The organism is Verrucosispora sp. WMMD1129 (genome assembly GCF_029581255.1).
Taxonomy (GTDB): domain Bacteria; phylum Actinomycetota; class Actinomycetes; order Mycobacteriales; family Micromonosporaceae; genus Micromonospora; species Micromonospora sediminimaris.
In genome coordinates, this window is sequence record NZ_CP120741.1 from 2,006,008 (window position 1) to 2,119,649 (window position 113,642).

The following is a 113,642-nucleotide window of genomic DNA, read 5'->3' on the forward strand; positions in this document are numbered from 1 at the left end:
GCGAGGTGGTCCGGTGAGTGAGCGCAGCGAGCGAATCATTCGGCTCAGCGTGTTGAGACCTCATCGGGACGCCGAGCGAAGCGAGGTGGTCCGATGAGCTACGCCCGGGTGCTCTGCGTCGGTCTGGTCGGGGTGACCGGGCAGTTGGTGGAGGTGGAGGTGGATCTCGCCGCCGGCCTGCCGGGGGTGGTGATCTCCGGGCTACCCGACACCGCCCTGCACGAGGCGCGCGACCGGGTTCGGGCCGCTGTGGTCAACTCCGGCCAGCGGTGGCCGAACCGCCGGATCACTCTCAACCTGCTGCCGGCCACCCTGCCCAAATTCGGTTCGGCGTTCGACCTGGCGATCGCGGTGGCGCTGCTCGGTGGCTCCGGCGAGCTTCCCCTGTTGCCGCTGGACGGCGTGGCGGTCCTCGGTGAGTTGGGCTTGGACGGCACGGTGCGGCCGGTCCGGGGCGTACTGCCGATGGTCGCCGCGGCGGCGAAGGCCGGCGTACAACGGGTGATCGTCCCGGCTGGCAACACCGCCGAGGCGGCGGTCGTCCCCGGGCTGCTGGTACGCGGCGTGGACACCCTGCACCGGCTGGTCGCCTTCGTCCGCGACGGCACGCCGCTGATCGAGCCGCCGGTCGACGCTCCGCCGCCGTCCGCACCCGGTCCCGACCTGGCCGAGGTCGCCGGGCAGGGTCTGGGCCGCCGCGCTCTGGAGGTCGCCGCCGCAGGTGGCCACCACCTGGCACTGATCGGGCCTCCGGGAGCGGGCAAGACGATGCTCGCCGAGCGGCTGCCGTCGATCCTGCCGGAACTGGACGACGAGGCCGCGCTGGAGGTCACCGCTGTGCATTCGATCGCCGGTCTGTTGCCGGCAGGTGGCAGGTTGATCCGGCGCCCACCGTTCCAGGCACCTCATCACACCGCGACCGTCCCCTCGATCGTCGGGGGCGGGTCAGGGCTCGCCCGGCCCGGTGCGATCTCGCTCGCCCACCGCGGGGTGCTGCTCATGGACGAGGCGCCCGAGTTCAGCAAGGCGGCGCTGGAGGCGCTACGTCAGCCGTTGGAGCACGGCCGGGTGCTGCTGGCCCGCAGCCGGGGCAGCGCCGAATACCCGGCCCGCGCCCAACTGGTCATCGCGGCCAACCCCTGCCCGTGTGCGAACCCGGCCGGCGACGACCGATGCGAATGTCCCCCGCTGGCCCGCCGTCGTTACCTCGGCCGGCTCTCCGGTCCGCTGCTCGACCGGATCGATCTCCAGGTGCGGCTACCACCGATGCGCGCCGCCGAGCTGATGGAGACGACCAGTCACGAGTCATCAGCGGTGGTCGCCCGGCGGGTGGCTGCGGCACGGGCGGCGGCGGCCGAGCGCTGGGCACCGCTGGGTCGACGGCTCAATGCCGAGATACCCGGTCCGGAGCTGCGTCGAGCGCCGTGGCGACTGCCCGGTCGGGTCACCGTCGAGCTGCGGTCCCGGCTCGACTCCGGGTCGCTCTCCGCCCGCGGCTTCGACCGGGTCGTCCGACTCGCCTGGACGATCGCCGACCTGGACGGGCGGGCACGGCCGGACGCGGGGGACGTCGGTGAGGCCATCGCACTCAGGACGGGAGAGGGCATATGAGCACCCACGAGGAGTTGGCCCTGGCGCGGGTGGCGTTGACCTGGCTGGCCGAGCCGGGTACACGATCGGTGCACGGGCTGGTCGACGAGTTCGGGCCGGTGGGCGCGCTGGATCTGCTGCTGGACGGCGGTGCGCCGCAGCAGGCGCTACGCGAGTCCGTGGCGGCGCGCAGCCGTGCAGGTGATGCCAGGGTGGTCGCCGCCGAGGCGTTGCACCGCGCCGACCGGCTCGGTGTCCGGGTCGTCATCCCCGGCGACGACGAGTGGCCCGGGACGGTGGAGCAGCTGCGCACGCTTTGCCTGACCGACGCCCGTCGCCGGGTGGACGTCGAGACCGCGCCGCCGCTCTGCTTCTGGGTACGCGGCTCGTGGCCGCTGGCCGAGGCGCTGGACCGGTCCGTGGCGGTGGTGGGTTCCCGAGCCGCCACGGCGTACGGCACCCACATCGCCACGGATCTGGGCTACGGCCTGGCCGACCGGGACTGGACCGTCGTTTCCGGCGGCGCGTTCGGCATCGACGCCGCCGCGCACCGTGGGGCGCTGCACGCCGGCGGTCTCACCGTCGCGGTGCTCGCCTGCGGTGTGGACCGCGCCTATCCGATGGGCAACGCAGCGCTGTTCGACCGGATCGCCGATACCGGCCTGCTGGTCAGCGAGTGGCCGCCGGGTGCGGAGCCGCTGCGCCCCCGCTTCCTCATCCGCAACCGGGTGATCGCGGCGGGCACCCGGGGCACCGTGCTGGTCGAGGCGGCGGCCCGCAGTGGCGCGACGCAGACCACCCGGCGGGCCATCGCCCTGGGGCGGCGGGCGATGGTGGTGCCGGGCCTGGTCACCTCGGCGATGTCGGTGGGCGCTCACGAGGTGCTTCGGGAGCATCCGGAGGCACGGCTGGTGACCGGCCTCGCCCACGTGCTGGAGGAGGTGGGTCGGATCGGCGAGCTGGCCCCGGTGCCGCGTGGGCCCGAACGCCCTACCGATCTGCTCGACGACGACGCCCGGTCGATCGTGGAGGCGATGCCACGACGCGGCCGTATCGGTGTGGACGCTCTCGCCGCGCGGGCTGGCCTTGCGGTCCGCACGGTGTTGCGCAAACTGCCGCTGTTGGAGGAGCTGGCCCTGGTGGTGCGCCGGGAAGACGGCTACGCCATGGTCACGCCCAGCCGGCGGTCCACCCGGCCCGGACCGGCCGCGTCACCGGGCGGTCCGATGGGCGGTGACGCCCCACTTCCTGCCTGATCACGTCCGGTCGAGCGCGCCGTCTGTTCGCCGTCGGGGCGTCCCGATCGTAGGGTGGTTCCCGTGGGCAGCATCGGCGGGCAGGGGCGGGCCGCCAGCAGCAGCACCCGGGCGATGCACGACGCGCTGCCGGCACCGCTGCGGGACGCGGTGGACGAGTTCGCTGGGCATCTGGCGTCGGTTCGCAACCGCTCGGCACACACCGTGCGGGCGTACGTCGCCGACCTGGTGTCGCTGTTGGATCATGCTGGGCGGATGGGCTGCACCGAGGTGGCCGAGCTGAGCCTCGACGCGGTACGCAGCTGGCTGGCCCGGCAACGCACGACCGGTGCCGCCCGTACCTCGCTGGCTCGCAGGGCCGCTGCGGCCCGGACCTTCAGCACCTGGGCTCACCGGCAAGGGCTGCTGGCCACCGACGTCGCCGCCACGCTGGCCAGCCCCCGACCGCGCCAGGCGCTGCCCACGGTGCTTCGTCCCGAGCAGGCGGCCCTGCTCGTCGAGAAACCCGCCCGCCAGCCGGCCACACCGCCACCCGGCGGGCCGACATCCGACGGCCCGACACCCGGTGGGCCCGCTCCGGGCACCGGTCCGGCGACCGTCGAAGGCTCACCCGTGACAGGTGCGTCCGACACCACCGGGGCGGCGGTACGACTGCGCGACCGGATGCTGCTCGAACTGCTCTACGGCACCGGGGTACGGGTCAGCGAGGTGTGCGGGATCGACACGGCCGACGTCGACCAGCATCGGCGGGTCGTCCGGGTACACGGTAAGGGCGGCCTGGAGCGGACGGTGCCGTACGGGCTGCCAGCGCAACGCGCCCTCGACGACTGGCTCCGGTACGGGCGGCCGGCGCTGGCGGTCCCCGATTCCCGTGATGCGCTGTTGCTCGGTGCCCGCGGTGGCCGACTGCATCCGACCACGGCCCGCCGGATCGTCGCCGGCTACGCCGAGGCGGCGGGCCTGCCCCGGACCAGCCCGCACGCGCTGCGCCACTCCGCCGCCACCCACCTGCTCGAAGGCGGGGCGGACCTCCGGGCGGTACAGGAACTGCTGGGACATTCCTCGCTGGCCAGTACCCAGATCTACACCCATGTCTCGGTGGAACGACTCCGGGCCGCCTACCGTCAGGCCCACCCGCGCGCCTGACACCCGCCGCGCACGAAGGACCGCCCGAGCGAGGCGACCCACGTGAGGGCACCAGGCGACTATGATCATCGGGTGAGCGTCCCGCCGCCGCCCGAGCCGATCACGGGCGCCCGTCTGCTCTTCTCGCTCGACCCGGCGGTCAGTCATCTCAACCACGGCTCGTTCGGGGCTGTCCCGATCGTGGCGCAGCGGGCCCAGCAACGGCTGCGTGACGAGATGGAGGCCGACCCGCTGCGCTTCTTCACGCAGGGCCTGGTCGACCGGATCGCGCACACTCGCCGGCATCTGGCCGGGTTCCTCGGCGCCGACCCCGACGGCACCGCCCTGACCACGAACGCCACCACCGGTGCCGCCGTGGTGCTTCAGTCCCTCGGCCTGCGGCCTGGTGACGAGGTGCTCACCACCGACCACGGCTACGGTGCCGTCGACCACTCCATCCGCCGGGAGTGCCGTCGCACCGGGGCGACGCACCGGGTCCTGCGGGTGCCGCTGACCGCCACCGACGAAGAGGTGGTGCAGATCGTGCGGGACGGGTTGCGTCCGGGCCGCACCCGCCTGCTTGTGGTCGACCAGCTCACCTCGGCCACGGCCCGGCTGTTCCCGGTCGCCGCGATCGTCGGGGTCGCCGGGGAGCAGGGCGTGCCGGTGCTTGTCGACGCCGCGCACGCTCCGGGCATGCTGCCGGCATCGGTGAGCAGCATCGGCGCCGACTTCTGGGTGGGCAACCTGCACAAGTGGGGGTACGCCCCACGCGGCACCGCCGTACTCGTGGTGGCAGCCCGTTGGCGGGACCGGATCGAACCGCTGGTGGTCTCCTGGGAGCAGGACTCGGGGTTCCCGGCCCGCCTGGAGTGGCAGGCCACCTCGGACTACACGTCCTGGTTGAGCGCACCGGCGGGCCTCTACACGCTGCGCAGTCTCGGCGTCGACCGGGTACGCGCGCACAACGCCGGACTGGCCGCGTACGGGCAACGGGTGGTGGGGGATGCGCTCGGCGTGCCACCGGCCGACCTGCCCGACCCCGGCGGACCGACGGTGGCCATGCGGCTCATTCCGTTGCCGGCGGGCCTCGCCACGACTCTGGACGCTGCCCGGGCGTTGCAGACCCGGATCGCCGAGCGGCTCGCCACCCAGGTCGCGGTCACGACCTGGAACGGCCGCGGCTGGCTGCGGCTGTGCGGCCAGGTCTACAACGCCCCCGAGGAGTACGAGCGACTGGCGGTCGGGTTGCCCGGTCTGCTCGCCCAGCGGTGAGCGGACGCACCCGGGCGACGACGGGGTCACCGACGGGCAGCAGTCGGACTCGACCGAGGCCGAGCAGAGCCAGCGGGTCGAGGTAGTCGTCTCCCTGGCGCAGTCCCCAGTGCAGGCACGCGGCGGCGGGACAACCGGCGTGGCCGGGCAGCAGCGTGCCCAAAGGCGCCCCGGTCGGCACGACCGTGCCCACCGGGACGGCGGGTTGGACCGGTTCGTAGGTGGTCCGTAGACCGTCGGCGTGGCCGACGGTGACCACCGGTCGGTTGACGACCATGCCGGCGAACAGGATCGTGCCGGCACCGGCCGCCCGGATCGTGGCGGCGGCCGGGGCGAGCAGGTCGACTCCCCGATGACCTGCCAGCCACGGCCGCGGCGGCGGGTCGAACCGGCGAACCGGCCGTGGTACGCCGTCGACCGGCCACCGGAACGGCCTGGTGTCGGGGATGCCCGGTGCGGCAGCCGCCCGGGGCACGGCAGGCGAGAACGATCTCTCGCTCGGCACGGCCGCGCCGCCCGCCGATCCGGATGGTGTCAGCAGCAGAAGCGTCGTGAGGCCACCAAGTATCGGCATCCGTGGTCGCATACCGTCGAGCCTGGCGGGGCCCTTCGACCTTCGCCGCCCCGGACGGTCCACTTGTGGATGACCAGACGACCTGTGGACAGTCCACGCACGAGCTGATGATCTGCTATGAGCGGCTGTCGGACACTGACCACCGGTGGGTGCACAGTGGACGGGGGCACGGGACGATCGCGGCGGGTGGGGGTCCGCCGTCACCGCCCCTCAGGGGGTACGCGGGCTCAGCCGCCGAAGCCGGAGTCGGCGGGCAGGGAGATGTCCGGCTTCTCCAACTCCTCGACGTTCACGTCCTTGAACGTCATCACCCGAACATTCTTCACGAATCGCGCAGGGCGGTACATGTCCCAGACCCAGGCGTCGTGCATCTCGACCTCGAAGTAGACCTCGCCGTCGGAGTTGCGGACGTGCAGGTCCACCTGGTTGGCAAGGTAAAACCGGCGCTCCGTCTCCACCACGTAGGAGAACTGACGGACGATGTCGCGGTACTCCCGGTAGAGCTGGAGCTCCATCTCGGTCTCGTACTTCTCGAGATCTTCCGCGCTCATCGCACTCCGCCTTCCATGACCACATCTTCCCCCACCGGCGCCGGACGCCGAGGCTGCTCGCCCAACGCCACGCCGACGGTACCCCCTGCCGCGCCCGAGTGCTCCATCGGCTCTTCCCGGCTTGCGCCCAACGGTCGCCGGGAGCGGGGTGGCCGGTCGCCGAGCCCGGAGACGGCGGCCACGTTCACGTACGAGAAACGGTGCTCCGGGCACGGCCCGCGCTCGCGCAGCGCGGCGGTGTGCTCGGCGGTGATGTACCCCTTGTGCTCGGCGAACCCGTAGCCGGGATGCTCGGCGTCCAGATCGACCATGATCCTGTCCCGGGTGACCTTCGCCAGCACGCTCGCCGCCGCCACGCACGCGGCCACCCGGTCGCCCTTCCACACCGCGAGCCCGGGCACGCCCAAGCCGTCGACGCCGAACCCGTCGGTCAGCACGTACTCCGGCCGGACCGCCAGCGAGGCCAACGACCGGCGCATCGCGGCCAGATTGCACACGTGCAGCCCCCGGGCGTCGACCTCGTCGGCCGGGATGACCACCACCGCGTACGCCAGGGCGCGCTCGACGACCTCGTCATGGATCCGTTCCCGGCTGGCCGGGGTCAGCAGCTTGGAATCGGCCAGCCCGTCGATCTCGCCACGCCGACCCTCCGGCAACACCACGGCGGCGGCGACCAGTGGCCCCGCGCAGGCGCCGCGGCCGGCCTCGTCGGCACCGGCGACGTACCGGAAGCCGCGCCGTTGCAGGGCCCGCTCCAACGCGTAGAGCCCGGCCTCCCGGCGTACCACGGTGCGTGGTGGAGTCAGCATGCTTGTCCCTCGATGCCAGCCGTCGTGCCGGCCAGCGCGCGGCCGAGCACCTCTGCAAGGTCAAGTGGGTAGCAGCGCTCCGCGGTGCAACGCAACTCCTCCGCCGACCACCACCGGTGACCGACGACGCTGCCCCGCTCCACCTCGCTGAACCCCGCCGTGTCGACCTCGTGCGCCGTCACCCGCACCAGGAAGAACTGCTGCTCCTGCCGGTACCAGACGCCACCGAAGGAGAACTCGGTGACGTCGGCGTGCACCGGCTGGCCGACGTCGGTCACGGTCAGCCGCAGCCCGGTCTCCTCGGACAACTCGCGGACCGCGCCCTCGGCGTACGTCTCCCCCGGATCCAGTCCCCCACCGGGGGTGAACCACCACCGGCCGTGTTCCGGGCGGGCGGGATCGAAACCTCGGAACAGCAGCAACCGACCGTCCGCGTCGACAAGCAGGACGCGAGCGGCACACCTCGGGGTGTAGACGGTCACCGCACCAGACTGCCAGACTCCTGCGACGCCGCCCACGCCCCGGCGCAACCGGCGCTGCCCGTCGTCGACGGCGCAGCGGGCCGGCCCTGGTCAGGACTCCGGAATGGCGTCGAACTCGTCCGGCACGGTCAGGATCCGGGCCCGGTCGAACGGCCAGAAGATGGTGAACGCCCGTCCCACCACGTCGTCCTCGGGGATGGTCGCCGACTGGATGTTCTGCCCCGACTGCTGGTAGTGCTCCAGCGAGTCCCCGGAGGCGGACCGGTGGTCGCCCATGACCCAGAGCCGACCGTCGGGCACCTGCACGTCGAACTCCTGGTCCGCCGGCTTGTCCCGCTGACCGTCGACCGAGAAGATGTACGGCTCGTCCAGCGGTGTGCCGTTGATCAGCAGGCGGTCCTGGTCGTCGCAACAGACCACCCGGTCGCCGCCGACGCCGATCACCCGCTTGATGAAGTCCTCTCCCGCCGGATTGCCACTCCATTCCAGCGGCGCCTTGAAGACGATCACCTCGCCGCGATGCGGCGAACGGGTGTGGTAGACGAGCTTGTTGACCAGCACCCGATCGTCGATCTGGAGAGTGTTCTCCATGGACGGCGACGGGATGAAGAAAGTCTGCAGTACGAAGGCGCGTACCAGTACCGCGACCAGGATCGCCACCCCGAGGAGGATGGGCAGTTCCTTCCAGAAGGAGTGGCGCGGCTTGTCGGTCTGCTCGTCAATCACGGAAGGAGCCTACGTTGCCCGATCGAGCGCCACCGTCCGGAACGCGCGAGAACGGATAGTGTGGCCGCAATCGGGAGGAGCAGGACGACACCTCCGTCGGGGTCGGGGCGTACCGGGGCCGCACCACCCGCCGTGGGGGGTGGGGCGACGGTGGCGAAGGTCTCGGGGATCGGCAGCGAATTCCACCGGTCGGACGGCCAGACCACCGCGAACGCCCGTCCGACCACGTTGTCGATCGGTACGGTGCCCTGACACCGGGCGTCCAGCGAGACCTGCCGGTGGTCGCCGAGGACGAACATGTGACCGGGCGGGACGACGATCTCCTCGAACCGCCGGGAGCGGCACTCCTGTGGATTCGGCGGGACATCCAGTGGCGAGTCCCGCAGCACGTACGCCGACTCGTCCAGCGGAGTGCCGTTGACCAGCACCCGCCCCTGGTCGTCACAGCAGCTCACCCGGTCCCCGGGCAGCGCGATCACGCGCTTGATGAAGTCCTTCTCGCCCGGACGGCCGACGCCGATCAGATCACCGATGGTGCGGCCGAGCTTGTCGGCGAAGGTGGTGGGCGGCTGCGCGTCCACCTGCGGAACCCACTGGTCGGTGCCCCGGAAGACCACCACCTCGCCCCGCTGCGGGTTCCGGACGTTGTAGACGACCTTGTTGACCACCACCCGGTCACCGACGAGCAGGGTGTCTTCCATCGACCCGGAGGGGATGAAAAACGCCTGGAGGAGGAAGGTACGGATCAGCACCGCCAGGCAGAAGGCGACGATGAGCAGCAGCGGCAACTCCTGCCAGAGCGGCATCTGCCGTTTACTGCGTCGGGTGCGCCGACGCCACGGATCGGCCGCACCGCTGTCGTCAAGCGCCTGTACCACGCTCACTCCCCGGTCCGCAGAAACAACTACCGCCCGGGAACCTCGTCGAGGCTCCCCGGGCGGTAGTGGAGGTCACCCGCCACACAGGAGGCGGGTCACCGCCGCGCTGCGCCCGTACGACCAGGGTAGTGCGACCTGGGCGGTACAGCATATGCGCAGCTCGGGCGGCGTGGCGTAGCGCGACGTCAGCTCGGCTGCTTCTCGCGCAGCTCCTTGATCTTGGCCTTCTTGCCCCGCAGCTCACGCAGGTAGTAGAGCTTGGCCCGGCGGACGTCACCGCGAACCACGACCTCGATCCGGTCGATCGCCGGGCTGTTGATCGGGTACGTCCGCTCGACGCCGACGCCGAAGCTGAGCTTGCGGACGGTGAAGGTCTCGCGCAGCCCAGCGCCCTGGCGACGGATGACGACGCCCTGGAAGATCTGGACCCGGGACCGGGCTCCCTCAACCACCCGGGCGTGCACCTTGACGGTGTCACCGGCACGGAAGTCGGGCAGGTCGGTGCGCTTCGACTGGGCGTCAAGGGCGTCCAGGATGTTCATCGCTGCGTCCTCGTGAGGCTCACGGCGCACCGTCACTCGGCGCGCGGATGGGTGATACTGATCCCCGGGTGGTGGTCGGTGCGGACCGACCCCGGTCGGAGATCCTCGCAGCCGCCCACGGGCGCAGACGACTGCGGCAACCCCCCTACTTTGCCACATCCGGTCCGGGCACCTGAAATCCGGCCCGGTCCAACGCCGCGACGTCCCGTTTGTCCAGGCTCTGCGGATCCAGCCCGGTGAGCATGTCCGGCCGGCGGCGGCCGGTGCGGGCCAGCGCCTCGTCGCGACGCCAACGGGCGATCCGGCCGTGGTCGCCGGAGCGGAGCACCTCCGGCACCGGCAGTCCGCGCCAGGTCGCCGGCTTCGTGTACATCGGCGCCTCCAGCAGCCCGTGCGCGTGGGACTCCTCGGCCAGCGAACCGGCGTTGCCGAGCACCCCCGGCAGCAGCCGGGTCACCGCCTCCAGGATCACCAGCACCGCCACCTCGCCGCCGAAGAGCACGTAGTCACCGAGGCTCACCTCGGTGACCGGCATCCGCGTCGCCGCGTGGTCGAGGACCCGCTGGTCGATGCCCTCGTACCGGCCGCAGGCGAACAGCAGGTGCGGCTCGTCGGCCAGCTCGTGGGCCATCGCCTGGGTGAAGGGCACGCCGGCCGGCGACGGCACCAACAGCCGCGGCGGGGTCAGCTCCGCTGGTGCCAGGGCGTCCAACGCCTCGCCCCACGGCTCCGGCCGCATCACCATGCCGGGCCCGCCGCCGTACGGGGTGTCGTCGACGGTGCGATGCACGTCGTGGGTCCAACCCCGCAGGTCGTGTACGGCCAGCCGCAGGGTGCCGTTGGCCCGCGCCTTGCCGATCAGCGACAGGTCCAGCGGGGCGAAGTACTCCGGGAAGATCGACACGATGTCGACGCGCATCAGGGGCTCCGCCAGCTAGAGATCGAGCAGGCCGCCGGGTGGGTCCACCACGACCCGGCCACCGGCGAGATCGACCTCGGAGACGATCGCCTTGACGAACGGGATCAACGCCGTGTGCCCCTCGGGCCGCCGCAGCACCAGCAGATCGGAGGCGGGGGCGTGGTCGATCCGGGCCACCTCACCCAGTCGCTCGCCGGTCGGCGTGACCACCGCCAGCCCGACCAACTGATGATCGTGGAACTCCTCCGGATCCTCCGGCGGGGCGACGTCGGCGCTGTCCACCGCGAGCAGGGTGCCCCGCAGCGCCTCGGCGACGTCGCGGTCCAGCACCCCTTCGAAGGCGACCAGCAGCCGCTCCTGATGCCGACGCGCGGACTCGACTGTCAACGTGTCGGGCGTCCGGAACAGCACACCGGGAGCGTCCGGTGCGGGTTGGGCGGCTTTCACCCCCGGCACGGTGCTCAACACCATGCCGGGGGCGAAACGCGTCTCGGGCTCGTCGGTACGCACCTCCACGGTGACCTCACCGCGGATCCCGTGCGGCTTACCGATCCTGCCGACGATGAGCAGCATCAGTACGAGTCGACGATGTCGACGCGTACGCCGCGCCCACCGATGGAGCCGATCACCTGGCGCAGCGCCTTGGCGGTCCGGCCGGACCGCCCGATCACGGTGCCCAGGTCCTCGGGATGCACCCGGACCTCCAGCCGCTTCCCTCGACGGGAATCGACCATCCGGACGCGGACGTCGTCGGGGTGGTCGACGATGCCCTTGACCAGGTGCTCCAACGCCGGCCGCAGCGCCATGTCAGGCCTGCTCGCCGGAGTCCGCGGCGGGCTGCTCCTCGGCCTTCGGGGCCTCCTCGGCCTTCGGCGCCTCGGCGGCCTTGGCGGCCTTCTTCGCGGGCTTGGCGGGGGTGTCGGCCACGCCTGCGGCAGCCTTCGCCTCGGCCTCGTAGGCCGCCTTGCGGTCGGCCCGCTCGGCAGCGACCTTCAGCGGCGGCGGGGCGGGCAGGCCCTTGAACTTCTGCCAGTCACCGGTCAGCTCCAGCAGCCGCTGCACCGCCTCGCTGGGCTGGGCGCCGACGGAGAGCCAGTACTGGACCCGCTCCGACTTGACCTCGATGACCGAAGGGTCTTCCTTCGGCTGGTAGATGCCGACGAACTCGATCGCCCGGCCGTCGCGCTTGGTGCGTGAGTCGGCGATGACGATGCGGTACTGCGGGTTGCGGATCTTGCCCATCCGCAGGAGCCGGATCTTTACGGCCACGGTTGTTTCGCTCCTGTTGCGATCTCACCGACCCGGTACGGGTGGTGTGCACGGGTGAGCGCCAACCGGCACAGTGGGGTTGGGCCGGAGACTGCTCGGGTGGACTGACGACGTGCCCGGGTTAGAGGGCGCCGGACACGCGCCGGATACCAGCCAGCCATTCTGCCAGATCCCCACCGGAACGCTCACACCGCACCTGCCAGGGTCACCCGAGGCGGGGCTCACGTGACGAAGAACACATGAATCTGGTCAGCGCGCCGGCGGGCGATTCCAGCCTTCGGGCAGGCGATCGGGGGCCGTCCAGTGCGCCGGCGGGGTGAAGTCGCACCAGGTGCCGTCGAACGGGAAGACGCCCGCCTCGGCCAGCGCGATCACCCGTTTACCCTCGGCCCGCACCGCCGCCTCGTCGGTCACCCAGTAGTGCTCGGGGAAGGCCAGCCGCTCGACGAACTCGTCCTCGTCCTTCCACTCCCAGCTGCGGTCGGGACGGACCCACACGTCGAGGTCCTGGTCGACGATGTCCACACCGGCCAGCCCGCCGTCGTCCCAACGGACGCCCGATTCCTCCAGGTTGACGTACCAGCCGGCGAAGCGGCCCCGCACGTCGCGAAACCACCAGACGGAGTGGGCCGCACCGGTCGGCAGGAACTTCAACAAGGGTGGACCGTTCCAGCGGCCCTGCGCCAGCCGGTAGGTCGGGGTCAACCACTCCCGGAAGGGCACCGCCCGCATGCCCAGCCCGGCCTCGTTGACCTCGCCGGCCACCGGCGTGCCCTCGGCCACCCAGAGCAGCAGCCCCCGCTCGTCGTCACTGACCACCCGCGCCGGCCGGACCCAGCCGATCCGCCCCCGCCGCACGTTGCGGTGCACGACCAACCGCCCCGGCTCCAACCTCACGCCCCCGACCCTACCTTCGCCCTCCCGCCCCCTCCCCACCCCAAACCGTTGATCATGAGTTTGGCGGCAGCTCGCCAACCTCACGATCAACCGAAGCGGGCCGGAGGCGGGGCGGGGCCGCGGGGGCCGGGGGTGGGGTCAGTAGGCGCGGGCGAGGATGGTGATGAGGTCGGGCTCGTCCTCGGTGTCGGGAACGGTGCCGTCGGCACGGACCAGGCAGCGGACGGTGACGCCCTGGGCGTTGGCCTTCGCCTCGCCGTCGACGCCGACCGCCGACCACGGGACACGGGCCCAACCGGTGGTTGCCGCCTCCAGCGCCTCGTCCAGCGTCGCCACATCGACCGTGCGCGACTCACGGAAGGCGAGCGCCTGGTCGTGCAGCGCCCGCTGGTCGGCGTCGAGTGCGGCGAGCACCGCACCGACCACGTCCGCCACCGGCGTGGGTGCCTTCGAGCCGTCGGTACGGCGGACCACCACAGCGTTGCCGGCGGCCAGGTCGCGGGGACCGACCTCGACGCGTACCGGATAGCCGCGCAGCTCGGCGTCGACGGCCCGGCGGCCGAACGGGGTGTCGGTGCGGTCGTCGAGCGCGACCCGGACACCGGCGTCCCGCAGCGCGTCGCGCAGCTTGGCCGCCGCCTCGGTGACTCCGTCACCGTCCTTGACCACCATGACGTACGCCTGGGTCGGCGCCAGCCGCGGCGGCACCCGCAGCCCGTTGTCGTCGCCGTGGCACATGATCAGGCCGCCGAGCATCCGGGTCGAGGTGCCCCAGGAGGTCGTCCAGGCGTGTTCCCGGCCACCTTCGGCCGAGGAGTAGCTGATGTCGAAGGCCTTGGCGAAGTTCTGACCCAGCTCGTGACTGGTGCCGAGCTGGAGCGCCTTGCCGTCGCCCATCATGCCTTCGCAGGTGTAGGTGGCGGTTGCCCCGGCGAAACGCTCGCGGGCGGTCTTGAGCCCGACCACCACGGGGATGCCGAGCACGCTCACCATCAGGTCCTCGTACGCCTCATGCAGGATCTTGCGGGCGTAGGCGCGCGCGTCCTCCCGGGTGGCGTGCGCGGTGTGCCCCTCCTGCCAGAGGAACTCGCTGGTCCGCAGGAACACCCGGGGACGCAGTTCCCAACGGACCACGTTGGCCCACTGGTTGAGCAGCAGCGGCAGGTCACGGTAGGAGTCGATCCACTTGGCCATGAACTCGCCGATGACCGTCTCGCTGGTGGGTCGTACCACGACCGGTTCGGCGAGCTGCTTGCCACCACCGTGGGTGACCACAGCCAGCTCCGGTGAGAAGCCCTCGACGTGCTCGGCCTCGCGCTTGAGGTAGCTCTCCGGGATGAACAGCGGGAAGTAGGCGTTCTCCGCGCCGGCCGCCTTGATCCGGTCGTCCATCTCGGCCTGCATCCGCTCCCAGATGGCATAGCCGGCCGGTCGGATCACCATGGTCCCTCGCACCGGCCCGTTGTCGGCCAGCTTCGCCTTGGCGATCAGATCCTGGTACCAGCGAGGAAAGTCCTCAGACCGGGGAGTAAGCACGCGCGCCATGACCGCACATCCTATGCGCCCGCCCCCCGCCCCCCGCCACCCACGCCCAACCCACCCCCACCGCCGAGCCCACACCTTCGCGTTGATCAAGAAGTTTGCGTCGGATTCGGCGCTGCGGTCGACGCAAACTTCTTGATCAACGCGGGGTGTGGGCCGGGGAGGCCCGGGGGCGGGTCAGGGGAGGGGGTGGCCGCGGAGGATGAGGCGGGTGGGGGTGTGGAGGGTGGTGAGGTCCTGGCGGGGGTCCCGGGGGTAGATGGCGAGGTCGGCCAGGCCGCCTTCGACGAGGCCGGGAAGTCCGAGCCAGGCGCGGGCCCCCCAGGAGGCGGCGGCGAGCACGTCCAGGGTGGACATTCCGGCCTGCTCGTGCAGCAGGAGCATCTCCTCGACGGCGAGGCCGTGGTCGATGCCGCCACCGGCGTCGGTGCCGACATAGATCGGCACACCCGCCTCGTACGCGGACCGCACCACCTGCGGGAAACGGTCGCGCAGGGCGAGCATGTGCTCGGCGTACCCGGGGAACTTCGCCCGGGCCTGGTCGGCGATGTGGCCGAAGGTACGAATGTTGATCATCGTGGGGATCAGCGCGGTGCCCTGCCGGGCCATCAGGTCGATCAGGTCGAGGCTGAGCCCGGTGCCGTGCTCGACCGAGTCCACCCCGGCCCGCACCATGATCTCCACCGCGGACTCGCTGAAGGTGTGCACGGCGGCGCGTACCCCGGCGGCGTGGGCGGCGGCCACGGCGGCGGTCATCGTGTCGGCGTCCCAGGCCGGCGCCAGGTCGCCGACGCCCCGGTCGATCCAGTCGCCGACCAGCTTCACCCAGCCGTTGCCGGCGGCGGCCTGCTCCGCCACGGTCGCGGCCACCTCGGCGGCACCGACCTCCACGCCGATGTCGCGCAGGTACCGCTTGGGCGGTGCCACGTGCCGGCCGGCCCGGACCAGCCGGGGCAGGTCGGGTTCGTCGTCCAGTTCCGGGTACGGGAAGGGCGATCCCGCGTCCCGGAGGGCGAGGACGCCGGCGTCCCGGTCGATCCGCGCCAGCGCACGCGCCTGGTCCAGCGAGGTGATCGGTGCCCCGCCCCGGGCGATGCCGATGTGGCAGTGCGCGTCCACCAGACCGGGCAGGATGAAGCCGCGGTCGGCGACCGTCTCCGCGCCGGGCACCGGGTCGAAGGTGACCCGGTCGCCGACCAGCCACAGGTCGCGTACCTCGTCGTCGGGCAGGAGCACACCGCGCACATGCAGAGCCATGCGCACAGTCCTACCCGATCACTGCCCGTCGCGCGCCATAAGCCCGGCTCGCCGCACGGTGAGCGCGGGCAGGTCGACCGACACCTTCCAGGGCCGCTCGGTGACGAAGAGATCCTCGGTGTGGGCGGCGACCTCGTAGTCACCGGACGGACTCAGGGTGTATTCCGTAAGCGTCATCTTCTCGTGCAGCGGGTCGACCACCCAGTACGACCGGACCCCCGCGTGGGCGTAGACCTTGGCCTTGTCGTACAGGTCACGGAAGGTAGAGGTGGGCGGGATGACCTCGACGGCGAGCAGCGCGTCCTCGACCGGGACGGGCGATCGGTTGGCGTGCTCCCGGCGGATGGCGACCACGTCGGGTCGGGGTTCGTTGCGCCTGTCGATCCGCATCGACAGGTCGATGCTGACCAGGTAGTCGGGTGGGCAGTTCACTCGTAGGGCGAGCAACAGCTCGACACAGAGGTCCTGATGCAGGGCGGTCGGCGATGGCACGATCAACCTTCCGTTGACCAGTTCGTACGGAAGGTCCTGCGGCAGCTCGCCGAGGTCGTCGACCGTCCACTCCGAGCGCTCGGGTGGGATGGGCAGCATGGGGGCCACGGTCATGACTCCTCCTTCGAGGGGCGGCATCACCCTAAGCGCCGACAACACCACCCGCCGTCACCGACACGCTCAGCGGGGCGGCTTGCCGTCCTTGCCGAACTTGTTGAAGTCGATCTTCGGCAGCTTGAAGCCGGGCGGCAGGCCCTGACCGGCGGCCAGGTCGTCGGGGCTCATTCCCGGCGGCAACTGCGGCATCCCGCCCGGGAAGCCACCCTGTACGCCCCGGGTGCCGGCGCCGCTGCGTGGCCGGTTGCCGCCCTTGGTGCCCTTGCGCTTGTTCTTCGGCGACTTGGTCGCCTTGCGCCGCCCGGCCCCGGGCAGGCCCATCATACCGCCCATCTGCTTCATCATCTTCTGCGCGTCGGTGAAGCGGTTGAGCAGCTGGTTCACGTCCATCACGGTGACGCCGGAGCCGTTGGCGATCCGGGCCCGCCGGGAGCCATTGATGATCTTCGGGTTGGTGCGCTCGGCCGGGGTCATCGACCGGATGATCGCGGTGATCCGGTCGAAGTGCTTGTCGTCCAGCTCGGCGAGCTGGTCCTTGACCTGCCCCATGCCCGGCATCATGGCCAGCACGTTGGCGATCGGCCCCATCCGGCGTACCGCGATGAGCTGGTCGAGGAAGTCCTCCAGGGTGAACTGCTCGCCGCCCATCAGCTTGGCGGTCATCTTCTCTTTCTGATCGGTGTCGAAGGCCGCCTCGGCCTGCTCGATCAGAGTGAGAACGTCGCCCATGCCGAGGATCCGGCTGGCCATCCGGTCGGGGTGGAAGACGTCGAAGTCCTCCAGCTTCTCGCCGGTGGAGGCGAACAGGATGGGTTGCCCGGTCACCTCACGGACCGACAGCGCGGCACCACCACGGGCGTCGCCGTCGAGCTTGGAGAGGACCACGCCGGTGATGCCGACGCCGTCGCGGAACGCCTCGGCCGTCCGCACCGCGTCCTGACCGACCATCGCGTCGATGACGAAGACGACCTCGTCGGGGTTGACCGCGTCGCGAATGTCGGCGGCCTGCTGCATCATCTCCGCGTCGATGCCGAGCCGGCCGGCGGTGTCGACGATGACGACGTCCCGGGCGGCCCGGCGGGCGTGCTCGATGGAGGCCTTGGCCACCTGCACCGGGTCACCGACGCCGTTGCCGGGCTCCGGGGCGTACACCTCGACACCGGCGCGGCCACCGAGCACCTGGAGCTGCCCGACGGCGTTGGGACGTTGCAGGTCGGCGGCGACCAGCAGCGGCTGGTGCCCCTGGGCCTTGAGCCAGCGGGCCAGCTTGCCGGCGAGCGTGGTCTTACCGGAGCCCTGAAGACCGGCGAGCATGATCACGGTGGGCGGCTGCTTGGCGAACTGGAGCCGTCGCCCCTCGCCGCCCAGCACGGCGATCAGTTCCTCGTTGACGATCTTGATGATCTGCTGGGCCGGGTTGAGCGCCTGCGAGACCTCGGCGCTGCGCGCCCGCTCCTTGACGTTCGCGATGAAGCCCTTGACCACCGGCAGCGCGACGTCCGCCTCCAGCAGCGCGAGGCGGATCTCGCGCGCGGTGGCGTCGATGTCGGCGTCGGTGAGACGTCCCTTGCCGCGGAGCTTGGTGAAGATCCCGGAGAGGCGGTCACTCAAGGTGTCAAACACGCGAACATCCCGTTTGTCAGTTTTCCGATGAGCACGAGCGGGGCCGGGTGAGCTGTCCGACCACCGCTAGGGTAGCCCGCCACCCACACCCCCGCTCCCGCCCGCCCAGCCCCCGCGAGCGCCCGGGCGCCACGATCTGTGGCAGTTGCGGTATCCGACACGCCGGTCAGTTGACACCTTTACTGCCACAGATCCGGCGCGGGAGCCAGGCGGGCCGCTACACGGCGGCGAGGACGGCGGCCTCCAGGCGGGCCCGTTCCTCCTCGGAGGGCCAGCCACCGACCAGGTAGAAGGCGTCGACCACGTCGCCGCCGAGGGTGGCGATCCGGGCCGCCCGGACCTGAGCGCCGGCCGCGTCGAGCGCGCTGGTCACCCGGTAGAGCAGGCCAGCGGCGTCGGCGGCACGCAGTTCCAGCAGTACCGCGTCGGTGGCGGCGTCCCGGTGCCAGACCACCCGCGGTTGGGCCCCGGCCCCCCGTGCGGCCAGGGCCCGACCGCGTAGCCGCTGGGTCACCGACACGTCACCGCGCACCGCGCGGCGCAGGTCGGCGCTCAGCGCCACCGGATCCGGGGCCAGTCCGTAGCGTGGCTGCACCCGGCACTGCACCAGGGCCCGTCCGTCCACCGTCGAGGCGTCGGCGGCGAGCACTTCCAGCCGGTGCAGGGCCAGGCAACCGGCCACCGTCGCGAGCAGGCCCCGACGATCGGCCGCGGCCACCGCCACCCGGTCCCCGGTCAGGTGTACGACCGGAAGTGGCCCGGCCACCAGCGCCGGGTCCGGTGCCGGCGGGGCGGGTACGTCGCCCGTGTCGAGGGTGGTGCGGACTCGGGCGACCAGCTCGGCGATCAACCGGCCCTTCCAGTCCGACCAGGCGGCCGGGCCGGTGGCGGCGGCGTCGGCGCGCACCAGCGCGTACAGCAGGTCGAGGGTGGTGACATCGCCCACCGACTCGGCCACCCGGGCGATGGTGACCGGGTCGGACAGGTCCCGCCGGGTGGCCACCTCCGGCAGCACCAGGTGCAGCCGGACCAGCGTGCCGATCAGCGTCGCCTCGGTGGCCGGTAGGCCGATCCGGGTCGCGATCCCCTCGGCGATCGGCGCGCCCACCACGCTGTGGTCACCGGGGAGCCCCTTGCCGACGTCGTGCAGGAGCGCGCCGAGCAGCAGCAGGTCGGGGCGATCCACGTCGCGGGTGTGCCGACCGGCCTCGGCGGCCGTCTGCACCAGGTGCCGGTCCAAGGTGAACCGGTGCACCGGGTTGTGCTGGGGCAGGCTGCGCAGCCGGGTCCACTCCGGCAACCATCCGTCGATCAGCCCGTACCGGTCGCAGGTCTCCCAGGCCGGGATCATGCCGGCGCCGGCACCGAGCAGCGTGGTCAGGGCGGCGCGGGCCTCGGCCGGCCAGGGCGTCGGCAGCGGCGGGCAGTACGCGGCCAGCCACTCACAGGTGGCCCGGGCGATCGGCAGCCCGGTGGTCGCCGCGGCGGCGGCCATTCGCAGCGACAGGCTGGCGTCGGGGCGGGCGCCGATGGCGGTGCGGGCCAGCACCAGTTCGCCGTCGTGCTCGACCACGTCCCGGGCGACCGGGCGGCGCAGCGGCCTGCCGTCGGCGCCCCGACGGCGACCGGAACGCAACCGGTCGGCGGCGCGGAAGGCGTCGTCCAGGGCGTGGCTGATGGTCCGGGCGTCACCGGCGACCCGACGCAGCAGGGTGTCACCGTCGCCCTCCTCGGGACGCGGCGCGGGGCCGGACCGCTGGTCCGGTGACGCGCCGGCCGGCTGCGGCGGCACCCCGCCCGGCGGAACGCCCTCGGCTACGCCGGACGGTGTCCGACGCAGGCCGAGCAGGGCGGCCACCCCGTCGCGCTCCTGGGCGAGCAGCCGGTCGACGCGCCGGCCGACCTGCTGGTGCAACGCGTCCCGGGTGTCCAGCAGCCGCAGGTGCGCGGCGTGCACGGCGGGTCGTAGCGCGTCGGTGATCCCGGCGGTGGCGATGGCCCGCAGGATGCCGACGTCACGCAACCCTCCGGCCGCCTCCTTCAGGTCGCCCTCCAGCAGGTGGGCCAGTTCGCCGTGGGCCTGCCAGCGGGCGGCGGTGCTCTCCCGCAGGGGCGCGAGTTGGCGGACCGCGGTGCGCCGCCAGTGGTCGGTGGCGCTGCGCACCAGCGTGTCGGCGAGGTCCGGATCACCGGCGACGAGCCGGGCGTCGAGCAGCCCGAGGGCCACCTTGACGTCGTCCTGGGCGACCGACAGCGCCTCGGCGACGGTCCGGACCGAGTGGTCCAGCCGCAGCCCGGCGTCCCAGATCGGATACCAGAGCGCGGCAGCCAGTTCGTCGATGCCGGGCACCCCGGCGTGCACCAGCACCAGGTCGAGGTCGCCGTAGGGAGCGCACTGCCGCCGGCCAAGGCCGCCGACCGCGAGCAGCGCGACGCCCGGCCGGTCCGGCAGCAGCCGGGCCAGCCAGGCGTCGTACGCGTCGGCCCGGGCCCGACGCGCCGTCGCGCCGACCCCGGCCGGTACGCCGACGACCTCGTTGACCAGGAGGTCAGCGCTGCCGGGGGGTTCCGAGGCTGTCCTACTGGTCAACGAGGTCATCGATCATCGCCCTACAGTGCGTCCAGGCCGCGCTCGCCGGTGCGGACCCGGACGACCTCCTCGACGGCGGTCACCCAGACCTTGCCGTCACCGATCTTGCCCGTCCGGGCGGCCGACACGACGGCGTCGACGATCTTCTCGACGTCGATCTCGTCGGTGAGCACCTCCACCCGGATCTTGGGCAGGAACTCGACGGTGTACTCGGCGCCCCGGTAGACCTCGGTGTGGCCCTTCTGCCGCCCGTAGCCCTGGACCTCGCTCACCGTCAGACCGGCCACGCCCAGCGTGTGCAGGGCCTCCTTGACGGCGTCCAACTGGTGCGGCTTGATGACCGCGGTCACCAGCTTCATGTCCAACCCCTCCATTCCCGAAACGTTAGCCGGCGACCTTTTCGCTTACCGGTTCGGTGGGCTCGGTCTTCGACGACGCCGCCGAGGTGCCGATGCCCGCGGCGGCGAACGCGCCACCGCCACCACCCGTGGAGCTGAACTCGTACGCGCTCTCCGCGTGCTCGGCGTTGTCGATGCCCTCGACCTCGGCGTCGGCGCTGGCGCGGAAGCCGATGGTCTTGTCGATCACGAAGCCGATGAGGTACGCGACCACGAACGAGTACGCCAGCACGGCCACCGAACCGAGGGCCTGCTTGCCCAGCAGCGTGATGCCACCGCCGTAGAGCAGACCGTCGTTGCCCTCACCGGCCAGCACCTCCATCGCCAGGAAGCCGATGAGCAGCGAACCGATGATGCCGCCGACCATGTGCACGGCGACCACGTCGAGCGAGTCGTCGTACTTGAGGCGGTACTTGAGGCCGACGGCCAGCGCGCAGACGACACCGGCGATGACGCCGAGCGCGATGGCGCCGAGCGGCTCCAGGAAGGCGCAGGCCGGGGTGATGGCGACCAGGCCGGCGATGGCGCCGGACGCCGCACCGAGGGTGGTCGGCTTGCCGTCGCGGAGCTTCTCCACCAGCAGCCAGCCCATCACCGCGGCGGCGGTGGCGACCTGAGTGTTGATGAAGGCGACCGCGGCGGTGCCGTTGGCGGCCAGCGCCGACCCGGCGTTGAAGCCGAACCAGCCGAACCACAGCAGGCCGGCACCGAGCAGCACCATCGGCAGGTTGTGCGGCTTGAAACTGTCCTTCGGCCAGCCCACCCGGCGACCGAGCACCAGCGCCAGGGCGAGCGCCGCGGCACCGGCGTTGATGTGCACCGCGGTGCCACCGGCGAAGTCGAGCACACCCAGCTCGAAGATCCAGCCACCGCCCCACACCCAGTGCGCCACCGGGAAGTAGACCAGGGTGGCCCACAGTCCGGCGAAGAGCAGCCACGGGCCGAACCGGGCCCGGTCGGCGATCGCGCCGCTGATCAGCGCGACGGTGATCACGGCGAACATCAACTGGAAACCGGCGAACAGCAGGTCGGGGATGCCACCCTCGGTCCCGCTCTCCAGCATGCCGCGCAGACCGGCGGCGGAAAGATCACCAGTGATCCCGCCGACGTCCTCACCGAACGCGATGCTGTAGCCGTAGAACACCCACAGCAGGCTGACCAGGCCGATCGCCCCGAAGCTCATCATCATCATGTTGAGCACGGACTTGGACCGGGTCATGCCCCCGTAGAACAGCGCCAGGCCGGGCGTCATGAGCAACACCAGCGCGGCTGAAGTCAAAATCCAGGCGGTGGCACCAGAATCTAGCTCCGGCACGCTGCCTCCTCTCGGGTTGTTTTCTCCCTCCCTCCCGGCACCGCGCAGCATCGCCCGTACGCCGGTTGCGCGGAAGCCTGGTAGTCCGCTGTTTCACCAAGGGTCCCCGGCTGGTTTCCGAACCGTGACGGCTTGTTTCGGACGTGTGAAGAAAGACGCACACCTCAGCGCTTCGACGGGGGTGGATCGGCCATTTGGTGCCGGTCTATCCCCCCGACGGCCCAGAGACCGTCGGGAGACCCCGCAGATCTCAGCGCAGGGCGTGCTCGAGGGCGTGTCGCTCGTAGTCGAGCAACCGCAGATCCCGCATCGGCCGGCGCAGGTGGCCCTTGTGCACAATCCGGACGAAGGCCGGCTCCCCCGCCGCGGCCATCCGACGAATGCCCTCGACGTGGTCGACGATCCGCTTGCGGATGGTCCGGATCAGCCGGTGCCGGTCGCGCGGAATCAGCCCGTACGCGTCGGCGAAGAGCCGCAACCGACGCGGCCGGTCCGGGCGCTTCCAGCCGAGGGTGATGGAGTCCCGGTCGGAGAAGATCGGCACCCAGGTCCACGCGGCGTACGCCACGTCGTAGATCCGGGCACCGGGCGAGGCGAGATCGAAGTCGATCAGCCCGAGGGTGCCGTCCGGCCGCCAGATCACGTTGTGCGGTGCCGCGTCGTGGTGGCAGATGACCTCGGTGTCCGGCGGCGGTGGGCCGAACGAGCGCCACACCGCCTGCGGCGGCGGCACGAAACCGTACTGGGCGTCGTGGAACATCCGCAGCATGGTGGCGACGGTGACCAGCGCCTCGTCGGTGACCCAGTGCGGGGCCAGCGGGTACTCCCCGCACTCCCCCTCCAGGTACGACAGCACCTCCCGGTTGCGCTCGTCCATGCCGAGGGCACGAGGGGCACCGGTGAATCCGACGTACTCCAGGTGACGCAGCAGGGCGTGCACCGACGGGGTCCACGGCCCGGCGTTGCGCCGCACCGTGTCACCGACCCGCACCACGGTGCTCACGTTCCCGCCGTGCAGCGGGATCTCCTGCGAGGTCACGTACGGTCTCCCGAGGCGCTGCGACGGGTGGCTCGGGTCGCGCCAGCCCGCGTACGCGCGATCGTCTCTGGTCACCCGAGGTTACGCGGTCTGACCGGAGGACTCGGTACCCAGCAACGCGTCGACGAACTGCGCCGGGTCGAAGGGCGCCAGGTCGTCCGGGCCCTCGCCGAGGCCGACCAGCTTCACCGGGATGCCGAGCTTGCGCTGCACGGCGATGACGATGCCGCCCTTGGCGGTGCCGTCGAGCTTGGTCAGCACCACCCCGGTGACGTTCACCACCTCGGTGAAGACCCGCGCCTGCTCCAGCCCGTTCTGACCGGTGGTGGCGTCGAGCACCAGCAGTGTCTCGTCGATCGGGCCGTGCTTCTCCACCACCCGCTTGACCTTGCCCAGCTCGTCCATCAGGCCGATCTTGTTCTGCAACCGGCCGGCGGTGTCGACGAGGACCGTGTCCACGCCCGTCTCGATGCCGCGCTTGACGGCGTCGAAGGCGACGCTGGCCGGGTCGGCGCCCTCGGGGCCACGGACGGTCTCGGCCCCGACCCGCCCGGCCCAGGTCTGCAACTGGTCGGCGGCGGCGGCCCGGAAGGTGTCGGCGGCGCCGAGCAGCACGCTGCGACCGTCGGCGATGAGCACCCGGGCGATCTTGCCGCAGGTGGTGGTCTTGCCCGCGCCGTTGACCCCGACCACGAGCAGCACCGCCGGCACGCCCTCCTTCGGAGCGGTGTGCAGCGACCGGTCCAGCCCCGGGTCGAGCGCGTTGACCAGCTCGGCCGCGAGCAGGGACCGCAGCTCGGCCACCGACCGGGTACCCAGCACCCGGGTACGCTCCCGCAGCCGGTCGACGATCTCCCGGGTGGCGTCGACGCCCACGTCGGCGGTGATCAGGCTGTCCTCGATCTCCTCCCAGACGTCCTCGTCGAGCCGGTCCCGGCTGAGCAGGCCGAGCAGACCCTTGCCGAACACGTTCTGCGATCGCGACAGCCGGGAGCGCAGCCGCACCAGCCGGCCGGCGGTCGGCTCGGGCACCTCGACGGTCGGTGCCGGCGCCTCGACCGGCGGCTCGACCAGGACACCCGTGGACAGATCGGCCTCCGGTGCCTGCACCGGCGGGCCGGCGAGGTCCTCCTCCGCCCGGGTGTCGACCTCCGTACGCGGCAACGGCGGCTGCGGCCGTCGACGCAGCCGCGGCACGACCAGCCCGATGCCGCCGAGGATCAGCAGACCGAGCAGGGCGAGAGCGATGAGGAGGTAATCCGTCATGCCGGAATCCTGTCAGATGCCGGCGATCACGTCTCAGCCACCGCTCCCGCCGGGCGCGGCGGTTCCCAGCCGCCCGACCGCTCGCGGCGTCCGCCCAGGAAGCGGCGGTAGTCTCGGCCACAGTTGGCAGTGGTGCGCCGCCGGCCGGGTAGTAAAGGATGAAGTTCTCTCGTCTGGAGGTCCCGTATGCCCGCCGAGCTGCTCATCGGCCCCCTGCTGCGCCGGGTCGTCGGCACTCGGGCCACGGTCTGGGTGGAGACCACGACACCGACTGTGGTCACCGTCCGCACGGCGGGCGGCGCCACCGGCACCGCCCCCACCTTCAGCGCGTACGACCACCACTACGCCCTGGTGGTGGTCGATGGGCTCAACCCGGACAGCACGACCCCGTACGAGGTGCTGATCGACGACGAGGTGGTCTGGCCGCAGCCGGAGAGTCGTTTCCCGCCCAGCGTCATCCGTACCCGGGCCACCGACGACCGGGACCAGCCGGTCCGGCTGCTCTTCGGCTCCTGTCGGGAGACCACCCAGCACGCGACCACCCGCAAGTTGCCACCGGACGCGCTCGACGCGTACGCCCGGCGGGTGATGGCCGACCCGGACCCGGCGGCCCTGCCCGACCTGCTGCTGCTGCTCGGCGACCAGGTCTACGCCGACGAGACCTCGCCGACGGTGAAGCGCCTGCTGCGCCGCCGCCGGCGACGTCCGGAGGGTGCCCCGAAGGACCAGGTGGTCAGCTTCGACGAGTACACCAAGCTCTACCTGGAGTCGTGGCGCGACCCGGAGATCCGCTGGCTCCTCTCCACCCTGCCGACCGTGATGATCTTCGACGACCACGAGATCATCGACGACTGGAACACCTCGGCCTCCTGGCGCGCCGAGATGCGCGAACAGCCGTGGTGGGCCGAGCGGATCACCAGCGGGCTGGCCTCCTACTGGGTGTACCAGCACCTGGGCAACCTCTCCCCGGACGAGATCGCCGCGGACCCGGTCTTCGCCAAGGTGAGCGCGGCGGAGGACGCCACCGGGGTGCTGCGCGAGTTCGGCGCGCGGGTGGACACCGAGGCCGACCTGGCCCACGACACCGAGCGCTGGCGGGCGGTGCAGTACCAGTGGAGCTACGCGCTCGACCTGGGACGCACCCGGCTGGTGATGCTCGACAACCGGTGCAGCCGGGTGCTGCAACCCGGTCGGCGGGCGATGCTGCCGCCCGGGGAGTGGTCGTGGTTTCTCGACCGCGCCCACGGTGGCTACGACCACCTCGTGGTCGGCTCCTCACTGCCCTGGCTGCTGCCGCCCGGCATCCACCACGTCGAGACGTGGAACGAGAAGCTGGCGGACTCGCCCCGGCCATGGGTCGCCGGCCTGGGCGAACGGCTACGCCGCGCGCTGGATCTGGAGCACTGGGCAGCGTTCCGTCGCTCGTTCGACGCGCTGGCGGAGCTGTTCGCCCGGATCGGCGCCGGCGCACCCGGTACACCCGACGACCGCAAGGGCGCCGGGCCGGCGTACCCGCCACCGGCGTCGATAAGCGTGCTCTCCGGCGATGTGCACCACTCGTACGTGGCGAGAGTCAGGTTCGCCGACCCTGGTGTACGCACACCGGTGCATCAGCTCACCTGCTCACCGATCCACAACCAGGTGCCGGCCGGGATGCGCCCGCTGATGCGGCTCGGGTGGGCGCGGGGCCCGGCCGGGGCGGCCCGTGCCCTGGCCCGCACGGCCGGGGTTCGCCGCGCGCTGGTCAAGTGGCGCAAGCTGGCGGGGCCCTACTTCGGCAACGCGGTGGCGACACTCACCCACGCCGGACGCGGGGCCGAGGTGGTCATCGAGGGCACCACCGGTGACGGTCACCTGCGGGAGGTCGCCCGGCACCGGCTCGCCGACGGCCGCTGAAATTTGTCGTCGGTCGTCAGACGTTCGGGCCACAATCCCCGGATGACATGGACAGCACCGGCGGTCGACCGGACCCCTGAGCCCTTCGTCGGCGACGAGCGCACCATGCTGGAGGGCTGGCTGGATTATCACAGGCAAACCCTGCTGCTCAAGTGCGCGGGCCTCACCGCCGAGCAGCTGCGCACCGCCAGCGTCGAGCCGTCCGGCCTCACCCTGCTCGGGCTGGTCCGGCATCTGGCCGAGGTGGAGGCGTGGTGGTTCCGGGAGAACTTCGCCGGTGAGCCGGTGGACTACCCCTACTACACGCCCGACGATCCGGACGCCGATCACGACGTCAGCGCCGCCGACGCCGAGGCGGACTTCGCCACCTTCCACCGGGAGGTGGCGCTGGCCCGCGCCGCCGTCGTCGGTCGGTCGCTCGACGAGACGTTCACCGAGGTGGGCCCGAAACGACGCACGTTCAACCTGCGCTGGGTCTACGTCCACATGATCGAGGAGTACGCCCGACACAACGGGCACGCCGACCTGATCCGGGAACGCATCGACGGCGTCGTCGGCGACTGACGGAGAGCGTGACTGGTCGGCGCCGGCTCAGCCGGCCAGGACGGCGCGCAGGTAGCGCAGGTCGGCCGGCCCGTTCCAGCGGTACGCCGACAGCCCGGCGGCCCGGGCCCCGCTGATCGCCCGGTCCTCGTCGTCGACGAAGAGCACCCGGGCCGGCGGCGTGTCCAGCGCCGCACAGGCGGCCTGGAAGTACTCGGGCGCCGGTTTGTGCACCCCGATGACCGAGGAGTTGACCACCACGTCCAACTCGTCGGTGAGGCCCAACGCAGCCAGGTCGGCGTCGAGCAGATCGGTGGCGTTGGTGCCGAGCCCGACCCGGATGCCAGCGGCCCTCGCCTCGCGGACGAACGTGAGCACCTCCGGGTCGACCTCACCGCGATAGCGCTGCCACTGCGCCACCGCCGCACGCGCCCGCCCGGCGTCACCCACGGACGGCGTGAGCGCGTCGGCCACGCTTGTCATCCAGTCGGCGTGGCTGACCTGGCCGGTGAGCACCGGTTGCAGCCGCCCCCACTGCATGGCGATCTCGCCGAGCACACCGGCGGAGAGGCCGTACTCCCGCTCCACGCCGGCGGCGACCGCCGGATCCCAGCGCCGCAGCACACCGTCGAAATCCACCAGGAGCGCCGTCGCGCGTTCCCGAGCCACTACCCGTTCTCCTCGCCGCGGCCCTGCCGCTCGTCATCCCCGTCGGCCCGGTTGAGCCGTTGACTGATCACCTGGGTCACCCCGCCGCGCATGGTCACACCGTAGAGCGCGTCAGCGATCTCCATCGTCCGCTTCTGGTGCGTGATGACGATCAGCTGGCTCTTCTCCCGCAGTTGCGCCAGCAGGGTGATCAGCCGGCCCAGGTTCACGTCGTCGAGGGCTGCCTCCACCTCGTCCATGATGTAGAACGGGCTCGGCCGGGCGCGGAAGATCGCCACCAGCATCGCCACCGCGGTCAGCGACCGCTCACCGCCGGAGAGCAGCGACAGCCGTTTGATCTTCTTGCCCGGCGGGCGGGCCTCGACCTCGACGCCGGTGGTCAGCAGATCGTCCGGGTCGGTGAGGATCAGCCGGCCCTCACCACCGGGGAACAGCACGGTGAAGACCTGCTCGAACTCTCGGGCGGTGTCGGCGAAGGCGCTGGCGAAGACCTCCAGAATCCGCTCGTCGACATCCTTGACCACGGTGAGCAGGTCCCGCCGGGTCGCCTTGAGATCCTCCAACTGCTCGGAGAGGAATTTGTACCGCTCCTCCAGCGCCGCGAACTCCTCCAGGGCGAGCGGGTTGACCTTGCCCAGCAGGGCGAGTTCCCGTTCGGCCTTGGCGGCCCGCTTCTCCTGCACCGGGCGTTCGTAGCGGACCGGCTCGGGCACCGGCAGACCGTCCCGTTCGGCGGCGGCCACCTCCGCTTCGGTGGGCGGCACCAGCTGACTCGGGCCGTACTCGGCGACCAGGGTTTCGACGGTCAGGCCGAAGTCCTCGGCAGCCTTGGCCTCCAACTGCTCGATGCGCAACCGCTGCTCGGCGCGGGCGACCTCGTCCCGGTGCACCTGACTGGTGAGCCGTTCCAGTTCCGCACCGAACCGTTTCGCGGCGGCCCGCACCTCCTGCAGCTCCGCCTCGCGGGTGGCCCGTTCCCGCGCCACCGCGTCGCGGTGTTCCTCGGCCCGGGCGATGCTGCTGGTCAGCTGGGTCAACGCCGTCCGCGCGCCACCGGCCACCGCGCGGGCGATGGCGGCGCCCCGGGTGCGCGCCGCGCGCCGGGCCGCCGCCCGTTCCCGGGCCGCCCGCTCGGCACCGGCCTGCCGACGCAGCGAGTCGGCCCGCCCGGCGATCGAGGCGACCCGCTCCTCGGCGGTACGCACCGCGAGCCGGACCTCCATCTCGTTCTGCCGGGCCTGCGGCACCATGGCGGCGAACTGGTCGCGTTCCTCGGTGGAGGGTTCCGCGTCGATCGGGGTGGCCTCGGCCAACCGCAGCCGCTCCTCCAGCTCGGCCAGGGTGGTCAGGTCCCGTTCCCGGGCCGCCTCGGCACGGGACCGGGACTCGCCGAGGCGGTCGGTCTCCGCCTTTGCCGACCGAGCGGCGGCACCCAACTCGGCGAGCCGGCGTGCCGCGGCGTTGCGGTGGCTCTCCGCCTCCCGCTTGGCCGCTGCGGCGTGCTGCACCGCCTCCTTGACCTTGGCCACCTCGGCACGCGCCTCGACCAGCTGCTCCCGCAGGTCGGCGCTGGTCCGCTCGGCGGCCAACCGATTGGCCCGGGCTTCCTCGACGGCCGCCTGCACCTCGATGTAACTCGGTGCCTTGGCCGACCCGCCGGCCGCCGCGTACGCGCCCACCACGTCACCCTCCCGGGTGACCGCCCGCAGCTCAGGATGTGCGCTGACCACCTCGGCGGCGGCGGACAGGTCCGCCACCAGCACCACGTCCCGCAGCGCCCGGTACACCGCAGGCCGGATCTGGGCGTCGCAGTCGACCAGGTCGGGTGCCCACTGGGCACCGTCGGGCAGTTTCGGACGCAATGCGTCGGCCGAGCCGGTCATTCCCGGCCCGGCGGGGCTGCCGACGAGCAGTCCGGCCCGCCCGGCGTCCGAGATCTTCAGCAGCCGCATCGCCTCGACGGCCTCGTCCACGCCGGTCACCGCGACCGCGTCGGCCAGCCCGCCGAGCGCCGCGGCGAGCGCCGCCTCGTGGCCCGGAGCCACCGTGAGCAGGCCGGCGAGGCCGCCCAGCAGGCCGGGTACCTGGTCGGCGCGGGCCAGCAGGGCCCCAGCGCCGTCCTTGCGACGCAGGCCCAGAGCGAGCGCCTCCTCCCGGGCCTTCCAGGTGGCGGCGTCCTTCTCCGCCGCCCGTTCCGCGTCCGACAGGGACCGGACCGTGGCCTGTGCCTGTTCCTGGGTGGCGACGGCCTCGGCGTGCCGGGCGTCCAGGTCGGCGTTGTCACGGTCCGCCTCGGTGGACTGCTCGGCGACCGCGTCCAGCTCCGCCTGGGCCCGCTCGGCGCGCGCCATCGCGTCGGTGTGCGCGGCGGCGAGCCGCTCGATCTCCTCCCCGGCGCTTGTGGTCCGCGCCCGGGCGGAGTTCACCTGCCCGGTCAGCCGGGCCAGGCCCTCCCGCCGGTCGGCGATCGCCTTCGCGGCGGCGACCAGTTCCCGCTCGGCGGCGGCGAGCTGACGCTCCAGCTCCTGGCGGTGCTCGACCGCCTCGGCGAGCCGGACCTGGTCGTCGGTGAGCGCCGCGCGCAGTTCCTCCTCCTGTTCGCGGACCCGTTCGGCCTCGGCCTCCAGTTGTTCCGGGTCGCGGCCCGGGCGCTCGTCGTCCGGCGTGGCGGTCAGGTGCCGCAGCCGTTCGACGGCGAGCTGCTCGATCGAGCGGAACCGCTCCTGCAACGCCGAGAGCTTGTACCAGGTGTCCTGAGCGGCGGCCAGCAGCGGGGCATCGGAGGCCAGCGCCTCCTCCAACTCGCCGAGGCGGGACTGCACCTCGGCGTGCTCCGCCTCGACCTGCTCGCGGCGCTGCCGAAGCGCGGTCTCGTCCGCGATCTCCTTGTCCAGGGTGGTCCGCAGGGTGGCGAGGTCGTCCGCGAGCAGCCGCAGTCGGGCGTCGCGCAGGTTGGCCTGGATCACCGCGGCCCGGCGGGCCACCTCGGCCTGCCGTCCGAGGGGTTTGAGCTGTCGGCGCAGCTCGACGGTGAGGTCGGTGAGCCGGTTGAGGTTGGTCTGCATCGCGTCGAGCTTGCGCAGCGCCTTTTCCTTGCGCTTGCGGTGCTTGAGGACGCCGGCCGCCTCCTCGATGAACGCCCGCCGGTCTTCCGGCTTGGCGTGCAGCATCCCGTCGAGCCGCCCCTGCCCGACGATGATGTGCATCTCCCGGCCGATGCCGGAGTCCGACAGCAGTTCCTGAATGTCGAGCAGTCGACACGAGTCGCCGTTGATCTCGTATTCGCTCTCGCCGGAGCGGAACATCCGGCGGGTGATGGAGACCTCGGTGTACTCGATCGGCAGCGCACCGTCGGTGTTGTCGATGGTGAGGGTCACCTCGGCTCGGCCCAGCGGGGCGCGCCCGGCGGTGCCGGCGAAGATGACGTCTTCCATCTTTCCGCCGCGCAACGCCTTGGCGCCCTGCTCGCCGAGCACCCAGGCGATGGCGTCGACGACGTTTGACTTGCCGGAGCCGTTCGGGCCCACCACGCAGGTGATCCCCGGCTCCAGCTTGAGCGTCGTCGCGGAGGCGAAAGACTTGAAGCCCTTCACCGTCAGGCTCTTGAGATGCACCTTCTCGACTCTCGTCCGGTGGCCGCCGTACCGTCGCCCGGCTGCGCGGACCCTGGTAAACCCGCAGACTAACCCGGGACCGGGTGGCGCACCCGACGCGACCCACCTGCCGGCCGCCGGACACCGACCGGACCACACGTCGCACCGAACGGCCGATGCGATCGGCTACGCACAGAGCTGCGCGCCGGCACATCGTGTCGGCGCGCTCGGTGCGGTGGTGCTATTCAGTTGTGGCGACCGGTTGGGTTCAGTCGCTCGTGCGGCGACCGGTGGGTCCAGTCGCTCGTGCGGACCAGGCAGGTCAGGTCAGCGCGGGCTCGGCCAGACGAAGCAGATCGTCTGCCTCCGCCGCAGCCGCCGCGAGCCGATCGTTCTCGGCACGCAGTCGCGTGACCTCGAACTCCAGTGACTGAACCCTGGCACGCAGTCGGGTGACCTCGTCGAGCAGGCGCCGGTCGGGCGCCGCACCTACGTGGCCGTAGAGGGCCTTCGCCATTTTTACTCCTTGATGTGCGCTGCCGGAGAGGCCGGCCAACGCGCGCCCCTGTGAACGCGACTACCATTCCCACAATTTCTGGGCATGGCCGGGCGCGACTGGCGACATCACCATATTGAGCCGACAGCCCCTGCTTCGTCAAGTTCACGCAGGCCGTAGATCATCTCGGCGTCGGCCACACCCGTCTTCGGGGGACTGCCACGAGGCGCGGACACGCTCTGTCCGGACGCCCCGACTCTACGCTCCGGAATCACTGAATACCTCACCCGGACGTACAGGCTCCTCTTAACTCTTCCTTAGCCAGATTGCTGCTGCTCAGACACAACACGTAGCGTCACCCCGGCCCGTAACTGACCCGTGGAGGCGACAGGCGTGCACGGCTGGAATGATCCGATCGACCCGGAGCACACCCCGCGGCGAGCGGAACCACCGACCGACGACCCGGCCTGGTTGACCGACCGGCCGGCGCCACGGTCGTCCTACCTGTTCGGCGACGACCCGGAGGACCCGTCCGACGGGTGGTACCGCGACCAGCCGACCGAGCAGTGGCGGTCCGACGCCACGCAGTCCTACCAGGCGGCGGAGACATACCAGCCGGCGGAGCAGCCGTACCCGGCGACGGGGCAGCACTGGTACGACACCTCGGGCTCGTTCCACCACGACACCTCGGGCTCGTTCCACCCGGAGACCGGCTCGTTCCGCCAGGGGCCCGGGCGGCACCACCGCGACGACGACCGCACCGCCGTCCATGCCGCCGATTGGCCCACGCACCACGCGTCGCCGCAGGACAGCTCGTACGCCTACGATGATCGGCTCGATCGGTACACCGATCAGGCAGTCGGGTACTCCGACCGGAGCAGTGCGTACGCCGAGCCGGTCGTCGTTCCCCACTACGGGCCGCAGACCGGGCACCGGGAGGTGGCCGGGGTCGACGAGCCGGCGCTCGAACCGACCGCCCCGGCCCGTCGGTCCCGCCGGCTGCCGCGCCCCCTGGTGATGGGCGGCGCCGCCGCAGCCGCCACCCTCGTGGTGAGCATCGGCGTCGCGGCCCTCGCGCTGCCCGGTGACGACACCCCCACCAACTCCACGGCCGGCGAGGCACCGGTCGCCAGCGCGCCCGCCGTGCCGGAAGAGGATCAGGAACTGGCGCTGGACCTGCCCGAGAGCCAGAGCCCGAGCGCCACTCCCAGCCCCAGCGTCTCCCCCAGCGCTGCGACGGCGTCGCCGTCACCGAGTCGGACGACCCGGCCCAAGCCCGCGCCCTCGCGCAGCACGGCCCCCTCCCGGCTCAGCGCCGAACGCCAGGGCAGCCCGAGCCGGGCGGCCTCCGCCGCTCCGTCCTCCTCCGGCGACGTCGCCTCGGAGGCGGCCGAGGTGGTCGCGCTTGTCAACGCCGAGCGGGCGAAGGCCGGCTGCGGCGCCCTGAGCATCGACGACAAGCTGATGACCGCGGCCCAGCGGCACAGCCAGGACCAGGCCGACCACAAGAACATGTCGCACACCGGCAGTGACGGTAGCGATCCCGGCGACCGGATCGATCGGGTCGACTACGCCTGGCGCACGTACGGCGAAAACGTCGCCTGGAACCAGCGGACTCCGGCGGCCGTCATGGACGCCTGGATGAACAGCGACGGACACCGTGCCAACATCCTCAACTGCGCCTTCACCGAGATCGGCGTCGGTGTGGCGAGCAGCAACGGCCCGTACTGGACGCAGGTGTTCGCCGCACCACGCTGAGCGCGAGTCCTTGTCGGGTCTGCGCTCGTTTGACCGGGTGGGTACGCCGAGACCCGGCGTACCGGCTCGGGCGGCCCGACGCCGCCCCCGCGACCTGCGGAGCTGGCGATGCGGTACGGCCTGGGCGGGCGACCGGCGCGGTGGATGCACCGCCGGGCGCTGCCGGCCGGTCTGACGTTCACGCTGCTGGTCACGGCTGCCGCCTGCCGGCCTGACCTCACCCCGCCCGGGGCGCCGACAAGTTGGCCGACCAGTTCGGCGCGGCACTGGCAGTGGCAGTGGCAGTGGCAGTTGGGCGGCGTGCTCGATCCGGACGTCGAGGCGGACGTCTTCGTCCTCGACCCGGTCGGCACCACCGCCGCACAGACCGCCGAGCTGCGCTCCCGGGACCGTCGGCTGGTCTGCCAGGTGCACATCGGGTCGGTGCGTCCGACCGACCCCGACGCCAGCCGCTACCCGGCACGGGTACGCGGCGCGACGATCGCGCGCAGCGGGCGCGTCTGGTTGGACGTACGCCGGTGGGACGTCCTGCGGCCGGTGCTGGCTGACCGGTTCCGGCTCTGCCGTGGGAAGGGTTTCGGCGCGGTGGTGTTCGCCGACGCCGACGGCTACGACCACCGGTCCGGCTTCGCGCTGGAATTCGACGACCAGTTGACGTTCAACCGCCGGGTCGCCACGCTGGCCCGTTCGCTCGACCTCTCCCCCGGCCTGCTCGGCGACCTGGCGCAGGTCGCCGCGCTCGCACCGGACTTCGACTTCGCCGTCAACGAGGAGTGCGTACGGCTTGGCCGGTGCGACAAGCTGTTGCCCTTCGTCGACGCCGGCAAGCCGGTGTTCCACGTCGAGTACACCGGCGACACCACCGACTTCTGCGTGACGAGCGTCGGCTACGGCTTCGCCTCGATCCGCAAGAACCGCACCCTGGACGCCTGGCGCCTGCCCTGCCCGTCACCCTGACGCGATCGCGGAGGCATCCGGCCGGGGTGGTGGTGTCAGGGGCGGGGCTTGATTCGGGGGCGCGGCTGGCAGCGAGGGCAGCTGTAGGACGACCGGTTCATGAACGCCTCGCGGCGAATCGGTGCGCCACAGCGACGGCAGGGCTGCCCCTCCCGTCCGTACGCGTTCAACGACCTGTCGAAGTAGCCGCTCTCGCCGTTGACGTTGACGTAGAGGGCGTCGAAGCTCGTGCCACCCGCGGTGATCGCCTCGTCGAGGACGTCCCGTACGTGCGCGAGCAGCCGCTGGGCGGCCGGGCCGGTAAGCGCGTCGGTGGACCGGGTGCCGTGCAGCCCGGCCCGCCACAGCGCCTCGTCGGCGTAGATGTTGCCCACGCCGGAGATCAGGCTCTGGTCGAGCAGCGCCCGCTTCACCTCGGTACGCCGCCGACGCAGCGCGGCCACGAACTCCGCGTCGGAGAACTCCGGGTCCAGCGGGTCGCGGGCGATGTGGGCGATTTCCGCCGGCAGTGTGCCACCGCCCTCGCTGACCGAGAGCCCGCCGAACGTGCGCTGGTCGACGAAGCGCAGCTCGGGCCCGCCGTCGTCGAAGCGGAACCGGACCCGCAGATGCGTCTCGTCCGGCGCGTCCGTCGGTTGCAGCAGCAGTTGCCCGGACATCCCGAGGTGTCCGACGACGGCGTCCCCGCTGTCCAGCGGCAGCCAGAGATACTTTCCGCGTCGTCGGACGTCGAGCACCTTCCGGCCGGCCAGTACGTCCGCGAAGTGCGCTCCGCCGGGCGCATGGCGACGAACCGCCCGGGGGTGGCGCACCTCCACGGCGTGGATCCGGCGGCCGATGACCCAGCGGGACAGGCCCTGCCGGACGGTCTCCACCTCCGGCAGCTCAGGCATGGTGCGCCTGGGCTCCGACCTCGCCCACCACGTTCCGCTGGCCGTCCATCGCCACGTTCACCTGCTCGTTTGCCGACCCGTCGGCGGTCGTACCGGTCCGGCCATCGGCGGTCGCCCCATCCTGGCCGTCGGCGGTCGCCTCCGCCTGCTCGGTGAGGGTCCGCCACGCCGACTCCGCAGCCCGCTGCTCGGCCTCCTTCTTGCTCCGCCCGTCAGCGCCGCCGTACCGGTTGCCGGCGACCACCACCCAGGCGGTGAAGGTTTTCAGGTGGTCGGGCCCGGTGCCCTCGATCCGGTATTCCGGAACGCCGAGGCCGAGCGCGGCGGTCAGTTCCTGAAGGCTGGTCTTCCAGTCGAGCGCGGCGCCCCGGCCGGCGGACTCGGCCATCAGCGGGTCGAACAGCCGGTGGATGACGATGGCGGCGGTGTCCAGGCCGTACTGGAGGTAGATCGCGCCGAGCAGCGCTTCGAGGGTGTCGGCGAGGATGCTGGCCTTGTCCCGACCCCCGGTGGTCTCCTCGCCCTTGCCGAGCAGCAGGTAGGGGCCGAGCCCGTCCGGGCCCAGGCCGCGTGCCACGTCGGCTAGCGCACGCATGTTGACCACGCTGGCCCGCAGCTTCGCCAGCTGGCCCTCGGGCAGGTCGGGGTGGTTCTGGAAGAGCGCGGTGGTGATCACCACACCCAGCACCGAGTCGCCGAGGAACTCCAGCCGCTCGTTGGTGGGCAGCCCGCCGTTCTCGTACGCGTACGAACGGTGGGTGAGCGCGCGTTCCAGCAACTCCGGATCCAGTGAGACGCCGAAGGCGGCCTCCAGGTGGCCGATTGCCGGCCGCCGACGCTTGTCGTTGCTCATGATGTGCGTACCTCGGTGTCGGTCGTGCGATCGGTGCGGTTCTCGGCGAGCAGCGCGGCGACCCGCTCGGTGGCGTCACGCCGCCAGAGACGGGCGGCCAGGGCGATGCCGGAGGCGATGTCATCGGCGCGGGCGGCGCCATGGCAGACGACGACGGTGCCGGCCACGCCGAGCAGCGCGGCCGCCCGGGGCGCGCCGCCACCGGGCGGGGTCCCGCCGGCCATCGCGTACGCGCCTTCGACGGCTTTGAGCAGCACGTTACCGGTGAAACCGTCGGTGACCACCACATCGGCCCGCGTGCCGAGGCAGACGTCGTACCCCTCGACGAGCCCGACGTAGCGGGCCTCGCCGGGCAGTGCCGCCGCGCTGAGCACGGGGTCGGTGAGCCGCCGGGCACGGTCACCCTTGCCGGCTTCGGTGCCCACGGAGAGCAGCCCCACCCGGGGCGCGGCGACGCCGTGGGCGACTGCGGCGTAGGCGGCACCGAGCGCGGCGTGCCGGGCGAGAGTCGCCGGGTTCGGTTCCAGTGAGCCGCCGACGTCGAGCAGGACGACGGTGCCGGAGACGGCGGGCAGCGCGGCAGCGAGGGCCGGGCGCCGCACATCGGGCCAGCGTCCGAGGCCGAGGGCGGCGGCGGTGACGGTTGCGCCGGTGGAGCCGGCGGAGACCACCGCGTCGGCGTACCCGGCACGAACCGCCGCCACGGCCGCTCGGACGGTGGTCTCGGCGCGTGCCGCGCTGGGGTCGTCGGCCATCTCGACGACGGAGTGTGTCGGGCGGACCGTGATCCGGTCCCGTTGTGCCGGGTCCAGGGCGTCGATCAGCGCGCCGGCGGCCCTGGTCGGCCCGACGAGAAGCAGGTGCAGGTCCGGGTCGTCGCACACCGCCCGCAGAGCGCCGTCCACCACGACGGCGGGAGCCTCGTCCCCGCCGAGGAGGTCAACGGCGATCCGTGCGATGCCCGACTCCGTCTCGACGCCGACCGGCCTGGACCGGCCGGCGTCGGCCGGAGTTGCTGGCGATCGCCGGGGGGTGTGCGTCACCCGACCTGTGGTCGGAGACGTCACGCGCCGTCCGGGTCAGACCTCAAGGACCTGGCGGCCGTTGTAGGTGCCGCAGACCGAGCAGGCGGCGTGCGGCAGCTTCGCGGACTTGCACTGCGGGCAGGCGACGGTCGCGACCGCCGCGGCCTTCCAGTTCGCCCGGCGGGACCGGGTGTTGCTGCGCGACATCTTGCGCTTGGGGACGGCCACGGTTCTTACTCCTCTGTACGGGTCAGTTGCGACAGGCCCGCCCAACGCGGGTCGATCTGCTGGTGGCTGTGATCGGCCGGCAGATCGTCCCAGTGCACCCCGCATTCGGGGCACAGACCTGGGCAGTCCTGGCGGCAGAGCGGATTGTTCGGCAGCGCGAGCACCACCGCGTCCCGCAACGCCGGTTCCAGGTCGATCAGGTCTCCCTGCATTCGACCCACTTCGTCCTCTTCGGTGGTGGCGTCCGTGGTGCTGTTCTCGTACGCGTACAGCTCCTGGATCGTCACCGTCACCGAGTCGTTGATCTCGCGCAGGCAGCGACTGCACTCGCCCTGGATCGGACCGCTGACGGTCCCCGAGACGAGCACACCCTCGGACACCGACTCCATCCGCAGATCGAGGTCGAGGCCCGCGCCCTCCGGCACGCCGATCAACTCCACGCCGAGGTCCGACGGTGCCGGGACCACCCGTTCGACGGTACGCAGAGCACCAGGTCGACGCGGCAGCTCCCTCGTGTCGAGGACCAGCGGCGACCTGGGGTCGAGTGAAGTGGGTGAGTTCTTGGGCATAGTCAGACTCCGGCCGGTGAGAGGCCGACAAACGAGGTTACCTGGACGGACGCTCCAGCGTCGAATCGGGGGTGACCGGCCGTCCCGGCACCGGGAGCAGCGGATGATCCCGGCACTGGCGGACAGTCCGGCCGGCAGCGGACGATCCGTTCGACGACCCCGTGTGGTGGTCAGAAGGGCAGCGGACGCTCCGCCTCGTCGCCGGCGAAGGTGCCGATCTCCCGCAGCGCATGCATCTTGTCCCGGCCGCGCTCTATCGAGGCCAGCGCCCGGGTGAGGAACTGCTCGAAGTTGGCCAAGGCGGTGTCGACGTAGTCGTCGACCTCCTCGCGCAGCCGCTGCGCCTCCGCCCGTGCTTCGGCGATGATCCGGGCGCCCTCGTGCTCGGCGGAGACGGTGATCTCGTTCACCGAGACCAGGCGGGCGTGTTCCGCCTCACCCTCGCTGATGATGCGGTCGGCCTCCCGCTTGCCGGCCTCCATGATCTTGTCACGCTCCTCCAGCAGGGCGGCGGCGCGGCGCAGGTCGGCAGGGAGTTCGGCGCGCAGTTCGTCGAGGGCCGCGACCATCTCACCCCGGTCGACCATGCAGTTGTTGCGCGACATCGGCACGGAGCGCGCCTGCTCCACGATGGTGATCAGTTCGTCGATGCGGTCGAGCGGGTCCACCGGTACCTCACTCCTGTCGTTCGTCGGGCCGACCTACATCATGCGGGCTGCGGCCGGTTTCCCGCTTCACCCATGATGTCGTCCCGCACCAACCCCGCACCGCCCTCTCCCCGGGCGTGTCGCCCCACCCCGCCTCGCGATCTTGCACTTTCCGTCCCCGCAAACCACATCGAAAGCGACAGAAGGGCGACCGGAAGGCTCTTCTGCTTGATGTGTGGGTGGTTGGTGGGTCGTTGACGGGCGCACGCCGTTGCTGGGCCTAGGTTCCGAGCTGTCTGAAGGCTTCGGTTCTAGGTGGTGGCAACGGCGTGCGTTCGGTCAGGTTATGGGGTCGGCTGCTGGGCGTCGAGCAGGTGGTGGTCGAGTCGGTGTGTCTTGATGCGGCGGGTGTGGTGGTGGTGTCGGTGCGTCCGTTGCGGCGGGCGCGGGGTCGGTGCGGGGTGTGCCAGCGGCGGTGTCCGGGTTATGACGCGGGTCGTGGGCGTCGGCGGTGGCGGAGCTTGGACGTGGGTGTGTGGCAGGTGTTCCTGGAGGCCGATGCGCCCCGGGTGCGGTGCCCGGTCCACGGGGTGGTGGTGGCGGCGGTGCCGTGGGCGCGGCACGGTGCCGGGCATACTCGCCAGTTCGATGCGCTGGTGGGCTGGTTGGTGCGGCGGATGTCGAAGACCGCGGTGTGTCATCTGGTGCGGGTGGGGTGGCGCACGGTCGGGCAGATCGTGACCCGGGTGGTCGCCGACGCTGACGCCGCGGCCGGGGATCGCCTCGCGGGGGTGAGGCGCATCGGTATCGATGAGGTGTCGTATCGGCGGGGTCACAAGTATCTGACCGTGGTTGTTGACCATGACACCCGGCGGCTGCTGTGGATCGCTGAGGGCCGTGACAGTGCCACCCTGAGCCAGTTCTTCGACCTGCTCGGATCCGACCGGTGCGCCCAGATCAGCCTCGTCACCGCTGACGGCGCCGAATGGATCTTCTCGGCGGTCAGCCGATACTGCCCCCAGGCCCGCATCTGCCTGGACCCGTTCCACGTGGTCATGTGGGCCGGCAAAGCCCTGGACGCGGTCCGCGCCCAGGTCTACACCGCCGCCCGCAAAGCCGGGCAGAAAGCCCTGGCCCAGGGCATCAAAGGCGCCCGCTACGCGTTGTGGAAGAACCCGGCCGACCTGACCGCCTCCCAACAGGCGAAACTCGCGACCATCGAACACACCAACCAGCCGCTGTATCGGGCCTACCTGCTCAACCAGCAACTACGGCAGGTCTTCGCCGCCCCCGGAGGCGCCGACCGCATCACCCTGCTCGACGCCTGGCTCGACTGGGCCACCACCAGCCAACTCACCCCGTTCGTGGAACTGGCCTACCGCATCCGCCGCTACTGGCGCGACGACATCGCCAACACCCTGACCTACCGCCTGTCCAATGGACTCATCGAATCCACCAACACCAAGATCCGACTCCTCACCCGCATCGCCTTCGGCTTCAAGAACCCCCACGCCCTCATCGCCATGGTCAGACTCCACCTCTGCGGCTACGACCTACCCCTGCCCGGCCGAACATGACCCACACACCCGACCGGAGAGCCGACCGGAACTGCAAGATCGCGTATGCGAGGGCGGCTCGTGGTCAGGCTGGTGGGGGGACCAGGCGGGCTTTGAGGGCGTCGCGGACCACGTCCGGGACGTGGGGCGTGACGTCGCCGCCCCACTTGGCCACGTCCTTGACCAGGCTGGACGAGAGGAAGGAGTAGAGCGGGTTGGTCGGCATGAACAGCGTCTCGACCCCGGCCAGGCCGATGTTCATCTGGGCCATCTGCAACTCGTAGTCGAAGTCGCTGACCGCCCGCAGACCCTTGATGAGCACGGTCGCCCGCTGCGCCCGGCAGAAGTCCACCAGCAGGCCCCGGAAGGATTCCACCCGCACATTGCCGTAGGAGGCGGTCACCTCCCGGAGCATGTCGATGCGCTCCTCCACGGTGAACAGGCCACTCTTCGACTGGTTTACCAGTACGCCGACGATCACCTCGTCGAACAGCCGGCTGGCCCGGCCGACGATGTCGAGGTGACCGTTGGTGACCGGGTCGAACGATCCGGGACACACCGCACGTCTCATGATCGGCGACCGTACCAAAGGGTGGTCTCGCCGTACCGGCGACTGCGCTGGCCAGTGATGCCTTCCACCCACTCGACCGGTCCGGCGCGGCTGGACCGCTCCACCACCACCAATGCCTCCGGCGTCAGCCAACCTCCGTCCACCAGAGCGGCGAGCATCGCGCGCACGCCGTCGTCCGGCAGGGCGTACGGCGGATCGGCGAAGACGACGTCGTACGGGTCACCCTCCGCACCGGCGGCCAGCACGGTGGCGACCTTGCCGGTGACCAGTCGGGCCGACGTGCCGACCCGCAGCGCCGCCAGGTTCTCCCGGATCACCCTGGCCGCACGCGGGTCGGACTCGACCAGCAGCGCGTGCGCGGCGCCCCGGGACAGCGCCTCCAGGCCGACGGCGCCCGAGCCGGCGTAGAGGTCGGCGAAGCGGATCCCGTCGAGGTCCACCTCGGCTTCGACCGCACTGAACAACGCCTCGCGTACCCGGTCGGAGGTGGGTCGGGTGCCGGCACCCGACGGGGCGGCGATCCGCCGGCCACCCAGACTGCCCGCGACGATGCGGGTCATCGCTCGCTCCTGCTCACCTTCCTGACGCTACGCGACAGCGGACCAGCCTCGGGTCGACGGAGCCGCATCGCGACGGCGTGCCGGTCCAGACGGGACAGCGGAGCGTGCCGCCCCCGAATGATCACTATGGGTATATCAATAATCTCGAATTGACAACATCTCACTTAAGCTTCCCTGAGGGCTGTTTCGTTTCTCGCGATCTCGCTAGGGTCTGCCCGGTGCCGGCGCATTGCCGCCGGTAATCGGCAAGGGAGGCACCCTCTCAGGCGCGGCACGTGCCGCCAGCGCCGTCCGTCCCGCCCGCGCCGACCCAGACGCATCTTCACCCCGGGAGTACGCGTGATCCGACCCAAGCTGTCGCTGCGGCGGCCGCTGGCTGTCCTGGCAGCCGCCCTCATCGGCCTGACCGGAGCAGCGGCGGTGGCCACCCCCGCCAGCGCTCACCACACCACCATCACCGCCACCGCCGTCTGCGACCAGCTCAGTGGTGAGCGGGTGATCACGTGGAAGGTGGAGAACAGCGAACGTAACAAGGACGCCACGATCACGAAGGTCACGGCCAACCCCAACACCGACGTGACCGTGCAGGTGCGCGCCGACGAGAGCCGGCCGCTGCACAGCGTCGTCATTCCCAAGAACTCCTTCGTGGAGGCTGTCCAGCGGGTGCCGGGCGACACCACCCGCGCCACCCTGCGGGTGGATGCGGTCTGGCAGAAGAACAACGCCCGCGCGAGCAACGAGGGCAGCATCAACCTCGACCGCGACGGGGCGTGCACCCCGGCGCCGAAGTGCGTCGACGCCAGCGAGGCGAAGTACAGCCACACCTTCGACGGCCCGAAGGGCACCGCGACCGTCAAGCTGGCGGGTGACCTGCCGCTGTGCGGTGACGAAAAGCAGTACTTCACCCTGGTGTCGTACTTCGCGCCGCGCCCGCAGTTCGCCACCCCGCAGTACGTCTACGGCGAGCCGGACAGCGACTTCCTCGGTGCCGGCCAGACCGAGATCGAGCTGAACGTCGGTGTCCCGGACTGCCACACCCAGGTCGACCTGATCTGGGGCGGGGTCGACGAGGTCATCGACCCGCTGGTCGAGGACGGCCCGCGCTACGGCTCCAAGAAGCTCGGCGAGAAGGGTGCTCCCGGCAACCGCTCCTCGGGCCCGCAGGGCTGGTACAACGGCGGCAGCAAGAACTGCACCACCCCGGCGTCCACCTTCTCCTCCGCCTGCGACGGCAGCGTCACCGTCTCGCTGAGCAACGACGGTTCGATCTCCAAGTACCCGGTCGAGTTCGAGGTCCGGGCCGAGAACGGCTGGTCCAAGACCGTCACCGTCGCGCCGGGCGAGGCCGACAACGAGACCGTGGTGCCCGCCGAGAACGCCGGCAAGATCGAGGTGCTGGTCGACGGCAAGGTCATCGAGAACGGCACCTACTCCTGGGAGCGTCCCGAGGACTGCCCGCTGCCGACGGTGACCACCGACGCGGACTGCGAGACCTTCGGGCTGACCGCGTCGAACCCGGAGGGTGGCATGCCGGTCAAGGTCGAGTTCACCTACGGCGACAAGACCGAGACCCGTACCGTCGCGCCGGGTTCGTCGGAGAAGGTCACCTTCCCGGCCGGTGACGAGGAGGCGGCGCTGGTCGTCCTGCCGGAGCTGGGCCTGGAGCTTGAGGTCGTCTACGCCCCCGAGGGCTGCGGCGGCGGTGGCGGCGGCGACGAGGAGCCGGGCCTGCCGGTGACCGGCGCTGCGGCCGGCGGCATCGCCGCAGGCGCGATCGCCCTGCTGGCGCTGGGCGCGGTCCTGTTCGTGATGGCACGGCGGCGGCGGATCCACTTCACCGCCTGAGCCGAGCTGAGCGTGCCCGCCCCGGTCACCCCGTTCCACGGGTGACCGGGGCGGTTCGCTGTCCCGGGCAGGTTCGCGGCGGTCGGCGCGCGGGGATCGGCGGGGCCAGCGGCTCGGTCAGCCCTTTTCGAGGTACTCGGCGCGGTCGGCGTCGACAAGCGCGGCCACCGAGGCGGCGAGCGCCGGATGCCGGGTCAGCTCCGGATCCTCCTCGACCAACGCGATGGCCTCCGCCCGCGCGTCCCGGATCAGGTCCGCGTCGCGCAGCAACGACAGCAGGCGCAGGTGCGAACGACGGCCGGACTGGGTGGCACCCAGGACGTCCCCCTCCCGCCGCTGTTCCAGGTCCAGCTCGGCGAGCTTGAAACCGTCCGTGGTGGAGGCGACCGCGTCCAGCCGCTCCCGTGCCCCGCTGCCCTCGGCCGCCTCGCTCACCAGCAGACAGAGCCCGGGCGCGCTGCCCCGGCCCACCCGGCCACGCAACTGGTGCAGTTGCGAGACGCCGAACCGGTCCGCGTCCAGCACCACCATCATCGTCGCGTTGGGTACGTCCACCCCCACCTCGACCACCGTGGTGGCCACCAGCACGTCCAGCTCACCGGCGGCGAAGGACCGCATCACCGCGTCCTTCTCGTCGGCCGGCAGCCGGCCGTGCAGGACCCCGATCCGCAGACCGTGCAACGGCCCGTCGGCCAGCAACGGCGCGACCTCGGTCACCGCCAGCGGTGGCCGCCGTTCCGAGTCGTCGACCGTCGGCGGCTCCTCCTCGGCCCCGGACGTCGAATCTCCGATCCGGGGGCAGACCACGTACGCCTGGTGGCCGGCGGCCACCTCCTCACGCAGCCGACGCCAGGCCCGGTCGAGAAAGGCCGGCTTCTCCGCAGCCGGTACGACGTGCGAGGCGATAGGTGAACGACCGCGCGGCAGTTGGGACAGGGTGGAGATCTCCAGGTCGCCGTAGACCGTCATGGCCACCGTACGAGGGATCGGGGTGGCGGTCATCACCAGTACGTGCGGCGGCTGATCCGCCTTGGCCCGCAACGCGTCCCGCTGCTCGACGCCGAACCGGTGCTGCTCGTCGACCACGACCAGACCGAGATCGGCGAAGTCGACCCCCTCGTAGAGCAGGGCGTGGGTGCCGAGCACGATGCCGGCTGCGCCGCTGGCGACCTCGGCCAGCGCCCGACGCCGGGCCGCCGCGCCCAGCGAGCCGGTGACCAGTTCCACCCGGGTGGCGTGCTCGGCGGCACCCAGCTCGCCGGCCTGGGCGAGCGGGCCGAGCAGGTCGAGCATGCCCCGGTGATGCTGGGCGGCGAGCACCTCGGTCGGGGCCAGCAGCGCGGCCTGCCCGCCCGCGTCGACCACCTGGAGCATCGCCCGCAGCGCCACCACTGTCTTGCCGGAGCCGACCTCGCCCTGCAACAGGCGGTGCATCGGATGACCGGTGGCGAGGTCGGCGGCGATCTCCACGCCGACGTCACGTTGGCCGGCGGTCAGCTCGTACGGCAGCCGGGCGTCGAACGCGTCGAGCAGACCGCCCGACCGCCCGGGCCGGGGACGCGCGGGGGACGCGGCGGCGTCCCGCTTGCGCCGGACCAGGGTCACCTGCACGGCGAACGCCTCGTCCCACTTCAGCCGCCGACGGGCCCGGTACAGCTCCTCCCGGCTGGACGGCCGATGGATCTCCCGGAGGGCGGTGCCCAGACCGACCAGGTTCCGGCTGGCCCGTACCGTCGCCGGCAACGGATCGTCCGGCGGGGCCACCGTGTCCAGCACCACCCGTACGCAGCGGGCGATCACCCAGGTGGGCACCGCCGCAGCGGCCGGGTAGACCGGAATGAGCGCACCGGCGAACTCCTCGATCTGCTCGCTGGCCGCCGCCTCGGTGTCGGTCTGCTCCCCCAGCAGGACGTACTCCGGCCCGTTGAGCTGCCGCCGGCCCCGGAACTCGGTGACCTTTCCGGCGAACAGTCCCCACCGGCCGGGCCGCAGTTCGCGTTCGCGCCACGCCTGGTTGCCGAAGAAGGTGAGGGTGAGGCTGCCGCCGGAGCCGTCGCCGACGGTCACCTCCAGCAGATTGCCCCGCCGCTGCCGCATCGGGCGTACGGCGGTGCGCTGCACCTGGGCCAGCACGGTGACCTGCTCGCCGACGTCCAACGCGCGGATGTCGGTGTGCTCGCCACGCTCGTCGTAGCGGCGGGGGAAGTGGTAGATGAGATCACCCGCGGTGTGCAGGTCGAGGTGGCCGGCCAAGGCCTTGGCGGTCTTCTCCCCGACCAGCTTCTTCAGCGGCGTGTCCAGGTCGGACGGATCGGCGGTCATTCGACACCGACCAGCAGGGGATGGTGTGGTTGCCCGCCCGGATACACCTGCACCTCCACGAACGGCCAGCGCGCCGTGAGGTGCGCGCGCACCGCCTCGACCAGCCCGTCGGGCGCGTCGGCCCCGACGAGCAGGGTGACCAGCTCGCCGCCACCGCCGAGCATCCGGTCGACAAGCGCGACGGAGGTGTCCACCAGGTCGGCGCCGATCAGATTCACCTCGCCCTCGACCAGGGCGAGCACGTCACCGGCGCGGCACGGGCCGGCGACGGTGAGCGCCTCGCGGCCGGCCCGGCACACCTCGGCGTACCGGCAGGCGCCGGCGGCCTCGGCCATCGCGATCACGTCGTCGGCGAAGCGGCGCTGCGGATCGCGCACGGCGAGCGCCGCCAGCGCCTGCACCGGTGACCGGGTCGGCACCACCGCCACCTCCACCCCCAGCCGGTGCGCCTCCTCGGTGACCTGGTTGGCCACCGCCTGCGCGTCCGGGTCGTTGGGCAGCACCACCACCCGGGCCGCGCCGGTGGCGCGTACCGCGTCGAGCAGTTCACCGGTCGAGGGGTTGCCAGGCACCACCACCGCGCCCTCGGCGGCGAGCAGCTCGGCGATCCCGGCGCCGGCGGCCACCACCACGGCGGCCCGCCCGTCGGGCAACCGGGGCGGTACGGGCTCCGGATGGTCGACGAAGCGGGTCACCGCGATCTGGTGCGGGCGGCCGGCCACCACACCCGCCTCGATCGCCGCGCCGACGTCGTTGACGTGCACGTGGACCTGCCAGGTGCCCTGGTCGCCGACGACCACCAGGGAGTCGCCGATGGTGAGCAGGGTCTCCCGCATCCGCTCCACCGCGGCGGGCTCGGCGTCGAGCAGGAACTGCACCTCGTAGGCGTACTCGGCCGAGCCGGTCTCCCGGGCGACGGTGACCGGCGGGCGCACCAGCGGAGGACTGGGCGCCGGCCGCACCGGGTTCTCCCCCGTGACCACCTCGACGAGGGCGTCGAGCAGCAGGCACAGCCCCTGCCCACCGGCGTCGACCACCCCCGCCCGGGCCAGCGCCGGCAACTGCTCGGGGGTGCGGGCCAGCGCGCCGGCCGCCGCGTTTGCCGCGGCCCGGGCCACCACGCGCAGCTCGTCGCTGCCAGCCTGCTCGGCCGCGTCGGCGGCGGCCGAGACGACGGAGAGCAGAGTGCCCTCGACCGGGCGGGACACCGCCGTGTACGCCGCGTCGGTGGCCTCCCGCAGAGCTGCGGCCAGCTCCCGGCCCCGCACCTGCGGGACGGCGGCCAGGGTGTCGGCGAGACCCCGCAGGATCTGCGACAGGATCACCCCGGAGTTGCCCCGCGCGCCGAGCAGGGCACCCCGGGCCATCAGGCGCAACGCGTGCCCGTGGGCGGTCGACATGCCGTCGGCGTGGGTGTCGAGATCCATCGCCAGCGCCTGCTGCGCGGAGGTGAGGGTGAGCACCAGGTTGGTGCCGGTGTCACCGTCGGGCACCGGGTAGACGTTCAGCTCGTCGATCTCACCCTGGTGCCGCTTGAGCGCGGCCAGGCCGCTGGCGCACCAGCGGCGCACGGCGGCGGCGTCGAGGGTGTCCAGCACGGTGGCAGCCTACTGGCGTACGCTGACACTCGCCCGACACCGGGCGGGTCCGGCCCAGATCAGGGTTTCGCGGGCGCGCTGCCGTCCGCATCGCCTGCTGCGCCGTCGCGGTGGCCGAGCCCGGTTGGGCAGGCGACTTCCGCATCGGGTACCCTGGCCAGGTTGCCCGGGCTGCGCCTGGTGCCGACCTCATGAACGTTTCAATCCCAGGAGTATCCCGTGGCTAGCGTGTGTGACGTCTGTGGCAAGGGGCCGGGCTTCGGCCACAACGTGTCCCACTCGCACCGGCGGACCAACCGCCGCTGGAACCCGAACATCCAGTCGGTGCGCACCCCGGCCGGTGGCGGCACGACCAAGAAGTTGAAGGTCTGCACGTCCTGCATCAAGGCCGGCAAGGTCGCCCGCGCCTGACGCGGTAGCACCGGAACATCACGACTGTCAGCACCGGCGGGCCTCAGCGGGCCCGCCGGTTTTGTCGTGTCCGCAGGCCGGTGTCGGGTGCGCGGCGAGCGGGATGCTCAGAGCGTGCGACCGAACGACAGGCAGCCGGGCTCGTCGGCGTAGAAGCCGAAGTTGGGGATCCGCTCGTAGCCGGCCGCCTTGTACAACGCGATCGCCTCGGGCTGCCGGTCACCGCACTCCAGGATGATCCGTCGGCGCCCGTGCTCACGGGCCGAGCGTTCGATTGCCGCCAGCACAGTGCGGGCCACGCCCCGCCCCCGGGCCTGCGGCGCGGTGTACATCCGCTTCACCTCGGCGGTCTCCTCGCCGTGGCTGCGCCAGCCGCCGCAGCCCACCGGCTGCCCGTCGATCCGGGCGACCAGGAACGCCCCGGCCGGCGGCACGAACTCGCGCGCGTCGACCGGGGTCTCGTCGCCGCTTCCGCCGTAGCGGGCGCTCAGGTCAGCCAGGGTCGCGGTGATCAACCGCTGGGCTTCCGGCGAGTCGAACGGCACCGTGTGGATCTCGATCTCGTGCACCCGTGCAGGGTACGACGCGGCCGGCCGCGCCCTGCGGGGTGGCCTGCGGTCAGCGAAAATGGTCCCATCCGGCCGGCCCGTCGAGCGGTAGGCCGTCCACCGTCACACCGGAGCCCACGGCTACCCGGCCGATCGCCCGCCAGCCCGGGGGCAGGGCCGTCGCCGGGGGAAAGGTCGCGGCGAGCGCATGGTCGTCGCCACCGGCCAACAGCCAGGCGTACGGGTCGACGCCGAGCGCCTGCGCGGCGTCACGCATCTGCGGCGGCACCTCGAAGGCGTCCCGGGCGATGTCGATGGCCACCCCGCTGGCCTTCGCCACGTGCCCGAGGTCGGCGAGCAGCCCGTCCGAGACGTCGATCATGGCGGTGGCGCCGAGCCGGGCGGCCTGCGGCCCGGCCGGGTAGGGCACCTCCGGTCGCCGGTACGCCTCGACCAGCAGCCGGGGCGTCCGGAAGCCACGGGAGAGCACGGTGAATCCGGCCGCCGCGTACCCGGTGCGACCGGCCAGGGCGAGCAGGTCACCGGGGCGGGCACCGGTCCGGGTCACCGGTGACCGACCGCCCAGGTTGCCGAGCGCGGTGACCGCGATGGTCAGCGTGGGGCTGGCCGACATGTCCCCGCCCACCACACTGGCCCCGACACCGGCCGCCTCGGCACCGAGCCCGTCGGCAAGTTGCTCCAGCCAGCCGGTGTCGACGTCCTCCGGTACGCAGAGCGCCACCAGCAGGGCGGTCGGCTCCGCGCCCATGGCCGCCACGTCGGCGAGGTTCGCCGCCGCCGCCCGGCGGCCGATGTCGTGCGGGCCGGCCCAGTCCCGGCGGAAGTGCCGCCCCTCGACCAGCACGTCGGTGGTGGCGACCACCCGGGCGTCCGGCGCGGCGACCACCGCGGCGTCGTCACCGGGGCCGAGCAGCACCGTCGGGCCGTACGACAGCCGGGCCGTGACCCGGTCGATAAGCCCGAACTCGCCGACACCCGCGACACTCACGACGACACCGCCCTGAACCTGATGGCTCGCTCGCTGCGCTCGCTCACGACGGCACTCCGCTGCGCTGCGTGCCACCGTGAGACACCACCGCCCTGAACCTGATGGTTCGCTCGCTGCGCTCGCTCACTGCTTCTCCTTGGCCACCGATCGGGGTCTGCCCTGGTCCGTAAGGTACTTTCTCCCTTCGGGCCGCCTGGCAGGCGGCGACGGAGGGAGGTCGAGTCGTGGTACAGGCGTACATCCTCATCCAGACAGAGGTCGGCCGGGCACGTGACGTGGCCGGTCTCATCGCTGATCTCGCCGGCGTGGTCCGCGTCGACGCGGTCACCGGGCCGTACGACGTGGTCGTGCTCACCGAGGCGAACACCGTCGACGAGCTCGGAAAACTAATTGTCAGCAAGGTGCAGATGGTGCCCGGCATCACCCGCACCCTCACGTGTTCGGTGGTGCGCCTGTAAGTGGACGAGCACGCTGAATCCCCCGTCGCCCAGGCTGACCGCCCGGGCGCTGAGGCACCCGACCGCACCAACCGCAGCGCGGCGCTGATCGCCACGGCGGTGGCGGTGCCGGTGGCCCTGCTGGTGGGTGCGCTCGCGCTGGGCAACCTCTCGCCGGAGGAGCCGGCCGCCGCGCCGCAGCCGTCGGCGACCACGCCCGCTCCGGTCTCCACGGCGCCGGTCGAGATGGCCGCCCCTCAGCTTGGCGAGCGCCCGACCGTCGTCTGCCGCGCCCTGCTGTCCCAGCTGCCCGACTCGATCCGCGACCTGCCGCAGCGGCCGGTTAGCGCCGGGCCGGAGCAGAACGCCGCGTACGGCGACCCGGCGCTCACCGTGGCCTGCGGTGGCGATGAGCCGGAGGTGAAGCCCGACGACCACCTCTACCTGGTCAACTCGGTCTGCTGGTACGCGGTGGAGGGGCCCGACGTGACGGAGCTGACCACCGTCGACCGGGAGACCGCGGTGACCCTGCGGGTGCCGCACTTCTACGGCGAGGCGTTGCAGTGGGCCTCCCCGGTCTCCGCCACGATCGTCGAGTCGATCCGGTCGTCCGGCACGGCACCGTCCGGCTGCACCTCCTGACGCAGCGGATCAGAGCCGGGGTGGAGGCTCAGTGCTGCCCCGGCCCCCTGGTCAACGCGGTGCGGATGAGCCGGTCGACCAGCTTCGGGTACTCCAGGCCGGCCGCCGCCCACATCCGGGGGAACATCGACGTCGGCGTGAAGCCGGGCATCGTGTTGATCTCGTTGAGGTAGACGTGGAGGTCGGGCGTGACGAAGAAGTCGACCCGGGCCAGGCCGGCGCAGTCGAGCGCGGTGAAGGCGCGTACGGCGTAGTCGCGCACCTGCCGGGTGACCCGCTCCGGCAGGTCGGCCGGGATGTCGTACTCGCAGGCGGACTCCGCGTCGATGTACTTGGCCTCGAAGTCGTAGAAGTCGTAGTCGCCGACCACCCGGACCTCGGCCAGCACGGACGCCTCCGGCGCGCCGCCGGCCTCGCCCTCCAGCACGCCGCACTCGATCTCCCGGCCGACGATGGCGCCCTCGACCAGGACCTTGCTGTCGATCTCCCGGGCGGTGGCGAGGGCCGTGTCCAGGTCGGCCCAGTCGTTGACCTTGGTGATGCCGAAGGACGAGCCGGCCCGGGAGGGCTTGACGAAGACCGGCAGGCCCAGCCGCTGCTTGTCCGCCTCGCTAAGCGTGGTTCCGCTGCGCAGCACCGCGTACGGACCGACCGGAATGCCCTCGGCGGCGCAGAGCTTCTTGGTGAACTCCTTGTCCATCGCGGCGGCCGAGGCGAAGACCTTCGCCCCGACGTACGGGATGCCGGCCATCTCCAGCATGCCCTGGATGGTGCCGTCCTCACCGTAGGCGCCGTGCAGCACGGGGAAGACCACGTCCACGTCGGCGAGCGCCCGGGGCCCTTCGGTCGGGTCGAGCACGAGCAGCCCGCCGCCGGTGGGGTCGGTGCGCAGCACGATGTCCGTGCCGGACTCCGCAGTGATCTCCGGCAGCCGACGGGCGTTGATCGCCAACTGACCGGGGTCGCCGTTGGTGAGCACCCACTGGCCGGCCCGGGTGATACCGACCGGCACCACCTCGAACTCGTCCGGATCCAGCGCGCCGAGCACGCTGCCGGCGCTGACGCACGAGATGCCGTGTTCCGGGCTGCGGCCGCCGAAGACGATCGCCACGCGGGTCTTGCCTGGGGTGGTCACTGTGATCACCTTTCCGGGACGCACTGCTGGCGCTCTCCCGGATGACCTTACTGTGCGTGGCGGATGGGGGTAGCCGATACCCTGCGGGAACGCGAAACGGCCGCAAGCGGTCAACAAGCCATATACGGAACGTGATCGGGCGACCGAGGTCAGCCGGCCAGCTCACGCTCGCCGTACGCGTGCCGGCGGCCGATGGCGAGCACCTTGACCCGCTGCCGGCCGGCCCGCACCATGCCGAGCGCCATGAAGGCGCCGGCGATCCGATCGGCGGCCTCGCGACTGTTCGCGCCGACCACCTGGCGGCGACGCTCCGGGGCCAGCCGCTCGTTACGACCATCCACCTCGTACGGGCGGACGTCGGTCAGCACCACCAGGAAACGTGTCATCGCCGGCCGTCCCGGCGCTCGCCGAAAACCCGCTGACCAGTCTGCACGTCGATTCCCTTCCGGTAGCCGACCTCCTGGCGTGGCACGCGGCGGTCGGGTACGGGGGAAAACCCGACCGCCGCGCGCCTCATCCCCTCCGGTCGCTCACCACCACCGTCGCCACGACAACCGGCGGTGAGGACGCGCTAACAGATTGACAGCTCCATGGGCATGAATGCAACTCTCACTGGCGTTCTCTCATGTACAGCTTCCCAAATACGTGCGACCATCTATACATGGCTCCGAAGACCGCACGTGCCCGTCGATTGGGCATCGCCCTGCGCCACCATCGGGAGGCCGCCGGCCTCACCCTGGAGACCGCGGCCGACGAGATCAACAGCACCCGCAGCACGCTCTCCCGCTACGAGAACGCGCAGACCCTGGTCAACCCGGCCACCGTGCGCGCGCTGCTCACCCTCTACGGAGTCGGCGCGGACGAGGTCGCGGCCGCCGTCCAACTCGCCAAGGACGCGCGCAAGCCCGGCTGGTGGGTGTCCTATTCGTACCTGCTCGACCGGCGCACCATCGACTTCATCGCGCTGGAGGCCGAGGCCGTCGCCATCGCGAATTTCGAGCCGTCGGTGGTGCCCGGGCTGTTGCAGACCGCCGACTATATCCGCGGCGTGATGCGGGGCGGGCCACACACCCTCAGCGACAACGACGTCGAGGAGCGGGTGCGCATGCGGCTGGACCGGCAACAGCGGATCTTCGAGGAGGACCCGCCGATCTTCGACGCGATTCTCGACGAGGCCGCGCTGCTTCGTCCGGTGGGTGACGACTCCGCGCAACAGGGTCAGCTGAGCCACCTGCTCAAGATGAGCGAGCTACCGAACATCACCGTCCAGGTGATCCCGCTGGTCGCCGGCTACCACCGGGGCACCCGGGGCTCCCTGCACATCCTCGAATTCGCCGACCCGGAGGACCCGATCATCGCCTCCGTGGAGACGGTCGCCGGGCAGATGATCCTCGACCGTCCCGGCGACCTGCGTACCTGCACCAAGATCATGGAGCACCTGCGCACCGTCGCGCTCAGCCCGACGGACAGCCGCGAGGCAATCTTCAAACTCCTGAAGGGACGGTAATGCGATGACACCGACGACCAACGCCGCGGTGACCGTGACGGGCTGGCGCAAGAGCAGCCACAGCGGCGACGAGGGCGCCTGCGTCGAGATGGCGGTCGTCCCCGGCACTGTCGCCGTACGCGACTCCAAGGATCCGCACGGCCCGCTGCTGATCTTCCGGCCGTCGGCGTGGACCGCCTTCGCCCAGGCGCCGCCGACCCGCTGAGCCGCGGAGGACCGCACCCCAGAGCCGCTGACCGGGCCGGTAAGGGCACCGCCGGCCCGGTCAGCCCCTCCGTCTAGTCGCCGACCAGCGGTGGCGGCGACGGCAGCGCACGGACCGCCTCCAGCGCCGCCAGCGCCACGCCCCGCGCGCCAGCCATGTCACGGTCCGGCACCAGCGCGAAGGTGGCCAGCGCGGCCTGCTCCGCCCGGAGCAGGGTGTGCTCGCGCACGGCGGCCAGGAACCAGTCGCGGAACGCCGCGTCCGTCTCCACCACCCCACCACCGACGAAGTACGCGTGCGGATCGGTGAAGTTCGACGCGATGGTGAACAGCGCGGCGAGCGCCCTCGCCTGCTGGGCGAAGACTTCCCGGGCCAGTTCGTCGCCCCGCTCGCCGTAGCCGCGTACCAGCTTCGCCGCGCGCTCCGGCGACTCGCCGATCAGCGGATGCCCCGGAAAGCGGGTCAACCAGTACGGCAACAGGTTGTGCTCGATCGCGGTCAACGACACGACGCTCTCGACGTCACCGGCGAAGCCGCAGGCGCAGATCGGCACCGGTTGGCCCGGCGCCAGCACGGTATTCATCGGAATATGCACATGCCCCAACTCGCCGGCCATTCCCGCCGCGCCGGAGATCACCCGGCCGTGCTCGACCAGGCCGCCACCGAGTCCGGTGCCGACGATCGCCGACACCGACGAGCGCCGCATCGCGTCGGCCCCGAAGTGGACGTGATGGGCATAGAGCGCAGCGGCGTTGCCGTCGTTGTGGTAGACCACCGGTAGCCCGAGCCGACGTTCGAGGGCGCCCCGCACGTCATAGCCGCGCCAGGCCGGCTGGGAGAAGTTCGTGGAGCCCTTCGACGAGATGACGCCGCTGGCACTGGCCGGACCGGGCGTGTCCAGACCGACCGCACCGACCTGTTCGCGGGGTACCCCGGTGAGGGCCAGCACGCCGTCGAAGGCGTCCGCCATCGCCGCCACCGCCGCCTCCGGGCCCTCCTGCACCCGGCTCGGCGTCTCCACCAGGCGGTCGACCAGGAATCGTCCGTCGAGCGTGAGCACGGTGGCGTTGTTGGTCGTGCCACCGTTGTCGATCCCGACGACCACCGTTGCGCTGTCCACCCGAGTTCCGCCTCCCGCCGTCACACCTGACGTGAGGCTAGTTCTCGTACCGCCCGCCCGCCACGTCGTCCGGGTATCGACCCAGCATCGCGATGGCGTCGGAGGCTTCGTCGCGTACCACCGACGGTGCCAGTCCGACCTCGGTCAGCACCGCCCGGAACCGGTCGACCTGCCCCTGGCCGACCTCCACCACCAGGTGCCCGCCGGGCGCGAGCCAGTCCGGCGCGGCAGCGGCCAGCCGGCGCAGCACGTCCAGCCCGTCGGGCCCACCGTCGAGCGCCACGGCGGATTCGTACCGGCGCGCCTCCGGGGGCAGCAGCGCCATCGCCGCCGTCGGCACGTACGGGGCGTTGGCCACCACCAGGTCGAGGCGACCGCGCCAGGCCACCGGTAATGGATCGAAGAGGTCACCGACGAAGACCGGCGCACCCACGGCGGCCAGGTTCCGCCGCGCGCAGGCCACCGCCGCCGGATCCACGTCGACCGCAGCCAGCAGCCGGGGCGCGGCGAGCCGACGCGCCAGCACCCGGCTGATCGCACCGGAGCCACAACACAGCTCCACCACGCTCGCGGCCGGTCCGGTCACCCGGGCCGCCGCCGAGACCAGCAGGGCGGTACGCGCCCGGGGCACGAAGACGCCCGGGTCGACGTCGATCCGCTCACCGCAGAACTCCGCCCAGCCCAACAGGTACTCCAGCGGCTCACCGGCGACCCGCCGGTCGACCAGCCCCGCCAGCCTCTGCGGGCCGCCGCCCGCCGCCATCAGCAGGCGAGCCTCCTCCTCGGCCCACACGCAACCGGCCTGCCGCAACCGGGCGACCAGGGCTTCGTACGCGGCCGGGGAGACCGGTGCGCCCATCAGGCGGCTGCCTCCAGCGCGGCCGTGACATCGGCGACCAGGTCGGCGGTGTCCTCCACCCCGCAGGAGAGCCGGACGAAACCGGGTGCGGTGTCGTCGCCCCACTGCGCCCGCCGGTCCGCCGTGGTGTGCAGACCGCCAAAGGATGTCGCTGCGGCGACCAGCCGGGCCGCGCCGAGGAAGCGGGCGACCCGGTCGGCGCTGCCGAGATCGAAGGAGAGCACGCCCGGCATCCGGCGCAGTTGCCGCGTCGCCACCGGATACGCCGGGTCCTCCGGCAGGCCCGGCCAGCGCAGGCCGGAGACGTCGGTGCGGTCGGCCAGCAGCCGGGCCAGCGCCGCCGCGTTCGCCGTCTGCCGGGCCAGGCGCAGATCGAGGGTGGCCAACGAACGGTGGGCCAGCCAGGCGTCGAACGCGCCGGGCACCGAACCGGTCGCGGTACGCCAGGCGGTGACCGTCGACAGCAGCTCGGACGACCGGGTGGCCACGTAGCCGAGCAACAGATCGGAGTGCCCGGTCAACGCCTTGGTGCCGGAGGCCACGACCACGTCGGCGCCGAGGTCCAGCGGTCGCTGCCCGAGCGGGGTGGCGGTGGTGTTGTCCACGGCCAGCAGGGCACCGGCGGCGTGCGCCCGCTCGGCCAGCGCCGGCAGGTCCACGACGTCGAGCCCCGGGTTGGCCGGCGTCTCCACCAGCACCAGCCGTACCCCGTCGAGGTCCGGGTACGGCCCGACGGTCGGTGCGAACAGCACCCGTACGCCGTTACCGGCGAGGGTGTCGGTGGCGAAGGCACGCACCGGGAAGTACCCGTCGGCGGGCAGCACCACCGTGTCGCCGGCCCGCAGCACCGCCAGCAGCAGCCCGGTTATCGCCGCCTGCCCGCTGGCGAAGACCCGGCAGTCACCGCCCTCGAGCTCACCGACCGCGGCCTCCAGCAGCCGCCGGGTCGGATTGTCCGGACGCCCGTACCCGTTCGGCGACGCCGCCGGCCCCTGCCAGGGGTCGAGATGGTACGGCGCGGCGAACACCGGCCCGGGCAGGAACGGCGCGCCGGGGGTGGGCTCGGGCAGGCCGGCGTGCACGCATCGGGTGCCGTCCCCCGTCGGCGGGTGGTCGTGCGACTGCGGGGCGTCACGCTCGCTCATGGTGCTGCTCACTCCGGCTTCGTGGTGCGACTCATCAGGGCCTGGACCGCCAGTCGCGGGTCCACCCCCTCGTGGCAGACCAGCTCGACCTGCTCGGTGATCGGCATCTCCACCCCGTGCGCGCGGGCCAGATCCCGGATCGCCAGCGCGCTCTTGACCCCCTCGGCGGTCTGCCGGGTGGCCACCCGCGCCTCCTCCAGGGACGCGCCCCGACCGAGGTGCTCGCCGAAGGTGCGGTTGCGGGCCGACGGCGACGAGCAGGAGGCCACCAGATCACCCATCCCGGCGAGACCCGCGAAGGTGAGCGGATCCGCGCCGAGGGCCACCCCGAGCCGGGCGGTCTCGGCCAGCCCACGGGTGACGAGCATCGCCCGGGTGTTGTGCCCGAAGCCCATCGCGGTGGCGATGCCGTACGCCAGCGCGATCACGTTCTTGACCGCCCCGCCCAGCTCACAGCCGATCACGTCGTCGTTGGTGTACGGGCGGAAGTAGGGCGTGGTGATCGACCGCTGCACCAGGGTGGCCCGGTCGGAATCGGTGCAGGCGACCACGGTGGCAGCGGGTTGCTCCGCGGCGATCTCCGGTGCCAGGTTGGGGCCGGAGACCACCACCACCCGGTCGGCCGCCACCTCGGCGGTCTCGACGATCACCTCGCTCATCCGCTTGGTGGTGCCGAGTTCGATGCCCTTCATCAGCGACACCAGGGTGGCCTCGGGGTGCAGGTGCTCCACCCACTCGGCGAGGTTGCCGCGCAGGGTCTGCGACGGCACCGCGAGCACCACCATCTCGGCGTCCTTGATCGCCTCGACGGGGTCGCCGGTTCCGGTGACCCGCTCCGGCAGCACCACCCCGGGCAGGTACTCCGGATTACGCCGCTCCGCGCGGATCACGTCGGCGATCGACTGTCGCCGCGCCCAGAGCGTCACCTCCCGGCCGGCGTCGGCGAGGATCTTCGCGAACGCCGTACCCCACGATCCCGCCCCCAGCACCGCCACCTGCCCACTCACGCCGCCGCCTCCCTACGGTCGGCGCCGCCGTGAGGCACCACCACACAGCATCGATGATTCACTCGCTTACGCTCGCTCATGCCGCCGTCTCCGGGCGCTGGCGGTCGGGCTGCGGGCGGGTGGCGCGCTGCCACAGCGGCGGTGGTGTCCCGCCCCGGATGTCGGCGAGCATGTCCCGCAGGCGCAGCATGATCACGTCGGTCATCTCCTCCAGCACCTGGCGGCTCGGGGCGGCGCCGGCCCAGCGGCTCAGGTCGATCGGTGGCCCGGCGACCACGGTCACCGGGATCCGGGGGCGCAGGTTGATCCGGGCGCGGCGCGGATCGAAGATCCGTTCCGGCCCCCACATCGCCAGCGGCACCACCGGGGCGCCGGTGGCCAGCGCCAGCCGGGCCGCGCCGGTCTTGCCCTTCATCGGCCACAGGTCCGGCTCCCGGCTGGTGGTGCCCTCCGGGTAGATGATCACGGCTCCGCCCTCGTCGAGCGCCTTGACCAGGGCGTCCAGCGACTTCACCGCGTCGACCGAGCCCCGCTCGACCGGAATCTGCTTACACCGGTGCAGGATCCAGCCGATCACCGGCACCTTGAACACGCTCGCCTTGCCGAGGAACTGCGGCCACCGCCCGGCGTCGTAGACGAAGTGCGCGGAGACCAGTGGATCGGCGTGCGAGATGTGGTTCGGCACGATGATCACGGGACCGTCCTGGTCCAGGTGCTCCATGCCCCGCCAGGTACGCCGGGTCCAGACGGTCATCACCGGCTTCACCAGCACCACGGCGAACCATTGCCAGAATCCCAGCCTCCGCCGACCCACCGTGCCTCCTCGTGCCCGCCCCGACCCGCCCACCGGAGAAGCCCGGTGAGGTCCGCAGCCGAAATCATGCCTGCTCGCCCCGGGTACGGCCAGTGAGGGTACCGCCGCCCGGCTGGCAGGATGGCAGGTGTGACACAGCCCTGGACGGTGGTGGTGCCGGTCAAACGCCTGGCAGCCGCGAAGACCCGGCTGCGTGGCGGGCTGTCGGGCGTACCCCATCAGGATCTGGCCCTGGCGCTGGCCGCCGACACGCTGGCCGCGGTGCGGGCCTGCCCCGGGGTGGCCGAGATCGTGGTGGTCACCGACGACGCCCAGGTCGCCGGCACGGCCCGGTCCAGTGGTGCCCGGGTCTTGCCGGACGTCGCGGACGCCGGGCTCAACGCCGCGTTCCGGCACGGCGTGGCGGACGTCGCCGGCTGGGTGGCCGGACTCACCGCCGATCTGCCCGCCCTGCGGCCGGCCGAGCTGGCGGCGGCGCTGCACGCAGCGCTGACCGGCCCGCCGGGGACACGTCGGTTCGTGGCCGACACGCCGGGCACCGGCACCGTGCTGCTGGCCGCCCCGCCGGGCGTACCCCTGGATCCGCGCTTCGGAGCCGGCTCGGCCGCCGCGCACGCGGCCAGCGGCGCCCGCCCGCTCACCGGCGACTGGCCGAGTCTGCGGCGCGACGTGGACACCGCCGACGACCTGGCCGCCGCGGCGCGGCTCGGGCTGGGTCCGCGCACCGCGGCGCTGACCGCCGGCTGTTTCACCGAATCCTTCTCGACCTGACGGCGCGGGCGTTCACGCACCGCGCCCCACGGTTCGGTACGGTGCTGGCATGCAGGGCACGGTGGCGACCTTCGACGCGGCGACCCGCAGCGGGCTGCTGCTGCTGGACGACGGCACCGAGCTGCCCTTCCCGGCCCGGGCATTCGACGCCTCCGGGCTGCGCCTGCTCCGCCTCGGCCAGCGGGTCCGCGTGGAGACCGACGCCGCCGGCGACGTCGTACGCGTGACACTGCCGACGATGTCCTGACAACCCGCCGCAAGTTCATTTTGCGTTAACCGAGTTCGGGTGATTATGGGCGGGTGAGCACCCCTCGCGAACGCCACCCCAGCCCCGCCGCCACCGACGACACCACCAGCCGCAACGGAGGTCGCCCCCGGGGGACCGACGGGCGGTTCCGGAGCACCCGCCCGGTCCCCGACGACGCCCCGGCCAACGACCCGGCGGCGGCCTCCGCCGGGCTGGAGGAGGTGCTGGACCCGGTCTCGGAACCGGGCCTGCCGCAGTCCGCCGACGACCCGACGCCGACCCATCCGCTGCCGGAGGACCGGTTCCTCAACCGGGAGCTGTCCTGGCTCGACTTCAACGCCCGGGTGCTCGACCTGGCCGAGGACCAGAACAACCCGCTGCTGGAAAGGGCCAAGTTCCTGGCCATCTTCGCCAGCAACCTCGACGAGTTCTACATGGTGCGGGTGGCCGGGCTGAAACGCCGGCTCTCCGCCGGCCTACCGGTGCGGGGCGGCGACGGGCTGCCCCTGCGTACCCAATTGGCGCTGATCTCCGAGAAGGCCGCCGCGCTGGTGGCCCGGCAGGCCGCCTGTTACGTCGACGACCTGGTGCCCAGGCTCGCCGCCGAGGACATCCGGGTGCTGCGCTGGTCCGACCTCGGCGATGCCGAGCGGGAACGGCTGCGCACCTACTTCCGGGAGAAGATCTTCCCGGTGCTCACGCCGCTGGCGGTCGACCCGGCCCACCCCTTCCCGTACATCTCGGGCCGGTCGCTCAACCTGGCTGTCGCGGTACGCGATCCGGACGGCGGGCCGGAGCTGTTCGCCCGGGTGAAGGTGCCCAACAACGTGCCCCGGTTCGTCCGGGTCGACCGGGACCAGGCCGGGGTCCGCATGCTGCCGGTGGAAGACCTCATCTCGGTGCACCTCGGTCAGCTCTTCTCCGGCATGCAGGTGGTCGAGTGCCACCTGTTCCGGGTCACCCGCAACGCCGAGGTCGAGGTCGACGAGGACCGGGACGAGGACCTGCTCCAGGCGCTGGAGCGGGAACTGGCCCGCCGCCGGTTCGGCCCGCCGGTGCGACTGGAGGTGGCCGCCTCGATCTCCGACCACATGCTGGAACTGCTCGTCCGGGAACTGGACATGGACGCCCAGGACGTGCTGCGGGTCCGGGGCCTGCTGGATCTCTCCGCGCTGTGGCAGCTGTACGGCGAGGCCGACCGGCCCGACCTGAAGGACCCGCCGTTCGTCCCGGCCACTCATCCGCGGCTCGCCGAGGGCGAGGTGCCGCGCAGCGTCTTCGCCACCCTGCGCGACGGCGACGTGCTGGTGCATCACCCGTACCACTCCTTCGCGACAAGCGTGCAACGCTTCATCGAGCAGGCCGCCGCCGACCCGAACGTGCTGGCCATCAAGCAGACGCTCTACCGCACCAGCGGCGACTCACCGATCGTGGACGCGCTTGTCGACGCCGCCGCCGCCGGCAAGCAGGTGGTGGTGCTCGTCGAGTTGAAGGCCCGCTTCGACGAGGTGGCGAACATCGGGTGGGCCCGCACCCTGGAACGGGCCGGCTGCCACGTGGTGTACGGCCTGGTCGGTCTGAAGACCCACTGCAAGACCGCCCTGGTGGTACGCCAGGAGGGCAACCAGATCCGCCGTTACTGCCACATCGGCACCGGCAACTACCACCCGAAGACCGCCCGGCTCTACGAGGACTTCGGCATGCTCACCGCCGACCCGGAGATCGGTGCCGACCTGACCGACCTGTTCAACGTGCTCACCGGGTACAGCCGGCAGACCGCGTACCGGCGGCTGCTGGTGGCACCGCAGGGCATTCGCAGCGGCCTGATCGAGCGGATCGAACGGGAGATCAACCACGTCCGGCTGGGCATGCCGGGGCTCGTCCAGTTCAAGGTCAACTCGCTCGTCGACGAGGAGATCACCGACGCGCTGTACCGGGCCTCCCAGGCCGGTGTGCACGTCGACCTGATCATCCGTGGCATGTGCACGTTGCGACCGGGGGTACCCGGGCTGTCGGAGAACATCCGGGTGCGCTCGATCCTCGGCCGCTTCCTGGAACACTCGCGGGTCTTCCGCTTCGGCAACAACGGCGACGCGGAGTTCTGGATCGGCTCCGCCGACCTGATGCACCGCAACCTGGATCGGCGGGTCGAGGCACTGGTCCAGGTCACCGACCCGGTGGCCCGGGCCGAGCTGGACCATGTGCTCGGTGCCGCGATGAGCCCGGACGTGGACGCGTTCGAGCTGGCCGGCGACGGCACCTGGAGCCGCCGGACGGGCCGGCCGGAGGCGCCCCTGAGCCACCTTCAGCACCTGCTGCTGCGTCGCGTCGGCAGCACGGCCGGCTGACCGGATCGGAATAGGCTGGGCAGATGGTCGAGGAGGAGCGGAAGTTCGCGGTGGAGACCGGGTGGCTGCTGCCCGACCTCTCCCCCGCCGTGCCGGCCTCGGGGAGCGTCCGGGCGCTGGCACCGGCGACTCTCATCGCCACCTACCACGACACCGTGGATCTCCGGCTGGCCCGGGCGGGCGTCTCGCTGCGGTACCGCGAGGGTGACGAGGTGCCGTGGACGGTGAAGTTGCCCACCGGCAGCCCCGGCCTCCGCCACGAGATCTCCCGCCCGGGCGCCGCCGACGCGATGCCGGCGGAGCTGGTCGAACTGGTCACGGTGTACCACCGGGGCGCCGCGCTGACCCCGGCGGCGGTGGTGCGTACCGTCCGGCACGCTCAGGAGATCGTCGACGAGACGGGCCTGGTGCTGGTCGAGGTCGTCGACGACCAGGTCACCGTGCTGGACGCCGAGGGTGCCACCACAGGTGCCTTCCGCGAGGTGGAGGTCGAGCGCAAGGCCGGTGACACGGCACTGCTCGACCGGCTCAGCGAGCTGCTACGTGCTGCCGGCGCCCAGGGTGGCGACTTCACCCCCAAGCACGTACGCGCGCTCGGCCGGGCGGCCACCGCCGAACCGGACCTGGTGGCTCCGGACGAGCTGCCGGCCGATCCGAGCGCCGCGGCGGTGGTCACCGAGGCGGTACGCCGCGAGGTGGCCCGGCTGTTGGCGCACGACCCGCTGGTCCGGCTGCGTGCACCGGTCGGCGACGACGACACCGCCGTGCATCAGATGCGAGTGGCCTGCCGGCGGTTGCGCAGCGACCTGAAGACCTTCGGTCCGCTGGTCCGCCCCGCGTGGGCCCGGCCGCTGCGTACCGAGCTGAAGTGGCTGGCGGATGCCCTGGGGCCGGCCCGGGACACGGAGGTGCTGCGGGAGCGGTTGCGTCGCACCGCCGCCGTCGACCCGGTGAGCCCGGTGGATCCGGCGGCAGTCGACCGGCTGGACGCCGTGCTCGCCGGCTGGCAGGAGGAGGCGCTGACCGGGGTCGACGAGGCGCTGCGCTCGCCCCGGTACCTCGCCCTGATCGACGCGCTGGTGCTGGCGGCCCGGTCGCCGCGACTCACGCCCCGGTCGGACGCACCGGCCCGGCGGGTGCTGCCTCGAATCGTGGCCCGTCCGTGGCGACGGCTGGCCGGCACGACGAAGAAGCCCGGCGGCGTCGCGATGTTGCATCCGGCCGGGCCCGACGAGCAGTGGCACACCGTACGCAAGCAGGGCAAGCAGGCCCGCTCGGCGGTCACGGCGGTGGCGCCGGTGCTCGGCGGCGACGCGGCGAAGCTGGCCCGGGCGTTGACGAAGGTGCAGAACCTGCTCGGTGAGCACCAGGACGCGGCGGTGGCCGCCGAGACCTGGCGGGCGGTGGCCGAGGCTCGGCCCGACGACCATCAGTTGGCGGTGGCCGCGGGCCGGCTGCTGGAACGCGAGCGGGCGGCCGTGCGGCGGGCACGCGCCGACTTCCCGTACGCCTGGCGGCGAGCCAGCCGGCGACGCCGGACCCGGTGGCTGGCGTGACCGCGATCCGGGCGGCCGGCGGCGTGGTGTGGCGACCGGCGGGGGTCGACCGCGTCGAGGTGTGCCTGGTGCACCGGCCCCGGTACGGGGACTGGACGCTACCGAAGGGCAAGCTGGAGCCGGGCGAGCATCCGTTGCTCGCCGCCGCCCGGGAGGTTGCCGAGGAGGCCGACGCGCAGGCCGCGCCGCAGCTACGGCTGCCATCGGTGCGGTACCGCAGCGAAGGCCGACTCAAGGTGGTCGACTACTGGTCGATGCGGGCGGTGGGCACCGGCGGATTTCAGCCGGACACCGAGGTCGACGAGGTCCGTTGGCTGGCTGTGGACGACGCGATGACCCTGGTGAGCTATCCGCACGACGTGGAGGTGCTGGCCGCGTTCGCGGCGCTGCCGCCGGTCACCGCGGCCCTGGTGCTGGTGCGGCACGGCCACGCCGGCAAGCGGCTGGCCTGGCCCGGCCCGGACACCGGGCGGCCGCTGGACGCCCGTGGCTGGTCCGAGGCGCAGGCGTTGGCACCGCTGATCGGGCTGGTCCGCCCGGCACGGCTGCTCTCCGCGTCGCCTCGCCGGTGCGTGCAGACTCTCGACCCGGCCGCAGCGTTGCTGGATCTGCCGATCGAGGTCTGCGGCGACCTGGACGAGCCGAGCACCGGCCAGCAGCCCGACGAGTGCGTGCTGGCCGCCGCCGCACGCCTGGCGGCGCTGGCCGCCGCCGGGGAACCGGCGGCGGTGTGCAGTCAGGGCAAGGTGATTCCCGGCGCGCTGGAGCGGTTGGCCGGGCGGTGCGGCGACTGGACCACCGGCAAGGGCGGCGGTTGGCTGCTCGCCTTCACCGGTGACCGCCTCGTCGCCGCCGACCGCCTCTGACCGGCTGCCTCTCTCAGCGGTCGGGCAGGGTGAGGGTGACGGCTACCGGCAGGTGATCGCTGGCGGTGCCCGGCACCGCTGCCGCGTCGGCGGCGGTCAGGTCGGGTGAGACGAAGACGTGGTCGATCTGCTCGTGCGGATCGTCCGCCGGGCTGGTCGGCAGCGGGCGGGCGGCGGCGAGCGCGTCGACCAGGCCGGCGCTAGTGAACGCGGTGAAGGCCGGATCGCCCGGCTCGGTGTTGAGGTCACCGGCGACCACCAGCGGCGCGCCGTCGGCGTACCCGGTGGCGAAGTCCGCGACGGCACGGGCCTGGACCACCGGGTCCGCACCGGGCGGCGGTTGCAGGTGGGTGCTCACCACGGCCAGGCGTACGCCGGCACTGAGGTCGACGGTGACGCCGAGCGCCTGTGCCCCGGTGGGCGCGCCCACCGGGGGCAGCGGACGGGTACGCGCCCGTTGCACCGGCCAGCGACTGAGCACCGCGTCCCCCCACAGCGGGTCGGCGGCGGGCGCGAAGACGTAGGGCATCCCCAGCCGGGCGGCGAGCAGGCCCAGCGTGTCGTGGCCACCGTTGAGCAGCCAACCCCGGTCGACCTCGCTGAGCACCACCACGTCGGCGCGACCGACCGCCCGGTCCAGGGCGGTGAGGTCGAGGCGGCCGTCGAGGCCGAAGCCCATCCGGATGTTGTACGCCACCAGCCGCACCCGCTCGGGCGGCCCGCCCCGGTTGCTGGCCACCAGCCACGGCCCGTACAGCCAGGCGGCGGCGAGGGCGACGACGGCGGCCAGCACCGCGAGCCGCCGCTGGGGAAGCCCTGGCGCGGGTTCCCCCGGCGATGGCCGGTGCCCGCCGGACGCGGTCACGCCGCGCATCGCGACCACCCCGGTCAGGGCGGCCACCACGGCCGGCACCCACTCGTTGGGATAGCCGAGGTCGTAGGCGGCGTAGTACACCAGCGCGGCGACGGCGAAGACGAGCATCCCGCCCACCACCGCGTAAGCCGGGCCCGTGCCGGTCCGGACGGCCCGCTGCGACGACGGTCCGCCAGCGGCCAGGCCGAGGCAGCCGCCCAGCCCCGCCGCGCTGGCCAGGATGGCGAAGGTGAGCAGCGTCGGCGGGCCGTAGCCGAACAGCAGAGCCCCGGCGAGCAGCAGCACCGGTGGCACCGCCCGCCACCGTGGGCGCACCGGAGTCAGCGCACCGAGCAGGAACAGTGGTGCCGCGACACCCAGCGGCGCCAACGCGAACGGTGGTGGCGCGGCGGTGCCGGCCTCGCCGTACCAGTAGGACATGGCGCTGATCGCGACCGCGGGTGACAGCGCCACCATGCCGCCGAGCAGCAGCGCCGGCCCGACGAGCAGCCAGGCCCGGCGGTTCGGCGGGGCATGGTCGTCGACCGGCGGGCCGGCACCGTCGACCGGCAGCGTGGCGCTGCGGCCGCGGCCGAGCGCCGTCTCGGTGGCCAGCAGCGCGGCCACCACCGCCACGCTGGCCACCCACGCCGGCCATCGCTCCCACCACACCAGGTCGTACGTGCCGAGCAGGGCGTGGCCCAGCGCGCTCGCGGTCAGCCCCAGCACCAGCCCGGGTAGCGGGTGCGCGACCCGGGCGGCGGTGGCGGCCAGCCAGACCAGACCGGCGAACAGACCGGCGCTGGCCAGCCACAGTTGGGCCCGGCCACCCGGCGCGGCGGTGAGGGCGAGCCGGGCGGCACCGAGCACCAGCGCCGCAGTCACACCGACGGTGGCCGGGCCGACCCGCGCGACGAGGGCCGGCGCGGCGAGCGCCAGCACGAACCAGCCGACGGCGAACGCCCCGAGCAGCTCGGCCGGGGTCGAGGCGGCCTGACCGAAGATGGTGATGACCGAGGGCAGGAAGACCCGCAGCACGTCGGTCAGGACGACGATTCCCAGGGCCAGGGCGGCGGTGCCGAGACGACGCTGACTCAACGCGGTTCTCTTTCCGGCGAGGGGTGGTGCGGCGATTCTGCTGGCCGGGTCCCGGGCCGGTCAACGGTTCCCCACCGTGGCGGTGGACCGTCGGGGTGGACATGGCGAGGGCGCCCACCGTGTCGGCGGGCGCCCTCGTCGTACGACCGGCTCAGCGCCGGGTCGCAGCCTTCCTGGCCGGCGCCTTCTTCGCCGGTGCCTTCTTGGCCGCTGCGGTCTTGCGGGCCGCCGTCGCCTTGGTCGCCGCGGCGGTCTTCTTCGCCGGGGCGGCCTTCTTGGTGGCAGCCTTCTTCGCCGGAGCGGCCTTCGCGGTCGTCTTGGTCGCGGTGGTCTTCTTGGCCGCCGCGGTCTTGCTCGCCGTGGTCTTCTTGGCGGCGGTGCTCTTCGCCGCGGTCGTCTTCTTCGCCGCGGTCGCCTTGGCACCGGTGGCCTTGGCGGTGGCTCCGGCGGTCTTCTTCGCCGCAGCCGTGGCCTTCGGCACCTTGCCGCTGGCCACCATCTCCTTGAACCCGGCGCCGGGGCGGAACGTCGGCACCGAGGTCTTCTTGACCTTCACTGCCTCCCCCGTACGCGGGTTGCGGGCTGTTCGCGCGCCCCGTACACGCTTCTCGAACGCTCCGAAACCGGTGATCGCCACCTTCTCGCCCTTGGTGACCGCCGCCTGGACCTCAGCGAGGACCGCGTCGAGCGCGGCCGTCGCCGTTTTCCGGTCCCCCAGGCGAACGGCGAGCGCCTCGATGAGCTCGGCCTTGTTCACGACTTCCTCCTGATTGTGCAACTGACTCGACGCGAGCCATTCTGCGCGCACGGTATGCCCTGTGCTGGCGGGACACAAACATTCGGCGGAAAAAAGCCCTTGTGTCGTAACGGATTCGCCCCCACCGGTGGCACCGGTGGGGGCGAAATCGGCTACGGATCGGGGCGTTCGGGCTACGCGACCCGGGGCAGGAAGGCCGGTCGGTCGGCCTCGAAGGCGCTGATCCGGTCCTCGTGGCGGAGGGTGAGTCCAATGTCGTCCAAGCCCTCCATCAGCCGCCACCGGCTGAAGTCGTCGAGCGGGAACGACCAGGTTGCGGTGTCGACCCGCACCTCGCGAGCGGTCAGGTCGACGACCACCGGGGTGGTGGGATTCTCCTCGACCAGGCTCCAGATTTCTTCGACGGCTTTCAATTCCAGCTCTACCGGAAGCAGCCCTTCCTTCAGGGCGTTGCCGCGGAAGATGTCACCGAAGCGCGGCGAGATCACCACTCGGAAGCCGTAGTCACGCAACGCCCACACGGCGTGCTCCCGCGATGACCCGGTGCCGAACTCGGGACCGGCCACCAGAATCGACGCTCCCGAATAAGCTTGATCGTTGAGCACGAATGCCGGATCCTCGCGCCACGCGCTGAACAGCCCGTCGGCGAATCCGGTCCGGGTCACCCGCTTGAGGTACACGGCGGGGATGATCTGGTCAGTGTCCACGTCGGACCGCCGCAGCGGCAGGGCGGTACCGGTGTGCACGGTGAACTTGTCCATGTCGCAGCCCTTCTACAGGTCGGCGGGAGCGGCCAGCCGGCCGACGACGGCGGTGGCGGCGGCCACCGGCGGGCTGACCAGGTGGGTACGCCCACCCCGGCCCTGGCGGCCCTCGAAGTTCCGGTTGGAGGTCGAGGCGGCGCGCTGCCCCGGCGAGAGCGTGTCCGGGTTCATGCCCAGACACATGGAGCAGCCGGCGAAGCGCCATTCGGCACCGGCATCGGTGAAGACCTTGTCCAGCCCCTCCGCCTCGGCGGCCTCCCGCACCGCGGCCGAGCCGGGTACCACGAGCATGCGTACCCCGTCAGCCACCCGGTGGCCGCGCAGCACGTCGGCGGCGGCGCGGAGATCCTCCAGGCGCCCGTTGGTGCACGAACCGACGAAGACCACGTCGACGGGGAGGTCCCGCAGCGCGGTGCCGGGGCGCAGGTCCATGTACGCCAGGGCGCGACGGGCGGCGGCCCGCTCCGGCTCGGTGACGAACTCCTCCGGATCCGGTACAACCGCGCCCAGCGGTGCGCCCTGCCCGGGGTTGGTGCCCCAGGTGACGAACGGCGTGATCTCGGCGGCGTCCAGCGTCACCTCCGAGTCGAAGGTCGCGCCCTCGTCGGTGGGCAGCGTCCGCCAGTACTCCAGCGCCGCGTCCCAGTCGGCGCCGCTGGGTGCGTTGGGGCGCCCCTTCAGGTACGCGAAGGTGGTCTCGTCCGGCGCGATCATGCCGGCCTTGGCGCCCCACTCGATGGACATGTTGGCGATCGTCATTCGTCCCTCCATGGACAGCGCCCGGATCGCCTCACCCCGGTACTCCACGATGTGCCCGCGCCCGCCGCCGGTGCCGACCTTGGCGATCAGGGCGAGCACCAGGTCCTTGGCGGTGACGCCGGGGCCGAGCTGACCGTCGACGGTGACCGCCATCGTCTTCGGTCGGGCCTGCGGCAGCGTCTGGGTGGCCAGCACGTGCTCGACCTCGCTGGTGCCGATGCCGAACGCCAGGGCACCGAACGCGCCGTGCGTGGCAGTGTGCGAGTCACCGCAGACGATTGTCATGCCGGGCTGGGTGAGGCCGAGCTGCGGACCGATGACGTGCACGATGCCCTGGTTGGCGTCGCCGAGCGGGTGCAGCCGTACGCCGAACTCGGCGCAGTTGCGTCGCAGCGTCTCGATCTGGGTGCGGGAGGTGGGGTCGGCGATGGTGAGCAGGTCGCCACGGCGCTGCTGGAACGAGGGATCGGCGTACCCGGTCGGGGTGTTGTGATCCTCGGTGGCCAGCGTGAGGTCGGTACGCCGCACCCGGCGGCCGGCCATGCGCAGGCCGTCGAACGCCTGCGGACTGGTCACCTCGTGCAGCAGGTGCAGGTCGATGAAGAGCAGATCGGGCTCACCATCGGCGGACCGGACGACGTGTGCGTCCCAGACCTTCTCGGCCAGGGTCCTCGGCTCAGGAGTGACTCCCACCATCTGGACATCCTAAATTCTGGGAGGTAAATTTCGGCTTGTGGGACACAGTATGAGCGGTGTCGGCGTTCTCGACAAGGCGGTGGTCATCCTGGCCGCCTGTGTCGACGGCGCCAGCCTGGCCGAACTCGTTGAACGCACCAAGCTGCCCCGAGCCACCGCACACCGGCTGGCCCAGGCGCTGGAGATCCACCGGATGCTGGTCCGGGACACACAGGGTCGCTGGCGTCCCGGTCCACGCCTGGGTGAGCTGGCCAACGCGGCGCCGGATGTGCTGCTGACCGCGGCCGAGCCGTTGCTGGCCGCGCTGCGGGACGCCACCGGCGAGAGCGCCCAGCTCTACCTGCGCCGGGCGGACGAGCGGATCTGCGTGGCCGCAGCTGAGCGGGCCAGTGGGCTGCGCGACACGGTGCCGGTCGGCTCGGTGCTGCCGATGACCGCCGGATCGGCGGCGCAGATCCTGCTCGCCTGGGAGCCGCCCGAGGCGGTGATGCCGCTGCTGCCCCGGTCGAAGTTCACCGGCCGCACCCTCGCCGAGGTACGCCGCCGAGGCTGGGCGCAGAGCGTCGCCGAACGCGAGGCAGGTGTGGCGAGCGTCTCGGCCCCGATCCGCGACCGCACCGGCCGGGTGATCGCCGCCATCTCCATCTCCGGCCCCATCGAGCGCCTCGGCCGCCGCCCCGGCGAACGCCACGCCATGGCCGTCGTCCGAGCCGGCCAACGCCTCTCCGGCCTCTGACCCCGTCGATCCCGTTGACCCCGTCGATCCCGCCAACCCTGTCGATCCCGTTGATCAAGAAGTTTTGGTCGCCGCCACGCGGAGTCCAGGGCGCAAACTTCTTGGTCAACCCCGCAAGGCGGGTGGGTGGGTGGGTGGTGGGTGGGTGTGTGGTAGCCCCGACCGGATTCGAACCGGCGCTACCGCCTTGAGAGGGCGGCGTCCTGGGCCGCTAGACGACGGGGCCAGGGACTTTCCTGATTCACCAGCCCTGGTGGGCGGTGCGGCAGTAGTCTAGCCGCGCCGTCGCGGCCGGCCCGACAGGGGGTGGCGCGTCGGCGGGATCACGCCGATCAGGCTGCCCACGGAAGCGGAACGGCTTGCAGAAAGCGAAACGGCCCGCTCCGCACCAGCGGAACGAGCCGTGAACACCTGTAGCCCCGACCGGATTCGAACCGGCGCTACCGCCTTGAGAGGGCGGCGTCCTGGGCCGCTAGACGACGGGGCCAGAACACATCGCGGCACCACCCTTTCGGGCGGTGCCGCCGAACTCTACCAGATCTCGCTACCGGAGCCCCTCGCGGTGCATCGGTGCCGAACTCCACCAGAATCCAGCGGCCTCGATTCGTGACGAATCTCGGCTGCGCTGGGGTACCAGGACTCGAACCTAGACTAACTGAACCAGAATCAGTCGGGCTGCCAATTACCCCATACCCCATTGGCCCCTTGCGGCGCCGGGAACAAACTCTACCCTCCCGGCACCGACAGGCCAAATCGACTTCCCCAAACCGCTCCTGAGCTGCCAAAACGGCGATCAGGCCGCCGCCACGACCGGGTTCGTAAGCTCACCGATCCCCTCGATCCGGACGCTCACCGTATCCCCGTCGACGAGCGGGCTAACCCCCGCCGGAGTACCGGTCAACACGACGTCGCCGGGTAGCAGCGTCATCACGTGTGAGACGTACGACACCAGAGCCGGCGCGTCGAAGACCATGTCCCCGGTACGGCCCAGCTGCCGTACCTCCATTTCCTCCGGGTCGCGACCTACCTCGCAGCGGATCTCCAGGTCGGTGACGTCCAGCCCGGTGGTGATCCACGGCCCGATCGGGCAGAACGAGTCGAACCCCTTGGCCCGGGTCCACTGGCTGTCGGAGCGCTGGAGGTCCCGAGCGGTGACGTCGTTGGCGCAGGTGTAGCCGAAGATGGCCCGCTCCGCCGCGGCCCGGTCCGCCCGGCGGGCGCCCGGCGCGCCGATCACCACCGCCAGCTCGGCCTCGTGCTCGACCTGCTTGCTGAACTCCGGTAGCCGGATCGCGTCCCGGGGACCGATGACCGACGTCGAGGGCTTCAGGAACAACAACGGCTCCTTCGGCACCTCCGCGCCGTGTTCGGCGGCGTGCTCGGCGTAGTTGCGGCCGACACAGACCACCTTGCTGGGCAGGATCGGCGAGAGCAGCCGGACGTCGGACAACGCCCAGCGGACCCCGCTGAACGTGATCTGGCCGAACGGGTGGCCGGAGATCTCGGCGATGGTGAGCCCCTGCGGACCCGCCTCCGGCTCTCCCTCGACGACGCCGAACGACATTCCCTTGGCATGAGCGAAACGAGCGATACGCACCAGGCCAATGTAGTGCGGCCGGCGGACGATCGCCGAAGCTTACCCGCGCCGCCCACCCCCGGGGCCGGATTCGCCGCTTCGTACCCACACGACGCGCGCCCGCACCTAGCGTCGGCTGCGGAGGTTCGTTCGTATGCCTGCATCGACACGACACCACAAGACCCTCGCCGCGATCGTGCACTGCGTCGGTCTGCTGACCGCGCTGCCGGTGCTGCCGACCGCCACCGCTCCGGACGCACCGGCGGCCACCGCCCCGCACGCTGCACCGGCCGGGCGGCTCCAGCCCGCAGCGGCTGCACCCGACCCCAGCATGCCGGCCGCACCACCAGCGGTACCGACGCCGACCCGGGTGGTTTCGCCGGCCGCCAGGCCGAAGGTGAGCGTACGGGTCGCACCGGAGCGCAGCGCCGCGCCCGGGTACCGGATCGAGGTCCGTAACGCCGGCAAGACCCCGGTGGAGACGACCGTCCGTCAGGAACTCCCCGAGGGCGTCTCGGCGACGACGGTCAGCGACGGAGGTCGGGTGCTACGCCCCGGCGGGTCGCCGGCCACCGAGGTGACCTGGCGGTTGAAGCTGCCGCCGGACAGCACCACCACGCTGGGCACCACGCTCACCACGACCGGATCCCGACAGCCGGTGACCGCACCGACGTGCGCCTTCGCCAGCGACGGCCGGCAGCCGTACGACTGCGCGAGCGCCACCTGGACGGCGCCGGGGATGGCGGCGTCGCAGTCGCAGGAGGCCACGGGCTGGCGTCGGCAGGCACCCGCGCTACTGGCCGCCGGGGCCGCGCTGCTGGTGCTGGGCATGGTGGCACTGCTCACCTGGCGACACCGCCGACGGCCGGTGGCCGCGGCACTGGCCTCGGACGGGCCGGGCACCATCTATCCGCGCCCGGCCGCTCCCCGACCGCCGGCCCGGCGCCGCAAGCCACCGGTCTGGATCGTGGTGCCGGTGGCCGCGATCGTGCTGGCCGGCACGGTCGGCGCCGCCGCGTGGTCCGCCACCCGCCGGGTCACCGCGATCGACACGGACGGTCAGCCGACCAGCGGCGCCTGGAAGGGCACCGGGGTCGCCGGGAGCTTGGGTATGCCGCTACGCGAGGACGCGTTCGAGTTCACCGTCTACCGGATGACCTGCGAACCGGGCCGGGGCGCACGGCAGTGTCAGGCGACCGTCGGGGTCCGCAACCTCACCCCGGAGCATCAGAGCTGGCACGGGAAGTTGCAGCGGGCGTACCTGGCGAACGGCAACTGGGTCACCACCGACGAGCCGGCCACCCGCCGCGCGAACCAGGGACGCGACGTGTTCGCCGACCCGGTGGCCGCCGGCAGCCGGGTGGTGCTGCCGCTGGTCTTCACGATCAACGGGCGGGAGGCGCCGCAGCGGCTGGAGCTGCGCAGCGGCGTCTTCTCCGCCGGTGTCCGGGTCGACGTGCCCTGACCCGGACACCGGACCGCGGTCGTACCCTTGGTGCCGTGACCGCCGTGCCCGCCCCCGCCCCGCCCGCCGCCGTCGGCGCGGTCGGCGGGCGGGCCCACGCGCCGGTCGGGCGGCAGGTGACCAGCCTCCCCGCCGCCGTCTGGCGGCCGCTGCTGACCGGTCACGAACGGCGCGCCGACTCGCTGACCGCCGGCCACCGGGCCCGGCGGGCCACCGGACAACGCCACGCCATCGACGATTTTCTGTACGACTACTACGGCACCCGACCGTCGGTGCTCCGCCGTTGGCACCCAGGTGTCGGTGTCCGGCTGGAAGCCGGCCCGGAGGGCCCGGCACCACACCACTCGTGGCGCTGGTACGCAACCGACCCGGACGGCACGGTGCGGCTCGACATCGACGCGTTCCTCGCCGACCGGAGCGACTCGGTGCGGTTCATCCACCGGCTGCTGACCGCGATCGCGTCCCGCCCGGCCTTCACCGGCTGTTTCGGGCTGCACGAGTGGGCGATGGTGTACCGCCAGCGTGAGCACCGCCACCCGCTTCCCCTTCGGCTCGGCCAGCAGGGCACCGACGCGGTGGTCGAGGCGCACCAGATCCGGTGCACACACTTCGACGCGTACCGCTTCTTCACCCCCGACGCGGTCGAGCGCAACCACCTCCGACCGACCCGGGCCAGTCAGGTAGACCTCGACCAGCCGGGCTGTCTGCACGCCTCCATGGACTGCCACAAGTGGGCCACCAAGCTGGGCCCGGCCGTCCCCGGCGAGCTGGCGCTCGACTGCTTCGAGCTGGCCGGCGACATTCGGCTGCTCGACATGCAGGCGTCGCCGTACGACTTCTCCTCGTACGGTCAACCGCCGGTGGCCATTGAGACGCCGGAGGGCAAGGCCGAGTACGTGGCGCGGCAACGGGAGTTCGCGCGACGGGCCGGCCAGTTGCGGGCCCGACTGATCGAGGTCTGCTCGACGTTGCTCGACCGCGCTTCGTAGGACTACTCGCCGTCGACCCGCCGGTCGCGCTTGCGTTGTCCGCGACGCTTCTTCTCGGCCAGCCGCCGTTCCTTGGCCGCCCGCGACGGGCGGGTCGGACGGCGTGGTGGCGGTGGTGGGGCCACCGCCTCGCGCAACAACGACACCAGGCGCTCCCGGGCCGCTTCCCGGTTTGCCAGCTGGGCCCGGTGCTCGCTGGCGGCGATCGTCAGCACGCCGTCGACCAGCCGTCCGGCGAGCCGGTCCAGGGCCCGGGTGCGCAGCGAATCGGGAATGCTCGGTGAGCCGGCCAGGTCGAAGCTCAGCTCGACCCGGGAGTCGGCTGTGTTGACGCCCTGCCCGCCCGGCCCGGAGGACCTGGAGAACCGCTCGCGCAGTTCACCGGCGGGAACCACCCAGCGGTCGGTCACCCGCAGTCCGTCGTCCACGCCCTGAGGCTAGCGCGGCGTGCGGGACGCGTTCGCACCAACGCCGCGAGCGCACCGCCAGCCTCAGGGCCCGGGGTCAGCGGGCGGGTCGCTCGTCCGCGCTGCTGCTCGGCGTCGGCACTGGTGCCGGGTCGTCGCTGCCACCGGCGGCGGCGTACGCGACCGCTCCGACCAGAAGCAGGGCGATGACGCCGACCTTCGTGGTGACGACTTTGATCAGCATCCAGGCGGCGCGACGCGCTCCGGGCACGGTCTTCTTCGCCGCCTGGTAGTCGTTCCAGCCACGCCGGGCGCGCGCGTACGACGACCCGACGCCACTTCCGATGATGAGGCCCACCAGCAGGAGGGCCGCGATGAGAGGACGCTCCACCCACGCCAGTATTCATACTGAGCGTAATATTTCCATTCTCCGATCATCGACCGCCGGAATCCGACAGTTGCCCCGATCTCCCCGTAATCGGACAGTGACTATCTGTAGCTATCCCCCCTTTCCGATGATCGTGTCAGCGGTCTGCTGCACCTGCTCGATCGGGATGGCGAACCCGATACCGATGGAACCGTTGCCGTCGATGGTCGCGATCGCGGTGTTCACTCCGACCACCTCACCCCGGGCATTGACAAGTGGTCCGCCCGAGTTGCCGGGGTTGATCGAAGCATCGGTCTGCACCGCCCGGTGCCGGTTGTCGCCGAGACGCACCTGGCGGTCCAACGCGCTGACGATGCCGGCGGTGACCGTGCCGGGCAGCCCAAGTGGCGACCCGACCGCCAACACCGGCTCACCGACCCGGGTCGAACCCGGCTTGGCCAATGGCAGCGACGTGAGGCCGGCCGACGCCGGCACCTTGAGCACCGCGAGATCACTGTCCGGCTCCCGGCCCACCACCTCCGCCGCGAACCGCCGGCCGTCCGGCAGTTCGACGGTCACCGGGCCACCCCGCCCCTTGGCGATGATGTGGTCGTTGGTGATGATGTGCTGCTCGGCGTCGACCGCGAAGCCCGAACCGCTCGCCGAGCCATTCGTGCCGCCGCCCACCAACACCGACACCACGCCGGGCACGGTCTTCTCTGCGGCGGTCACCAACTCCGCCGGGACCGGGGCTGCGGACGCGGCGGCCGGTCCCGTGACACCGTCCCGGCCGGCCACCCAACCACCGGCAAGTGCCCCCGACCCGGCAGAGATCGACACCATCGCCAGCCCGGCCAGCAGTCTGCGGCGCCAGCCGCCGAGCAAACGCTCCCGGTTCTGCGACGCCGCGTCCGACCCGCCCCGCCCGTCCGGGTCGAGATCGGGCGAGACGAACCAGGGCCCACGTGGCTCGCCCAGTCCGGTCTGCACTGCCATACGTACGCTCCTCACGTGTGCGGCCTGCTGTGGCCGCTGTCGCGGATCGGGCGGTCGGATTCAGGGCAGGCGGGAGAACCAGCGCATCGAGCCGACCGCCGCGCCCATCGCGAAGACCAGCCCGAGCCCGATGAACCGGGCCGAGACGTCCTGCCGCACCTTGCGCCAACCCACCGAACTGCCGATGTCGTCGTAGACGGCCCGCAGTTCGGCGCTCGTACCGGCCTCGTGGAAGCCGCCCCCGGTCTGCTCGGCCACGGCCCGCAATGTCTCCCCGTCCACCGGCACCTGGATCGGCCGCCCACCCCGGTCGACGAAGCCGCCCGGGGTACCGAACGAGATGCTGTGCACCGGTACGTCGAGGGCCACCGCCTCGGCGGCGGCCTCCACCGGATCCATGCCCGAGGTGTTCGCACCGTCGGAGAGCAGGATGATCCGGGCCGGTGGCGGCTCGGTCGCGGCCTTGTCGTCCAGTGCCTTCACGGCGCCCAGCGAGGTGCTGATCGCCTCGCCGATCGCGGTGCCCTGCACACCCGTCGCCCCCTCGGCCAGCCGTTCGATCCCGTCGTGCAGCGCTTCCCGGTCGGTGCCCGGTGGCACCAGCACCGCCGCGCTGCCGGCGAACGCGACAAGCCCCACGTTGAACTCCCGGGGCAGGCCGTCGGCGAACCGCCGGGCGGCGCCCTTCGCCGCGCTGAGCCGGTCCGGATCGACGTCACCGGCGAGCATCGAGGTGGAGACGTCCACCGCCACCATCACGGTGGCGCGTTCCCGGGGCACCCGGACCTCGGCGGTGGGACGGGCGAAGCCGACCACGAGCAGGGCCAGCATCGCCAGGAAGAGGCCGGCCGGCAGGTGTCGACGCCAGGTCGGACGCCGGGGCGCGACCCGGTCGAGCAATCGCAGATTGGTGAAGCGGACCACGTACCGGCTGCGCCGCCGCTGGGCCACCAGGTACGCCGCCGCCAGTGCGAGAACGCCGAGCAGCAGCCAGAGCCGGACGGGTGACTGCCAGATCACGCCGCACCTCCCCGACGTGCCGGGGCCGCTGCGGACGCCAGCCGGCGCTGCGCGTGCACGTGCCGAACGATGTCGACGGTCCAGTCCCGGTCGGTGCGGAGCGCCAGATGGGTCGCACCGGCCCGGCGCAGCGCGTCCCGGACCTGTTCCCGCTGGGCGGCAGCCGCCGCCGCGTAACGCTCGCGCAGGTGGCGGTCGCCGGTCCACACCTCGCGGTGCTCGCCGGTCTCCGGGTCGACCAGGGTGATCAGACCGACGTCCGGCAGTTCCCACTCGCGGGGGTCGGTGACCTCGACCGCGAGCACCTGGTGACGCACCGTGAGCCGACGTAGCGGACGCTCCCACCGGGCCGGCAGCCGCGCATCGTCGGGCAGGCCGTCGAGGAAGTCGGAGACCACCACCACCAGACCACGCCGGTGGGCGACCCGGCGCACCTCGGCCAGCGCGTCAGCCAGCCCAGCGGCGGGCGCGGGGTCCGGTTGGTCGCCGGCCCGGGGCGCGGCCAGCAACGCGCGCAACAGCCCCAACAGGTGGGTACGCCCGCCGCGGGCCGGCACCCGGTGCAGCCCGTGGGGGGTGAGCACCTGCGCACCGAGCCGGTTGCCCGGTCCGGCGGTGAGGAAGCCGATGGTGGCGACCGCGGCCACCGCCAGTTCGCGCTTGTCCAACTCGGCGGTGCCGTACTCCATGCTGGGGCTGGCGTCGACCAGCAGCCAGGTGGTCAACTCCCGGTCGGCGTCCACTTCCCGCACGTGCGGGACGGCGGTGCGGGCCGTCACCGACCAGTCCATCCGGCGCACCTCGTCCTCACCTGGTCGGTACTCGCGACTGCCCGCCGGTTCGCTGCCCGGGCCGGGCAGCAGACCATGCCGCTCGCCGTGCAGCAGGCCGTCGAGGCGCCGGGTCACAGTGAGTTCCAGCCGCCGCAACCGCTGGCCCGGAGTGAGGTCGGCGAGCATCGGATCCGCCGCGACGGGCGGCGTGGGGTTCCGGCGGCCCATCAGGCGGCTGCCAGGTCAGTCACGTACTCCGGCCTGGCGGTGGCCACCTGGGGCGGCGGAACCGCCTCGACCAGCCGATGGACGACCCATTCGGCGCTGACCCCGTCGGCGACCGCGTCGAAGGAGAGCACCAGCCGGTGGGCCAGCACGTCCACGGCGAGTTCCCGGACGTCGTCGGGGAGGACGTAGCCCCGCCCCCGGAGCAGGGCCTGGGCGCGGGCGGCCGAGACCAGGCCGAGGGTGGCGCGTGGACTGGCACCGTAGGCGAGCAGCCCGGCCACCTCCGGCAACCCGAACCGGCCCGGATCACGAGTGGCGAGGATGAGCCGGACCACGTACTCGGCGATGGCGTGATGGACGAACACCTGCCTGGCCTGATGCTGGAAATCGCGCAACCGGTCCGGGTCGAGCGCCCGGTGCGCCCGGGGACGGTCGGCGCTCATCCGGTAGAGAATCGCCAACTCGTCGGCGACGTCCGGGTAGTCGACGACGATCTTCATGAGGAAGCGGTCCCGCTGCGCTTCCGGCAGTTGGTAGACCCCTTCCGATTCGATGGGGTTCTGGGTGGCCAGCACCAGGAACGGCACCGGTACCGGGTGGCTGCGCCCGCCGATCGACACCTGACGCTCGGCCATCGCCTCCAGCAACGCCGACTGCACCTTCGCCGGCGCTCGGTTGATCTCGTCCGCCAGCACCAGGTTCGCCATCACCGGGCCCAGCTCGACGTCGAAGCTCTCCTTCGAGGCGCGGTAGATCCGGGTGCCGACGATGTCGGAGGGTACGAGGTCAGGGGTGAACTGGATGCGGGAGAAGCTGCCACCGACCACCGTCGCGAGGGTCTGCGCGGCCAGGGTCTTGGCCACCCCCGGTACGCCCTCCAACAGGCAGTGCCCGTCGGCCAGTAGCGCGACCAGAAGGCGTTCGACGAGCCGATCCTGCCCGACGATCACGCGTTTGACCTCGAAGAGCGTCTGGTCCAACTGCGCCGCGGTCGCGTCCGGATCGGCCGGGGTGGGCAGGCTGGCCATGGTGTCCGAGATGTCCGTCACGGTGCTTGCTTCCCGAGCCGACCGGCGGACAAACGTCGGAATTTCCGGCCCTCGACTGCCCAGACCAGGCGATCGGCACCGTTACCGGACAGCACCTCCGGGCGTTCGCTGGAGAGCCACCACACCGCACCTGCCGGGCCCGGCACGACACCGGCCTCCGTCGAGTGACGGAGGCCGGTGACAGTGGACGGTTCAGCGGTGCACGAGGAGGTAGAACGGCAGGTCGGCGGGGACACCCGCAGAGTCGCGGGTCTGGATGAAGACCGCGTTCGGGGTGAGCAGCCGCCGCGCGACCGAGATCTCACCGGCGGGCGGGATGCAGCACGAGTCCGGCCGGCCAATCGTCGCCACGTAGATGCCGCTGGTGACGTTGCTGCCGAACTGCACCTCGTACTCCCCGACGCCATACTTGATGACGACGCCGGCACCGCGGGCCTTGGTGCCGTTGGCGTTGACCGCCGTGGCGTAGAAGCCGCTGACGGCCTGGGCGCTCATCCCGTCACCCTTGGCGAGGGTGGCCTTCGCGCTGTTGAGCGAGGCCGTGGTGACGGCCGGCTGCTGGGCGGTGCGGGCGGTGGGCTGGGCAGACTCGGCGGTCGGCTTCGCCACCGCGATGCCGCCGCCGGCCAGGGCGAGCGCCAGTGCCGCGATCGCCACCGCAGCCGTCTTACGTCGGAATAATCTGGTCATGACGGGTCTCCCTTTTCCAGGCGTGGAGATACGGCCGACCCGTGGCACACGGGGCGGTTGTTGCCTTTTCGAGTCGGGCGGCAATGAGCGCTCACCGCCTGCACACCCCGTCCGGGAGCGCACCCGCAGACGTATCCCGCTCGCCGACCGTGATGCGCTCTGAGCTGGGGATTCTTGCCAGAACGCGGCCTCCTGAGCAGCTGAAACCTAGCACCGAAAAATGCCGGGGGTCAATAGTGCAAATGCTGTCGGCGAGTTGTCGGATCAACGCCAGCAATCGCGAAAAGTGAAGGCGTGAACAATTCGCGAAATCAATTCCGGATGCCGTTGGTGCATACTTTGCGGGCGCGGTCGGACCGGGTACCGCGACGCCGGGCGTCCACATCGGGCGAAGTTCAGTAACCTGCGTCCCGTGGAGATCACTCGCCGGGCCTGGCGGCCGTCGGCTGCCAGCCTGCTCTGCTGGCTGGCCGTCGTGCCGGGTGCAGGGTGGACGCTGGCGCGGTCGATCGGCCTGGACCGGGGACCGCTGGTGCAGGCGTTGGCCTTCACGCCGTACGTGACGCTCGGGAGCCTGGCCCCGCTGGTGCTCACGCTCGCCCTGCGCCGCCGGGCCCCGGCGTTCGTCGCGGCGCTGACCACGCTGATCCTGGTCGCGCTGGTGGCGCCCCGCGCCCTACCCGCTGCGCAGCCGAACGCCGCCGGGCCGACCGTGCGGGTGCTCACCGCCAATCTGCTCGCCGGTGCCGCCGACCCGGCGGCGGTGGTGGAGCTGGTCCGCACCCGGCAGGTCGACCTGCTGCTCGTGCAGGAGTTCACGCCGGCGGTCGAAGCCGAGCTGGACCGGCTCGGCCTCGACGAGTTGCTGGCGCACCGGCAGCTCAACCCGGTCGTCGGCACCCCCGGCTCGGGGCTCTACGCCCGCCACCCGCTCAGCGACGGCGGCATCCGCCAGCTACGCGGCGCCTGGGGCTTCACGCAGGCGTACGCGACCGTCACGGTGCCCGGCGCACCCCCGGTACGCGTCGAGTCGGCGCACCCGGCGGCCCCGTACGCGATCGATCAGGTGGGCTCCTGGCGCGCCGACCTGGCCGCCCAGCCGGCGGCCACCCCCGACGGACCGTTGAGCATCCTCGCCGGGGACTTCAACGCCACGCTCGACCACGGTCCGCTGCGCGCCCTGCTCGACACCGGCTACGTCGATGCCGCCGCCTCGGCCGGCGCCGGACTCACCGGCACCTGGGGGCCGTACGACGGCGATCCCATCCCGCCCGTGGTGATCGACCACGTGCTGGTGGACCGTCGCATCGCCGTGCGGGACGTGACGGTCCACCCGTTGCCCGGCAGCGACCACCGCATGGTCCTCGCCGAGCTGCGGCTACCCGCCGCCGAGCGCCGATAGGCGCGGCCCGGGCCACGCCGAGCGGGCTACACCCGGGCGCGGTCCAGCCCGTAGGTCAGCGCGTCGACCAGGGCGTGCCAGCTCGCCTCGACCACATTGGGGTGTACGCCGACGGTGGTCCAACCGCCGCCCCGCCCGTCGGCCGTCTCGACCAGTACCCGGGTCACCGCGCCGGTGCCGTGACTGCCCTCCAGGATCCGCACCTTGTAGTCGGCCAACTCGAAGTCCCGCAACTCCGGGTAGTGCCGGCCGAGGCCGACGCGGAGGGCCTCGTCCAACGCGTTCACCGGCCCGTTGCCCTCGGCCGTGGCGATCACCCGTTCCCCGCGTACCCTGATCTTGACGGTCGCCTCGGAGACGACCGCGCCGTCCTCGCGGTGCTCGACCAGCACCCGGTACGACTCCAGCGTGAACGGCCGCACCGGCGCGGCGTCCGGCAGCTCGGAGCGGACCAGCAGCTCGAACGAGGCATCGGCGGCCTCGAACGACCATCCGCCGGCCTCCAGTTCCTTGACCCGGTTAGTGACCCGGGACAGGGTCTCCGGATGGCCGGCCAGATCCAACCCCAGCTCGCGACTCTTCAGCTCGATGCTGGCCCGGCCGGCCATCTCGGTGACCAGGATCCGCATGTCGTTGCCGACCACCTCGGGCTCCACGTGGTTGTAGAGCAGCGGATCCACCTTGATCGCGCTCGCGTGCAGCCCCGCCTTGTGGGCGAAGGCCGCAGCCCCGGCGTACGCCTGATGGGTGTCGGGGGCGATGTTGGCGATCTCGGCGATGGCGTGGGAGACCCGCACCATCTGCTCCAGGCAGCCCTCCGGTAGGACCGGCAGCCCGAGCTTGAGTTGGAGGTTCGCGACGACCGCGAAGATGTCGGCGTTGCCGGGCCGCTCGCCGTACCCGTTTGCGGTGCCCTGCACGTGCCGGACCCCGGTCTCGACGGCGGCGATGGTGTTGGCCACCGCGCAGGCGGTGTCGTTCTGGGCGTGCATGCCGAGCAGCTCCGGCGCGACGCCGATCCGGTCGGTGAGGTCGACGATGGCGGCGGTCACCTGGGACGGCAGCATTCCACCGTTGGTGTCGCAGAGCACGAACCGCTCGGCGCCCGCCGCGAGCGCGGTCTCCACCACCGACGCGGTGTACGCCGGATCGTGGCGGTAGCCGTCGAAGCTGTGCTCGCCGTCGACGAAGACCCGCCGTCCCTCGGCGACCAGGTGGGCCACCGTGTCGTGGATCATCGCCAGGTTCTCCTTGGCGGTGGTGCGCAACGCACGCTCGACGTGCCGCAGGTCGGCCTTGGCGACCAGGGCGATCGCCGGGGTCTGTGCGTCGAGCAGACCTCGCACCTGCGGATCGTCGGCGGCCACCGCGCCGGCCCGCCGGGTGGCGCCGAACGCGACAAGCACCGCGTGCCTGAGGTCGAGTTCGGTGAGCGCCCGACGGAAGAACTCGGTGTCCTTCGGCACCGCGCCCGGCCATCCGCCCTCGATGAACCCGACCCCGAACTCGTCGAGCAGCCGGGCCACCGCGAGCTTGTCGACCACCGAGTAGCTGAGCCCCTCGCGCTGGGCGCCGTCGCGCAGCGTGGTGTCGTAGACCTGAAACGTCATGGTGATCCCTTCGTCAGGCACCGGCCAGCGCAACAAAAAGACCCCCCGCGGCTGCGGGAGGTCTGCGCGCTCGGCGAGGGGAAAGCCGGCGCGCTAGTTGCCAATAATGCGGGCGGTGCTGGTCACGATCGGTACTCTGCCACCTCCGGGTCGCTTTTGGGAGGCACAATCCACATCTCGGGACAGCCGGTGACGCCTGTGCCGGGTGGTTTTCCTGGTGTAGACCGCCCGTCCAGGGGTAGGAGCTTTCGGGACAACGAAACACCTTCCTCCGAGACGGCCCACCACGGCCGGGGCAGGAGACATCCCATGGACAGGCTCAACCCGAACACCACGAACGCCACACCGGACCCGGAGCTGCGCGCCGTCGACCAGAGCGTCGTCGCGGGCGGCACCCCCGCCGGCGCCTTCGACCCCTGGAGCTACCGGGACGAGGCCGGGGTGGCCGGCGCAAACCTGGTCGGCTACAAGGTGGAGGCCAGCGACGGCTCGATCGGCAAGATCGACAGTGACAGCACCGAGGTCAACGCCAGCTACCTGGTGGTGGACACCGGGCCGTGGATCTTCGGTAAGAAGGTCATGCTGCCGGCCGGCACGGTGAACCACGTCGATCACGAGGAGCAGAAGGTCTTCGTCGACCGCACCAAGGATCAGATCAAGGCAGCGCCGGAGTACGACGAGACGGCCACCGACCCGGCCTACCGGGACAAGCTCGGCGGTTACTACAACGACACGTACACGGCAATCCCGCCCGGTGGCCCACTGCGGTAAGGCACCCGACAACGTGACGGCCGGTGGGACGCTGTTCCACCGGCCGTTACCGTGTCCGGATGGACGCCACTGAGCAGACTCGCAGAATCCCCTTCACCAGGATGTTCAACTTCCGGGACGTGGGCGGCTACCGGGGCCTGGACGGTCGGGCCGTCCGTACCGGAAGGCTCTACCGCTCCGACTCGCTGCACGGGATGGATGAGGCCGACCGGGAGGCGTTCGCCGCGCTCGGCGTCCGGACCGTGGTCGACCTGCGCCGCCCGCAGGAGGTCGAGCGATACGGCCGGGTTCCCGACTTCGACGGCCTCACCTACCGGCACATCCACCCGGAGCACGCGCACTGGGAGGAGCGGCCGTACCAGCCCGACACCGACCTGGCCCGCTACCTGGCCGACCGGTACGCCGACCTGGCCCGCACCGGCACCGCCGGTCTCGCCGAGGCGATCGGGCTGATCGCCGACAGCGCGAACGCGCCGGTGGTGGTGCACTGCGTCGCCGGCAAGGATCGCACCGGCATCGTCTGCGGCCTGACCCTCGCGGTGCTCGGTGTCGAGGACGCCGAGATCGCGGCGGACTACGCGTTGAGCACCGAGGCGTCCCAGCGCTTCGCCGCCTGGGTGGCCACGGCCCATCCCGAAGTGCCCGAGCTGCCCATGCCGTACCTCTCCTCACCGGCCGAGACGATGCTGCTCTTCCTTGCCGAGATCCGGGAGGGGCACGGCTCGGTCGACGACTACCTGCGGCATGCCGGGGTCACCGACGAACAGCTTGCCGCCCTGCGTGACCACCTGCTGACCTAGTGCTGTGCCGAGACCGTGCCTGCGCGAGCTTCATGGGCACGGTCCGGCAGCGCAGGGGCCCCGCGCCACGCTCGGCGTGCCGACGGGGCCCGACGGACCACTCAGAACACGCGGTGGACCCAGTCGTGCGGGTCCTCCGCCTTGCCCCGCTGAAGATCCACGAGCTGTTGGCGCAGCGCCATGGTGACGCTCCCCGGCTCCCCGCCGGCCACGGCGAACTCCCCGTCCGGGAAGCGCACCTGCCCGATCGGCGTGATCACCGCCGCCGTACCGCAGGCGAAGACCTCGCGCAGCCGGCCGCTGGCGGCGTCCGCCCGCCATTCGTCGAAGGTCACCGGTCGCTCCTCGACCCGGTGCCCGGCCGCCGCGGCCAGGGTGAGCACCGACTCGCGGGTGATGCCCGGCAGGATCGTGCCGGTCAGCGGCGGGGTGGCGATCGACCCGTCGTCGTAGACGAAGAAGACGTTCATGCCACCCAGCTCGTCGACGAACCGGCGCTCCACGGCGTCGAGGAAGACCACCTGGTCGCAGCCGTGTTCGAGGGCCTCGGCCTGGGCGGCAAGCGAGGCGGCGTAATTGCCGCCGCACTTGGCCGCGCCGGTGCCGCCGGGCGCCGCCCGGGTGTAGTCGGGCGAGACCCAGACCGTCACCGGCTTGACCCCGCCGGAGAAGTACGCCCCGACGGGTGAGGCGATCACCGAGTAGAGGTACTCGTTGGCCGGGCGGACGCCGAGGAAGACCTCGCTGGCGAACATGAACGGCCGCAGGTAGAGGCTGCCGCCGTCATCGCCGTCGGGAATCCACTCCCGGTCGATCTCGATCAGCCGGTGCAGCGAGTCCACGAAGGTCTGCTCCGGCAGCGCCGGCATGGCCATCCGCGCGGCGGAGGTGTTGAACCGGGCCGCGTTGGCGTACGGGCGGAACATGGTCACTCCGCCGTCGGCCGCCCGGTACGCCTTCATGCCCTCGAAGATTTCCTGCGCGTAGTGCAACACGGCACTGGCGGGATCCATCGGGATCGGCGCGCGCGCCTCGACCCGGGCGTCGTACCAGCCCTTGCCGTCGGCGTAACGGATGGTGACCATGTGGTCGGTGAACACCCGGCCGAACCCGGGGTTTGCCAGCAGCGCAGCCCGGTCGGTGGCGGATACCGGTGCGGGGTTCGGACGGATCTCGAAGTCGATCTTGTCACCACCGCTCATCGCGCTGACCTCCCTGGGGGACGACGGCATGCGCCGACCGCACGCCGGAAACATTGTTTGTGCCAGAAACCTACCCCGAACGGTCGTTCAGCGGATAGGTCCACCGGTGGACAGGTGGCACATCATCGGTGGCGGTCGCCGCTCCCTACCCGGCCGGACCGGCGGAGCGTCGACGGCCAGTGGGCGGCGACCGGTTCAGCCGGCGGCCTGCGCCGCGATCCGGTCGCCCACCTCGGCGGTACGTACCGTTGCCTCGGGACTCCGGGCGGCCAACTCCGCGCTGACCGCGGCGGTGATCCGGGCGGCGGCGTCGGCGTGCCCGAGCTGGTCGAGCAGCAGGGCCGCCGAGAGCACAGCGGCGACCGGGTCGGCGACGCCGCGACCGGCGATGTCCGGCGCGGAGCCGTGCACCGGCTCGAACATCGACGGGTACGCCCCGTCGGGGTTGATGGAGCCGCTGGCCGCCAACCCGATGCCACCGGTGACGGCGGCGGCGATGTCGGTGAGGATGTCGCCGAAGAGGTTGTCGGTGACCACGACGTCGTACCGCTGCGGCTGGGTGACCAGGAACATCGCCGCGGCGTCGACGTGCTGGTACTCGGTGGCGATGTCCGGGTGCTCGGCGGCGACCGCGTCGAAGGTGCGCGACCACAGCGAGCCGGCGTGGGTCAGCACGTTCGTCTTGTGCACCAACGTCACCTTGCGCCGCTCGCGCCGGGCCGCGCGAGCGAAGGCATCCCGGATCACCCGCTCCACACCGTGCCGGGTGTTCAGGCTCTCCTCGGTGGCGATCTCGGCCGGAGTGCCCCGGTGCAGCGAGCCGCCAGCGCCGGCGTACAGGCCCTCGGTGCCCTCCCGGACGACCACCAGGTCGACCTCGCCCGGCTTGACCGCCGCGAGCGGGCTGGTCACGCCCGGCCAGAGCCGCGACGGACGCAGGTTGACGTACTGGTCGAAGGCGAAGCGCAGCTTCAGCAGCAGACCCCGCTCCAGCACGCCGGGCGGCACGGTCGGGTCACCGACCGCACCGAGCAGGATCGCGTCGTGCCCGGCCAGCTCGCTGAGCACCGAGTCGGGCAGGACCTCGCCGGTGCGGTGGTAACGTGCCGCACCGAGGTCGTACTCGGTCACCTCGACACCGGGCAGCACCGCGTCGACGACCTTGCGAGCCTCCGCGACCACCTCGGGGCCGATCCCGTCCCCGGCCACCACCGCGATCCGTGCCACGTCCGTCAGCTCCTTCGCTCGAATGGCTCGACGGTACGCCGCCGTCCCGCCCCCCGGTACGAGTGTTCCATCTTTCGGGAATTCGGTGACGCACAGCAGCTTCCCAGGCGGCATTCATGGCTCGGTCATCTCCGCTGCCTAGCGTGAGCGTGACGGGCTGGGGCCCGGGCGAGCGCTGCGACGGGGCGGCACCCGCCGAGGAGGGGACGGACGCGATGTGGACCGATGAACAACCACGAACCCGCTGGGTGGACCCAACGGTCTTTCGCTTCCGCCGGCCCGACCTGCGACTGGGCGCCCGGGAGCAACGGCCGGACCGCGCCGATCTGGTGGCCGGGGATCGGATCGCCGTCCGGCACACCGTCCGCACCTCGACGGCGGCGTACACCCTGCTGCTGAACGCCCCCGAGTGGCTGGGCCGGCGCGGCACCGGCGAGGCGCTGCGCGACGCGGTGGCCGAGTTGCGGGCGATCGACCTGACATACGGCCCGAACCGCCCGGACAGCCTGGTGTCCCGACTGCGCCGGGGAGAGATCAGCCCCGAGTCGTACCCACCCTTGACCGACCTGGTGGACCGCTGCGCCGCGATGCGCGCGGCCACGGACGGCTGGTTCGACGCGTGGGCGGTGCCCGGCGGCTTCGACCCGGGCGGCCTGCTCGGCGGGTGGGCGGTCGAGCGGGCCGCAGCCCGGTTGCGCGAGGCCGGCATCCACGACTACGCCGTGCTCACCGGCGCCGACCTGGTGGTACGCGGCCAGGCCGCGCACGGTGGCCCGTGGCGGGTGGCGGTGCACCACCCCACGGACCGGGGCCGGGCACCGCTGCTGCTGGAGATGACGGCCGGTGCGCTCGGCACCTCCGGGGTGACCGGACGACAGGGCCACGTGGTGGACCCACACACCGGCGAACCGGCCGGCCAGTTGGTCGCCGCGACCGTGATCGGGCCCGACCTCGCGGTCGCCGACGCCTACGCCACCGCCCTCTACGCCGCCGGAACGGCCGGGTTGGCCTGGTTCCGCCCCGAGTCGGACTATCGGGTGCTCTTCGCCGCACCGCGCTGAGCGGCACCATTCTGCGTGGCCGGCGGAGGGTTCGGCGGCGGCCAGTCGGCCACCGGCGGCAGGAACAGCGATCGGCCTCCACGGTCGCGGCAACGACCGTGGAGGCCGATCGACGACGAGTGCGCGTGGCTCGCGCAATCGAGGGGTGCGGGCCGCTCGGCCGGGCGTCGACCTCGCCACCCGAAGACGGGCCGGCGCCACATGCTCGGCAGGTGACCGCACCCGTACGTTATCGAATTGACGCGTTTCGCGGCAAGGGTTCCACAGGGGAGTATCTGCGCAAACCTGGTACTCCGGCATTAGCCTGCGGCAGGGCCCTTTCGACAAGGTGAACCGCAGATGGCACGCTGTCCGCCGTGAGTTTCGATCTGAGCGTGTGGGCCCTGGCGGACGGGGCAACGCCCGAGGATGTACGAGCGGCGGTGCAGCAGTGCCGCAGCGGCCGGCACCACGAGCGTCAACCGGACCCACGATGTGTGGCCTTCTACCGGGCGATCACCGCCCGTTACCCCGACCAGCCGGCCGGCCCGAGCACTCCCTGGGCGGTGGCGCCGCTGCACAAGGCGGCCGACCACATCGAGCTGAACCTGGACCCGGCCTGCCCTGACCAGGTGCTGCTCGACATCGAGCGGCTGGCCGGCGAGCATCGGCTGATGCTGTTCGACGCCCAGGACGGCTCGGTGTACCCGCCGCCCGGGGTCCGGCTGCCCGGCTGACCGACCCGCCGTGCCGGACGGCAGACCCACGACGACAACGCGGGTCGCGCGGCCTTTCGGTCAGTACGGCAAAGCCGCCGCCACGGCGGATGCGACGACCCGACGCCTTGCCCGGCGGTCGGATGACGAGGGGCCCGGCCGTAGGCCGGGCCCCGTCGTGGCGTGTCTGGAGCGTTCGGGTGGCTACTCGTCGCGCAGGTCGGCAGCGCTGGCCGAGGTGGCGCCGATCGAGTCGGCGGCCGAGGTGAGCAGGTCGGCACCGAGCGCCTGGTCCACGGTGAGGGTCATCAGCGTCTCACCGCCGGCCTCCCGGCGGGCCACCTGCATCGCCGCGATGTTGACGCCGGCCTGGCCGAGCAGGGTGCCGACGGTGCCGACCACGCCCGGGCGGTCGGCGTAGCGGAGGAAGAGCAGGATGCCCTCGGCACCGATCTCCACGTCGAAGCCGTCCACCTCGGTCAGCTTGATGACGTCGCGGGTGCCGGCCTGGGTGACGGTGCCGGAGACACTGACCGTGCGGCCGTCGGGCAGCGCGCCGCGCACGGTGACCAGGACGGGGTGGTCGGCGGTCTCGGTCTGGGTGTCCAGCGACACCTCCACCCCGCGCTGCGCGGCGAGGTGCGGAGCGTTGACGTAGGTCACCTGCTCCTCCACCACCGAGCTGAACAGTCCCTTGGTGGCGGCGAGCTTGAGCACCGACACGTCGTGCTCGACGATCTCGCCACGCACCTCGACGGTGACGCTGGCGGCGACCCCGCCGGCCACCGCGGTGAAGGCGCGGCCGAGCTTCTCGGCCAGCGGCAGCAGCGGCCGGACGTCCTCGGCGACCACGCCGCCGGCCTGCACGTTTACCGCGTCCGGCACGAACTCGCCCTGCAGTGCGAGCTTCACGCTCTTGGCGACCGCCAGGCCGGCCTTGTCCTGCGCCTCGGCGGTGGAGGCGCCCAGGTGCGGGGTGGCCACCACGTTGTCGAAGGCGAACAGCGGCGAGGAGGTGCACGGCTCCTTGGCGTAGACGTCCACCCCGGCACCGGCGACCCGGCCCTCGGCGAGCGCGTCGGCGAGGGCCTGCTCGTCGATCAGCCCGCCCCGGGCAGCGTTGACGATCCGCACGCCCGGCTTGACGATGGACAGCTCCTTCTCACCGATCAGGCCCACCGTCTCGGGGGTCTTCGGCAGGTGGATCGAGATGAAGTCGCTCTCCCGCAGCAGCTCCTCCAGACCCACCAGGCGTACGCCGAGCTGCGCGGCCCGGGCCGGCTGGATGTACGGGTCGTACGCGATGAGCCGGGTGCCGAAGGCGGCGATCCGGGATGCGAACAGCACGCCGATGCGGCCGAGACCGACCACGCCGACGGTCTTGCCCTGGAGCTCCACACCCGTGTACTTCGACCGCTTCCACTCCCCCGCCTTGAGCGCTGCGCTGGCGCTGGCGGTGTTGCGGGCGACCGCGAGCAGCAGCGCGACGGCCTGCTCGGCGGCGGAGACGATGTTGGAGGTGGGTGCGTTGACGACCATGACGCCCCGTGCGGTGGCGGCCGGTACCTCGACGTTGTCCAGGCCGACACCGGCCCGGGCGACGACCTTGAGCCGGGGAGCGGCGGCGATCGCCTCGGCGTCGATCTGGGTGGCACTGCGGACGATGACGGCGTCGGCCTCGGAGAGCGCCGAGAGCAGGGCCGGGCGGTCGGTGCCGTCCACGTGCCGGACGTCGAAGTCGTGGGCGAGCACCTCGATGGCGGCGGGGGCGAGTTCTTCGGCGATCAGTACGACAGGAGTCATTGGTCCTCGTAGATGTCGTCAGAGCGGTCGGCCGGGGGCTGGGCGCTGCGCTGCGCCCGGCGCGCTCCGGGCCATGGCCGTCAGGTGCCGCCTGGAGCACCTACCCGCGATCGTAGGGGGCGGGCCGCCCGGCGTACCCCGGAGCGCGGGGTGAGTGCCCTCACAAACCGGACGTGACGTGCGTGTTAACGATCGTTTACCACGTGGAGACAGCACGGCACCCGGCCCCGGCGTCGGGGAGAACGCCGGGGTCGGGTGCCGTTGGGGAAAGCGCTCAGGCGGTCTCGGTGATCGGCCGGTCCACCCAGCTCATCATGCCGCGCAGCTTCGCGCCGGTCTCCTCGATCGGGTGCGCCGCGCCCTCGCTGCGCCACTTGTTGTAGTTGGGCCGCCCGGCCTCGTCCTCGGCCACCCACTCGCGGGCGAACTCGCCGTTCTGGATCTCACCGAGGATCTTGCGCATCTCCTCCTTGACCCGGCCGTCGATGACCCGCGGCCCACGGGAGAGGTCGCCGTACTCGGCGGTGTCGGAGACGCTGTAACGCATCCGGGCGATACCGCCCTCGTACATCAGGTCCACGATCAGCTTCAGCTCGTGCAGGCACTCGAAGTAGGCCACCTCGGGCGCGTAACCGGCCTCGGTGAGCACCTCGAAACCGGTCTGCACCAGTGCCGCCGCACCACCGCAGAGCACCGCCTGCTCGCCGAAGAGATCGGTCTCGGTCTCCTCGGTGAAGGTGGTCTTGATCGCGCCGGCCCGGGTGCCGCCGATGCCCTTGGCGTACGACAGGGCCAGCGCGAACGCGCTGCCGCTGCCGTCCTGCTCGACGGCGACCAGGCAGGGCACGCCCTTGCCGTCGACGTACTGCCGGCGGACCAGGTGACCGGGGCCCTTCGGGGCGACCATCGCCACGTCCACCCCGGCCGGCGGCTTGATCAGCCCGTACCGGATGTTGAACCCGTGGCCGAAGAACAGCGCCTTGCCCGCGCTGAGGTTCGGCGCGATCGACTCGGCGTAGATGTGACGCTGCGCGGTGTCCGGCGCGAGGACCATGATCACGTCGGCCTCGGCCGCCGCCTCGGCCGGGGTGAGCACCCGCAGCCCCTGTTCCTCGGCCTTCGGCCGGCTCTTCGAGCCCGCCGGCAGACCGATCACCACGTCGACACCGGAGTCGCGCAGCGACAACGCGTGGGCGTGGCCCTGGCTGCCGTACCCGATCACGGCGACCTTCTTCGCCTGGATCAGGCCCAGGTCGGCGTCGTCGTCGTAGTACACCTCAACGCTCATGACTTCCCTTTCGTACGGCGGCCGCAGCGGCCCGTCGTGGCTGGTGGCCGGCCCGGTCACGCGGACCCGGGCCGAGGTGGGGTCAGGCGGCCCGCAGGGCCGGGCCGGCGGTGATCGCGCGCGAGCCGCGCCCGATCGCCACCAGGCCCGACTGGACCATCTCCTTGATGCCGAAGGGCTCAAGGTCGCGCAGCAGCGCGTCGAGCTTGTCCGGGGTGCCGGTCGCCTCGACCGTGAGGGTGTCGGCGGCCACGTCGACCACCCGGGCCCGGAACAGGTTTACCGTCTCCAGGACCTGGCCTCGGGCGTTGCGGTCCGCGCGCACCTTCACCAGCAGCAGCTCGCGGGCCACCGAGGTGCCCGGGTCCAGTTCGACGATCTTGAGTACGTTGACCAGCTTGTTGAGCTGCTTGGTGACCTGTTCCAACGGCGAGGACTCCGCGTTGACCACGATGGTGATCCGCGAGACGTCCGGGTTCTCGGTCTCGCCGACCGCGAGACTGTCGATGTTGAACCCGCGCCGGGAGAACAGCCCGGAGACCCGGGCCAGCACGCCTGGCTTGTTCTCCACCAGGACGGAGAGGGTGTGAATGGTCACGGCTGTGCCTTCCTTGTCATGTCCTCATGGCCCTCGCTGCGCTCGGTGCAATCGGCCATGACCTAGATATCGTCCTCGTCGAAGGCCGGGCGGACGCCGCGGGCGAACATGATCTCGTCGTTGCTGGTGCCGGCCGGGACCATGGGCCAGACCATGGCGTCCTTGCCGACCACGAAGTCGATGACCACCGGCGCGTCGTTGATGGACATGGCCATCTCGATGGTCCGGTCCACCTCCTCGGCGGTCTCGCAGCGCAGCCCGACGCAGCCGAGCGCCTCGGCCAGCTTGACGAAGTCCGGAATGCGGTGCTTGTGGGTGCCCAGCTCCGTGTTGGAGTAGCGCTCGTTGTAGAACAGCGTCTGCCACTGCCGGACCATGCCGAGGTTGCCGTTGTTGATGACGGCGATCTTGACCGGGATGCCCTCCAGGGCGCAGGTGGCCAACTCCTGGTTGGTCATCTGGAAACAGCCGTCGCCGTCGATCGCCCAGACCACCGTGTCCGGCCGGCCCACCTTGGCACCCATCGCCGCCGGCACCGCGTAGCCCATGGTGCCGAGGCCGCCGGAGTTGAGCCAGGTCTGCGGCTTCTCGTACGAGATGAACTGGGAGGCCCACATCTGGTGCTGGCCCACACCGGCAACGTAGATCGTGTCCGGACCGGCGATCTCACCCAGTCGCTTGATCACGTACTGCGGGGAGAGGGTGCCGTCCGACGGCTCCTCGTAGCCCAGCGGGTAGCGCTCGCGCAGGTCGTCCAATTGCGTCCACCAGTCGGCGATGTCGGTGGTACGCCCCGCCGCGCGTTCGGCGGTGACCGCCGCGACCAGCTCGTCGATGACGTGCCGGGCGTCGCCGACGATCGGCACGTCCGCGTGCCGGTTCTTGCCGATCTCCGCCGGATCGATGTCGGCGTGCACGATCGTGGCGTCCGGCGCGAAGGAGTCCAGCTTTCCGGTGACCCGGTCGTCGAACCGGGCGCCCAGCGCCACGATCAGGTCGGCCTTCTGCAGCCCGTAGACCGCGGCGACGGTGCCGTGCATGCCGGGCATGCCCAGGTGCTGCCGGTGCGAGTCGGGGAACGCGCCGAGCGCCATCAGCGTGGTGATCACCGGGATCCCGGTCAGCTCGGCCAGCCGGCGCAGCCCCTCGGTGGCGCCGGCCTTGAGCACGCCGCCGCCGACGTAGAGCACCGGTCGGCGGGCGGCACCGATCAGCCGTGCCGCCTCGCGGATCTGCTTGCCGTGCGGGTGCAGCGTCGGCCGGTAACCGGGCAGGTCCAGGGTGGGCGGCCAGACGAAGGTGGTCGGCGCCTGAAGGATGTCCTTGGGGATGTCCACCAGGACCGGCCCGGGACGCCCGGTCGAGGCCAGGTGGAACGCCTCGGCCAGCACCCGGGGAATCTCGCTGGCCTCCTGCACCAGGAAGTTGTGCTTGGTGATCGGCAGCGTGATGCCCTGGATGTCCGCCTCCTGGAAGGCGTCGGTGCCGATCGACGGGCGGGCCACCTGGCCGGTGATCGCCACCAGCGGCACCGAGTCCATGTACGCGTCGGCGATCGGGGTGACCAGGTTCGTCGCGCCCGGACCGGAGGTGGCGATGCACACCCCGACCCGGCCGGTGGCCTGGGCGTACCCGGTGGCGGCGTGGCCGGCGCCCTGCTCGTGCCGGACCAGGATGTGCCGCACGGTCGAGTCGTAGAGCGGGTCGTACGCCGGCAGGATCGCGCCGCCCGGGATACCGAAGACGACGTCTACGCCGAGTGCCTCCAGGGAGCGCACAAGTGAGCCGGCACCGGACACCTGGGCCGGGGCGGGACGCGCCACCGGGACGGCCGGCGAGGCGGCGCGGGTCTGGTCGGCGTCACCCGACGCCTCGGCGGCGGTGCGGGCGCGCCGGGCGGAATGGGCGAGTGTCTCGGGCGTGGGTCTCGTCATGGCGGTTGGCCTTCGGCTGGAGTGGGTGGGGCTGCTCACACTGTGGAACGCGGGCGGGGCCAGCGTTCGATTGGTTCGACGGCAAGAAAAAGGCCCACGTGCCAGATGCACGGGGCCAGCGCACTCTCAGTCAGGGAGAGTGCGCTCAGGTAAGTACTCGCAGCGACCGGTACGACGACATGGGCTCAAGCCTGACGCATCTCACGCGATGAGTCAACTGATCCCACATTTTGGTTCACGGATGTCGGCGCGTCGCCGCCTGGCACGCCGATCGGACCGGGCACGACCTGCCCGGAGACGCTCTCACCCCGCCTCGGCGCGGGCGGCCCGACGGGTCGCGGAAGTGGGGCGCCCGCCGTGGGACGGGCCGGCCGGGCACCGGGCGACGTGGCCGCGTCCAGCATCGCCTCCAGGTGTTCGGCCGGTACGCCCCAGCCGAACAGCGCGCCCTGGCCGAACCGGCAGCCGGCGGCCACCACGGCGGCCATCTCGGTGGGCGTGGTCACCCCCTCGGCGATCACCTCAAGGCCGAACTGGTGACCCAACCGCATCACGATGTCCACCATCGGGGCGAAGGCCGGGCCGTCACGCCCTTCCGGCTGGACGGGCTCATGCTCGGCCACCAGCCCATGATCGATCTTGAGGATGTCGATCGGAAGTCGGCGGAGCTGGTTGAGCGAGGAGTAGCCGGCACCGAAGTCGTCCAGGGCGATCCGCACGCCGGTCAGCCGCAGCGCGGTCAGCCGCCGGATCAGCTCGTCGAGGTCGGTGGCGACCGCGTGCTCGGTGATCTCCAGCACCAGCCGCTGCGGCGGCACGTGATGGGCGCGCAGCGCTTCGGCGACCTGCACCACGTACTCGGGGGCGTGCAGCTCACGCGGGGAGACGTTCACCGACACCCAGACGTCGTGGCCCTCGGCCAGCCAGCGGGACAGCTGATAGCAGGCCTGATGCAGCACCCAGGCGCCCAGCTTGGCGATCATCCCGCTCTCCTCGGCGAGCGGGATGAACTCGTCCGGCCGGACGTTGCCCAGCTCGGGGTGACGCCACCGCAGCAGCGCCTCCGCGCCGACCGGGCGTACCGACGGCAGGGAGGCCACCGGCTGGAAAACCAGCCGCAGCTCGTCGCGCTCGATCGCGCCGCGCAGCTCATGCTCCAGCGTCGTGCGCCGGCGCAGCAGCCGGTCGTACGCGCCGTCGTAGCGCTCGATCCGGTTCTTGCCACATTGCTTGGCGTAGCGCAGCGCCAGATCCGCGTGCCGTAGCAGCAGCTCGACGTCGGGCTCGTCGGCCCAGCCGGCCAGGCCGATGCTGACCGAGAGGAAGACGGGTGCCTCGGGCTGCTCGTAGGCGCCACCGAGGACCCGCAACAGCCGCTCCGCGACCACTCCCGCCCCGGCCGGGCCTCCGCGCATGAGCACCGCGAACTCGTCACCACCGAGCCGGGCCGCGAGATCACCGGGGCGCAGATTGCCGCGCAGCCGCCGGCCCACCTCGGCCAGGACGGCGTCGCCGACGTCGTGGCCCCGCATGTCGTTGACGTTCTTGAAGCCGTCCAGGTCCAGCCCGAGCAGTACGCACGGCACCCGCTCCTCGGCGCACCGGTGCAGGGCCCGCAGCAGGCCGCGACGATTGGCCAGGCCGGTGAGCGCGTCGGTGTGCGCGAGCTGCCGGAAGTGCGCCTCCCGGTCGGCCAGCCGGCGGGCGTAGGCCCGCACGTCGTGCAGGGTGAGGTACTGCCGGGCGACCAGGGCGAAGCCCTCGACGCTGCCGGCCGCGATGGCCAACCCGTCGAACCGGCCGTCCTGCAGGAGGTGGTACATCGCCGAGGCGGCCAGGGCGCCCATCGGCACGAAGGCGTACTCGCCGTCGTGGCGGATCACGTCGATGGCGAGTTGGCCCGGCGGATCGATGCGGTAGGCCGCCACCGCGGCGACCAGCAGCCCCACCGCGAGCACCACCGCACCGGCCAGCGCCAGTGCCGGCCCGGCCTGGCAGAGCCCGGCCGCTACACCCAACCCACCCACCGACGCGGCGGTGATGCCGGTGCCCAGCACAGCCAGGCAGCGTCGGGGCGCGGGCGCCCGAAGCACCATGATCGCGGAGAGGCCGGCGCTCAACGCCGCGCTGACCGAGGCGAGCAGAATCGACGGGCAGGCGGTCGGCGTCGCGTCGCCGAGCAGCCGGGTCGGCTCGGAGAACAGCACCCAGCCGACGAACCACAGCGCGGTGCCCACGATCACGCCGTCCAGCGCGAGCCGGGCCGCCGAGGGCACCGAGCCGGTCACCCCGGGCAGTCGGAGCAGGCCGAAGCAGAACAGCAGGCCGCCGGTGGCCGTGCCGAGCGCCACCAGGGTGGCCCAGGTGGTGCGCTGGTGCTGCTCGTGTGCCCAGTGCCCGCTCATCGTCACCGCGACGGCTGCCCCGACCAGCATGGTCACCACCGCGAACGCGCCACCGACGGCCAGCACCGCGTACGCCGGTCGGTGCGGCGTGGCCCGGCGCCGGACGGCGGCGGCGAGCAGCACGCCGGCCGTCAGGGCGATCAGCGCGCTCAGCACCGCAGCGCCGATCATGGCCGGGGGTGTGTGCACGACCTCAACTCTGCCGGATCGATGCCAGCTGTGGGGATCGGGTGTGCATCTGTTGGGACACGGCGCGACGCCGGTGTCCGGGCCGCGCCGGCGGTGTCAGACTGGTACACATGCCTGAGCTGCGGTCGAAGACCTCCACGCACGGTCGGACGATGGCCGGCGCCCGGGCCCTCTGGCGGGCCACCGGGATGACCGACGACGATTTCGGCAAGCCGATCGTCGCCATCGCGAACAGTTTCACCCAGTTCGTGCCGGGCCACGTACACCTCAAGGACATGGGCGGCCTGGTCGCCGACGCGGTGGCCGAAGCCGGCGGGGTGGGCCGGGAGTTCAACACCATCGCGGTCGACGACGGCATCGCCATGGGCCACGGCGGCATGCTCTACTCCCTGCCCAGCCGGGAGTTGATCGCCGACGCGGTCGAGTACATGGTCAACGCACACTGCGCGGACGCTCTGGTCTGCATCTCCAACTGCGACAAGATCACCCCGGGCATGCTGCTGGCTGCGCTGCGGCTGAACATCCCCACCGTGTTCGTCTCCGGCGGCCCGATGGAGGCCGGCAAGACGGTGGCGATCGAGGGGATCGTGCACAGCAAGATCGACCTGATCGACGCGATGATCGCCTCCTCGAACGAGGCCGTCACCGACGAGCAGCTCGGCGAGATCGAGCGGTCCGCCTGCCCCACCTGCGGCTCCTGCTCCGGCATGTTCACCGCGAACTCGATGAACTGTCTCACCGAGGCGATCGGGCTGGCGCTGCCGGGCAACGGCTCGACGCTGGCCACCCATGCCGCCCGCCGGTCGCTCTTCGTCGAGGCCGGCCGCACCGCCGTGGAGATCGCCAAGCGGTGGTACGACGGCGACGACGCCTCGGTGCTGCCCCGCGAGGTCGCCTCCCGGGCCGCGTTCGAGAACGCCGTAGCGCTGGACGTGGCGATGGGTGGGTCGACGAACACGATCCTGCACCTGCTGGCCGCCGCCCGCGAGGCCGAGCTGGACTTCTCCGTGGCGGACATCGACGCCATCTCCCGCCGGGTGCCGTGCCTGGCGAAGGTCGCTCCGAACTCGCCGCAGTACCACATGGAGGACGTGCACCGCGCCGGTGGCATCCCGGCCATCCTCGGCGAACTCGACCGCGCCGGCCTGCTGCGCCGGGACGTGCACGCGGTGCACTCCCCCACGCTTGAGGGCTGGCTGGCCGACTGGGACGTGCGCGGCGGCACCGCCAGGCCCGAGGCGATCGAGCTGTTCCACGCCGCACCGGGCGGGGTGCGCACCACCGAGCCGTTCTCCACCACCAACCGCTGGTCGTCGCTGGACACCGACGCGGCCGGCGGCTGCATCCGGGACCGGGAGCACGCGTACACCGCCGACGGCGGGCTGGCCATCCTCTACGGCAACCTCGCGCCGGAGGGCTGTGTGGTGAAGACCGCCGGGGTGCCCGAGGAGTGCCTGACCTTCCGTGGCCCGGCAAAGGTCTACGAGTCGCAGGACGACGCGGTGACCGCCATCCTGGCCAAGGAGATCGTCGCCGGGGACGTGGTGGTGATCCGCTACGAGGGGCCGAAGGGTGGTCCCGGCATGCAGGAGATGCTCTACCCCACCTCGTTCCTCAAGGGACGGGGGCTGGGCCGGGCCTGCGCCCTGCTGACCGACGGCCGGTTCTCCGGCGGCACCTCCGGGCTCTCCATCGGGCACGCCTCCCCCGAGGCCGCCTCCGGCGGGTTGATCGCGCTGGTCGAGCCGGGCGACGAGATCGTCATCGACATCCCGGCCCGCTCGATCGAGCTGAACGTGCCGGCCGACGTGCTGGACGCCCGCCGGGTCGCCCAGGAGAAGCGGGACCGCCCGTACACCCCGGTCGACCGGCAGCGTCCGGTGTCGGCGGCGCTGCGCGCGTACGCCTCGATGGCCACCTCCGCCAGCGACGGCGCCTACCGCCGCGTCCCGGAGTGACCGGCCGGATGGCCTGGCCGCCGGCGCCGGGCCATCCGGGCCCTCGTAACCGCCCCGGCTCGGGTAGCGTGGGGGCAGCGTCGCGTGCCGGTGGCAGGCCGTGTCAGGCATGGAGGCGCCGGATACGAAGGACCACGACGATGACACAGTCGGTGCCTTCGCCCTCCTGTGACTGAGGGCGAGAAGACCAGGCTCGTCGCCTGGAGCCACGAGCTTCGCAGCGTGCACGATCGGCTGCGCGAAGCCCTGCACCTGACCCGCAACGCACTGGCCAGTGGCGAGGCGGCCGGACCAGCCACCCGTGACCTGCTGCTGTTCTGTCACGGCTTCTGTGCCGCCCTGACCGGGCACCACGAGGGCGAGGACCGCGAACTGTTCCCGGCGATCGCCGCCGCCCATCCGGAGCTGCGCGACACCCTGCGGTACCTGAAACAGGACCACTCGATGATCGCGCATCTGCTCGCGGGTCTACAGGCCGCCGTGGACCGGGCCGCCTCCCCGGCCGAACTCGACCGCCACGTCGAGGGCATCGCCGCCATCATGGAAAGCCACTTCCGCTACGAGGAACGCCAGCTACTGACGGTCCTCGACACGCTCGCCCTGGACGCCGACCCGCACGACGTCCTCGGTCCACTGTGAACCGAGGGAGACGGCTCCCGTGGGAGGCGGCGGATCGTCGATCGCGGTTCACCCTGGCGTCATGCCGCTCCCGGTAGCGTGGCGATCGTTGATCGTGGATCGGGAGGGTGTCGATGGGTGCGAAGCGGAAGGTCAGCGCCGCGATCACGGCGGCGCTGCTCGCCACGACGGCGGCGGTCGTGGTGCCGTCGCCGGCCAGTGCGGGTAGGGGGCAACCGGGCACGCTGCGGGTGGCGACCTTCAACGCCTCGCTGAACCGGGGCGCCGCCGGCGGGCTGGTCGCCGACCTGTCCGGGCGGAACGACGCGCAGGCCGGCAACGTCGCCGAGGTGATCCAGCGGGTACGCCCGGACGTGCTGCTGATCAACGAGTTCGACTACGACCCGCAGGGGCGGGCGTTGGCGTTGTTCCAGGACAACTACCTCTCCGTGCCGCGCAACGGCACCCGGGCGATCCGCTACCCGTACCGTTACGCGGCCCCGTCGAACACCGGTGTCCCCTCCGGACACGATCTCAACAACGACGGGACCGTTGGTGGGCCCGACGACGCCTACGGTTTCGGGCTCTTCCCCGGCCAGTACGGCATGGCGGTCTACTCGGCGTACCCGATCGACCTGGCCCGGGTGCGCACCTTCCAGACGTTCCGCTGGCGGGACATGCCCGGCGCGTTGCTGCCCGACGACCTGGCAACCCCCGCGCCCGCAGACTGGTACTCCCCGGCCGAGTTGGCCGACGTGCGGCTGTCCTCCAAGAGCCACTGGGACGTGCCGGTCCGGCTGCCCGGCCGTACCGTGCACCTGCTGGCCAGCCACCCCACGCCGCCGGTCTTCGACGGGCCGGAGGACCGCAACGGCCGCCGCAACCACGACGAGATCCGCTTCTGGGCCGACTACGTCTCGCCGTGGCGGGCCGGCTACATCTACGACGACACCGGGCGACGCGGCGGGTTGCGGCCGGGGGCGGCCTTCGTGATCGCCGGGGACCTCAACTCCGACCCGTACGACGGTGACAGCCTGCCCGGCGCGGCGCAGCAGCTGCTCGACCACCCCCGGATCAACGACCGGGTCGTGCCGGCCAGCGCAGGCGGCACCGCGGCGGCGCGGCGGCAGGGCGGCGCCAACCTCGACCACCGCAGCGACCCGCGTTTCGACACCGCCGACTTCGCCGACACCAGCCCCGGCAACCTGCGGGTCGACTACCTGCTACCGAGCCGGGGCCTGCCGGTCCGCGCCACCGGAATCTTCTGGCCGGTGCCGGGTGACCCGCTGTTCCGGCTGGTCGGCGACTACGACCCGGCCCTGCCGGGCGGCTTCCCCACCTCCGACCACCGGCTGGTCTGGCTCGACCTGCGGCGCTGAGGTGTCGCCTGCCCCGGCGTCGGTGACCGGCGCCGGGGCCAGACAGAGCTGCTTCCAGGACTTCAGCAGTGCTCGGCCTTCCGGTCGAACATCTGCCCGATGCGGATCTGGTTGCCGAACGGGTCGCGGATGCCGAAGTCGATGCCGTACGGCCGTTCCATCGGCTCGTCGGTGATGTCGACCCCCTTCGCGACCAACTCCTCGTACGTCTTGTGGGCGTCGTCGGTGGTCATGAAGAGGAAGCCACCCGCGGCGCCCTTGGAGAGCAGCTCGCGGACCTGCTCGGCGGTGGCCGGGTCCAGGTTCGGCGGGCCCGGCTTCTCCAGCAGGATCTCCCGCTGCCGGTCGCCAGGGATGTTGACCGTGAGCCAACGCATGAAGCCGAGATCCTGATCCGTGTTCAACTCAAGGCCGAGCTTGCCGATGTAGAAGTCGAGCGCCTCGTCCTGGTCGAGGACGTAGATCTGGGAGCGGCTGATCGCGTTCATCGTCATGTCCGAAACGCTAGTGCAACGCTCTGACCTGCTGCTTATCCAAAACTGCTCGGTCTGGTCCACGCCTTCGTGAAGCAGCCCGGCACCGGCGCGACGGGCGCCGTCCGCCGCTTACGGTAGTCGGTGGGCGACTCACCGATGATCTGCCGGAAGGTACGGCTGAACGTGCCGAGACTGCCGAAACCGACAGCCGTGCAGATCTCCGTGACGTCCTGACCGGTGTGCAACAGCAGGTACATGGCCCGCTCCACCCGACGCCGTTGCAGGTAGCGGTGCGGGGTTTCACCGAAGGTGGCCCGGAAGGTGCGGATGAAGTGCGCCTCGGAGACGTGCGCGATCCGCGCCAGGGTGGGGATGTCCAGCGGTTGAGCGTACGCCCGGTCCATGGCGTCCCGGGCGCGCAACATCGCCCGATTCGTCTCCTCGACCGCCCTGCTCACCCGCACCTCCCCGCCCGCCGCGCCCCGGCCGGTCGCTCCCTTTCATCTTCTCACCGCTCACTGATGTCCAGGTCGGGGGCGGTGGCAACCACAACTACGCCGTCGCCGTCGTGGCGGTGCAGGGTGCAGCCGGCACGGGTGAAGCGGACGGTCAGGGTCAGACCGGCGTGCCGGGCGGCCAGCCGCAGCAGCGCCGGCACCGGGTCGGCGACCAGGTCGTTCGGCGCGGCGGCGGGCACCTGGATCGGCACCGCCAGGTCGGTCGGCACGGCGTCGGCGACGGCGTAGTGCGTGACCTGCGTACCGAGGCCGAGGTGACCCTCGACGCCGTCACCGAGGCCCTGGAATGCAGCCGGCAGAAGGATCCCCGCCTACAGGACACCGAGATCTTGGAAAGTTCCCGTTCTTCGCGAACGGGAACTTTCCAAGATTGACGGTTGAGAGCCCCTGCTACGTTCCGGCGGTCCTCGATCTGACCCTTGTGTCGGGCTGCGAGTGGAGGTCCGTACCGGATATCGCCGGGGACGTGAAACCGTGAGCGGACGAGCCGAGTTCAGCGACCTGATCCGCGCGATGGCGCGTCGCGGCTGGGGCACGGTAGACCAGATCCTGGACGGTTTGGAGACGACCGGTTGGCGCGGCGACAGCCAGACGATCGTTGCGGCCACCGCTATCGCGGTCAACGAGCCCTTCGCCGCTGGCCACCTTCCCGCCGACAATGCTTCTTCGTCGCCGAGACGCGATCGCAAGGGTTCATTGCCCGACGTGGCATGACCCGCAGCTGACCACCTGTAGTCACCGGGCTGCGAGCTGCATTCATCTCCGATAGTGTCCGTCCGGCCACGTAATGGTGATCCGGGTCCACAATCAGCAGACGGGGGGCGGCATGGCCAGTATCGAAGAGGTCAAGGCGGCACTGATGCAGGCAGCCGAGCAGGGCAACGTGACGATCAACCAGATCCGCGCCGCCGCCGAGAACACCGAGCAGATGCTGGCCCGGCTACGTGCCGTCGCCGCCGGCACCGGCCATCCGGCGATCGCCGAGGCCATTGCCCGCGGTGAGCAGAGCAAGCAGCGCCTGGCCGAGGCTGTGACCCTCGTGCAGGGCAGCTCGGAGGCTGCCCGCCGCTACGTCGGCATCCTCGGCTGATCACCGACCACCACCATGAGTGTCGGCGAGGTCAAGGCGGCCCTGCGCGCCGCCATCGAAGCCGCGCGCCAGGGACGACGGGTGTTCGATAAGGCCGTCTCCGAGGCCGAAGCGGCAACCCGAACGGCGAACGCTGTGCTGAGCGACAGCCAACACCAGTACGTGACCGACACCCATCAGGCACTCGCCGCCGCCAAGGCAGAGGTCGAACCGACTCGCCGCCGCTTCGACCACACCGCCGAACACGCGAGCGACTACCGCACCCGACTCGGATGAGCGGCAGCATCGCCGAGCTGGTCGCGCAGCTTCTCGCCGTACGCGGAAACCTTGATGCCGCAGCGGTCACCGCGCTGCGCGCCCGGACGGACGCCGAGGTGGCTTTGGCGCGGCTGATCGAGGTGCAGCGGGGAAGCAACGACAAGCGGCTACGCGCCGCCGTCACGGACGCCGAGGTGGCCCGAGACAAAGCCGGCCGATACGCCCGCCTGCTGTCTGAGGCTGCCCGCAACATCACCGCGTACGTCAACACGATCGCCCCCGGTGCCGCGCCCACCGAACCAGATGATGTGGCCTCGCCGTCCGGTGAACGCGTGGTGACCGAGGCTGAGCGACGTGGGCGGCGTGCCGACATCGCCTGGCGCAAGCAGGTCCAGAAGGCCGACGACACCGAGGACAGCCTGAAGAACGCCGAGGCCAGCGCCCGAGAAGTGTTCAAGTTCTTCAAGCAACATGGCGACGGCCAAGGCGGAACCACGAGTGGGACGACGAGCCCTGGGCCTACGCCGGGACAGGATCGACCACATGTCGACAACCCGGTGACCGCTGCGGTGATGGCGGCTGGCGCGTTGGCGGTGACCGTGAAGGCGATATGGAACCATGGCAAAGCCCGACGAGCGAGGAAGCGGGACAACAATGATCAAGCCTGAACTGCCCGAGTACATCCGCACGATGGTTCGCGGCGACTACGCCGCTAACGACGCGGTTGAGGCCAAGCTTGACGCCGAAGGCTGGGACGGCCTTCCGCGCTACCTCGCGGCGGTCTTCTTCCTCGCCGTTGACCGCCGCTTCGGCGACACCGCCAGCCGCGCCGAGGCCATCGCCTTCGTCGGTGAGTTACGCGCCGGGCTCGCCAACGGTGGTCCCGAGATCAGCGCCGAGGCCGCCGAGCAGCTCATCATGTCCATCATCGACCCGGCGCTCGACTACTCGATGAGCCAGGAGATGATCGGCCGCATCCAGGCGGCCACCGTGCAGAAGATCCTCACCGAGGAGAACCTGTCGGACGACGAGTTGGACGCCCTCCTCGCGGAGGCCGTCAACCTGGCCGCCCGCCCCTGAGCACCGCGGGCACCCGCTGACTGCTGAGGCAGTCCGGGACTGCTCAGCCGGGCAGGAGCGAACGGCGGTGCTGGAGGTGTGCCCGCTCGGCGGGGTCGTGGGTGAGGTCGATCGCGCTCGCGTACGCGGCGACCGCCTCGCCATGGTGGCCGAGCCGTTCGAGCAGGTGAGCGCGGGCAGCCCGGGCCGGCTGGAAGCGTCGGGCCCGGTCGCCCAGCAGCTCGTCGAGCCGGGTCAGCCCGGCCGCCGGGCCCTCGACCTCGGCGGTGGCGACCGCGTAGGCGACCGCACCGCCGAGCGACGGCGCCACCGCATGGAGGGCACGGTGCAGGTCCAGCAGCGCCGGCCAGTCGGTGGTGCCGGTCTCCCGCCGGGCGCAGTGCACGGCCTGGACGGCGGCCTCAAGTTGGAAGCGGCCGACCTGCCCGCGCGCGTGCGCGGCGCGTAGGTGCTCGTGTGCCCGGTGGATCAGGTGGTCGTCCCAGCGCGACGGGTCCTGCTCGGCCAGCGGCACGAACCGCCCGTCTGCGTCGAGGCGGGCGGGTAACCGCGCGGACGAGAGCTGGACGAGGGCGGCGAGCCCGTGCGCCTCCGGGTCGTCGGGCACCAGCGTCGTCAGTACCTCGGCCAGGTGCAGGGCCTCGGTGGGGACCTGCCGGGCTTCCGGGCCGGTCGTCGTCCAGTCGATGACGTACGCCCCGTAGACCGCCTCCAGCACCGCCGCCATCCGATCCGGCAGATCGCCGCGGTCGGGGATGCGGAACGGGATCCGGGCGGCCTTGATGCGCCGCTTCGCCCGGACCAGGCGGGTTGCCATCGTCGACGCCGGCACCGAGTAGGCCCGGCCGACCTGGGCGGCCGTGAAACCGAGCACCGTGTTGAGCATGAGCGGGGTGTGCACGGCCCGCTCGATCGCCGGGTGCGCGCACACCAGCATCAGCTCCAGCCGCCGGTCCGGGACGGCGTCGAGGTCGAGGTCATCGAGGTGTACGGGGGCGTCCCGCTCCACGTCGAGCGGGACGGTGCGCTGCCGGTGCGCCGACTTCCACAGGTCCCGCAGCCGGTTACGCGCCACGGTCAGCAGCCACCCGTCGGGACTCTCCGGCACGCCCCGGTCGGGCCAGGTCCGCAGGGCCCGCTCGAAGGCGTCGGCCAGGGCGTCCTCGGCGGCGGCGAGGTCACTTGTCGACGCGGCCAACAGGGCGAGCAGCCGCCCGTAACTGTCGCGGGCCGCGACAGTCGCGGCTGCCCACCCTCCGTCGCCGACGGTCAGCTCGTCCATACCCCGTCGACGATCGCCGTCGCGCTCGGGCGTACCTCCACCACACCCCACTGCGCGGCCGGGCACTTCTCCGCCCAGCCGATCGCGGCGTCGAGGTCCGGTACGTCGAGGAGAAACACCCCGGCCAGCGCCTCCCTGGTCTCCGCGAACGGGCCGTCCTGCACGCGTAGGTCACCGTCCCTACGGGTGACGGTCGTCGTCGCCGCGGTCGGCTGCAACACGTCGGCCGCCAGCAACACCCCGGCCGACACCAGCGCCCGACCGTACGCGTCGAAGGCCGCCCTCGCCTCGGCGACGATCTCGTCGGACAGCTCACCCTCGCCCGGCTCGCGGTAGTGAATCAGCAGCGCATAACGCATGGTCGTCTCCTTCGCTCCCAGTGTGGGCCATGGGGCCCGCACCGAGATGACGAACGACGGCTGCCCGAATCGCCACCGAGGGCAGCCGCGCCGACTTCCGCGCCGGTTCGTGCGCGGCGGGGAGGCTACCCGGCGGGACGGATTCGGAAGGTGGCCGTCGAGGATCCGGCACCGCCACCGATCGGGGAGATCCGCATCTGCTGATGGGGGTCGTGGCTCAGGTACCGATCCGGGTAGTTGTGCGACCGCAGTGACGTGTGTCGTCCGCCGATGCCGGTGACCGGGCAGAACGTGGCGTCGGCGCGGAACAGGGCGCTGCCGTCGGCGCGGTGCAGGAACACCCGGAAGTCGGAGTGTCGCAGGTAGTGGCCGGGGAAGTTGACCGACTCGAAGGAGACGCAACTGTCGCTGGCGAGACCGGACCGGACGATGAACGCGGCGTCGGCTCTCGTGCCGGCGCTGCTGGCGGCATTCACCGGATCGACTCGGGCCTGGAAGTTGGCATGCCGTACCCGGTGTCCGGGCGAGCCGGCAGGTTCCAGACCGATCCGGGCACCGGGAACCAGCGCCGGCCCGGCCGGTTTGGCAGGTGTTTCGGGGATGCTCGGGGCCGGTGGTGGGTTCTTGGCGGCCGGGCTGGCCGGTGGGCTGCCGGGGCCGGTCGAGCCGGCGTCGTCCGCGTCGCTGCCGTCGGTACGCGGGTTGAGGCCGGGCCGGACGACAGGGTCGGTGGTCGGGTTCTGCAAGACGCCACTGTCGCCTCGGGAGCCGGTGCCGTCCGTGTCGGGCAGCGAGTCGACGGCAGGGCCATCCGCGGCACCGTCGGGACGGGGCATCCCGGCGACGAACTCGCTGCGGATCGGCTCCTGGGACGTCCCGTCGCGCAGCGCCATCACCCCGATGACGGCGGTGACGACGACGAGGGCGGCACCGCCCAGCACCTGCGTACGCCGTGGGCGGGGCCTCCCGATGGTCGCACCCTGGTTGCCCGTGGCGGCGGTTGGCGCTGCGTCGCGGGCGTGCTCGGGGACGGGTTCTTCGGCTACCGGGTAGGCGTCGATGGTCCGACCGGCGTACCCGCCCGGAGGCGGGACGGTCGACGGCGCGATGCCGGTCAACGGTGGAGAAGATGTGGTCCGCCGGGGTCTGACCAGCTGATGCTGCGTACCGGAGTCCCAATGATCAGAACCCGAACCGGGTCGGCTCGTCCCGGGAAGCCAGCCACCTATCCGCAGGTGTGACCGAGCGTTGCCGTTCTGGGACATGGTGCTCCCCTGCTTGTTCAGCGCACACGCCTGACCCGGACATGATCAAAGGACCGCAGCGGACACACTCTCACCTTCGCCGGATTGATGCCAGTACCGGTCACCGGCCGGGGCCAACGCGAGGTTCCTGGCGTACGCGATGGCGGCCGGTGTGTCGGAGAAGACCAGTCCGTCGCGGCGCAGCTGGTCGGCCACGCCGAGAGCGTCGAGCACCTGGTCGTGACCGGGCACGATGCCGGAGAGCAGCACGGTGATGCCGCGCCCCTGGAGTCGGCGGATGGCGTCGCCGAGCACGTGGGCGCCGGTGGCGTCGATGGTGGATACCCGGGACATCCGCAGGATGACCACCCGTACGTCCGCGACGTCGGAGAGCCGGAGCAGGAAGGTGTGCGCGGCGGCGAAGAACAGCGGGCCGTCGAGCCGGTAGGCCACGATGTGTTCGGCGAGCAGGGCCCGCTCCTCGGCGGTGTGCTCGCCGGAGTCGAGCGGCACCTGTTCGAGTCTCGCGCTGCGGGCGATGGCGCGCAGTGCCACGACGACCGCGACCCCGACGCCGACGGCCACGGCGGTGACCAGGTCCCAGATCACCGTGACGGCGAATGTCAGCACCAGCACGAGCGCGTCGCCCCGGGTGGATCGGGCCAGTGCCCTTAGCGACGCGGCCTCGACCATCCGTACGGTGGTGGCCAGCAGCACGCCGGCCAGGGCGGCGAGCGGGATGCGGCCCACCAGTGGGGCGGCAGCCAGCACGATCACGGCCAGCGCCACCGCGTGGGTCAGCGCCGCCAGTTTGGAGGCCGCTCCGGCCCGGACGTTGACGGCGGTACGTGCGATGGCCGCGGTGGCCGGGATGCCACCGAACAGCGGAGAGGCCAGGTTGGCCAGGCCCTGACCGAAGAGTTCGCGGTCCGGATCGTGTCGCTGGCCGACGGTCATCCCGTCGGCGACGGTTGCCGAGAGCAGACTTTCCAACGCGGCCAGCGCCGCTACCGCGAGTGCGGCGGGCAGCAGCACACCCACCGCCGAAAGGTCGAGGAAGTCCAGCGACGGAGCGGGCAGCCCCTGCGGCAGCGCGCCGATCCGGACCAGGTCGACCGGCACGAGTTCGGCGAGCAGCGTGGCGGCGGCCACGGCCAGCAGCGAGAAGGGTAGCCCGGGACGCCACCTGGCACCGAGCAGCATCACCGCCGCGACACCGAGGGCCACCGCGACGGCGACCGGCCGGGGGTGTACGACGAACCGGGTGACCGCGTCGGCCGCCACCGCCCACACCTTCTCGCCTTGCGCGTCAGTGACGCCGAGCGCGGCTGGCACCTGTTGCAGGGCGATGACCACGGCGATGCCGGCGGTGAAGCCCTCGATCACCGGCACCGGCAGGTAGCGGACGTAGCGGCCGAGGCGGGCGAGGGCCAGAGCGATCAGGATCAACCCGGCCAGCGCGCCGACCATCAGCACCCCGGTCGCCCCGAACTGCGCCACGACCGGCACCAGCACCACGGTCATCGCGCCGGTCGGGCCGGACACCTGAAGGTTCGAGCCGCCGAAGACGGCCGCCACCGCACCGGCGACCACGGCGGTGATCAGTCCGGCCTCCGCGCCGAGCCCGGACGTGACCCCGAAGGCGAGCGCCAACGGCAACGCGACCACGGCGACGGTGAGCCCGGCGACCAGGTCACGGCGGGGTGAGCGGCGTACCGCCTGCCAGTCGGCGCGGCCCGGCAGCAGGTCGCGGACCCGACGCCAGGCGGCGGACAGGGCGGGTCCGGCCGAGCGGGCCGGACCGACGTCGGTGGCCGTCACCGGTCCGGTCCGCCGGCACGCAACTCGTCGAGCAGCCCGTCCCGGTCGGTGAGCACCGCGCCGAGGATCCGCCGCCCGGCGGCCAGCAGGTCGGCCACGTCGGGCGTGCTCAGCGCGTACATCACCAGGGGGCCGTCCCGGTGCGACGTGACCATGCCGGCCCGGCGCAGCACGGCGAGCTGCTGGGAGAGGTTCGACGCCTCGACGTCGATGGCGGCCAGCAGGTCCCGCACCGGCCTGGGGCCGTCCTGGAGCAGTTCCAGCACCCGGATCCGGACAGGGTGCCCGAGGGTGCGGAACAGCTCCGCCTTCGCCTGGTACAGCGGCACCGACACGCCACGCTCCCCCTTCGGATGCTGCCACCCTGAAGACTTTAGCACTTGCGAAATTCTTCAACTCTACAGGTCGGGAACACCCGGTGCGGCGAACCCCGGTCGGAGCCGCCGCACCTCACTGCCTACTCCGGGTCACCGGTCGGCTCCTGCGCCGGCCCCCGCCACGCAGACACCGTGACAGCCGAGAGCCACATTGCCAGAAATCCACCGAGGGCCAGCAGGACGAGGACGACCACCACCGCCCACATCCCGACCATGTCGTCAAGGAAATCGGGTCCCTCCGCCCGATCGGTGAAGAGCGTCGCGACCAGCACGAACAACCACGAGAGCAGATAGGCGACCGTCACGACCAGGGCGATCAGAGCGACGACCGCCCCCGTGGCGATCGGCAGCGCGGCCGGCGGGACGGCCAGCCAGGAGACATGACGGTCCTGCCGGGCGACGGCCAACACGTAGGCGGCCACCAGCAAAAGAACGCAGGTCATCGTGTACGAGCCGGTGAAGCGGTCCCAACGCAGGGGGTCGGCCGGGTCGGCTGCGCCCACGGCCGCCGACACGGCACACACGAACGCGAAGGTGGCGAACACCCATACTGCCTGAACGGCCAGACCGAACAGGGTCGTCGCGAAGGCCGCCACGATCCGGTGCCGAGGGTGCCGGCTCAGGTGTTGGAGGCTGATCCGGACCGCGGCCCGGATCGTCTCGCCCGCCTGCCGGGCACCGCGGTAGATGTCAAGCCCGAATCTCAGCCAGAGCCCGACGAGAATCAACAGACCGACGAACCAGGCGACAACACTGCCGGGGCCGAAGACGGCGTCAACCACCGCTTGGAGCAGGTCCGACGGGGCCGGCGGCTCGGCCACGGCAAGCTCCGGAACGTCTGTCGGAGCCTTGGTCAACGCATCCGCCAGGGCCATGGCCGCTGCTCCTCTCGTTTTCGCCAAGGACGCCGGCCTGAGCGCCGCGACCAGGGTGAGAGCCGCCGTGAGCCGGGCGAGCGGTTCAGGGGATCGGTCTCACCTGGGTGGCGCCTCGCCAGCAGCCGGTGCGCGCCAGGGGCGAGGCCCAGCCCTGGCCGGAAAGCTGCACCTGGGCCCAGACACAGGTCCGTGTGCTGGTCAGCAGGTTGCCGAAGGTGGAAATGCCGGCGTAGTCCATCGCGAAGTCGGCCTGCCGGCCGGCATCGTCGCCATCGAACACGGTGAGCTGGATCCGGGCGGGCCGGGGCACCTCCACCACTGCCGGCACCGGCACGAATCGCGGCCAACTCGCCCCGCACGCGGGCGAGTAGCGCAACTCGACAGTGCCGATCACCCGTTCGTCGAGCAGCACGGCGGCGCTTTCGAGTGTGGTCACGTCGGCGTCTGCGGCGCAGCCGGCGTCCTTCGGGTCGGCACCGTCGCGGACGCCCACCGTCACGGTCGTCGGCTCGGCCGCAGGCGGCGTGTTGCTGCCCGCCTCCGGCTTGCCGAACCCTCCGGCGAGCCAGGGCACCGCGACGAGCCCGGCCAGCACCAGCGCCCCGGCGAGAACGGCCCGGGCGGTGCGCCCGACCGAGCGGGATGAAGCGGTGTCACCGGCCGGGGTGGGCGGGTCATGCGGTTTTTGGCCGTCCTCCCTCGATGCGGCGGGCGGCGCGGCGACCGGCGAGTTGGTGGTCGGCGGCACAGCGGCCGGACCCGCAGCCGCAGGCGGCGCAGCGCCGGAATCCACGGTCGCGGATCGCACGGCGACCGGCCCCCCAACCGCAGGTGGCGCGGTGGCGGAATCCCCGACCGCAGGTGGCGCGGTGGCAGGTCGCGTCTCGCTGCCACCGTCGTGGTCGCCGGTCGGGCCGGCGTGGCCCTGTGCTGCCGTCACGTGCCCGGCGACGACGCGCCACCGCTCGGTCCATTCCGCCTCGTCGCCGCCGAGCGCACGCACGTACGCCAGGGTCGTGTCCAGCGTCGGCAGCCGCCGGCCACCGGCCGCCTCGGACAGCGAGCTCGCGGACCGGTGGGCGCGCCGGGCGAGGGCCTGATAGGTGGGGCGGCCTGCCTTGTCACGCAGGATCCTCAGGTCGGCGGCGAACGCCTGAAGCGGGTCGGCGGTGGGGTCCAGGGGGCGTTCCGCCCGGGCCATGGGCCGCTCCTCGAATTGATTGACCACAACCGGGATTCATTGTCCGACGCGACACAGCGTAGAGATCAGTGTCGACGGACGGTAGAGATGAGGAGCCGAATCCTAGGGCTGACACAGCCCATCAGAGGTCAGGAGAGACAATGATCCGGAACGCCCGCCGGTTGGCCGCCGCTGCCGCAGGCGCCCTCATCGCCGCCAGCCTCCTGGTCGCGACGCCCGCCAGCGCCGCCACCTGTAGCGGTCACGGCTGCGACGGCACCGACCCGATCGACACCGGCTGCTCCGCGAACGCCCGTAACGCCACGAACTACCCGGCGTACATCATGCAGGGTTCGACCACCCTCGCCGTCGTGGAGCTGCGCTGGAGTGAGACCTGCAAGACCAACTGGGGTCGGATCTCCAACCGGGTCAGCCCGCACAACACCGTCCGGGTCCGGGTGTACCGGTCCAACCCGCACGGCAACACCAGTTGGTACGGCGGTACGGGCACCCAGTACTACGGCGACCAGCTCTACGGCCACAACATGACGGTCTGCGCGGTCGGCGAGGTGACCACCTCCTCCGGCACGACTTACACCAGCAACGCGCTCTGCGCCTGACGATCTCCCCCGGGGCCGGTCCTGCGGTGCGAGCAGGACGGGCAGACAGGGCTACCGGGCCGGCGCGTCATGGGACCACGCGCCGGCCCGGTGACCATCCACCACTGCGGCGGTGAGGCCGGGAAGCGGCCCCTCCGCCCGAGCCGTCATGAAGGCGGCCCTACCGGCAGGTCGTTGACGCAGCGCAGCACCGGGCGGGTGATCAGGGCGGTGGGGTCGAGGGGTGCCGCCGACCGCACCGTGAAGGTCGCCGCCTCGCCCGGGAGCAGGGTGACGAGCGCCATGTCGACCTCGGCGGACGGGTCGAGGCGATCCGGAAACAGGGTCACGTCGCGCAGGATGGTGCGGGCGGTGACGCGTACCTGCTGACCGCCGTCGGCCGGCTGCACCGTCGCGTCGAAGACCGCCGCCGGCCATCGCAGGTCGCGGTCCTCGGCAAAGAACCACCAGGCACGTTCGGCCGGGTCGTCGGTCTCGGCGACCAGCAGTTCGTCCCGGGCGTCGTCGGGCCGGGCCAGCTCCGCCGCCAGCGCCAGGGTCACCGTCTCGTACGCAGGCACTTCCAGCTCCAGGGTGGACTTCGCTTTCGGTTCCCCAGCCAGGGTGAGCCGGCTGACCGTGATCGACGCCCGCCACGGCAGCCCGCCGTCGTTGACCGCGACCAGGGCCAGCCCACCGTCACGGGGCTGCACGGTGAGCAGCCGGTCGGCGTAGGAGCGGCGCAGCGCGTACCAGAGTGGTTTGCGGCGGCCGTCGCCGTCGATGGCGGCCCACGAGGTGACCGGCCAGCAGTCGTTGAGCTGCCAGACGATGGTGCCCATGCACCGGCCCCGGTGGGAGCGGAAGTGTTCCACCCCGAGGGCGATGGCCCGGGCCTGGTTGAGCTGGGTCAGCCAGTGCCAGTCGTCGAAGTCCCGCGGCTCGGGCAGGTGCGCGTCCAGCCCTCGGCGCAGCTTACGGTCCCCGTCGGTGGCCTTCTGGTGGTGCGCCATGCCGGGTGAGTCGTGGGCGAGGGGCTCGTCGGAGAGGGCCCGGCGCAGCGTCGCGTACGCGGGCGGCCCCTGGTAGCCGAACTCGGCCACGAACCGGGGCAGGTACTCGCGGTACTTGACGTAGTCGTCGGTGTTCCACACGTCCCAGATGTGCGTGGTGCCGTACGCCGGATCGTTGGGGTGGATCTCCTCGCTGCCCGACCAGGGGCTGCCCGGCCAGTACGGGCGGGTCGGGTCCAGCGTGGCGACGATGCGCGGCAGCAGGTCGAGGTAGTAGCCCCGCCCCCAGCTGCGCCCGGCCAGCGGGGCCTGCCAGTCCCAGTCGTGCCAGCCCCAGATGTTCTCGTTGTTGCCGGTCCAGAGCACCAGCGAGGGGTGCGGCGCGAGACGGACCACCTGTTCGGTGGCCTCGGTGGCCACCTCGGTGGCGAACGGCTCCTCCTCCGGGTACGCCGCGCAGGCGAAGAGGAAGTCCTGCTGCACCAGCAGCCCGCGTTCGTCGGCCAGGTCGTAGAAGTCCGCCGACTCGTACCGGCCGCCGCCCCAGACCCGCAGCAGGTTGATGTTCGCCGTCTCGGCCTGGTCGAAGCGGTGGGCCAGGCGCGCGCGGGTGATCCGGTTGGGGAAGACGTCGTCGGGGATCCAGTTGACGCCCCGGACGAAGATCGGCATCTCGTTGACGTACAGCGTGAACGGGGCACCGTGCTCGTCGGGGGTGGTGTCCAGGCGTACCGACCGGAAGCCGATCCGGCGGTGCCATTCGTCGAGCGGGCCGCCGTCGGCATCGTGCAGGGTGACCGTCAGTTCGTGGCGGTGCGGCACGCCGTAGCCCCGGGGCCACCAGAGTTCCGGCCGGTGCACGGTGAGGGCCAGCACTGCGGAACGTTGCCCCGCCGGGATGGTCACCTCGGCGCGCTGGCCCGCCACCTGCGCCCGGACGGTGAGCGGCCGGTCGGTGGCCCGTTCCACCTCGACGTGCACCGCCACCCGGCCGGTGTCGCCGTCGACCGTGACAAGTGGGCGTACCGTCGCCAGTCGGGCGACCGACCAGCCGTGCAGGGCGATCTCCTGCCAGATGCCGGCGGTGACAAGCGTCGGCCCCCAGTCCCAGCCGAAGTTGCAGGCCATCTTGCGGATGAACTGGAACGGCTCCGGGTACGCGTTGGGGCGATCGCCGAGCCGATCACGCTGCGCCTCCGCGTACCGGTAGGCGGAGTCGAAGCGTACGACCAGGTGGTTGCCCTCGGTGCGGAGCAGCGACCCGACGTCGAAGCGGTGGCCTCGGTGCATGTTCTCGGTGTGGCCGACCTCGACGCCGTTGAGCGTGATCGTGGCGACCGTGTCCAGGCCGGCGCAGACCAGGTCGAGGCGGGCGTGGTCGCCGGGCGGTCGGTCGAAGGTGGTCTCGTACGCCCAGTCGGTGCGGCCGATCCAGGCCAGCGCGGTCTCGTTGTCGTCGAGGTACGGATCGGGGATCAACCCGGCCGCCAGCAGATCGGTGTGCACACAACCCGGCAGGGTGGCCGGCACCGTCGCCCCGTCCACCTCGGGTGGCACCTGCTGGCC

General features: G+C 71.8%; 110 protein-coding genes, 3 tRNA genes and 1 pseudogene (1 of these 114 running past the window's edge). 37 read left to right on the forward strand and 77 right to left on the reverse strand.

Annotation, left to right across the window (positions count from 1 at the left end; genetic code table 11):
* The first annotated feature begins 93 nt into the window (after positions 1–93).
* The 4 genes from O7624_RS09095 (at position 94) to O7624_RS09110 (ending at position 5,246) form a co-directional block, all read left to right on the forward strand.
* Positions 94–1,611: a YifB family Mg chelatase-like AAA ATPase gene (locus O7624_RS09095; protein WP_093401685.1), complete on the forward strand. Its 1,518-nt coding sequence runs from the start codon at positions 94–96 to the stop codon at positions 1,609–1,611.
* The gene (locus O7624_RS09100; RefSeq protein WP_282239683.1) at positions 1,608–2,846 is read left to right on the forward strand and encodes a DNA-processing protein DprA; all 1,239 of its coding nucleotides are present in this window, start codon (positions 1,608–1,610) and stop codon (positions 2,844–2,846) included. The genes O7624_RS09095 and O7624_RS09100 overlap by 4 nt, the downstream gene beginning before the upstream one ends.
* Before the next feature lie 114 nt (positions 2,847–2,960).
* A complete protein-coding gene (locus tag O7624_RS09105; protein ID WP_282240585.1) occupies positions 2,961–3,992 on the forward strand; it encodes a tyrosine recombinase XerC in 1,032 nt (343 codons plus the stop codon).
* 72 nt (positions 3,993–4,064) lie between these two features.
* Positions 4,065–5,246, forward strand: a complete 1,182-nt coding sequence (locus tag O7624_RS09110) for an aminotransferase class V-fold PLP-dependent enzyme (RefSeq protein ID WP_282239684.1) — start codon at positions 4,065–4,067, stop codon at positions 5,244–5,246.
* On the opposite strand, the gene O7624_RS09115 is transcribed toward O7624_RS09110, so the two are convergent.
* The 21 genes and pseudogenes from O7624_RS09115 to ftsY form a co-directional block, all read right to left on the reverse strand.
* Positions 5,134–5,832, reverse strand: coding sequence for a peptidoglycan DD-metalloendopeptidase family protein (locus O7624_RS09115; protein ID WP_282239685.1), 699 nt, complete (start codon positions 5,830–5,832; stop codon positions 5,134–5,136). The two genes, O7624_RS09110 and O7624_RS09115, sit on opposite strands and share 113 nt — an antisense overlap.
* A gap of 215 nt (positions 5,833–6,047) precedes the next feature.
* Entirely contained in the window at positions 6,048–6,371 is a 324-nt protein-coding gene (locus O7624_RS09120) for a DUF2469 domain-containing protein (protein ID WP_007075222.1), read from the reverse strand.
* Positions 6,368–7,180 carry a ribonuclease HII gene (locus O7624_RS09125; RefSeq protein ID WP_282239686.1) on the reverse strand — a complete coding sequence of 271 codons (813 nt, stop codon included), beginning with the start codon at positions 7,178–7,180 and terminating at the stop codon, positions 6,368–6,370. Before O7624_RS09125 ends, O7624_RS09120 begins: the two co-directional genes overlap by 4 nt.
* Complete coding sequence (locus O7624_RS09130) at positions 7,174–7,662, reverse strand: NUDIX domain-containing protein (RefSeq protein ID WP_282239687.1); 489 nt, start codon at positions 7,660–7,662, stop codon at positions 7,174–7,176. The genes O7624_RS09125 and O7624_RS09130 overlap by 7 nt, the downstream gene beginning before the upstream one ends.
* A gap of 90 nt (positions 7,663–7,752) precedes the next feature.
* Positions 7,753–8,388, reverse strand: a complete 636-nt coding sequence (lepB, locus tag O7624_RS09135) for a signal peptidase I (RefSeq protein WP_282239688.1) — start codon at positions 8,386–8,388, stop codon at positions 7,753–7,755.
* Between the two features lie 9 nt (positions 8,389–8,397).
* A pseudogene (gene lepB, locus O7624_RS09140) lies at positions 8,398–9,266 on the reverse strand (signal peptidase I).
* A 185-nt stretch (positions 9,267–9,451) separates the two neighbouring features.
* On the reverse strand, positions 9,452–9,808 hold the full coding sequence (gene rplS, locus O7624_RS09145; protein WP_093401691.1) for a 50S ribosomal protein L19: 357 nt from the start codon (positions 9,806–9,808) through the stop codon (positions 9,452–9,454).
* A 145-nt stretch (positions 9,809–9,953) separates the two neighbouring features.
* Positions 9,954–10,727: a tRNA (guanosine(37)-N1)-methyltransferase TrmD gene (trmD, locus tag O7624_RS09150; protein WP_282239690.1), complete on the reverse strand. Its 774-nt coding sequence runs from the start codon at positions 10,725–10,727 to the stop codon at positions 9,954–9,956.
* Between the two features lie 15 nt (positions 10,728–10,742).
* The gene (rimM, locus tag O7624_RS09155; protein ID WP_282240586.1) at positions 10,743–11,297 is read right to left on the reverse strand and encodes a ribosome maturation factor RimM; all 555 of its coding nucleotides are present in this window, start codon (positions 11,295–11,297) and stop codon (positions 10,743–10,745) included.
* Between the two features lie 2 nt (positions 11,298–11,299).
* Complete coding sequence (locus tag O7624_RS09160) at positions 11,300–11,533, reverse strand: RNA-binding protein (protein WP_013732101.1); 234 nt, start codon at positions 11,531–11,533, stop codon at positions 11,300–11,302.
* A 1-nt stretch (position 11,534) separates the two neighbouring features.
* On the reverse strand, positions 11,535–11,996 hold the full coding sequence (rpsP, locus tag O7624_RS09165) for a 30S ribosomal protein S16 (protein WP_093401694.1): 462 nt from the start codon (positions 11,994–11,996) through the stop codon (positions 11,535–11,537).
* Positions 11,997–12,245: 249 nt separating this feature from the next.
* Complete coding sequence (locus tag O7624_RS09170) at positions 12,246–12,893, reverse strand: DUF402 domain-containing protein (protein ID WP_093401695.1); 648 nt, start codon at positions 12,891–12,893, stop codon at positions 12,246–12,248.
* Positions 12,894–13,031: 138 nt separating this feature from the next.
* On the reverse strand, positions 13,032–14,438 hold the full coding sequence (proS, locus tag O7624_RS09175; protein WP_282239691.1) for a proline--tRNA ligase: 1,407 nt from the start codon (positions 14,436–14,438) through the stop codon (positions 13,032–13,034).
* Positions 14,439–14,612: 174 nt separating this feature from the next.
* Positions 14,613–15,692: an amidohydrolase family protein gene (locus O7624_RS09180; RefSeq protein WP_282239692.1), complete on the reverse strand. Its 1,080-nt coding sequence runs from the start codon at positions 15,690–15,692 to the stop codon at positions 14,613–14,615.
* A gap of 18 nt (positions 15,693–15,710) precedes the next feature.
* On the reverse strand, positions 15,711–16,298 hold the full coding sequence (locus tag O7624_RS09185) for a Uma2 family endonuclease (RefSeq protein ID WP_282239693.1): 588 nt from the start codon (positions 16,296–16,298) through the stop codon (positions 15,711–15,713).
* A 66-nt stretch (positions 16,299–16,364) separates the two neighbouring features.
* Positions 16,365–17,924 carry a signal recognition particle protein gene (gene ffh, locus O7624_RS09190; RefSeq protein WP_282239694.1) on the reverse strand — a complete coding sequence of 520 codons (1,560 nt, stop codon included), beginning with the start codon at positions 17,922–17,924 and terminating at the stop codon, positions 16,365–16,367.
* A gap of 217 nt (positions 17,925–18,141) precedes the next feature.
* Complete coding sequence (locus O7624_RS09195; protein WP_282239695.1) at positions 18,142–20,523, reverse strand: [protein-PII] uridylyltransferase; 2,382 nt, start codon at positions 20,521–20,523, stop codon at positions 18,142–18,144.
* Positions 20,524–20,534: 11 nt separating this feature from the next.
* A complete protein-coding gene (locus tag O7624_RS09200) occupies positions 20,535–20,873 on the reverse strand; it encodes a P-II family nitrogen regulator (RefSeq protein WP_166458079.1) in 339 nt (112 codons plus the stop codon).
* A gap of 25 nt (positions 20,874–20,898) precedes the next feature.
* Entirely contained in the window at positions 20,899–22,227 is a 1,329-nt protein-coding gene (locus tag O7624_RS09205) for an ammonium transporter (RefSeq protein WP_275415501.1), read from the reverse strand.
* A 250-nt stretch (positions 22,228–22,477) separates the two neighbouring features.
* Positions 22,478–23,341, reverse strand: coding sequence for an aminoglycoside phosphotransferase family protein (locus O7624_RS09210; protein ID WP_170863284.1), 864 nt, complete (start codon positions 23,339–23,341; stop codon positions 22,478–22,480).
* 6 nt (positions 23,342–23,347) lie between these two features.
* A complete protein-coding gene (gene ftsY / locus O7624_RS09215) occupies positions 23,348–24,532 on the reverse strand; it encodes a signal recognition particle-docking protein FtsY (RefSeq protein ID WP_093401704.1) in 1,185 nt (394 codons plus the stop codon).
* 186 nt (positions 24,533–24,718) lie between these two features.
* On the opposite strand from ftsY, the gene O7624_RS09220 reads away from it, so the two are divergent.
* Together O7624_RS09220 and O7624_RS09225 are read left to right on the forward strand one after the other, a co-directional pair.
* Positions 24,719–26,428, forward strand: a complete 1,710-nt coding sequence (locus O7624_RS09220; protein WP_282239696.1) for an alkaline phosphatase D family protein — start codon at positions 24,719–24,721, stop codon at positions 26,426–26,428.
* A 42-nt stretch (positions 26,429–26,470) separates the two neighbouring features.
* Entirely contained in the window at positions 26,471–26,992 is a 522-nt protein-coding gene (locus tag O7624_RS09225; protein WP_282239697.1) for a DinB family protein, read from the forward strand.
* A gap of 27 nt (positions 26,993–27,019) precedes the next feature.
* Here O7624_RS09225 and O7624_RS09230 read toward each other — a convergent pair whose 3' ends face one another.
* From O7624_RS09230 to O7624_RS09240, 3 genes are all read right to left on the reverse strand, one after another.
* Positions 27,020–27,640, reverse strand: coding sequence for an HAD-IA family hydrolase (locus O7624_RS09230; RefSeq protein WP_282239698.1), 621 nt, complete (start codon positions 27,638–27,640; stop codon positions 27,020–27,022).
* Positions 27,640–31,254, reverse strand: coding sequence for a chromosome segregation protein SMC (smc, locus tag O7624_RS09235; protein ID WP_282239699.1), 3,615 nt, complete (start codon positions 31,252–31,254; stop codon positions 27,640–27,642). Before smc ends, O7624_RS09230 begins: the two co-directional genes overlap by 1 nt.
* 301 nt (positions 31,255–31,555) lie before the next feature.
* Positions 31,556–31,750 (reverse strand): hypothetical protein, encoded by a 195-nt coding sequence (locus tag O7624_RS09240; RefSeq protein WP_093401709.1) that lies wholly within the window; start codon positions 31,748–31,750, stop codon positions 31,556–31,558.
* A gap of 372 nt (positions 31,751–32,122) precedes the next feature.
* Here O7624_RS09240 and O7624_RS09245 point away from each other — a divergent pair, with 372 nt between their 5' ends.
* Together O7624_RS09245 and O7624_RS09250 are read left to right on the forward strand one after the other, a co-directional pair.
* Complete coding sequence (locus O7624_RS09245; protein ID WP_282239700.1) at positions 32,123–33,487, forward strand: CAP domain-containing protein; 1,365 nt, start codon at positions 32,123–32,125, stop codon at positions 33,485–33,487.
* A gap of 108 nt (positions 33,488–33,595) precedes the next feature.
* A complete protein-coding gene (locus tag O7624_RS09250) occupies positions 33,596–34,444 on the forward strand; it encodes an endo alpha-1,4 polygalactosaminidase (protein ID WP_282239701.1) in 849 nt (282 codons plus the stop codon).
* Between the two features lie 35 nt (positions 34,445–34,479).
* Here the strand turns inward: O7624_RS09250 and mutM are convergent, their stop codons facing one another.
* The 6 genes from mutM to O7624_RS09280 form a co-directional block, all read right to left on the reverse strand.
* Positions 34,480–35,337: a bifunctional DNA-formamidopyrimidine glycosylase/DNA-(apurinic or apyrimidinic site) lyase gene (gene mutM / locus O7624_RS09255; protein WP_282239702.1), complete on the reverse strand. Its 858-nt coding sequence runs from the start codon at positions 35,335–35,337 to the stop codon at positions 34,480–34,482.
* Positions 35,330–36,190 carry a ribonuclease III gene (gene rnc, locus O7624_RS09260; RefSeq protein WP_232511031.1) on the reverse strand — a complete coding sequence of 287 codons (861 nt, stop codon included), beginning with the start codon at positions 36,188–36,190 and terminating at the stop codon, positions 35,330–35,332. The genes mutM and rnc overlap by 8 nt, the downstream gene beginning before the upstream one ends.
* Entirely contained in the window at positions 36,187–37,149 is a 963-nt protein-coding gene (locus O7624_RS09265) for a phosphate acyltransferase PlsX (RefSeq protein ID WP_232511053.1), read from the reverse strand. Before O7624_RS09265 ends, rnc begins: the two co-directional genes overlap by 4 nt.
* Before the next feature lie 120 nt (positions 37,150–37,269).
* Positions 37,270–37,443 (reverse strand): 50S ribosomal protein L32, encoded by a 174-nt coding sequence (gene rpmF, locus O7624_RS09270; protein ID WP_091435485.1) that lies wholly within the window; start codon positions 37,441–37,443, stop codon positions 37,270–37,272.
* A gap of 5 nt (positions 37,444–37,448) precedes the next feature.
* Entirely contained in the window at positions 37,449–38,012 is a 564-nt protein-coding gene (locus O7624_RS09275; RefSeq protein ID WP_093401714.1) for a YceD family protein, read from the reverse strand.
* A gap of 170 nt (positions 38,013–38,182) precedes the next feature.
* Positions 38,183–38,680, reverse strand: a complete 498-nt coding sequence (locus tag O7624_RS09280; protein ID WP_093401715.1) for a hypothetical protein — start codon at positions 38,678–38,680, stop codon at positions 38,183–38,185.
* Between the two features lie 308 nt (positions 38,681–38,988).
* On the opposite strand from O7624_RS09280, the gene O7624_RS09285 reads away from it, so the two are divergent.
* Positions 38,989–40,236, forward strand: a complete 1,248-nt coding sequence (locus O7624_RS09285) for an ISL3 family transposase (protein ID WP_282239703.1) — start codon at positions 38,989–38,991, stop codon at positions 40,234–40,236.
* Between the two features lie 64 nt (positions 40,237–40,300).
* Here O7624_RS09285 and coaD read toward each other — a convergent pair whose 3' ends face one another.
* On the reverse strand, positions 40,301–40,786 hold the full coding sequence (gene coaD, locus O7624_RS09290) for a pantetheine-phosphate adenylyltransferase (protein ID WP_093401716.1): 486 nt from the start codon (positions 40,784–40,786) through the stop codon (positions 40,301–40,303).
* Positions 40,783–41,346 (reverse strand): 16S rRNA (guanine(966)-N(2))-methyltransferase RsmD, encoded by a 564-nt coding sequence (rsmD, locus tag O7624_RS09295; RefSeq protein WP_282239704.1) that lies wholly within the window; start codon positions 41,344–41,346, stop codon positions 40,783–40,785. The genes coaD and rsmD overlap by 4 nt, the downstream gene beginning before the upstream one ends.
* 339 nt (positions 41,347–41,685) lie before the next feature.
* Between rsmD and O7624_RS09300 the strand changes: the two genes are divergently transcribed.
* Complete coding sequence (locus tag O7624_RS09300) at positions 41,686–43,191, forward strand: cell wall anchor protein (RefSeq protein ID WP_093401718.1); 1,506 nt, start codon at positions 41,686–41,688, stop codon at positions 43,189–43,191.
* A 117-nt stretch (positions 43,192–43,308) separates the two neighbouring features.
* Here the strand turns inward: O7624_RS09300 and recG are convergent, their stop codons facing one another.
* Positions 43,309–45,513: an ATP-dependent DNA helicase RecG gene (gene recG, locus O7624_RS09305; protein WP_282239705.1), complete on the reverse strand. Its 2,205-nt coding sequence runs from the start codon at positions 45,511–45,513 to the stop codon at positions 43,309–43,311.
* Positions 45,510–47,111 carry a DAK2 domain-containing protein gene (locus tag O7624_RS09310; RefSeq protein ID WP_282239706.1) on the reverse strand — a complete coding sequence of 534 codons (1,602 nt, stop codon included), beginning with the start codon at positions 47,109–47,111 and terminating at the stop codon, positions 45,510–45,512. Before O7624_RS09310 ends, recG begins: the two co-directional genes overlap by 4 nt.
* A gap of 219 nt (positions 47,112–47,330) precedes the next feature.
* Here O7624_RS09310 and rpmB point away from each other — a divergent pair, with 219 nt between their 5' ends.
* Entirely contained in the window at positions 47,331–47,522 is a 192-nt protein-coding gene (gene rpmB / locus O7624_RS09315; protein ID WP_093401721.1) for a 50S ribosomal protein L28, read from the forward strand.
* Between the two features lie 107 nt (positions 47,523–47,629).
* Here rpmB and O7624_RS09320 read toward each other — a convergent pair whose 3' ends face one another.
* Together O7624_RS09320 and O7624_RS09325 are read right to left on the reverse strand one after the other, a co-directional pair.
* Entirely contained in the window at positions 47,630–48,091 is a 462-nt protein-coding gene (locus O7624_RS09320) for a GNAT family N-acetyltransferase (protein ID WP_282239707.1), read from the reverse strand.
* 49 nt (positions 48,092–48,140) lie between these two features.
* Complete coding sequence (locus O7624_RS09325) at positions 48,141–49,079, reverse strand: thiamine-phosphate kinase (RefSeq protein WP_282239708.1); 939 nt, start codon at positions 49,077–49,079, stop codon at positions 48,141–48,143.
* Between the two features lie 224 nt (positions 49,080–49,303).
* Here O7624_RS09325 and O7624_RS09330 point away from each other — a divergent pair, with 224 nt between their 5' ends.
* Both O7624_RS09330 and O7624_RS09335 read left to right on the forward strand, forming a co-directional pair.
* Complete coding sequence (locus O7624_RS09330) at positions 49,304–49,537, forward strand: Lrp/AsnC ligand binding domain-containing protein (RefSeq protein WP_013284547.1); 234 nt, start codon at positions 49,304–49,306, stop codon at positions 49,535–49,537.
* On the forward strand, positions 49,538–50,158 hold the full coding sequence (locus tag O7624_RS09335) for a DUF3515 family protein (RefSeq protein WP_093401725.1): 621 nt from the start codon (positions 49,538–49,540) through the stop codon (positions 50,156–50,158). It abuts the gene before it with no gap.
* A gap of 28 nt (positions 50,159–50,186) precedes the next feature.
* On the opposite strand, the gene O7624_RS09340 is transcribed toward O7624_RS09335, so the two are convergent.
* A complete protein-coding gene (locus tag O7624_RS09340) occupies positions 50,187–51,293 on the reverse strand; it encodes a D-alanine--D-alanine ligase family protein (RefSeq protein ID WP_282239709.1) in 1,107 nt (368 codons plus the stop codon).
* 149 nt (positions 51,294–51,442) lie between these two features.
* Positions 51,443–51,679 (reverse strand): hypothetical protein, encoded by a 237-nt coding sequence (locus tag O7624_RS09345; RefSeq protein ID WP_093401727.1) that lies wholly within the window; start codon positions 51,677–51,679, stop codon positions 51,443–51,445.
* A gap of 275 nt (positions 51,680–51,954) precedes the next feature.
* Between O7624_RS09345 and O7624_RS09350 the strand changes: the two genes are divergently transcribed.
* Complete coding sequence (locus O7624_RS09350; RefSeq protein WP_093401728.1) at positions 51,955–52,800, forward strand: helix-turn-helix transcriptional regulator; 846 nt, start codon at positions 51,955–51,957, stop codon at positions 52,798–52,800.
* Between the two features lie 4 nt (positions 52,801–52,804).
* On the forward strand, positions 52,805–53,005 hold the full coding sequence (locus O7624_RS09355) for a DUF397 domain-containing protein (RefSeq protein ID WP_282239710.1): 201 nt from the start codon (positions 52,805–52,807) through the stop codon (positions 53,003–53,005).
* A gap of 73 nt (positions 53,006–53,078) precedes the next feature.
* Here O7624_RS09355 and O7624_RS09360 read toward each other — a convergent pair whose 3' ends face one another.
* The 5 genes from O7624_RS09360 to O7624_RS09380 form a co-directional block, all read right to left on the reverse strand.
* The gene (locus tag O7624_RS09360) at positions 53,079–54,125 is read right to left on the reverse strand and encodes an ROK family protein (protein ID WP_232511032.1); all 1,047 of its coding nucleotides are present in this window, start codon (positions 54,123–54,125) and stop codon (positions 53,079–53,081) included.
* A gap of 37 nt (positions 54,126–54,162) precedes the next feature.
* A complete protein-coding gene (locus O7624_RS09365) occupies positions 54,163–54,984 on the reverse strand; it encodes a putative protein N(5)-glutamine methyltransferase (RefSeq protein WP_282239711.1) in 822 nt (273 codons plus the stop codon).
* Positions 54,984–56,129 (reverse strand): cystathionine gamma-lyase, encoded by a 1,146-nt coding sequence (locus tag O7624_RS09370; protein ID WP_282239712.1) that lies wholly within the window; start codon positions 56,127–56,129, stop codon positions 54,984–54,986. The genes O7624_RS09365 and O7624_RS09370 overlap by 1 nt, the downstream gene beginning before the upstream one ends.
* A gap of 8 nt (positions 56,130–56,137) precedes the next feature.
* On the reverse strand, positions 56,138–57,136 hold the full coding sequence (locus tag O7624_RS09375) for an NAD(P)H-dependent glycerol-3-phosphate dehydrogenase (RefSeq protein WP_282239713.1): 999 nt from the start codon (positions 57,134–57,136) through the stop codon (positions 56,138–56,140).
* A gap of 76 nt (positions 57,137–57,212) precedes the next feature.
* On the reverse strand, positions 57,213–57,950 hold the full coding sequence (locus O7624_RS09380) for a lysophospholipid acyltransferase family protein (RefSeq protein ID WP_093401732.1): 738 nt from the start codon (positions 57,948–57,950) through the stop codon (positions 57,213–57,215).
* A gap of 129 nt (positions 57,951–58,079) precedes the next feature.
* Between O7624_RS09380 and cofC the strand changes: the two genes are divergently transcribed.
* Genes cofC through O7624_RS09405 form a run of 5 tightly spaced genes read left to right on the forward strand, consistent with a single transcriptional unit; the run spans position 58,080 to position 63,738 of the window.
* A complete protein-coding gene (gene cofC / locus O7624_RS09385) occupies positions 58,080–58,721 on the forward strand; it encodes a 2-phospho-L-lactate guanylyltransferase (RefSeq protein WP_282239714.1) in 642 nt (213 codons plus the stop codon).
* Between the two features lie 49 nt (positions 58,722–58,770).
* The gene (locus O7624_RS09390) at positions 58,771–58,968 is read left to right on the forward strand and encodes a cold-shock protein (protein WP_093401734.1); all 198 of its coding nucleotides are present in this window, start codon (positions 58,771–58,773) and stop codon (positions 58,966–58,968) included.
* A gap of 53 nt (positions 58,969–59,021) precedes the next feature.
* Positions 59,022–61,316, forward strand: coding sequence for an RNA degradosome polyphosphate kinase (locus O7624_RS09395; protein ID WP_282239715.1), 2,295 nt, complete (start codon positions 59,022–59,024; stop codon positions 61,314–61,316).
* Between the two features lie 23 nt (positions 61,317–61,339).
* Positions 61,340–62,872 carry a CYTH and CHAD domain-containing protein gene (locus O7624_RS09400; RefSeq protein WP_282239717.1) on the forward strand — a complete coding sequence of 511 codons (1,533 nt, stop codon included), beginning with the start codon at positions 61,340–61,342 and terminating at the stop codon, positions 62,870–62,872.
* Positions 62,860–63,738 (forward strand): NUDIX hydrolase, encoded by an 879-nt coding sequence (locus O7624_RS09405; RefSeq protein ID WP_282239718.1) that lies wholly within the window; start codon positions 62,860–62,862, stop codon positions 63,736–63,738. Before O7624_RS09400 ends, O7624_RS09405 begins: the two co-directional genes overlap by 13 nt.
* A 13-nt stretch (positions 63,739–63,751) precedes the next feature.
* Here O7624_RS09405 and O7624_RS09410 read toward each other — a convergent pair whose 3' ends face one another.
* The 4 genes from O7624_RS09410 to leuC form a co-directional block, all read right to left on the reverse strand.
* Entirely contained in the window at positions 63,752–65,689 is a 1,938-nt protein-coding gene (locus tag O7624_RS09410) for an endonuclease/exonuclease/phosphatase family protein (protein ID WP_282239719.1), read from the reverse strand.
* Positions 65,690–65,840: 151 nt separating this feature from the next.
* A complete protein-coding gene (locus O7624_RS09415) occupies positions 65,841–66,446 on the reverse strand; it encodes an HU family DNA-binding protein (protein ID WP_093401739.1) in 606 nt (201 codons plus the stop codon).
* Between the two features lie 173 nt (positions 66,447–66,619).
* Complete coding sequence (leuD, locus tag O7624_RS09420) at positions 66,620–67,207, reverse strand: 3-isopropylmalate dehydratase small subunit (protein WP_093401740.1); 588 nt, start codon at positions 67,205–67,207, stop codon at positions 66,620–66,622.
* A gap of 12 nt (positions 67,208–67,219) precedes the next feature.
* On the reverse strand, positions 67,220–68,665 hold the full coding sequence (gene leuC, locus O7624_RS09425; protein ID WP_093401741.1) for a 3-isopropylmalate dehydratase large subunit: 1,446 nt from the start codon (positions 68,663–68,665) through the stop codon (positions 67,220–67,222).
* Between the two features lie 49 nt (positions 68,666–68,714).
* Between leuC and O7624_RS09430 the strand changes: the two genes are divergently transcribed.
* Entirely contained in the window at positions 68,715–69,401 is a 687-nt protein-coding gene (locus tag O7624_RS09430) for an IclR family transcriptional regulator (protein WP_013284529.1), read from the forward strand.
* A gap of 150 nt (positions 69,402–69,551) precedes the next feature.
* Here the strand turns inward: O7624_RS09430 and O7624_RS09435 are convergent.
* The 4 genes from O7624_RS09435 to O7624_RS09450 all read right to left on the reverse strand — a co-directional run bounded on the left by O7624_RS09435 (position 69,552) and on the right by O7624_RS09450 (position 70,998).
* A tRNA-Glu gene (locus tag O7624_RS09435) sits at positions 69,552–69,627 on the reverse strand.
* 188 nt (positions 69,628–69,815) lie between these two features.
* Positions 69,816–69,888, reverse strand: a tRNA-Glu gene (locus O7624_RS09440).
* Positions 69,889–70,026: 138 nt separating this feature from the next.
* Positions 70,027–70,098, reverse strand: a tRNA-Gln gene (locus tag O7624_RS09445).
* Between the two features lie 96 nt (positions 70,099–70,194).
* Positions 70,195–70,998 carry a fumarylacetoacetate hydrolase family protein gene (locus O7624_RS09450; protein WP_282239720.1) on the reverse strand — a complete coding sequence of 268 codons (804 nt, stop codon included), beginning with the start codon at positions 70,996–70,998 and terminating at the stop codon, positions 70,195–70,197.
* Positions 70,999–71,131: 133 nt separating this feature from the next.
* Between O7624_RS09450 and O7624_RS09455 the strand changes: the two genes are divergently transcribed.
* Together O7624_RS09455 and O7624_RS09460 are read left to right on the forward strand one after the other, a co-directional pair.
* Positions 71,132–72,442, forward strand: coding sequence for a hypothetical protein (locus tag O7624_RS09455; RefSeq protein ID WP_282239721.1), 1,311 nt, complete (start codon positions 71,132–71,134; stop codon positions 72,440–72,442).
* A gap of 35 nt (positions 72,443–72,477) precedes the next feature.
* Positions 72,478–73,431, forward strand: a complete 954-nt coding sequence (locus O7624_RS09460; RefSeq protein ID WP_282239722.1) for a 3-methyladenine DNA glycosylase — start codon at positions 72,478–72,480, stop codon at positions 73,429–73,431.
* Positions 73,432–73,433: 2 nt separating this feature from the next.
* Here O7624_RS09460 and arfB read toward each other — a convergent pair whose 3' ends face one another.
* From arfB to O7624_RS09495, 7 genes are all read right to left on the reverse strand, one after another.
* Positions 73,434–73,859 carry an alternative ribosome rescue aminoacyl-tRNA hydrolase ArfB gene (gene arfB, locus O7624_RS09465; protein WP_093401744.1) on the reverse strand — a complete coding sequence of 142 codons (426 nt, stop codon included), beginning with the start codon at positions 73,857–73,859 and terminating at the stop codon, positions 73,434–73,436.
* A gap of 76 nt (positions 73,860–73,935) precedes the next feature.
* Positions 73,936–74,229 (reverse strand): hypothetical protein, encoded by a 294-nt coding sequence (locus tag O7624_RS09470; RefSeq protein ID WP_093401745.1) that lies wholly within the window; start codon positions 74,227–74,229, stop codon positions 73,936–73,938.
* Between the two features lie 108 nt (positions 74,230–74,337).
* The gene (locus tag O7624_RS09475; protein WP_093401746.1) at positions 74,338–75,201 is read right to left on the reverse strand and encodes a trypsin-like peptidase domain-containing protein; all 864 of its coding nucleotides are present in this window, start codon (positions 75,199–75,201) and stop codon (positions 74,338–74,340) included.
* A gap of 60 nt (positions 75,202–75,261) precedes the next feature.
* Positions 75,262–76,221, reverse strand: a complete 960-nt coding sequence (locus O7624_RS09480; protein WP_282239723.1) for a VWA domain-containing protein — start codon at positions 76,219–76,221, stop codon at positions 75,262–75,264.
* On the reverse strand, positions 76,218–77,180 hold the full coding sequence (locus tag O7624_RS09485; protein ID WP_282240587.1) for a DUF58 domain-containing protein: 963 nt from the start codon (positions 77,178–77,180) through the stop codon (positions 76,218–76,220). Before O7624_RS09485 ends, O7624_RS09480 begins: the two co-directional genes overlap by 4 nt.
* A gap of 41 nt (positions 77,181–77,221) precedes the next feature.
* Positions 77,222–78,271: a MoxR family ATPase gene (locus tag O7624_RS09490; protein ID WP_282239724.1), complete on the reverse strand. Its 1,050-nt coding sequence runs from the start codon at positions 78,269–78,271 to the stop codon at positions 77,222–77,224.
* 192 nt (positions 78,272–78,463) lie between these two features.
* Positions 78,464–78,961 (reverse strand): hypothetical protein, encoded by a 498-nt coding sequence (locus O7624_RS09495; RefSeq protein WP_282239725.1) that lies wholly within the window; start codon positions 78,959–78,961, stop codon positions 78,464–78,466.
* Between the two features lie 454 nt (positions 78,962–79,415).
* On the opposite strand from O7624_RS09495, the gene O7624_RS09500 reads away from it, so the two are divergent.
* Positions 79,416–80,363: an endonuclease/exonuclease/phosphatase family protein gene (locus O7624_RS09500; RefSeq protein WP_282240588.1), complete on the forward strand. Its 948-nt coding sequence runs from the start codon at positions 79,416–79,418 to the stop codon at positions 80,361–80,363.
* Positions 80,364–80,389: 26 nt separating this feature from the next.
* Here the strand turns inward: O7624_RS09500 and cimA are convergent, their stop codons facing one another.
* Positions 80,390–81,973 (reverse strand): citramalate synthase, encoded by a 1,584-nt coding sequence (gene cimA, locus O7624_RS09505; protein ID WP_282239726.1) that lies wholly within the window; start codon positions 81,971–81,973, stop codon positions 80,390–80,392.
* A 309-nt stretch (positions 81,974–82,282) separates the two neighbouring features.
* Between cimA and O7624_RS09510 the strand changes: the two genes are divergently transcribed.
* Positions 82,283–82,744, forward strand: coding sequence for a PRC-barrel domain-containing protein (locus O7624_RS09510; protein ID WP_093401752.1), 462 nt, complete (start codon positions 82,283–82,285; stop codon positions 82,742–82,744).
* Between the two features lie 59 nt (positions 82,745–82,803).
* On the forward strand, positions 82,804–83,544 hold the full coding sequence (locus O7624_RS09515; RefSeq protein ID WP_210938767.1) for a tyrosine-protein phosphatase: 741 nt from the start codon (positions 82,804–82,806) through the stop codon (positions 83,542–83,544).
* A gap of 101 nt (positions 83,545–83,645) precedes the next feature.
* On the opposite strand, the gene O7624_RS09520 is transcribed toward O7624_RS09515, so the two are convergent.
* Positions 83,646–84,746 carry a branched-chain amino acid aminotransferase gene (locus tag O7624_RS09520; protein WP_093401754.1) on the reverse strand — a complete coding sequence of 367 codons (1,101 nt, stop codon included), beginning with the start codon at positions 84,744–84,746 and terminating at the stop codon, positions 83,646–83,648.
* Positions 84,747–84,941: 195 nt separating this feature from the next.
* Positions 84,942–85,973, reverse strand: coding sequence for a 3-isopropylmalate dehydrogenase (locus tag O7624_RS09525; RefSeq protein ID WP_282239727.1), 1,032 nt, complete (start codon positions 85,971–85,973; stop codon positions 84,942–84,944).
* 215 nt (positions 85,974–86,188) lie between these two features.
* On the opposite strand from O7624_RS09525, the gene O7624_RS09530 reads away from it, so the two are divergent.
* Together O7624_RS09530 and O7624_RS09535 are read left to right on the forward strand one after the other, a co-directional pair.
* Positions 86,189–87,034, forward strand: a complete 846-nt coding sequence (locus tag O7624_RS09530) for an FAD:protein FMN transferase (protein ID WP_282240589.1) — start codon at positions 86,189–86,191, stop codon at positions 87,032–87,034.
* Between the two features lie 356 nt (positions 87,035–87,390).
* On the forward strand, positions 87,391–87,750 hold the full coding sequence (locus tag O7624_RS09535) for a hypothetical protein (protein WP_093401757.1): 360 nt from the start codon (positions 87,391–87,393) through the stop codon (positions 87,748–87,750).
* Positions 87,751–87,933: 183 nt separating this feature from the next.
* Here O7624_RS09535 and serA read toward each other — a convergent pair whose 3' ends face one another.
* The 5 genes from serA to O7624_RS09560 all read right to left on the reverse strand — a co-directional run bounded on the left by serA (position 87,934) and on the right by O7624_RS09560 (position 95,946).
* Complete coding sequence (gene serA, locus O7624_RS09540; RefSeq protein ID WP_093401758.1) at positions 87,934–89,532, reverse strand: phosphoglycerate dehydrogenase; 1,599 nt, start codon at positions 89,530–89,532, stop codon at positions 87,934–87,936.
* Positions 89,533–89,806: 274 nt separating this feature from the next.
* Positions 89,807–90,820, reverse strand: coding sequence for a ketol-acid reductoisomerase (ilvC, locus tag O7624_RS09545; RefSeq protein ID WP_093401759.1), 1,014 nt, complete (start codon positions 90,818–90,820; stop codon positions 89,807–89,809).
* 82 nt (positions 90,821–90,902) lie between these two features.
* On the reverse strand, positions 90,903–91,418 hold the full coding sequence (ilvN, locus tag O7624_RS09550) for an acetolactate synthase small subunit (protein WP_093401760.1): 516 nt from the start codon (positions 91,416–91,418) through the stop codon (positions 90,903–90,905).
* A gap of 62 nt (positions 91,419–91,480) precedes the next feature.
* Positions 91,481–93,352 (reverse strand): acetolactate synthase large subunit, encoded by a 1,872-nt coding sequence (locus tag O7624_RS09555; RefSeq protein WP_282239728.1) that lies wholly within the window; start codon positions 93,350–93,352, stop codon positions 91,481–91,483.
* A gap of 185 nt (positions 93,353–93,537) precedes the next feature.
* Complete coding sequence (locus tag O7624_RS09560; protein ID WP_282239729.1) at positions 93,538–95,946, reverse strand: EAL domain-containing protein; 2,409 nt, start codon at positions 95,944–95,946, stop codon at positions 93,538–93,540.
* Positions 95,947–96,056: 110 nt separating this feature from the next.
* On the opposite strand from O7624_RS09560, the gene ilvD reads away from it, so the two are divergent.
* The 3 genes from ilvD (at position 96,057) to O7624_RS09575 (ending at position 99,901) form a co-directional block, all read left to right on the forward strand.
* Complete coding sequence (ilvD, locus tag O7624_RS09565; RefSeq protein ID WP_282239730.1) at positions 96,057–97,904, forward strand: dihydroxy-acid dehydratase; 1,848 nt, start codon at positions 96,057–96,059, stop codon at positions 97,902–97,904.
* A 168-nt stretch (positions 97,905–98,072) separates the two neighbouring features.
* The gene (locus tag O7624_RS09570; RefSeq protein ID WP_282239731.1) at positions 98,073–98,543 is read left to right on the forward strand and encodes a hemerythrin domain-containing protein; all 471 of its coding nucleotides are present in this window, start codon (positions 98,073–98,075) and stop codon (positions 98,541–98,543) included.
* 113 nt (positions 98,544–98,656) lie between these two features.
* Positions 98,657–99,901 carry an endonuclease/exonuclease/phosphatase family protein gene (locus O7624_RS09575; protein ID WP_282239732.1) on the forward strand — a complete coding sequence of 415 codons (1,245 nt, stop codon included), beginning with the start codon at positions 98,657–98,659 and terminating at the stop codon, positions 99,899–99,901.
* Between the two features lie 62 nt (positions 99,902–99,963).
* Here the strand turns inward: O7624_RS09575 and O7624_RS09580 are convergent, their stop codons facing one another.
* From O7624_RS09580 to O7624_RS09590, 3 genes are read right to left on the reverse strand one after another with little or no spacing between them, the layout of a single operon-like run.
* On the reverse strand, positions 99,964–100,395 hold the full coding sequence (locus O7624_RS09580) for a VOC family protein (protein WP_093401766.1): 432 nt from the start codon (positions 100,393–100,395) through the stop codon (positions 99,964–99,966).
* A 35-nt stretch (positions 100,396–100,430) separates the two neighbouring features.
* Positions 100,431–100,835, reverse strand: a complete 405-nt coding sequence (locus tag O7624_RS09585; protein WP_093401767.1) for an AraC family transcriptional regulator — start codon at positions 100,833–100,835, stop codon at positions 100,431–100,433.
* A gap of 50 nt (positions 100,836–100,885) precedes the next feature.
* Entirely contained in the window at positions 100,886–101,104 is a 219-nt protein-coding gene (locus O7624_RS09590; RefSeq protein ID WP_282239733.1) for a hypothetical protein, read from the reverse strand.
* Positions 101,105–101,369: 265 nt separating this feature from the next.
* Between O7624_RS09590 and O7624_RS09595 the strand changes: the two genes are divergently transcribed.
* The 5 genes from O7624_RS09595 (at position 101,370) to O7624_RS09615 (ending at position 103,323) form a co-directional block, all read left to right on the forward strand.
* The gene (locus O7624_RS09595) at positions 101,370–101,609 is read left to right on the forward strand and encodes a hypothetical protein (protein WP_282239734.1); all 240 of its coding nucleotides are present in this window, start codon (positions 101,370–101,372) and stop codon (positions 101,607–101,609) included.
* Positions 101,610–101,721: 112 nt separating this feature from the next.
* Complete coding sequence (locus O7624_RS09600; protein ID WP_093402034.1) at positions 101,722–101,985, forward strand: hypothetical protein; 264 nt, start codon at positions 101,722–101,724, stop codon at positions 101,983–101,985.
* A gap of 15 nt (positions 101,986–102,000) precedes the next feature.
* Positions 102,001–102,261 carry a hypothetical protein gene (locus tag O7624_RS09605; protein ID WP_282239735.1) on the forward strand — a complete coding sequence of 87 codons (261 nt, stop codon included), beginning with the start codon at positions 102,001–102,003 and terminating at the stop codon, positions 102,259–102,261.
* The gene (locus tag O7624_RS09610) at positions 102,258–102,911 is read left to right on the forward strand and encodes a hypothetical protein (protein WP_282239736.1); all 654 of its coding nucleotides are present in this window, start codon (positions 102,258–102,260) and stop codon (positions 102,909–102,911) included. The genes O7624_RS09605 and O7624_RS09610 overlap by 4 nt, the downstream gene beginning before the upstream one ends.
* Positions 102,898–103,323: a hypothetical protein gene (locus O7624_RS09615; RefSeq protein ID WP_093401771.1), complete on the forward strand. Its 426-nt coding sequence runs from the start codon at positions 102,898–102,900 to the stop codon at positions 103,321–103,323. The genes O7624_RS09610 and O7624_RS09615 overlap by 14 nt, the downstream gene beginning before the upstream one ends.
* Before the next feature lie 43 nt (positions 103,324–103,366).
* Here the strand turns inward: O7624_RS09615 and O7624_RS09620 are convergent, their stop codons facing one another.
* The 7 genes from O7624_RS09620 to O7624_RS09650 all read right to left on the reverse strand — a co-directional run bounded on the left by O7624_RS09620 (position 103,367) and on the right by O7624_RS09650 (position 110,485).
* Positions 103,367–104,605 (reverse strand): DUF6596 domain-containing protein, encoded by a 1,239-nt coding sequence (locus tag O7624_RS09620; protein WP_282239737.1) that lies wholly within the window; start codon positions 104,603–104,605, stop codon positions 103,367–103,369.
* The gene (locus tag O7624_RS09625) at positions 104,593–104,964 is read right to left on the reverse strand and encodes a YciI family protein (protein ID WP_093401773.1); all 372 of its coding nucleotides are present in this window, start codon (positions 104,962–104,964) and stop codon (positions 104,593–104,595) included. Before O7624_RS09625 ends, O7624_RS09620 begins: the two co-directional genes overlap by 13 nt.
* 125 nt (positions 104,965–105,089) lie before the next feature.
* Positions 105,090–106,082: an AbfB domain-containing protein gene (locus O7624_RS09630; protein WP_282239738.1), complete on the reverse strand. Its 993-nt coding sequence runs from the start codon at positions 106,080–106,082 to the stop codon at positions 105,090–105,092.
* Positions 106,083–106,274: 192 nt separating this feature from the next.
* The gene (locus O7624_RS09635; RefSeq protein ID WP_282240590.1) at positions 106,275–107,984 is read right to left on the reverse strand and encodes a SulP family inorganic anion transporter; all 1,710 of its coding nucleotides are present in this window, start codon (positions 107,982–107,984) and stop codon (positions 106,275–106,277) included.
* A 41-nt stretch (positions 107,985–108,025) separates the two neighbouring features.
* Positions 108,026–108,364 (reverse strand): metalloregulator ArsR/SmtB family transcription factor, encoded by a 339-nt coding sequence (locus tag O7624_RS09640; protein ID WP_093401775.1) that lies wholly within the window; start codon positions 108,362–108,364, stop codon positions 108,026–108,028.
* 122 nt (positions 108,365–108,486) lie between these two features.
* Entirely contained in the window at positions 108,487–109,281 is a 795-nt protein-coding gene (locus tag O7624_RS09645) for a hypothetical protein (RefSeq protein ID WP_282239739.1), read from the reverse strand.
* 85 nt (positions 109,282–109,366) lie between these two features.
* Positions 109,367–110,485, reverse strand: a complete 1,119-nt coding sequence (locus O7624_RS09650; protein WP_282239740.1) for a helix-turn-helix domain-containing protein — start codon at positions 110,483–110,485, stop codon at positions 109,367–109,369.
* Between the two features lie 140 nt (positions 110,486–110,625).
* Here O7624_RS09650 and O7624_RS09655 point away from each other — a divergent pair, with 140 nt between their 5' ends.
* A complete protein-coding gene (locus O7624_RS09655) occupies positions 110,626–111,084 on the forward strand; it encodes a DUF2690 domain-containing protein (RefSeq protein ID WP_269739462.1) in 459 nt (152 codons plus the stop codon).
* Positions 111,085–111,230: 146 nt separating this feature from the next.
* On the opposite strand, the gene O7624_RS09660 is transcribed toward O7624_RS09655, so the two are convergent.
* Positions 111,231–113,642: the 3' portion of a glycoside hydrolase family 2 protein gene (locus O7624_RS09660; RefSeq protein ID WP_282240591.1), read on the reverse strand. The gene runs 15 nt beyond the window's last position; only the last 2,412 of its 2,427 coding nucleotides appear in the window; its start codon lies off the right edge, out of view — the gene reads right to left on this strand; the stop codon is at positions 111,231–111,233.

Excerpts from the sequence above, each read along its gene's own strand:
- O7624_RS09095 (WP_093401685.1), top strand. The coding sequence starts at position 94 with ATGAGCTACGCCCGGGTGCTCTGCGTCGGTCTGGTCGGGGTGACCGGG.
- O7624_RS09100 (WP_282239683.1), top strand. The coding sequence starts at position 1,608 with ATGAGCACCCACGAGGAGTTGGCCCTGGCGCGGGTGGCGTTGACCTGG.
- O7624_RS09105 (WP_282240585.1), top strand. The coding sequence starts at position 2,961 with ATGCACGACGCGCTGCCGGCACCGCTGCGGGACGCGGTGGACGAGTTC.
- O7624_RS09115 (WP_282239685.1), bottom strand. The coding sequence starts at position 5,832 with ATGCGACCACGGATGCCGATACTTGGTGGCCTCACGACGCTTCTGCTG.
- O7624_RS09120 (WP_007075222.1), bottom strand. The coding sequence starts at position 6,371 with ATGAGCGCGGAAGATCTCGAGAAGTACGAGACCGAGATGGAGCTCCAG.
- O7624_RS09125 (WP_282239686.1), bottom strand. The coding sequence starts at position 7,180 with ATGCTGACTCCACCACGCACCGTGGTACGCCGGGAGGCCGGGCTCTAC.
- rplS (WP_093401691.1), bottom strand. The coding sequence starts at position 9,808 with ATGAACATCCTGGACGCCCTTGACGCCCAGTCGAAGCGCACCGACCTG.
- trmD (WP_282239690.1), bottom strand. The coding sequence starts at position 10,727 with ATGCGCGTCGACATCGTGTCGATCTTCCCGGAGTACTTCGCCCCGCTG.
- O7624_RS09160 (WP_013732101.1), bottom strand. The coding sequence starts at position 11,533 with ATGGCGCTGCGGCCGGCGTTGGAGCACCTGGTCAAGGGCATCGTCGAC.
- proS (WP_282239691.1), bottom strand. The coding sequence starts at position 14,438 with ATGGCGCGCGTGCTTACTCCCCGGTCTGAGGACTTTCCTCGCTGGTAC.
- O7624_RS09180 (WP_282239692.1), bottom strand. The coding sequence starts at position 15,692 with ATGGCTCTGCATGTGCGCGGTGTGCTCCTGCCCGACGACGAGGTACGC.
- O7624_RS09185 (WP_282239693.1), bottom strand. The coding sequence starts at position 16,298 with ATGACCGTGGCCCCCATGCTGCCCATCCCACCCGAGCGCTCGGAGTGG.
- O7624_RS09195 (WP_282239695.1), bottom strand. The coding sequence starts at position 20,523 with ATGACCTCGTTGACCAGTAGGACAGCCTCGGAACCCCCCGGCAGCGCT.
- O7624_RS09200 (WP_166458079.1), bottom strand. The coding sequence starts at position 20,873 with ATGAAGCTGGTGACCGCGGTCATCAAGCCGCACCAGTTGGACGCCGTC.
- ftsY (WP_093401704.1), bottom strand. The coding sequence starts at position 24,532 with ATGACGGATTACCTCCTCATCGCTCTCGCCCTGCTCGGTCTGCTGATC.
- O7624_RS09220 (WP_282239696.1), top strand. The coding sequence starts at position 24,719 with ATGCCCGCCGAGCTGCTCATCGGCCCCCTGCTGCGCCGGGTCGTCGGC.
- O7624_RS09225 (WP_282239697.1), top strand. The coding sequence starts at position 26,471 with ATGACATGGACAGCACCGGCGGTCGACCGGACCCCTGAGCCCTTCGTC.
- O7624_RS09240 (WP_093401709.1), bottom strand. The coding sequence starts at position 31,750 with ATGGCGAAGGCCCTCTACGGCCACGTAGGTGCGGCGCCCGACCGGCGC.
- O7624_RS09250 (WP_282239701.1), top strand. The coding sequence starts at position 33,596 with ATGCGGTACGGCCTGGGCGGGCGACCGGCGCGGTGGATGCACCGCCGG.
- mutM (WP_282239702.1), bottom strand. The coding sequence starts at position 35,337 with ATGCCTGAGCTGCCGGAGGTGGAGACCGTCCGGCAGGGCCTGTCCCGC.
- rnc (WP_232511031.1), bottom strand. The coding sequence starts at position 36,190 with ATGAGCAACGACAAGCGTCGGCGGCCGGCAATCGGCCACCTGGAGGCC.
- O7624_RS09275 (WP_093401714.1), bottom strand. The coding sequence starts at position 38,012 with ATGCCCAAGAACTCACCCACTTCACTCGACCCCAGGTCGCCGCTGGTC.
- coaD (WP_093401716.1), bottom strand. The coding sequence starts at position 40,786 with ATGAGACGTGCGGTGTGTCCCGGATCGTTCGACCCGGTCACCAACGGT.
- rsmD (WP_282239704.1), bottom strand. The coding sequence starts at position 41,346 with ATGACCCGCATCGTCGCGGGCAGTCTGGGTGGCCGGCGGATCGCCGCC.
- recG (WP_282239705.1), bottom strand. The coding sequence starts at position 45,513 with ATGACCGCCGATCCGTCCGACCTGGACACGCCGCTGAAGAAGCTGGTC.
- O7624_RS09345 (WP_093401727.1), bottom strand. The coding sequence starts at position 51,679 with ATGACACGTTTCCTGGTGGTGCTGACCGACGTCCGCCCGTACGAGGTG.
- O7624_RS09350 (WP_093401728.1), top strand. The coding sequence starts at position 51,955 with ATGGCTCCGAAGACCGCACGTGCCCGTCGATTGGGCATCGCCCTGCGC.
- O7624_RS09355 (WP_282239710.1), top strand. The coding sequence starts at position 52,805 with ATGACACCGACGACCAACGCCGCGGTGACCGTGACGGGCTGGCGCAAG.
- O7624_RS09365 (WP_282239711.1), bottom strand. The coding sequence starts at position 54,984 with ATGGGCGCACCGGTCTCCCCGGCCGCGTACGAAGCCCTGGTCGCCCGG.
- O7624_RS09370 (WP_282239712.1), bottom strand. The coding sequence starts at position 56,129 with ATGAGCGAGCGTGACGCCCCGCAGTCGCACGACCACCCGCCGACGGGG.
- O7624_RS09390 (WP_093401734.1), top strand. The coding sequence starts at position 58,771 with ATGCAGGGCACGGTGGCGACCTTCGACGCGGCGACCCGCAGCGGGCTG.
- O7624_RS09400 (WP_282239717.1), top strand. The coding sequence starts at position 61,340 with ATGGTCGAGGAGGAGCGGAAGTTCGCGGTGGAGACCGGGTGGCTGCTG.
- leuD (WP_093401740.1), bottom strand. The coding sequence starts at position 67,207 with ATGGACAAGTTCACCGTGCACACCGGTACCGCCCTGCCGCTGCGGCGG.
- leuC (WP_093401741.1), bottom strand. The coding sequence starts at position 68,665 with ATGGTGGGAGTCACTCCTGAGCCGAGGACCCTGGCCGAGAAGGTCTGG.
- O7624_RS09430 (WP_013284529.1), top strand. The coding sequence starts at position 68,715 with ATGAGCGGTGTCGGCGTTCTCGACAAGGCGGTGGTCATCCTGGCCGCC.
- O7624_RS09455 (WP_282239721.1), top strand. The coding sequence starts at position 71,132 with ATGCCTGCATCGACACGACACCACAAGACCCTCGCCGCGATCGTGCAC.
- O7624_RS09475 (WP_093401746.1), bottom strand. The coding sequence starts at position 75,201 with ATGGCAGTGCAGACCGGACTGGGCGAGCCACGTGGGCCCTGGTTCGTC.
- O7624_RS09485 (WP_282240587.1), bottom strand. The coding sequence starts at position 77,180 with ATGCTCGCCGACCTCACTCCGGGCCAGCGGTTGCGGCGGCTGGAACTC.
- O7624_RS09495 (WP_282239725.1), bottom strand. The coding sequence starts at position 78,961 with ATGACCAGATTATTCCGACGTAAGACGGCTGCGGTGGCGATCGCGGCA.
- cimA (WP_282239726.1), bottom strand. The coding sequence starts at position 81,973 with ATGACGTTTCAGGTCTACGACACCACGCTGCGCGACGGCGCCCAGCGC.
- O7624_RS09510 (WP_093401752.1), top strand. The coding sequence starts at position 82,283 with ATGGACAGGCTCAACCCGAACACCACGAACGCCACACCGGACCCGGAG.
- O7624_RS09515 (WP_210938767.1), top strand. The coding sequence starts at position 82,804 with ATGGACGCCACTGAGCAGACTCGCAGAATCCCCTTCACCAGGATGTTC.
- O7624_RS09520 (WP_093401754.1), bottom strand. The coding sequence starts at position 84,746 with ATGAGCGGTGGTGACAAGATCGACTTCGAGATCCGTCCGAACCCCGCA.
- O7624_RS09530 (WP_282240589.1), top strand. The coding sequence starts at position 86,189 with ATGTGGACCGATGAACAACCACGAACCCGCTGGGTGGACCCAACGGTC.
- serA (WP_093401758.1), bottom strand. The coding sequence starts at position 89,532 with ATGACTCCTGTCGTACTGATCGCCGAAGAACTCGCCCCCGCCGCCATC.
- ilvC (WP_093401759.1), bottom strand. The coding sequence starts at position 90,820 with ATGAGCGTTGAGGTGTACTACGACGACGACGCCGACCTGGGCCTGATC.
- O7624_RS09555 (WP_282239728.1), bottom strand. The coding sequence starts at position 93,352 with ATGACGAGACCCACGCCCGAGACACTCGCCCATTCCGCCCGGCGCGCC.
- ilvD (WP_282239730.1), top strand. The coding sequence starts at position 96,057 with ATGCCTGAGCTGCGGTCGAAGACCTCCACGCACGGTCGGACGATGGCC.
- O7624_RS09575 (WP_282239732.1), top strand. The coding sequence starts at position 98,657 with ATGGGTGCGAAGCGGAAGGTCAGCGCCGCGATCACGGCGGCGCTGCTC.
- O7624_RS09580 (WP_093401766.1), bottom strand. The coding sequence starts at position 100,395 with ATGACGATGAACGCGATCAGCCGCTCCCAGATCTACGTCCTCGACCAG.
- O7624_RS09600 (WP_093402034.1), top strand. The coding sequence starts at position 101,722 with ATGGCCAGTATCGAAGAGGTCAAGGCGGCACTGATGCAGGCAGCCGAG.
- O7624_RS09605 (WP_282239735.1), top strand. The coding sequence starts at position 102,001 with ATGAGTGTCGGCGAGGTCAAGGCGGCCCTGCGCGCCGCCATCGAAGCC.
- O7624_RS09610 (WP_282239736.1), top strand. The coding sequence starts at position 102,258 with ATGAGCGGCAGCATCGCCGAGCTGGTCGCGCAGCTTCTCGCCGTACGC.
- O7624_RS09615 (WP_093401771.1), top strand. The coding sequence starts at position 102,898 with ATGATCAAGCCTGAACTGCCCGAGTACATCCGCACGATGGTTCGCGGC.
- O7624_RS09620 (WP_282239737.1), bottom strand. The coding sequence starts at position 104,605 with ATGGACGAGCTGACCGTCGGCGACGGAGGGTGGGCAGCCGCGACTGTC.
- O7624_RS09625 (WP_093401773.1), bottom strand. The coding sequence starts at position 104,964 with ATGCGTTATGCGCTGCTGATTCACTACCGCGAGCCGGGCGAGGGTGAG.
- O7624_RS09645 (WP_282239739.1), bottom strand. The coding sequence starts at position 109,281 with ATGGCCCTGGCGGATGCGTTGACCAAGGCTCCGACAGACGTTCCGGAG.
- O7624_RS09650 (WP_282239740.1), bottom strand. The coding sequence starts at position 110,485 with ATGGCCCGGGCGGAACGCCCCCTGGACCCCACCGCCGACCCGCTTCAG.
- O7624_RS09655 (WP_269739462.1), top strand. The coding sequence starts at position 110,626 with ATGATCCGGAACGCCCGCCGGTTGGCCGCCGCTGCCGCAGGCGCCCTC.